The sequence below is a fragment of the Paenibacillus sp. DCT19 genome, assembly GCF_003268635.1.
In the GTDB taxonomy this organism is placed as follows: Bacteria; Bacillota; Bacilli; order Paenibacillales; family Paenibacillaceae; genus Paenibacillus.
Map to the genome: position 1 here is coordinate 147,501 of NZ_CP029639.1, position 115,343 is coordinate 262,843.

The following is a 115,343-nucleotide window of genomic DNA, read 5'->3' on the forward strand; positions in this document are numbered from 1 at the left end:
GGCTTAGAAGCAGCCACCATTTAAAGAGTGCGTAATAGCTCACTGGTCGAGTGACTCTGCGCCGAAAATGTAACGGGGCTAAACACACCACCGAAGCTATGGCTTGATCTTATGATCAGGGGTAGGGGAGCGTTGTATAAGGGTTGAAGGTGTACCGTAAGGAGCGCTGGACATTATACAAGTGAGAATGCCGGTATGAGTAACGAAAAGATCAGTGAGAATCTGATCCGCCGAAAGCCTAAGGGTTCCTGAGGAAGGCTCGTCCACTCAGGGTAAGTCGGGACCTAAGGCGAGGCCGAAAGGCGTAGTCGAAGGACAACAGGTCGAAATTCCTGTACCACCGTAAGCCGTTATGAGCAATGGGGGACGCAGTAGGGTAGTGACGCAGGCTGATGGATGCCTGTCCAAGCAGTGAGGCTGATGTGTAGGCAAATCCGCACATCGTTAAGGCTGGGCTGTGATGGGGAGTGAAAATTACAGTAGCGAAGGTCATGATCTCACACTGCCAAGAAAAGCCTCTAGCCAGGTGATGGTGCCCGTACCGCAAACCGACACAGGTAGGCGAGAAGAGAATTCTAAGGCGCGCGGAAGAACTCTCGTTAAGGAACTCGGCAAAATGACCCCGTAACTTCGGGAGAAGGGGTGCCCCGGTAGTGTGAATAGCACGAGGGGGCCGCAGTGAAAAGGCCCAAGCGACTGTTTAGCAAAAACACAGGTCTGTGCGAAGCCGTAAGGCGAAGTATACGGGCTGACGCCTGCCCGGTGCTGGAAGGTTAAGGGGAGCGGTTAGGAGCAATCCGAAGCTGTGAACCGAAGCCCCAGTAAACGGCGGCCGTAACTATAACGGTCCTAAGGTAGCGAAATTCCTTGTCAGGTAAATTCTGACCCGCACGAATGGCGTAACGACTTGGGCGCTGTCTCAACGAGAGATCCGGTGAAATTTTAATACCTGTGAAGATGCAGGTTACCCGCGACAAGACGGAAAGACCCCATGGAGCTTTACTGCAGCTTGATATTGAATTTGGGTACGATCTGTACAGGATAGGTGGGAGCCTTTGAAGCCGGAGCGCCAGCTTCGGTGGAGGCACCGTTGGGATACCACCCTGATCGTATCTAGGTTCTAACCTGGTACCGTAATCCGGTGCGGGGACAGTGTCAGGTGGGCAGTTTGACTGGGGCGGTCGCCTCCTAAAGAGTAACGGAGGCGCCCAAAGGTTCCCTCAGAATGGTTGGAAATCATTCGAAGAGTGCAAAGGCATAAGGGAGCTTGACTGCGAGACCTACAAGTCGAGCAGGGACGAAAGTCGGGCTTAGTGATCCGGTGGTACCGCATGGAAGGGCCATCGCTCAACGGATAAAAGCTACCCTGGGGATAACAGGCTTATCTCCCCCAAGAGTCCACATCGACGGGGAGGTTTGGCACCTCGATGTCGGCTCATCGCATCCTGGGGCTGAAGTAGGTCCCAAGGGTTGGGCTGTTCGCCCATTAAAGCGGTACGCGAGCTGGGTTCAGAACGTCGTGAGACAGTTCGGTCCCTATCTGTCGTGGGCGTAGGAAATTTGAGAGGAGCTGTCCTTAGTACGAGAGGACCGGGATGGACGTACCGCTGGTGTACCAGTTGTTCCGCCAGGAGCACCGCTGGGTAGCTATGTACGGACGGGATAAGCGCTGAAAGCATCTAAGCGTGAAGCCCCCTCAAGATGAGATTTCCCAGTATGTAAGACCCCTTGAAGACGACGAGGTAGATAGGCTGGGGTGGAAGTGCAGTAATGCATGGAGCTGACCAGTACTAATCGGTCGAGGGCTTATCCAATTAGCAGGTTTTAAATCGCAGACTTTCGTTTCGAATCTAGTTTTCAAGGAGCAATCCTTGTAATCATTGTTCATGATTGTTATTTGGAGAGATACCCAAGTGGCTATAAGGGGACCCTCTGCTAAGGGGTTAGGCTGTGTAAACGGTGCGAGGGTTCGAATCCCTCTCTCTCCGCCATCTTTATCCTAATGGAGATGGACAAGCAATCAAGACAATTCATTAATATGGCGGTGTAGCTCAGCTGGCTAGAGCGTACGGTTCATACCCGTAAGGTCGGGGGTTCGATCCCCTCCGCCGCTACCATATTACCCAGGAGGCTTAGCTCAGCTGGGAGAGCATCTGCCTTACAAGCAGAGGGTCGGGGGTTCGATCCCCTCAGCCTCCACCATATACGCCGGTGTAGCTCAACTGGTAGAGCAACTGACTTGTAATCAGTAGGTTGGGGGTTCAAGTCCTCTCGCCGGCACCATTAATGCCTGGAACCGTGGTGTAGTTGGCCTAACATGCCTGCCTGTCACGCAGGAGATCGCGGGTTCGAATCCCGTCGGTTCCGCCATTAATTCTTAAAATAGAATAAGGCTCGGTAGCTCAGTCGGTAGAGCAGAGGACTGAAAATCCTCGTGTCGGCGGTTCGATTCCGTCCCGAGCCACCATTTTTTTATTTTGGAGGATTAGCGAAGCGGCCAAACGCATCAGACTGTAAATCTGCTCCCTTACGGGTTCGGTGGTTCGAATCCATCATCCTCCACCAGTTTTATGAGTCATTAGCTCAGTTGGTAGAGCACCTGACTTTTAATCAGGGTGTCGAAGGTTCGAGCCCTTCATGACTCATCATATAGAAAGAGTGAATAATCAAGTTAATGATTACTCACTCTTTTTTTTGTTCCGAAATAACAACAAACTAAACAATAATCGAGAGGGTAGTAAATATTATTTTTTGGATATATGGATAATAGGATCGGCAGCCAATACATAATTATGTGTTAATTTTCGTAATAGTCTTTAATATCGAGTAGGTAAAAGGCGATCGACGTTAGGATATGATAAGATAGTAGAAAAACAGAGTGGTGACGTTCATACTATGATGATCATACCAGGTCTTAAACAACAAATTGAATCAGTTATCGGCACTACATTAGATGAATATGAAGTTACAATAGAAGAATGGAAAGAGTCAGCGGCAAATTTAATCGATTCTAACCACGATAACTCTACTTATAGTGGAAGGCACGACGATCAACTTAGCGCAGCCGAAGGGGACACTTATACTGAAGCTCGGAGTTTGAGCACAGGTGAACGGATTTATTTTAAAGTTGGAATGAATATTAAAGAAGGAAATATTGTATGTTGGGGATGCTCCTCTGAAGCGATAACTAGAGAAACCAAGGGTCTCATCGAGCTTCTAATCCTTAACAATACAGGAGTTTCACTCGAAGAAACACCTGTTGTTTATGAAAGCGATCGGGAGCAGCAACTTGCTGAACTGGGACAGTGGCTTGTACAGCAGATGAACGATCCATCCCAGTATGAATCTGTACCAGAGCATTTATCAATTGCGGTGGAGCTGAGCACAGAAAAAATTCCTTTTTTGCTGCAATGTGAAACACCAGATGCTCATCGAATTCGCTCCAAAGAGCTTAATAAATTATTGGAGAGTTACTTTGGTGAATTGATTATATTGATTCCTATGGGAGAACAAGAGTGGGTTTTTCTTGCTGATGAAGAGGTTGTTATGGGTGAGGCTGAAGAGGATACCGTTGAGGCGAGAAAAGATTTGCTTAACGCCTTCTGTCTTGGACTATATGAATTGGTAGCGAGTGAATGGGCTGGTGTATTCCATCTATCTGCATTGTTACCGTGTCAGCCAGCAACTCAACTGGTGCCTGCTACTGCACTTTTGCAGGAGAGTGTACAGTTAGGTAGAGCATTCCATGTGGCACAGCATATCCATCTTCCTTGGGATCTACAACTAGAACAAGTTGTTGCAAGTATTCCCCAGCAGCAGCGGCTCCGGTTTATCAAGGATACAGGTAAGGATACCGCAATATTTAATGATAGTGAGACCCTCACAACGTTAGAGACCTTTTTTAGTTTGGATTGCAATGTGAGCGAGACTGCCAAGCGGCTGTTTATTCACCGGAATACACTAGTTTATCGTCTGGATAAGATCAAACAAGAGATTGGATACGATGTTAGAAGCTTTGAAAGTGCTGTTCTAGTGCGGCTTTTGCTGCTTATGTACAAAGTGACGAAAAAGCTCTGATATTTTTGTGCAGTTTGCGAATAGTCAAACATCCCATGAATGGGTTATTATAAAACTACAAAATGTATTCGATTACAAAATGATCTCTGAGGAGGCAACAATCATGGCAGGTGTACGTTTAGAGCATATTTTCAAAAAATACCCGGGTTCCGATAAAGCAACAGTAGTTGACATTAACCTGGACATTAAAGATAAAGAATTCTTGGTACTGGTAGGTCCGTCCGGTTGTGGTAAATCAACAACACTGCGTATGATCGCAGGCCTTGAGGAAATTTCTGAAGGTAAACTCTATATCGGTGACCGTGTCGTGAATGATGTTGCTCCTAAAGACCGCGATATCGCGATGGTATTCCAATCCTATGCCTTGTATCCGCATATGAGCGTATATCAAAACATGGCGTTTGGTTTGAAATTGCGTAAAGTGAAAAAAGACGAGATCGACAAACGTGTACGTGAAGCAGCTAAAATCTTGGATATCGAGCATTTGCTTGAGCGTAAACCTAAGGCATTGTCCGGTGGTCAACGTCAGCGTGTCGCTCTAGGACGTGCGATTGTCCGTGATCCACAAGTCTTCTTGATGGATGAGCCACTCTCCAACTTGGATGCTAAACTTCGTGGTCAGATGCGTGCGGAAATCACAAAACTGGCTAAACGTTTGGAAACAACAGTTATCTACGTAACGCATGACCAGATTGAAGCAATGACGATGGGTGACCGGATCGTAGTTATGAAGGATGGTATCATCCAACAAGCTGCTTCTCCAGAAGAGCTCTACAACCATCCGTCTAACCTGTTTGTAGCTGGTTTCATCGGTTCCCCGACAATGAACTTTATCTCGGGTAAATTGGCTGAGCAAGGTGCAAACCTTCACTTCGTAGCTCCAGGCGTGGACGTTGAAATCCCGCAAGGTAAAGCACAAGTGCTGAAAACTAGAGGATACGTTGGTAAAGAAGTTATTCTGGGTGTTCGTCCAGAAGACATTCACGAAGAGCCAGTATTCCTGGAAGCATCCCCGAACTCTGTATTCTCTACACACGTAGATGTAACAGAGAACTTGGGTCACGAAATGCTCCTCTACTTGAGCGGTGTAGGTAACGATACTACAATCGCACGTGTAGACGGACGTTCTAACACTCGTGATGGTTCCACAGTTAAAATGGCAATTGACATGAACAAGGTTCATATCTTTGACAAAGAGACTGAAGTGAACGTACTTCTTCAAGACTAATATTACTGGGATTCTTCGGTGACGATGAAATCTGTCAGTTAACGCAATCATACATTGTATTCAGAAGCCCCTTCCGTTATTGCTGGAAGGGGCTTTTTTGACTAATAACAGGCATAGTCCAAGATTGCATTCAGCGGTGAATTCATTTAAGATTATTTGAAGGTTATCGATTGATGTAACAGAGTTTGAACATGCTATATTTGCATGAAAAACATCCGATAACTTTGGTCTGTCTTCGCTGAATAACGTTGATCGACGTTTTGTATAGGCTGCAAATGGAATCAAACTGAATGCGCTCTTAAAGTAGTGAAATGATGTGTCATCTTGATGTACATACAGAGGCAGCGAATGCTGAAAGGAAGAGACAAATGGCGAAAAAAGTAAAAGTATCCGAGTTAGTCCAACAATTTCAGCTTGAAGTTGTTTCGGGATCTCATGGATTAAAGAGATTCATTACAGTAGACGATTTGAACCGACCTGGCCTAGAAATGGCTGGTTATTTTGAATATCATCCTCAAGAACGGGTACAGCTTCTTGGAAGAACCGAGCTGGCCTTTTTTGCAATGTTGTCTGAACAAGAGCGCCGTGATCGGATGCAGCGTCTATGCACAGAAGAGACACCTTGTATTGTTATAACCCGCGGACTTGACGTTCCACAGGAACTGATTGAAATCAGTGAAGAACAGAACTTGGCTGTGCTTCGCAGTAATATGGCGACTACGATTCTTTCCAGCCGGATCACGGGTTTCCTTGAAGGTAAGCTTGCGCCAACTGCGACGATCCATGGTGTTTTGTGTGATGTGAATGGTGTAGGGATGTTAATTACGGGAAGCAGTGGTATCGGTAAAAGTGAGACTGCATTGGAGCTAGTTAAGCGTGGGCATCGACTTATTGCTGATGATGCGGTAGAGATTCGTCAAACCTCGGACTTCCAGCTTCACGGAACAGCACCAGAGTTGATTCGTCATTTGCTGGAGATTCGCGGAGTCGGCATTATCAACGTCATGACGCTGTTTGGTGCCGGTGCGGTGCGTAACAATAAACGGATTACCCTTGTTGTTCGACTTGAAGCATGGCAACAGGACAAACAGTATGACCGCCTTGGACTGGATGAGGAGACTACACGGATTATTGATACGGATGTACCTTTGGTTACGATCCCTGTTCGCCCTGGTCGAAATCTAGCTGTCATCATCGAAGTTGCAGCCATGAACTATCGTTTGAAGCAAATGGGATTGAATGCAGCGCTGCAATTTACGAATAAATTGACAGCAACCATCTCAGAAGATATGGAAGACATGGATTAATTAAATAGTTCGTGGGGATTGTGGTATGAGACAAAGCTGTGCTTTGCTATACCACTTTTTCTTGGATAGAGGATACGTAGGAACTTTGCACAGTTTCGAAAGTAAATCATGGACTATGATCAAGAAATTGTTCCTGTTCTCAGATCCGTATATAGCATGGGATGCTGTGCGCATTGAATAGAGCTAGCGAGAATGAGTGGCATGAGTGAATTTATAGGAGTGTGAATGAATGGATACATTATTACTGTTGAACCCGGTTGCCTTCTCTATTGGACCGCTGACGGTTCACTGGTACGGATTAATTCTGGGTGCAGCAGCGCTTGTAGGTCTATTGCTGGTCATCCAGGAAGGGAAACGATATGCCATTCCGCAGGAAGTGTTCATGGACATGGTTCTGCTGGGCGTACCGTCTGCTATTATTGGCGCTAGAATTTATTATGTGGCATTTAAATGGGAGGATTATAAGGACAATTTTTGGGACGTATTTAAAATCTGGAATGGCGGCATCGCCATTTACGGCGCACTGATTGGCGCCATTATATGTGCAGTTATTTTCTTCCGTCGTAAAGGGTATAACTTCTGGCGTATGGCCGATATTTGTGCACCTGGTCTCATCGTTGGTCAGATGATCGGCCGTTGGGGAACTTCGTGAATCAGGAAGCTTACGGCGGACCTGTAGAGGAATCATTTTTGCGGGACAAGCTACACCTTCCCGATTTTATCGTCAATCAGATGAACGTAGAAGGCGTATTCCACCATCCTGCGTTCTTGTATGAATCATTATGGAGCCTTGTCGGATTAGGTATTCTGCTTGTACTGCGTCGTCAGAAGTTTCTTCGTGCGGGTGAGCTGTTTATGTCCTATTTTATCTGGTACTCTATCGGTCGTTTCTTCATTGAAGCACTGCGTACAGACAGCCTTGGATTCCAGGCACCAGCATGGGTGGCTTCTCTTGTAAATGGGATGTGGTCTCCGATGACGGCAATGGGCTTCGAACAAGGATATCTTGATCCAGCGTATGGCAACGTTCGAATTTCGCAATTGCTGGCCATTGGTATTATCATCGTTGCGGTGGTATTCATCGTGGTAAGAAGAGTGACGGGCCGGGCAGATGTTCGGTATAGTGACCCAATCGTATCCACCAAAGTACCTTCGGAACCATCGGATGATATGCCAGAGACAGGTGCGCCAGGTAGAGATACTAGCAAAGAAGAAACATCAACACCAGCTAGAGAAGAGCAGAGGCAAGCTGAAGACAAAAAGGAGTAATGCAGGCATGATCAATACGGTTTTGTTTGATCTCGATGGAACGATTATAGATACGAATGAGCTGATCATCAGCTCGTTCCTACATGTAATGGGAGAATGGGAGCATTCAGCTCCGTGGACACGGGAAGAAATTATTCCACATATGGGTGGCACGCTGGAACAGCAGATGCGTACATTTTCTGGACAAGAGGATGTCTCGAAGTATGTTAAGGGCTATCGAGCATATAACGACATTCACCATGAGGCAATGGTACAGCCTTTCCCTCATGTTCTGGAAGTTGTTGAAGCTCTTCATCAAGCAGGTATCGTTATGGGTGTAGTGACAACGAAGATTCGCCCATCCACACTTAAGGTGTTAGAGCGCTTCGAATTACTCAAGTACATGCAAACGATTGTAACGGTCACGGATGTAACACATCCGAAACCGCATGCTGAACCAGTATTGAAGGCGATGAACGAGCTTGGTGCCGATCCTACCAAAACATTAATGATTGGTGACAGCCCGGTAGATATTCAATCTGCTCAAAATGCAGGTGCACTCTCCGTAGGTGTGGCTTGGTCTCTCAAGGGTGAAGAGAAACTGAAAGAATACAACCCGGATCATATTATACACGATATGAGGGATCTGCTTGCACTCACGGGCATTGAAGCGAGACGTTCATGAGAAAAGTAACCCGCTATCCGGTAGAAGGTCATAATGCATTATGGCATATCTATCAGACCGTAAGCCCCTGGAAAGGTGTTCGCAATTTCATCTGGATTCAGTTATCACGATACTGTCCGATTCTATCGGTAAAGAACTGGATCTATCGCCGAATGCTTGGCATGAAGGTAGGTAAACATACGGCATTTGGCTTGATGGTCATGGTAGATGTGTTTTTCCCGGAAAAAATTACAGTGGGCGAAAACTCAGTCATTGGATATAACACGACCATTCTGGCTCATGAATATCTTATCAAAGAGTACAGGCTTGGCGAGGTCATTATCGGTGAAAATGTACTCATAGGTGCGAATACAACCATCTTGCCGGGGTAACCATCGGGGATGGAGCTGTGGTTGCTGCAGGAGCCGTGGTTCACAAGGATGTTGCGCCAGGAGCTTTTGTGGGAGGCAATCCACTACGGGAGCTATCCCGGTCTGCATCTCCAGAGCATGATGTGCTCGTGAAGACAGATGGACCATTTTAGTAAACGAAGGTCATTGGAAAACGGCATTTAAGGCATTGCATGAATACCTATGACCTATGATTAGAACCATAGGAACTAACAAGATATATCCAGTGATTAAGGTGAAATTGAACCGCTAGGAGAGAAGCTGCTAAGGGCAGCTTTTTTCATATATAAATATCCTCGTCATGCTTGTAAAATGCGGGTAAACCGTAGAAGGAAGATGGTGGGCTAAGCGTGTGGTTTTGTTGACGATGTGGCGTCATTCATGTTATCATATCCCATATCCTTTAGTTTGTTAGCACTTTACCATATGAAAGTATAAAGGTGACAAAAGAACAATAAATATTCTCTTCTCGCTGAGGGTTCGAACCGATAGAAATGATGTGCTGCTTGGCAGCTAGAGCACGCGAGCGGTTTCCAGAGGAAAGCATATAGGATTTACGAAAGCATTTGGGGCTTTGGCTGATACAGATAGATGCTGGCTACATAAATCCTGTTGAGATACAGATTGAAATACAATTTACGAGTGAATTGATGCAAGAATCGATATACAGACTGCTGTACGATCCAAACTACTGACTCGGGGTGAATGATACCAATGTCTAAACCAAAAGGCTTCGAGAAACCGACGGGTTTCCGTGACTATACACCGCTTGTCGTGAACAAGCTGAGAACGATTGAGCGAAATGCACTGGAATGCATGGAACGCTGGGGTTATCGCCAGATTATAACGCCAACGATTGAGTATTACGATACGGTAGGTGTAGCCAGTTCTACATCAGACCGCAAATTGTTCAAGTTGCTGAATAGCCGAGGAACAACGCTCGTGTTGAGATCGGATCTGACAGCTCCTATTGCGCGGGTTGTATCTTCGCTACTGAAGGATGAGCAGCTTCCCCTCCGTTTGTCTTATCATGCGAATGTATTCCGTTCGATCGAAGAGGAAGCAGGGCGAGAAGCGGAGTTTTTCCAAACGGGTGTAGAACTCGTGGGTGATGATTCCCCTGAAGCGGATGCCGAAGTGGTTGCTTTGGCGATTGCCTCATTACAGGCAGCGGGTGTGTCTTCTTTTAAAATAGCGATGGGTCACATGGGTTTCCTGAATGGATTGTTGGAAGAGGTGATCCCGGGTCAGACTGCACAGCAGCAAGAATTGAAAAAAGGATTGCTCGGCCGGGACTACGTTGGTTATCGGGAATCTATTGAAGCGCTTGATCTTGAACCGAAGTTGAAGGAGCAACTTGAAGCGATTTTACGTTTGCGAGGTGGCAAAGAGATCTGTGCACATGCGGCTCAGTTAAGCTCCAGCCCGGAAGCAGCGGAGTCTATTGCTCATCTGTGCGCGGTATTTGAGGTATTAGAGGCTTATGGAGTCTCTGAGCATGTGTTGATTGATCTAACGATGATTGGTGACTTCTCGTATTATACAGGTATGACGTTTGAAGGTTATGCGGCAGAGCTTGGATCGCCAGTATGCAGTGGTGGACGATATGATAATCTGCTGCAGCAGTTTGGACGTGCGCTTCCGGCTACGGGTTTTGCACTCAAAACAAACCGGATCATCGACGGAGTACATGGAATTACAATAGAGGAAGAAAAACCTGTGCTGATTGAATATCAGTCTAAATACCGAGCTGAAGCACTTACGGAAGCGGCGCGGTTACGCAGTTTAGGAAAGAACGTTGTGACAGCCCTTCTCTCCGAAGAGAACAGTAACAATGAAACGGCGAGGGTAGCTGTAACCTCTGGTGAACAAGAAGTGCGGAGTGACAAGCGGTATGCCGAGGTCATTCGTTATGCATCTGAAGAAAGGGGAGCGCGCTGAGATGTCGGATATTTTGAAGGTAGCAATGCCTAAGGGTCGAATCTATAAAAAAGCTTCAAAGTTATTCCGTGAAGCAGGTCTCGACATTCCCGTTGATGTAGATGATACACGCAAGCTGGTCATTGAGGTGCCGGAAGCAGGTATGGAATTTATTATGGCGAAGCCTGTGGATGTCCCAACCTATGTAGAATATGGTGTGGCGGATATCGGGATCGTGGGCAAGGACGTACTGCTTGAGGAAAACCGGGATGTCTATGAGCTGCTCAACTTGGGAATTGCACAGTGCCGGATGTCCGTTATTGGGCTTCCTGATTGGAAGCCAGGTATTCAGCAACGTGTAGCAACCAAATATCCGATCATTGCTTCCCAATATTTCAGAGAACAAGGACAGCAGGTGGAAGTCATTAAGCTGAACGGCTCCATTGAGCTTGCTCCACTGATTGGCTTAGCGGATCGAATCGTCGATCTAGTCGAGACGGGACAGACGCTACGCGAGAATGGATTGGTGGAAATGAATTCGATTCTCGATATTACCAGTCGCCTTATTGCCAACCGGGTTAGTTATCGGATGAAAAATGATCGGATTCAGTCGTTATGCGACGCATTGCAGAAGGTTATTCCAGCATCAGCGGAGACGCCTAGCGGGATACTGCGAGGTTAACGAAAGCCTCATGGCTTAGTATCGAACACATATAGCTGATCTCGTTGATGTGTAGTGTAGCAGAGTATGGAGTGCTATGAACTAGTGCTACGAACTCCACTGGGAGCGAAAATGCGGCGGAATAGAAGTTATGGATATTGGCGAACGAATATATAGCATGGTAGCAATACAGGAGATAAGGAGGTTATGTGCATGAAGATTGTACCTGCACGGGAGTTTAATCTGAAGCGGGAAGTCGAATATGGTACACCTGAGCAAAATGAAACCGTACGGCGCATTGTCAGTGACATCCGCCGAGAAGGTGATACTGCGTTGCTGCGATACACAGAGCAACTGGATCGGACGAAGCTCGTGGCTTCAGAGCTTCGTGTGCCGCAGGAGGAGCTGCAAGCAGCGTATGCCGCGGTGGAGCCATCATTTGTAACGGCGATTCGGCAGGCCGCCGCAAACATCCGTGCGTTTCACGAGAAGCAGAAACGCAATTCTTGGATGGATTGGCAGCCAGACGGTAGTCTGCTGGGCCAGGTGATAAGGCCGCTGAAGCGGGTCGGTGTGTATGTACCTGGCGGCAAAGCAGCATATCCTTCGTCGGTGCTGATGAATGTCATTCCGGCACAGGTAGCGGGTGTGCCGGAGATTGTTCTGGTTACGCCGCCATCCACGAATGGCGGCGAAGGCATTAACCCGTACATTCTCGTGGCTGCCGCGGAAGCAGGCGTTAGCGAGATGTACCGGGTTGGCGGCGCACAAGCTATCGCCGCCCTCGCCTACGGCACGGAGAGTATTGCCCCGGTGGATAAGATCTGTGGACCGGGCAATATTTACGTGGCGCTCGCGAAGCGCAAGGTGTATGGCGCAGTCGATATCGACAGTATCGCGGGGCCAAGTGAGATTGTGGTGCTCGCCGATGATACGGCGAACCCGGTGTATGTTGCCGCAGACTTATTGTCGCAGGCGGAACATGACGAGATGGCATCGGCTATTCTCGTCACAACTTCGGCTACGCTGGCGGAAGCCGTGCAAGCCGAGGTGAAGCGGCAACTGGAAGTGTTGCCGCGCAGAGATATTGCGGCTGCTTCGGTGGAGCAGTACGGTGCAATCATCGTGGTCGATTCCTTGGATGAAGGAATTGATGTGGTGAATCGCCTTGCACCGGAACACTTAGAAATTATGGTGCAAGAGCCAATGGCTTACGCCGGACGGATTGAGAACGCTGGCGCTATCTTCCTTGGGCCGTATAGCTCGGAACCGGTAGGGGATTATTTTGCCGGCCCGAATCATATTATTCCGACGAATGGTACAGCGCGGTTCAGTTCACCGGTGGATGTGGATGATTTTATTAAGAAATCAAGCTTGATCTATTACAGCAAGGAAGCGTTGCTCCAGAACGGAGCGGCTATTATAGAATTGGCTCGGCATGAAGGGCTTGAAGGTCACGCCCGCGCGATCGCTGTGCGGTTAGAACAGGAAGGAAAGGCGGAATCAGATAATGGATAATCAAGAGAATGGCTTGGGAGTGGAGAACAAAGGTGCTGTCCGCGAGGCACAGGTAGACCGCAAAACGAATGAGACCAATATTCAACTCGCATTTTCCGTCGATGGAACGGGCCAATCGGTGATTGAGACAGATGTTCCTTTTCTGAATCACATGCTGGATCTGTTCACCAAGCACGGACAATTCGATCTGAACGTACAAGCGCGTGGGGACATTGATATTGATGATCACCATACTGTAGAGGACATTGGAATCTGTCTTGGACAGACTTTACGAGAAGCATTGGGTGATAAACGCGGCATTAAGCGTTATGCCAGCGTATTCGTACCTATGGATGAGGCTCTCGCTCAGGTCATTATTGACGTCAGCAACCGACCTCACTTTGAGTATCGTGCAGAATACCCATCTCAGCAGGTAGGCAGCTTCTCAACAGAGCTTGTGCATGAGTTTCTGTGGAAACTGGCATTGGAAGCGCGAATTACTTTACATGTGATTGTGCACTACGGACAGAACACACATCATATGATCGAAGCTATATTCAAGGCACTTGGTCGGGCATTGGATGAGGCGACGATGATTGATCCACGTGTAACGGGTGTGCCTTCCACGAAGGGAGTGCTGTAGACGATGGCGATTGCAATTGTCGATTACGGTATGGGGAACCTGCACAGCGTCGGCAAAGCGGTCGAACGTCTAGGCTATGAAGCGCTGGTAACGGGAGACCGTGAGGCGATTCTGGGTGCAGATGGTGTGATTTTGCCCGGTGTAGGTGCATTTGGCGATGCGATGGAGCATCTGCGAGAGAGTGGACTGGATGCTGTAGTTAAAGAAGCTGCTGCTGGGTCGAAGCCTCTGCTTGGTATTTGTCTTGGGATGCAGTTATTGTTCAGCTCCAGTGAGGAGCACGGAGAACATGAGGGACTGAACATTTTACCAGGTAAAGTGGTGCGCTTCGCCCCAGGCGAACTGAAAGTTCCACACATGGGCTGGAACCGTCTGGAGTTCCTACAACCGGAAAGCCCGTTGTTTGCTGGTCTGGATGCCGGGCACGTGTATTTCGTCCATTCTTATCATGCAGTTACTGAAGTGCAAAGCGATCTACTGGCAGTCACCGATTACGGACATCCCGTGACGGCAATTGTGGGCAGAGGCTCAAACTTCGGTATGCAGTTCCATCCGGAAAAAAGCGGCGAGCTAGGCATGAAGCTTCTGGGTAATTTCTTGGCTTTAACGTAAGCGTAAACGGGCTGTATATGTTTGAGCATTAATATGTTCAAATTAGAGATTCACTGGAACGATTTGACTAACTCGTGTAAGACAACGCAATTTGTTTAATCGGTACATTGAGGTCAGATGAGTTAAATCATTGTGCAAGAGAGTAGTGAGTTCTGAAATGAAATGCTACTCTAAACTAAATATCAGCTATAAAGCGATAATCAGGAGGGCTTGTATGTCATCTTTTATCATATATCCAGCAATTGATATCCGGGACGGCAAATGTGTAAGACTGGTGCAAGGCGATTACAATCAGGAGACGGTATACAACGATGACCCTGTACAAGTTGCCCTATCTTGGGAGAAGCAAGGCGGTACATATGTTCATCTCGTAGATCTGGACGGTGCTAAGGCTGGACATCCCGTTAATGATGAACTGATCGGTCGCATCGCTTCAGCAGTCAACGTGCCTGTTCAGGTTGGTGGCGGTCTTCGTACAGTTGCCGATGTGGAGCGTTTGCTTGGACTTGGCGTTAGCAGACTCATTATTGGAACAGCGGCGATTGAGGATCGTGCTTTTACGGAGGAAGTATTGGGACGCTACGGTGATAAGGTTGCTATCGGGATCGATGCACGTAACGGTTATGTGGCTACACGTGGTTGGCTCGAAACGTCAGAGGTTCAGGCGGAAGTGCTGGCGAAGGAGCTGGCTGCATTCGGCGCTGAGACATTTATTTTCACGGATATTTCTAGAGATGGCATGATGCAAGGGCCAAATGTGGAAGCGATTGTGTCTCTAGCGAAGGCGAGTGGAAGAACCGTCATTGCTTCTGGTGGAGTGAGTGTGATGGATGACCTGCTTCGTCTTAGCCGTCATGCAGATGATGGCGTTGGTGGAGCAATCGTGGGCAAAGCGCTGTATACAGGTAGCATTGATCTGACTGAAGCGGTACGTTCGGTGAATAAATAAGCGATTCGGGTAGAGAGGAAGAGGAGCATGCTGGCAAAAAGAATCATTCCTTGTCTGGACGTGAAGGACGGGCGGGTTGTCAAAGGCGTTAACTTCGTCAATCTCCGCGATGCGGGTGATCCGGTTGAGCTGGCGGCGCTATATGATCGCGAAGGTGCCGACGAACTGGTATTCCTCGATATTTCCGCTTCCGTAGAAGGACGGGAAACGATGGAAGAAGTTGTACGTCAAACGGCTGGCGAAATTGCGATTCCGTTTACGGTTGGTGGAGGTATCTCCAAGGTTGAAGACATGAAGCGTATTTTGCGAGCAGGTGCGGACAAGATTGCCGTTAATACAGCAGCCGTGCTTAATCCACAGTTAATTGCAGATGGGGCACGGCGCTTTGGTTCCCAGTGTATTGTGGTAGCTGTGGATGCGAAGTACAACGATGCTTGGGGCGAGTGGGAAGTCTATACCCATGGCGGACGTAAAGCTTCAGGGATCAAGGCGCTGGAATGGGTCAAGCAGGCGGAAGAATTAGGAGCCGGTGAAATTTTGCTGACAAGCATGGATGCGGACGGTACCAAAGACGGATTCGATCTGAAGCTGACGGCTGCTGTATCTGAATCGGTGCGTATACCGGTTATCGCCTCAGGCGGTGCCGGCAAGGAATCCCACTTCTACGATGTGTTCACGGCGGGTAAAGCGGATGCGGGGCTCGCAGCAACGATATTCCATTATAAAGAAATCGCCGTACCGGCGCTAAAACAACATTTGAGCGAACAAGGGGTGGAGATCCGTGAGTAATACAAGCAATGAAATTAAGGAACAATTGTCCCTTACACAGGTAGTGGAGCATATCCGCTGGAACGATGGATTGGTACCTGCAATTGTACAGGATGCTGAAACTCGCGAAGTTTTGATGATGGCTTACATGAACCGGGAGTCTTTGAAGCTGTCGCTGGAATCTGGTGAAACGTGGTTCTGGTCGCGCTCTCGTCAAGAGCTATGGCACAAAGGGGCAACATCAGGCAACGTGCAACAGATCACTTCGCTGAAATATGATTGCGATGGGGATACGTTACTTGTTGAGGTTAAGCCCAATGGACCAGCCTGCCACACGGGTGAGGTGACTTGTTTCCACAATGAAATCATTGGTTTGCCGGAAACGTCTGGGCAAGCAAGTGAAGCGAATAGCACGGCTTCTGGGCAGGATGATGCAGCGCGGAGCGAATCTGAGTCACGTTTTGCTGTACTTGGTGAACTTGAATCAGTCATTTCTGAACGTGAGCGGGAGCGCCCAGAAGGTGCTTATACAACGTATCTGTTCGACAAGGGCGTAGATAAAATTCTCAAAAAAATCGGTGAAGAAGCATCGGAGACGATCATCGCCGCGAAAAATAAAGATAATGACGAGCTGCGTCTGGAAGTCAGTGACCTCATGTATCACTTACTCGTTCTCCTTCAAGAGCGCAAGTTGCCACTGGACGATATTATGTCAGAGCTGAGCCGTCGTCACGAGCGGCCACGCCGAGATTAGGAGGCGACAGGCGTGCGAATAGACTATCATACACATCATGAGCGGTGTGGTCATGCCGTTGGTAAGTTGGAAGAGTATGTGAAGCGTGGCGTAGAAATCGGTCTATCCCAGATCGGGCTGTCTGATCATATGCCGTTACTCCATGTAGATCCAGCCAATTATTATCCCGAGATGGCTATGCCGATGGATGAGCTTCCACGCTATGTTGAGGAATGTTTCTCCCTGAAAGAGAAATATCGTGGTCAGATCGATGTACGTGTCGGTCTGGAGGGCGATTATATTGAAGGCTGGGAGAATGAGATTCGGGCGATCATTGAACGGTATCCGTGGGATTATGTTATTGGATCGGTGCATTTCCTCGGCGAATGGGATATTACTGACTTCCGTCAAACGCATCACTGGGAAGGACGCAACGTCCTGGAGGTATATCGTCAATACTATGATGCAGTGAGTAAGGCAGCCGCAACAGGAATGTATGACATTATGGGGCATAGTGATGTCATCAAGCGATTCGGATTCTCCCCTGCACCAGAAGAGACAGATGAGCGTATTACTCTAGAGAATGCTGCTCTGCAAGCCATAGCTAAGAGCGGCTGTGCAATGGAGCTTAATGCCTCTGGGTTATCGAAGCCCTGTGCTGAGATGTTCCCTGGACGGCGGATGCTGACGGAAGCGATTGAGCTAGGGATTCCATTGACGCTTGGCTCGGACGCGCATGATCCTCTGAAGCTGGGTGATTACCTACCCGAGGCAGAAGCACTCTTGCGTGAGTTGGGATGTACTGAGGTGGCTGTCTTTGAAAGTCGCCGTCGCTCTTTCGTTCCTTTAAATGGATCAGACAGTAGAGTATAATAAGGTTGAAAATAACCTTATTGGATAAGGGATTATATAGGGGCTTCAACCCTCGGGAGGGCATTATGCAGCAATCGTTACGTATTTTTTCCGGTTCATCGAACCCGAAGCTGGCAGAACAAGTATGCGACAAGCTGGGAGTGCAGCTAGGCAAGATCAAGCTGTCCCGGTTCAAGAGCGGAGAGATATACGTTCATTATGAAGAGACCATTCGTAACTGTGATGTGTTTCTAATTCAGTCGTTGTCTAACCCGATTAATGAGCTGTTCGTGGAATTGCTCGTTATGATCGATGCTGCGAAGCGAGCCTCTGCTCGAACCGTAAACATTATCGTTCCCTACTATGGATATGCTCGTCAGGAGCGTAAGTCAGCGCCGCGTGAACCGATCTCAGCGAAGATGGTTGCCGATGTATTGACTACGGCTGGAGCGAACCGGGTTGTGACGATTGATCTCCATGCAGCAGCTATCCAAGGATTCTTCAATATACCGGTCGATCATATGACATCACTGGATCTAATCAGTGAGTATCTGCTGAGCAAAGGTATTGAAAATCCGGTTGTTGTCTCTCCGGATGCTGGCAGAGCCTCTATGGCGGAGAAGCTAGCGAACCGATTAGATTCGCCCTTTGCCATTATGATCAAGAAGAGACCAAGCCATAACGAATCGATCATTACCCATGTCATTGGTGATGTTGAAGGGCGCACACCGATCATTATTGAGGATCTGATTGATACAGGCACGACCATTCTGAATGTTGTTGAGGGTCTCAAGGAGCGCGGCTCCAAAAATGTATACGTATGTGCAACACACGGGTTGTTCTCTGATGGAGCATTAGCTAAGCTCAATCATCCATCAATAGCTGAGGTGGTTGTTACCGATTCAATCGCACTGCCAGAGGATCATCCTGAATGCTTCAAAGTATTACCCGTTGCTCCGATGCTGGCAAGAGCCATTCGTATTATTGTTGATGGCGGCTCCATGGCAACACTGTTTAGAGATTCCGGCATTTAATTTAATGAAGGATCGGAGAATGAGTTTACTCCATAGAGCTGTTCCGTGTCTGAGTTATCTGCTCAGCACGGCTTTTTTATTTTATTTATATGACAGGCAGAATTCCAGGGAGTCAATTCCTTGCTTGCACTTCTGAAGCATGTGCTATAATAACATCAAATTAATTTATGAGAGCGCTTTAATATGGGGTGATCCAGCCCAGAGGTGCGACAGATGATAAACAATAGAGCTGCGGCCGATTCTATGGTCGGCATCGTGGAGTGAGGAGTGGGGTCGATTGTCCCGTACTTGGTATTATCGGTTACTATTTTCGTACTTTCCTATTTTCTTTCTGACTGTGACCATACTCATTTTTATCGCGTTTGTTTTCATTAATGACATCTCTAGGGCTGAAACGAAAAAGGCAGACCGCATCTCGTCCAGCTATCTAGCAGATACGCTAGATCACACCATCAGAGATATCGAACTATCATTAATGGAGACGGTACAGAATGACCAGGCCTATAGAGATTACTTTAATCATAGAGTTGGAGCAAATTCCGAAACAGTCTATGCTATTGCACAGAGTTTACGCGAGCTGACCAGTTCTTCTTCGTGGATTGAATCCATTTATTTATATGACAATATGAACAAGAGCGTTGTGACGGTGAGTGGGCCTAGAGATGTTGAGAGCTTCTCAGACAAAGCATGGATTGAGCAGACGGTGTCCGGGAAGTTATCTTCGGGATGGCAACCTGTTAGAGAGTATGACGGAGGTATTATTCAGCGTGCCCCTATTCGGGTGGTAACGGTTAATAAGGATATGCCTTTGCCTTTTGGATCCCAAGGTACACTTGTGATTAATATCAAGATGAGCAGTATTGAGCAAACGGTCGATAACATGGTTAATGGCCAACTGTCTTTCATGACGATTCTGAACCGAGACGGTCAGGTGGTATACAACGCACATTTGGATAATGAAGATGCTACAGAAGGAAGAGTATTGAACACGCTTACGCTGGATAGATTAGGTTGGACGTTATCCAGTGGGATCAAGGCGGGAAATTTGTTTGGATGGGTATCTGTTATTTCCTATGTCTGGGTGGGCATTGCAGTTGTGACGGTGGTTTGTGCAATCATCTACATCATTTATGTTACACGTCGAAATTATAAGCCCATTCAGATTATTATGAACCGGATTGAAGCACATCAGATTCGGACACTTGAAGATTCGGGATCTCGTAAAGATGAGATGAAGATGATTGACGGTGCGCTTGAGAATCTGATCAACCACATGATGGATTATGATGATAAAAAGCAGGAAAATGTACTGTTGCAGCGTAGTAAGCTGTTCAACAGTCTATTACATGGCGAGCATCTCGACCAAGCCGCAGCACGGCTTGAGGAGCTGTCTCCATTTGACGCTGTGGAAGAGTCTGTCCGCTTCGCAGTTGTCGTTGGTGAGATTAACCGTTATGAGAAGGGGTTCCAAGAGCTTTATACGAGAGGTGAACAAAATACCCTCAAATTTGCATTGATGAATGTTCTGCAGGAGCTCTCACGTAACAAAGGAATGCAATGCTGGGCCGAGTGGGTCAGTGCAGAGCGGGTGGCCATTCTTTTTCTCTCTACAGAGGAAAGCAGCGAGCTTGATATGAAGGGGCAGATTCGTGACGTAGCAGAGGATTGTCGGTTCTGGGTTGATCAGAATCTACGTATTTCGTTAAGCTTTGGCATCGGGCCAATTGCAGATGGCATTGGGGCGATTCGGGAGTCTTACACTGGAGCAGAAGCCGTTATGCAGCGGAAATGGCTGATGAACGGCGATGTCGGTTTAGCCGAGAGTGGGGAAAAATCCAAGCCACTAATTGAGACGTACACTTATCTACAGATGATTGCTGACTTTGTAAAGCGATTCCGAATGTCGAGCGGCCAGTGGCGGGAAGAGCTGGAGGAGATTTTCGCGGCGTTTGAACGTAATATGCTGCCTGATGAAGATATTCAGTCCCTCATTCAAGCGATGCTACAGATGCTTAGCCGTGAAGTGGCGCTGATGTCAGACGAACTTCAGGAGAAGTTGTCAGAAGACAATATGAACAAGTGGCTCAAGTCGATAGAGGAAGCAGCGACACTTGCTGATGTAAAAGCATTGCTGTTTGAGGACTTAACCGACCTGTTCAGAACGTATGTCTCGGTGACAGAAACCAAGAGTTACAAAGCCATGGTCAATGAGATGAAAAGTTATATCGAAGAACAATTTGCCAACCCTGACCTGTCTCTGAAACATTTGAGTGATCGGTTTCAGATCTCTGGCAAACATGCGAGTTATTTGTTCAAGACAGAATTCAATATGAAGTTTGTGGACTTCGTGACCGAGCTGCGAATGAAGGAGACGGAAAGGCTTCTTCGCAACACTGATTTGGCATTGCAGGATATTGCCCTGAAAGTGGGGTATGCTAATGGTATTACGTTGGGGAGAGTATTTAAACGAGTTACAGGCATTACTCCAGGCGATTATCGCCGGGCGAAGCGTGAACATCATGCAGATGAGTCATAGTCATAGGATGCAATGTAATGTGGATTGCTTATTTTCGGGTAAATGAGCTTAAAGTGAGGGGTGGATTTCTCGCAGGTGTTCTCCGTAGGAGGGGTACTTGCTGGAATCCACCCCTTTACTATGATCCGGCGGTTTGCCTGATCAATCCGATCAGTGATTTCAAGTCATGTGGTAATTCCGAGTGTATACGTGGATGGATATTCCAGTTTATATGTCGGATACGAAAATAGGCAGTATATGAAAATGGTTTATCGACTTAGCTAAGAACAAACCGTACTGAAATGGGGATGATGCCTGTCTGAGCCTGGGTTTAGAGCAGTGATTACGAAAGTAGACAGTGTGTGAAAATGGTTAGGGGAATAAACCACAATTGCTCTGTAAGCGCTTCCGAAACTGGTTTATTGCATGAGAGCAAGAAGGTATGGAATACTCGGATCAAGCTTTACAACATTCAACGCAAAGCCAAAGGGGATGACAAAATGACAAGAAGAGCAACCAAAGGGAGTACGAAGAAATGGATGGGTCTGGCGCTTACAATGGTAATGGGAGTTTCACTGTTAGCAGGATGTTCATCTGCATCTGATCAATCGGCTGAAGGCGGTGCATCAGGTAGTGGTGAGCGTGTCACCTTGAAAGTAGAGGTATTCGATCGTGGTAACAGTCCTTCTCCACATACGATCACGAATAACTACTTAACTAAATTTGTTCAAGAGAAATTCGGCGATCCGAATAACATTGATGTGCAATTCGTACCTGTTCAACGTTCAGAAGAAACAACCAAGCTCAACGTGTTAATGGCCAGCCCCAGCGACGTTCCCGATATTGTGTTTGTATATGATTCCAGTGTGTTCTACCGTTACGCTCAGCAAGGCGGTCTAACTGACGTAGGCGAGCTTCTTAATGAACATGCACCTAATTTAAAAGAATATCTCGGCGATGATCTGTTGAAATTCGGTCAGCTTGAAGGTCAGCAATTCGCTATTCCCGGTAAACGTGCCATTACGGCTCGTTATAACTCATATATCCGCCAAGATTGGCTCGATAAAGTCGGCATGGAGGCTCCAACAACAACGGATGAGCTGTACGAAACGTTGAAAGCTTTCAAAGAAAAAGATCCAGGCAATCTAGGCAGCAAAAACATCCCAATGGGTATGGCACTTGCTCCAGCTCAGTATGAAACACTGATTTACTCCTTTATTAAGCCTGTACAAGATGGACTTACGTACAGTCAGCGCTATGAGTTACCCTTACATGATGGTTTCAAAGATGCGATGCAATTCCTTAACAAGCTATACAATGAAGGTCTGATCAGCAAAGACTTCAGTCTTGATGAAGAAAAAGCACAATTGGTCAAAGACTTCCAGAACGGTAATATCGGCTACATGTCTGAGGACGTAGGTCAGATTCTGTATGCAGAAGGCATGCTTGATAATTTGTACACGAATGTACCCGATAGCAAGGTTGTAGCCGTTGACGCTTACACTAACCCGAATGTGGACAATAAACACATCAAATCTCGTTATGGTAGCAACGGTATGTACATCATGATTCCAAAAAGCAGTAAACGTTCGGTTGAAGCAGTGAAATACCTAGACTGGATGGCTTCTGGAACGAACTTGCTGGAGATCAACACGGGTGTTGAAGGTGAAAACTACGATATGGTTGACGGTGTTCCAGTTGTTAAAGATGATGCACCACAGGATGTCAAAGATCGTATCTACAACGGCGGTGACATGGCCATTATTGCCAACGGTAAAGTAGTTGGAGATCAGGCAGCCAATGAAGCGGCATGGATTGCAGGCTTCCCAGAACGTAACCAAGAGCTGATGAGACAGTCCATTGATATCGCGAATACGGATACGATTGGTCCGGTTATCTTCAGCAAACCAATTGAAGCAGAATCTAAATATGGTACAGCGCTGAACGATAAGTTGAAAGTGCTTATTGTGAAAACAGCGATGGCTAAGACAGCAGATTTCGATTCTGTATATGAAAAAGAAATGAATGATTTCATGTCACTGGGTGGCACAGAACTGAAGAAAGAGCTTGAAGCAGCACTACAGTAAGCGTTAACAAAAAAATAGATTCACATCTTGAGATTATAAAATCAATAGTTTATTAACGCATAACTTTAGAAGAAACGCGTGCCGCCAGTATGGGCGGCACAGCCGTTTCTCTGTTGATAGGAGGAAACCGACTTGACCATCACATACTTGAAAAGGTATTGGCAATTATATGCGCTCATCTCACTGCCTCTGATCTACTTCTTGATCTTTCGTTACGGCCCAATGTACGGGGTTCAGATCGCTTTTAAGGATTTCAACTTGTTTCAGGGCATCAACGGGAGTGAGTGGATCGGTTTCGATGCTTTCCGTGAAGTATTTGGAATGCGGGACTTCTACACTACATTACGAAATACGTTCATGCTTAACTTTCTAGATCTGCTCGTTTCATTCCCTGCTCCAATTATTTTGGCGATCATGCTCTATGAAGTTCGGTTTAAGTGGTTCAAAAAGATATCACAAACGATCCTGTACATTCCTCACTTTATTTCCTGGGTTATCATCGGTGGGATCGTGTATCAATTGTTCGGCAATCAATCCGGTATGGTGAACGGTTTGCTGGAGAGTATGGGTCTCAACTCCATACCATTTCTAACAGAGAAGAATCCATGGCTTGTTACGTACCTGTTCACAGGGGTTTGGCAGAGCGCTGGATGGGGAACCATTTTGTATCTGGCTGCATTAACCGGCGTTAACAAGGAATTGTTTGAAGCCGCCGAGATTGATGGAGCGACACGTCTGAAAAAAATCTGGCATATTACCTTGCCTAGTATTAAACCAACGATTGTAACTTTGCTCATTCTGAATCTCGGACAAATGGTCAGCATTGGTTTTGATCGTCCTTACATTATTGGTAACACTGCTGTACGTGAATACTCCGATGTACTGAGTACCTTCGTGTACAGGGTTGGTTTGGAATCTGGACAATATACACTGGCGACTGTCGTCGGACTCTTCCAGGCTGTGGTGGGACTAATCTTCGTACTAGGTTCAAACTATATTTCGAAAAAGGCGACCGGTGAAGGTATTTTGTAAGATCGAAATGGATACCAATCGGCTGTTCGTATAGACCATCAGTAAAGGAGCTGTGTGCATATGAGTGAACGCACCTCAAACCGGGTTTTTGACATCGTTAATATTACCTTTATCAGTTTGTTTGTTATCTTCTGTCTGGCTCCGTTCTTGCACACGATTGCGATTTCACTTAGTTCCAATCGAGCAATTACATCTGGTGAAGTGACTATTTTCCCTAAAGAATTTAATTGGGATGCCTACATTCAGGTATTCTCTGACCAATCAATGATCTATTCACTGGGCTTCACGAGTGTTCTAACAGTGGCAACCACGGTACTATGCATGCTCTTCACACTGGCGGCTGCATATCCGTTAACGAAGAAAAAATTGAAAGGGCGCAAGCTCTTCATGTATGTCATCATCATTACCATGTTCTTCAGTGGCGGGATGATTCCGGAATATTTGCTCATTCGTGATCTGAACTTACTGAATTCCGTATGGGCGCTGATTTTGCCCGGTCTCGTGAGTCCGTTTAACCTGATTATCTTGATTTCCTTCTTCCGAGGCATTCCAGAAAGCTTGGAGGAATCAGCAGAGATTGACGGTAGTTCACATGTGCACACGCTCTTTAAAATTATATTGCCACTATCTATGCCTGTATTGGCTACACTGGCTCTTTTCTATGCGGTTGGTCGCTGGAATGGCTTCCAGGATTCATTGCTGTATATTAATGATCCGAAGCTGTACCCGTTGCAGCTTAAACTCTTCCAAATGGTACAAAACAATATGGTCAGCGAGCTTACACTGATGGAAGGTGCGAACCGTGCGCCATTGACCCCAGAGAGCCTGAAGGCTGCTACCGTTGTATTTGCAACCGTACCGATTCTGCTAGTGTATCCTTGGCTGCAAAAGTATTTTGTCAGCGGTGCGATGCTTGGCGCGGTAAAAGGCTGATTTTAGAGTTGGCATAACGATAGGTTAGATAGTTAGGCTTACGCTAATGGGAAGGAGAAAGAATTCGAATGCAGGCACAGGACAAGGGAATATACTCATTTTCGACATGCTGGAACATCAGGAAGCATGCGGTTGGAGCAGATATGATTCGAGAAATTGCAGAGCTTGGTTTCAGCCGGGTGGAGCTTAACTATAATGTGACGAAGGAAATGCTCACCACCATAGAGCCAATGATTGAGCGAGGAGAGATCGAAATTTCCAGTGTTCATAATACCTTCCCACATGATCCAGATCCAGATTACGGCACAGACTCTGTCTTGCTCGGCTTTGAAGATGAAGTGAAGCGGCAGCGAGCGATTGAATTGCTGGTAGGATCAGCGGAATATGCCCACCGTTACGGAGGGGAAGCCGTTGTTGTACATCCAGGAGAAGTCCCCTTCCCAGAGGATATCAGCAAGGATCTTAGTAAGTTTTATAACGAAGAAGGGCCGGATTCACCGAAGTATCGCAGCAAGTGGGAAGAACTGATGGAGCGTCGGCAGGCTCTTAGTTCGGGCTATGTCGAGAAAATTATAGCGAGTCTGGATGAGGTCTGTAACCGTGCGGCTGCCAAAGGTCTGAATGTGCGCTTTGGGATCGAGACGAGATCCAGACCCCAACAGATTCCTACACTGGCGGAAGCAAAGACGATCATTCAAGCACTTAAAGGGGCTCCGGTTGGAATCTGGTATGATACGGGTCATGCGATCATGATGGATCGACTAGGGCTCTATGATAGTGTAGGAGAAATGCAGGGACTGATGGACGATATCGTAGGTGTCCATATTCATGAAACGCTTGGACTTTCGGATCACTGGTGCCCATATGTGCACAGCAAGGATATGCATTTCTATGATGCCTATTTGCCGATGATAGAGCGGGCACAGGTGAAGGTCTATGAGTTGAAATCGGCCTGCCAACCGAGTGAGATTCACGAGAGTCATGACTTGTTAATGAAGAAGCTTGAACTCGTAGATTGATAAACGGAAAGCGTAACAGAGTCTTTTAGAAGCTGTTTGGCACGGTTGAATAGAAGGCTGTTGTTAGTAAAGAAGTTGGTGTCTAATCTAGTCGGCGCTATGGCTGCTATGCTGCTTGAATTCTCTGGCGACTTTTGGCGGGATATGGTATATACTGACGAGAAATCAGCTCGTATACAGGTGATGTGAGAAGCTTCCACGCTATGGAGGGAATGCGGCACATCCTTTGCTCATCGGGCAAATGCATTGGTATGGAGGGGAACTACACATGTACAGACAACTGGTAGATCGTAATGACAGAGCAGTAGAACGAGGCATGGCCAGGCAGATGCTTGATCCAGAGAATCGATACTATGGTGGGACGATTGATCCGTATACAGGCGTGGCTTGGGTGAATCACACTACCGGAACGCCGACGGATATGTGCTACTGGGGAGCGGCGCTCTCTAATCCTGACTCGATCTATTATCGGGATGAGGCATTGTTAGACAGACTGCTATTGGCTACTGAGTTTGTACTTCGCCTACAGCATGAGGATGGATCGATATCACCCGGCTGGACGAACTATCATTCCCCACCGGATACCGCATTTGTCGTTGTAGGATATTCACAGTTATATCAGTTACTCGCTAAGCAGGAGTGGGCGCCTCTGCAACCTGTTCTTCATAATATGCGGTTGTTCCTAGAGCGGACGATCCCTGTGATGTTGACAGGAGGTTGCCATACGCCGAATCATCGCTGGGTGCTATGCGCGGCGCTTGGTTTCCTGCACGACATCTTTGGTCTGGAGGAAGCTGTGCAGCGCGCAGAGCAGTGGCTGGCAGAAGGCATGGACATTACGCCAGATGGCGAGTGGACCGAGCGAAGCAACGGAATTTATAATGCAGTGAGTGACATTATGCTGATTCATGCAGCACGACTGTTGAATCGTCCTGAGCTGCTGGAGCCAGTACGTCTCAATCTTCGGATGATGGTGTACCTGGTACATCCTACAGGCGAGATTGTTACGGATTACTCGGGTCGCCAGGATCTGGGCAGCATCCATGACTTATCATCGTATTACCTGCCCTATGCCATCTTAGCCCAATTGGACGGAGATCCGATTTTTGCTGGCATGGCTGCCCTGGCAGATGGTACTCTGACAGACCCGGGGTATGCTCAGTCAATGCGCTGGTAAGATTGCTGTTAGAGCCGGAGCTTCAACAGGCGAACGGCTCGCTGGATGTGTTACCGCAGCAGTATGAGGTTATGCTGAACGAGCATTTTGCAAGAGCCAGCTATTTGGATCAGATGGAGGCTGCTGGCCACCACGGACGTATATCCCACAGCCGAATGCATACGGATTTTGGCGCACCTGTAGCCCGAATCCGTGATGGCGAGACCAGTGTAACAGTGATGACGGAGGTACCTCCTTTCTTCGCTCTTCGTCATGGCAAGGTGCGTCTGCTTGCAGTACAACTGGCTTCCTACTTTAATCCGGGGTATATCCCGATGCAGGATATGACCCGATTGCCCCAAGGATATGGATTAACAGGGGAGCAGAAGAAGGGTTATTATGACCCAATTCCTGCTAATGAACTGCCAGAGACGGCGTCTTCGGATATAAGTCCGTGGTATTTGCTTCCTCATCAGAGCCGCAGGCTTACCCATGAGCAGACATTTCGTGTGGGAGCAGAGGTGCTGCATACGGAGGATGGCTGGACGATGCATCTGACTGGAGAAGAACCGGAGGACATCATGGTGCAGTTATCCTTTGTATTCGGAAGCGAAGGAGAGCTAACCTACGGGGATGGAACGGAGACTAGTGATGGTCATCACTTATGGAGCAGCGGTAATTTGCGTTATACCTGCGGTGAAGACTGGATCGAGATCAGTGGAGGCGAAGCGGGACATTTGGCTTCATCGGTTCGTGAAGCGAAGCTGCCAGACAAGTGCAAGGTTGTGCTTGTTAACTTCATGACACCGTTTGATAAAACGATTCATATCTCACTTTCACCAACTATGGCGAAGAAGTTACAGGATCAATAATTCCTCTTGCGAAATTGAAAATGGTAAACATGCACAAGGCGGTATTTCATTCCACATGGAGGATGAAATACCGCTTTATTTTGCACATTTTTTGCCTAAATCACATGAAACTACATGTTGAGAAGCCTACCGCAAGATGTGGTATACTGGAGAGTATGAATGAAAGCAAAGAGGAGGTGCCTTGGAAGATGAAGGGCAAGCTACTGCGGGCGGAGGGAGACCTCGCCAACATTATACCGATTCATTTGGATGCGTCTTTCTTTTTTGAAAGAGCTGTCCGCTCGCTGGACCGTAATCACGTCGACAAGGCATTAAAATATTTTCGTAAAGCTGTTGAATATGAACCGGAGAATCCGGTGAATCATTGTAATATGGCGGGTATATTATCTGAGAAGGGGATTACGAGGCATCTAATGCGATTCTCGCGAATGTATTGGATGTCGTAGATCCGTCGATGACCGAATGTTATTTCTATATGGCGAACAATTATGCCAATATGGATCGGTTTGAAGAAGCGGAGCAAGCGTTAGTAACATATTTGGAAGAGGACACCCAGGGTCAGTTTATGACGGAGGCAGAAGAGATGATGGAGCTTCTGTATTACGAGTTGGACCGCCCAGCTAAACTGAACCGGATCAAATCACGTAAGGGTGTTGTGGAGCATGATCATGCACGGGAATTGTTAGAGGAAGGCAAATTCGCACAAGCAGCTGAACTTCTGGAGGGCATGCCACCTGATTATCCAGATTATCTGGCTGTACGCAACAATCTGGCTCTTGCCTATTATTATATGGGGCAATTTGCTAAGGCACGTGAGACAATTGCCGAGGTGCTCGAGCAAGAGCCGGGCAATCTGCATGCTCTGTGTAATCTAGCGATCTTCCATCAAAATGAGAACCGGACAGATCAAGTGCTGCTATTGATTAAAAAGTTACGTGTCATCGTACCGTTCCAACAGGAACAGGTCTATAAACTCGCAACTACGATGGGTATTTTGGGGCAGCATGATACAGCCTATGTACATTTTCGTAGATTGCTTAAAGCCGAAGAGACGGCAACTGATCCTGCGCTCGCGCACTATGCTGCAGTGGCGGCCTTTAATACGGGACGTTATGACGCAGCAGAGCGGTTGTGGAATCATGTGAGCAAGCTCGATCCAGGGTCTGAAGTGTCTACGTTTTATTTGTCTCGACTTAAGGCTGTACAACAAGACGAGCTTCAGCCTGAAAAGTTAAGCTACCATTATCATCTTCCATTTGATGAGCAATTCAAACAATGGGAGAACTACGGAAATGGGATTCCGGCGGAAATGAAGAATGATCCACTGATTCGTTCATCATTTTTCTGGGCATTACGCCATGGTGACCGGGCAACCAAGCTTCAAGTTATTCATGCGCTTGGAATGATCGGAGACTATGAAGTACAGCAGGCGTTACAATCCTTCATACAGGAGTCCGATGAGCAGCAGGATCTCGTGGAAGCTGCTCAATCTGTACTGAACGAACTGCTTGCGACTGAACAGCACTCGGAGCGGAGCAACGCAGTACAACCGCTCTCGACGGTAGCCGCGCGATCTATTCAGAATGCAGGAGTCAGCGTAGAAGGCTCGCAGTCGGAATCCATCTCTCACTGGCAAGCTGTCGTTGACCGTGCGCTACAGATGACGGAAACGAAAGCAGAGTTACAGCAGGAGATGGAACGTATATGGACCGATTATGTATCCCGTGCTCATCCTGAAATGACAGCGATGAAGCATATTGAGGGATGGGCTGCAGGACTGGAATATTTGGCTGCCAAAATTCACAGACGACCTGTAACTTATCAAAGTGTAGCGGATCGATATGGCATTTCGGCATCAACCGTTAGTAAATATGCGAAGCAGATTAACAAGGTGTGTAGTACCGTTCCACCTACGGTATAATCGGATGATTTTAAGAGGTTATTCCTAAAATTATAAACGCATGACAGGGATTTAAGCGGCTTGAAGAACGATTGAGGAAGATTGGGATTTCATGAAGGATACATTTGCCTGCAAAACGGGTAAACTTAATGAATGGCTATTGTCACATTGATCTAGAAATGAACCAGTGCATATACTCTCAACCTAATCAAGGAGGCTGTATCTATATGTCTAAATACAGAACGATTGTGATTGGAACCGGACCTGCAGGGTTAACAGCAGCAATTTATCTGGCGCGTGCCAACCTTAATCCATTGGTTATCGAAGGCCTTCAACCCGGTGGACAATTGACCACCACGACAGAGGTTGAGAACTTCCCTGGATTCCCGCAAGGCATTATGGGACCAGAATTGATGGATAACATGCGGAAGCAAGCGGAGCGTTTTGGTGCAGAATTTACGAATGGCTGGGTGGAAGAGGTAGACTTCAGCAAGCCACCGTTCAAAGTGAAGGTTGGCGGCATCGGTGATCTCGAAGCCGATTCGATCATTATCTCAACCGGTGCATCTGCTCGTTACCTTGGTATCCCGGGAGAGCAGGAAAATGTAGGGCGCGGGGTAAGTACGTGTGCGACATGTGATGGATTCTTTTTCCGTGGCAAAAAGATTATCGTAGTTGGTGGGGGAGACTCCGCGATGGAAGAAGCGAGCTTCCTGACCAGATTTGCAACGGACGTTACCTTGGTGCATCGCCGGGACGAATTGCGTGCGTCGAAGATCATGCAGGATCGGGCGCGTAGCAACGAAAAGGTGAAATGGGCATTGAACCGTACACCACTTGAAGTGGTGCCTGAAGCGCTAGGCGTGAAAGGACTTAAGGTACGGAACAATGAGTCAGGCCAAGAAGAGTTGTTAGAGGCAGACGGCGTGTTCGTTGCCATCGGACATACACCGAATACCGGCTTCCTTGGCAATCAAGTTACGTTGGATGATCACGGGTATGTTGTAGTTAAACCAGGTACGACGGAGACCAACATCCCAGGTGTATTTGCTTGTGGTGATGTCCAGGATACGAAGTATCGTCAAGCGATTACTGCAGCAGGATCAGGTTGTATGGCAGCAATGGACTGTGAGAAATTTTTGGAAGGCAGCATTGTGCACGACTGGAGCGAAACATTGGATAAATAAGCATGTTTGGCTTGATTGTCCACATAAGATAAGGAATAGAGACAACGGGAAGTCTCATGATGTGAGAGAAGCCGGTAGGCTTCTCTTTTTTTTCTGAAACGAAAGTGGGCATGAGATCGTATACATAATGGGCATATTAGCTGTGAGGTGAAGACTTTGGGGGAAATGATAAAAGATTGGCTACAGAACACAACGGTCAGACGTTTTCTGATCCTGCTGTTGTTCTGTTTGGTGTTATTCAGCATGGGGAGTATGCTGCACATGATTTTGCTGTTGTTCCTCGTGACCTATGTCATGAATCGGCTACAGCACTTCATTACAGGACAGTTAAATCGGCTATTTCCGATTAACTATAAGGTCGTTGTCATTTTGCTGTATTTGATTGTGATTGCGGCGATTGTGCTAGGTATATCTAAGTATTCGCCAAGGATTGTGGATCAGGTCATACAACTGACAAATGAAATCATTAAGTTTCTGGACACGGCAGAAGGCGATAATTATGCATCGAAGATTGCAGGGTATTTGCAGTCATTTGATATCAAGAACTATACGAATAATGCACTGAAGTATATTTTTGCTCTGAGTAAAGGGCTGGAGTTTATTTTGCTGGTTATTATTCTTAGTCTGTTCTTCCTGCTGCAAAAGCAAGAAATCGTCAAATTCACGTCCAAGTTCAAAACAAGTAAGCTCGGCTGGTTCTATAAAGAAGTCGCTTACCTTGGAGATAAATTCGTATCTTCCTTCGGTAAAGTCATTGAAGCTCAGCTATTGATTGCGGTGTTCAACACTGTGCTTACAATGTTGGGATTATGGATTCTTGGATATCCGTATCTGTTCGCACTGACCATTCTGGTATTCCTATTGAGCTTGGTTCCCGTTGCGGGGTTGTCATCTCACTGGTACCATTGTGTCTGATTGGTTATCAGATCGGCGGATTGCAGCTTAGCATTATCGTTGTTATCATGATTATCATCATTCATGCGCTGGAGACATATTTCTTGAATCCAAAGTTAATGGCGCACAAAACCAAGCTTCCGATGTTCTACACATTTATCGTATTGATTCTGTCACAGCATTTCCTCGGAATCTGGGGACTGATCATCGGAATTCCGATCTTTGTATTCCTGTTGGACATCCTTGATGTAAATAAGATGGAGAAGTCAAACGAACCGGTGCGTGTCGATTCGAAGCTGTAGCTAAATGTAACGCTTGTGAGTGTACTGCATAGTAGTACCACATGTAGCGTGTGAAAATAGTGAAGAACGCCTCCCTGATTGATCGAGGGAAGGCGTTTTTTGTGTACATTTTTACCTAGTATAAGAAATGCATTGCTCATACTAGAATCATTATTTTTAACTATATGTATTACATTTATAGATGATCGCTCTACTGCTATAACCAGCCCTTCTCTTGGGCAATGCGTATGGCTTCTACACGATTTTTAGCCTCTAGCTTATTGAAGGCTTCCGATAGGTAATTGCGGACTGTGCCGTAGGACAGATGAAGTGATGCTGCGATCTGGTTAGCGTTCATGCCTGTGGCGGCGAGTTTCAACATTTCTCTCTCTCGTTCGGTTAGCGGATTAACACCTTTGGATGCGCCAAAAATAAGTTCGGGAGATACCTCTCGTCCGCCTCCCATAACACTTCGAATCGCCTGAGCCAAGCGGTCACTTGGTTCATCTTTCAGCAAATAACCTTGCACGCCTGCTTGAACCGCACGCTCTAGAAAACCTGGCCTTGCGAATGTGGTTAGGATGATGATGCGGCAGGGGTCATCTTGTTGTTGTAAATGCTCTGCTACGTCAAGCCCGCTCATGACTGGCATTTCAATATCCATCAAGGTGAGATCCGGCCTTAGAGAGGAAATTAACTTCAATGCTTCCTCGCCGTTACCGGCTTCACCAATCACTTCGAAGTCATCTTCCAGATCAAGCAGCGAGGCGAGAGCACCCCGAAGCATGCGTTGATCCTCTGCAATTAAAATTCGAATCATGATGATACTCCTCCTTGGGAATCACTTACGATTAATGGGAAGAAAAAGGATAGCTCGGTTCCTGCTGAATCGGAAGAAATCTGAAGAGAGCCATCGATCAGGTTTAGCCGCTCTGACATACCCCTTAGACCGTTACCCTGAGGTTTGCTGGAGTCTATCCCCTGGCCATTATCCCTAACTCGTAGCCTTATCCCTTCCTGCGTGCGTTCAATTGATAGTGTACATCGTGTGGCTTGACTGTGTTTGACAATGTTCGTAACCGCTTCAATAAGACATAGGCTTGCCATGTTCTGCGTTAAGTCTGGCACATCATCGTAGGAGTCCTGCTCCTGAGTCACTTGAAGCGAAATATCCGCACTCTTTAACATCTCTATCGCATCTGCGACTGCTTCAGGAATGCTGATGGCTCGCATATCCGAAACGAGCTGACGCACCTCACGCAGGGCAGCACGGGAAGTCCGTTCGATCTCGCGTGCCTCCTGAACGGCTCGTTCTGGATTTTTGGCGATTAGCTTGGTCACGAGTTCACTCTTAAGGGTGATTAGAGATAACGTATGTCCCATGGTGTCATGCAAATCTCGGGCGATGCGCATGCGTTCCTCACGCTTAATCAGTTCTTTAATATGCTGCTGAGCTTCATCGAGCTGAGCCTCCAGCTGCCGCTGTTGCATCATGGACCGAATGCCATAAGGAGACGCAAGCATGATGAGGTAGAAGGGAGTGAAGAACATGAGCTGAGAAGCTGTCAGTGACGAGAAATGAATAGCAATGGGAATGGTCTGAAGAATGGCGAACACCAATAGAAACAGGCGAAACATCCGTTTATCTGTATACCATCCAATAAAATTCGCTGTGAAAAACCCTAGAAAAAACATGTTTGGATCGATCACGGTACTCAAGATAAGTACAGTAAGCATCTGTAACGTAATCCAATAGGAAAATAAAACGGTTCCTGCTGTCATATACAGCTGACGATAGGTCAGGATAAACACAAGGAAAGCAGAGAGCCCAATATATAGTTCATGACCACGGGCTACCCATAAATAATAGATTGGCATGGCCAAGTAGATCATCCAAATGTATGGATAGAAGCCATATCGCTTCGGGAAAATCTCAAACTTCTGAAGCATAGATGAGGGTTAAGCCTCCTTTTGTTTGCTGCGAATATAAGTGGATATTAACATAAACACGATCAGGTACGCTGTCAAAATTAGTATATCACGGAAAGCTGGCACGTTACCGCTAACGATCGCCCAGGCGCCGTTGCCAAAGCTGTTCGACGGAAGCCAGCTTCCGATCTGACCCAGCCACGACGGCATAATATCGAGCGGCATCCACATGCCGCCAAGAAGAGCAAGCGAGAGATAAAGAGCATTGCTAAGACCACTGGCGGTGTCGACCTTGCGTAAGGTTCCGATGCAAGTGCCTAGAGCAAGAAAGGGTAGCGACCCAGCTAGAATCCATAGGGCACAGCCCACCCATTGTAGGGCAGATAAGGAAACACCATTAATCAAATATCCAGCCGTAAAAATAACGATGATGGAGAACAGGTGTACCGTCGTCTGACCAACCATTTTTCCACCAAAGTAAATAACATCTGATAGCGGGGTTACCCGCAGATACGAGACCCAACCATGTACACGTTCCTGAACCAAACGTATGCCGAGGGTCATGATGGATGAACCCATTACGCTGAAACAGGTCATGGACATTAAGTAGTGAGCATTCCATTGCTCAGCGTCAACAGCGTCCGTTGTGAAGATCCGAGTATATAGTACGTAGAATATGACAGGCATCATCAGAGACCAGAAGATAAAGTAAACGTTGCGAAACATGCGGAGCATCTCCATCCGCGATTGTACAAGCAATGTAGACATGTTTATTGTTCCTCCTTCATCGTAGCAAGCAGCTCAGCATAAGCGTCGTCGAGTTGTCCCGTTTCAATACGGATGTCCCGTATAGGTAGCTGGCGTTGGATTACATCACGAATCAGTGTATCTGTATCGGTGGTGTAGAGGCTCCAGCGTCCGTTACGATATTCTACTTGTTCAACGTTAGGTAGCATCGCAATCTGAGCTTCAATGTGTACGTTCGGTGAGTTAGCGTTCATGTTGTTGTGATCAAGCTGTGTGTCTAACGGGATAGCTGATTCCCCAGGTATCATTCCATGCTGAGCGGAAAAAGAAAGAATACGCTTGGTAAGCCCCGACTTAAGACTCTCCGGTGTTCCATCCGCAATGATTCTACCTTCGCTAAATAGAATAATCCGATCAGCCGCTTCGTCCGCCTCCTGAAGATAATGCGTGGTGAAAAGCACCGTTTTACCCGCCTGTGTCAATTGGCGAACCTGTTTCCAAAAATATTTACGTGTCTCCGAATCCATACCTACCGTGGGTTCATCCAAAAATAAAAGTTTTGGATCTCCTGCCATTGCGAGGGCAAAGTTCAGGCTGCGTTTCTGACCACCCGATAGTTTCTCGGCTCTTCTCTTCAGGTCGATCTGTGACAGTCCAGTCAATCGCTCGATTTCATCTATTGGAAGGGGACTGTGGTAATAACTGTGAACCATGTGGATGATCTCACGCACCGTCAATCCATCGATGACACTTACATCCTGTAGCATGACTCCAATCTGCTGGCGTACCTGCTGCTGTTTGGGAGACTGTCCTAATACGGTGATGTTCCCGGAGGTCGGTTTACACATTCCCAGAAGCATCTTCATCGTTGTAGTCTTGCCTGCTCCATTCGGGCCGAGGATTGCTACAATTGAGCCAGACTGGATTTCAAGAGAAAGGTTGCTAACCGCGAGCTTGCTTTTAAATTGTTTGTTTACATGTTCAAGCTGAATGATGGGGGAATTCATCTGTACTCACGTCCTTCGTTTTGATCTAACTTCATTTTAGAGGGCGAAGGAGTAGGGTTTTAGTAAGAGTTGTCATGACTTTTAGGTGACAACTGTCATCTTTTACGAATGGAACGAATCAAGATGCAATATGATTAGATGAGACTCCCTCTATTAGGGAGGGAGGTTCAAGCGGTGCGTTTTAATAGAGATCATAGAGGGTGAATGCGCATTCATGAAGAGCGTGTGACAGTGTTCACAATAGCGCCAGGACTGGGATAGCAAAGGTCTTATCGTCCTTGACCCAGGCGTATCCTTCAATTATAGTTGGTACGTAGGATTAAACTATTTTAGATAGATAAAGGTGGCTTGCAGCATGTCTGAGAAAATCTACGTTGGGGTCGATCTCGGCGGAACAGCAATTAAGGTCGGTATATGCGATGATCAAGGTCAACTTAAGCATACGTATGAAGGACCGACAGAAGTGGATAAGGGCGTAGATACGGTTATCGCCAACATCGAGAAGTATGTCCGTCATATCGTTGCCGAGTCGCCGTATAGCTGGGAACAGCTTGAAGGTGTCGGTGCTGGAGTTGCCGGGTTCACGAATGTACGTGAGGGAATTATTGTCCTTGCCCCTAACATTGGATTTCGGAATGTACCTATTCGTTCGATTCTGGAGGAGCGTCTGGGCAAGCCAGTCAAAATAGATAATGATGCCAATGTTGCGGCGCTTGGCGAAGCTTGGGCGGGTGCCGGCAAAGGTGTAGATAACTGCGTATGTTACACGCTGGGTACAGGCGTTGGCGGCGGCTTGATCTTGAACGGCACAATATATCAAGGGTTCTCCGGTATGGCGGGTGAACTGGGGCATATTAATGTGGTTCCTGATCTGGAAGCAATTAAGTGTGGTTGTGGCAAAATGGGATGTTTAGAGACAGTATCGTCTGCAACGGGGATTATCCGTATGGCAAAGGATGCTGTAGAACGTGGGGATCATACTTCGCTTGCTCTTGTTGATCGAATCGCTGCGAAGGAAGTATTTGATGCTGCTAAAGCGGGCGATGAAGTGGCACTGCGGATCGTTAATCGTGCTGCATTCTACCTGGGTAAATCGATGGCTACAGTAGCGGCTGTTATTAATCCGGAAGTGTTCATTATTGGTGGCGGTGTATCCAAAGCGGGTGACTTCCTGTTTGACGAGATCCGTACTGTATTTGCTCAATTAACCCCAGAACCACTGCAGGGCGGCGTTAAGATTCTGGAAGCTACACTTGGCAATGATGCAGGTATTGTGGGTGCGGCAGGTCTTCTCTTGCGTTCCTAATCAACTGTAACAGTATAAACCGACAGCAATATGATAAGGAGGGGACATATATGCTTGAAGGTGAAGTTTCACCGAACACAGGCGCCACGCTCATTATCATTACGGGTATGTCCGGGGCGGGAAAGACCATTGCAGTTCAGAGCTTGGAGGATCTTGGCTTCTTCTGTGTAGATAATTTACCACCCGTGCTGATTCCAAAATTCGCAGAGTTGATTGAGCAGTCCAATGGTAAGATTGGCAAGGTCGCTCTTGTTATTGACTTAAGAGGGCGTGAGTTTTTCACAGCGTTGTCCGAGTCGTTGAACTACATTAAAGATCATTTTACCATCCATTGCGAGATTTTATTCCTGGATGCTACAGATTCTGTCCTTGTTCAGCGGTATAAAGAGAGCAGACGTAGACATCCTTTAGCTCCGGAAGGCATGCCGCTAGACGGTATCCGGCTTGAGCGCAAAATGCTGGAGGAGCTTAAAAACTCTGCCACTCAGGTACTCAATACTAGCACGATGAAACCGGCTCAATTGAAGGAACGGATTATATCCCGTTTTTCTCATTTAGAGAGCCATATGTTATCTGTAAATATAACGTCATTTGGATTTAAATACGGAATACCGATTGATGCCGATCTGGTATTTGATGTTCGTTTTTTGCCTAACCCGCATTATATTGACCATCTGCGTCCAAATACAGGACAGAACAGCGATGTATACGAATACGTTATGAAATGGCCAGAAACCCAGTCCTTTCTGACCAAATTGCTGGATATGCTGCATTTCCTGATTCCGCAATACCGGAAGGAAGGCAAGAGCCAGGTTATTATTGGAATCGGTTGTACCGGAGGCAAGCATCGTTCGGTAGCAATATCCGAATATTTGGGCAAAATGTTGGGAAGCAGCGAGACTGAGGCTGTTACCGTGAGCCATCGCGACGCTGACCGGGATCGTCATTGAAGAGGGTGAAGGGATGAAAGAAGCCGGACCACGAAGAGAACGTCCGAGAATTGTAGTCATGGGCGGGGGAACCGGATTATCCGTGATGCTGCGCGGTTTAAAAGAAAAGCCGCTAGACATCACGGCCATCGTCACGGTTGCTGATGACGGTGGAAGTTCAGGCATTCTACGTAATGAGTTGCATATGCCGCCTCCGGGCGACATTCGTAACGTACTCACGGCGCTAGCTGACGTAGAGCCACTGCTATCGGATATGCTGAGTTATCGTTTCAACACAGGCGCAGGGCTTGCAGGCCACAGCTTGGGGAATTTAATTTTGGCGGCAATGACAGATATATCAGGCGACTTCGTAACCGCTGTGCGGGAACTTAGCCGCGTGTTTGCTGTTCGGGGTGAGGTGCTTCCCGCAGCTGGTCAGGCGGTTGTGCTACATGCTGAGATGGAGGATGGATCGATTGTTACAGGCGAGTCCAAAATACCTGAAGCAGGTGGGCGCATTAAACGCGTTTTTCTTGAACCGGATCACGTGGAGCCGTTGCCAGAGGCTGTAGAAGCTATTCGCCAAGCGGATGCGATACTAATTGGGCCAGGAAGTCTGTATACGAGTATTCTGCCTAATCTGCTAGTACCTAAGTTAGCTGAAGCTGTCGTTGAGGCTGACGCAGTTAAAATGTTTATATGCAATGTTATGACACAGCCAGGAGAAACCGATGACTATACCGTAAGTGATCATCTCAAAGCGGTTCATGAGCATATAGGTCATCAGCTCTTTGACTATGTCATCGTTAATAATGGTGAAATTCCACTGCAAGTTCAGAATAGATATGCAGAAAAAGGAGCAAAACCAGTAGTATTAGATATGAATGTGCTGAAGAGTTCTGGATATCAGGTTGTCGCAGATACGTTGGTTCTATTCCGTACCTATCTTCGTCACGATGCCGACAAGCTCAGCCATCACATCTATCAACTAGTACAAAATTGGATGTTACGGAAGAGGTGAAGTCCCATGTCGTTTGCAGCACAGACCAAAAAAGAATTAACGATGATTGAGAGTGAACCGTGCTGCGAAAAGGCGGAACTTTCAGCCCTCATCCGTATGCTTGGTGCGGTGCAGTTATCGAATAAAAAAGTGATCTTAGATATTTCGACGGAGAATGCCGCTATTGCTAGACGGGCATACTCTCTGCTTAAAAAGCATTTTCAAGTGCATACGGAATTGCTTGTCCGCAAAAAAATGCGGCTGAAAAAGAACAACGTGTATATTGTTCGTATTCCGACCATGGTACAAGAGATTTTAAAGGATTTGTACATCGTATCCGAAGGCTTTTTGTTCACACCAGGAATTAATCAGGAGCTGCTTCGGAAAAACTGTTGTAAACGAGCTTATCTCCGCGGTGCCTTCATGGCTGGTGGCTCGGTGAATAACCCTGAGGGCTCCTCCTACCATCTGGAGATTGCATCTATGTATGAGGAGCACTGCCAAGCCTTGGTTGATCTAGCTAATGAATTTCATCTTAATGCCCGGTGTATAGAACGCAAAAAAGGATTCATCCTATACATCAAGGAAGGCGAGAAAATTATTGAGCTGCTCAGCATCATTGGTGCACACCAAGCTTTGTTTAAGTTTGAAGATGTTCGCATTATGCGCGATATGCGGAATTCCGTGAATCGGATCGTCAACTGTGAGACGGCAAACCTGAACAAGACCATTGGAGCTGCTGTAAGACAGATCGATAACATCAAGCTTTTGCAAAAGGAAGTTGGCCTAGAGTCCTTACCTGAGAAGCTGCGTGAAGTGGCTGAAGTGCGACTTGCCCATCCTGATATTAACTTGAAGGAAGTTGGCGAGTTGTTGAAGGGGACAGTCAGTAAATCTGGGGTAAACCACCGTTTGCGTAAAATTGATGAGCTAGCCGAGAAAGTTCGTAATGAACGAATGGGTTAGGCCGTTAGAGGCCGGAGCTCTCACTAAGGTTAGAATTATTCGTATTTTCAACCGTTGTTGGGCAACATTAACTCATGTGCAGAGAAGCGAGGAACGTCTTCCTGAAGTATGATTCCGTGTCAATATCATGTCCTTGATTGGGAGTTCATTCCTGACTGGTTTTTTTCTTCTAGTGTCCTGCACAGGTTAATGGTATAATGTTATATAAATATAATTGTGTATTTAATGTCTAGATTTCATAATAGGGGGTAAGTTTCTATGACAAAGCACCCGGTAGTTGTCCGTTTGAAAACGGGTCTCCATGCCAGACCTGCGGCACTGTTCGTTCAAGAGGCGAATAAGTACTCATCTGAAGTGTTCGTCGAGAAGGACGACAAGAAAGTAAATGCAAAAAGTATCATGGGGATCATGAGTCTTGCAATCAGTACAGGTACGGAAATCCATATTAGTGCTGAAGGCGCGGACGCCGAACAGGCTGTAAACGCTTTAGTTAGTCTGGTTAGCAAAGAAGAGCTTGAAAACCAATAAGATATGACTGAACGATTGAAGAAGTCCCGAAAGGGGCTTTTTTGCGTTTCAGAGCCAAGGTATGCAACATTTTGGAATTTGCTCCGTCTGTTAAGGTATCAAATCACTTTGAATTTGAGATGTTAACTATAAGGAGGCTACGGTCATGGGTAAACAATGGATGAGACCGCTTGGTGCGGTATTGGTGGCAAGTTCACTATTGGTTGGAGGAACAGCTTGGGTTGCTCCAGGGAATTACGCATATGCTGCTGAGGTTCAAGGCGTACAGCAGAACGTAATCAATGTTGTTGGTAAAGGTGAAATTCAGGTGAAACCGGACATCGCTTATCTATCCATCGGGGTAAATAGTACAGCGGAAACAGCGGCATCAGCTCAAAAAGCAAACGCAGCTAAAATCCAGAAGGTAACTAACCTGCTGAAGAATACGTGGAAAATTAGCGATAACGACATTCAAACAAGTCAATTCTATGTACAACCCAACTACACATACAGTGAAAAAGAAGGACAGCAAGTGAAGGGATATACAGCTCATCACACACTGACAGTAACCTATCGTGAGATGGATAAAATCGGTGAGTTGTTGGATGCAGCTTCCCAAGCTGGCGCGAATAACATTGAAAATGTTCGTTTTACTGTAGAGAATCCAGAGAACTATGAATCTCAAGTCATTGAGAAGGCTGTAGCTAACGCGGATGTAAAAGCTGGAGCGATTGCGAAGGCGGTTAAACGTCAACTGGGTGCAGTATTATCTGTGAGCCAGCCTGATGCTAACGTACCTGTGTTCTACGCATCGGAGAGTTTGATGTCCAAAGCTGCGGATACCGCAGCTGGTACTGAAATTGAAACTGGTCAGGTTAAAGTAAGTACGACATTGAACATCACATATGAAATGAAATAAAGTTTGTATTTCGTATAAATAAGCGACCACCAGTATAATGCGGGTGGTCGCTTTTTGTTATTTGTATCGTAGATGAGGTCTACATTGTTTTGCCCATGAAAAAGCTTAACGGGTTAATGTATTGCAAGTGGGCGAAATTAAGATTTATTTGCGGTAATCGTAAAGTTTTAAGTGGATGCTAATAGCTTAAAATCGATTAGGGTCAAAGACCGGTAGTTGTAGCTTATATGCAAGATACACCTCTGAATTGTAAGGAATGGCGATGGTTGCTACTCCGTTTTCCAATACATCGGTTGGTATAGCAGTGGATGTTGCCTCGTATCTATTGACCATATCCACGGGAATGTCCATTAACACTTTGCTGTAATCGTTACTTAATATCTTCACATGGAGCGTTTGTCCATTACTCTTATAATTCTGCATCCGAATTCGTAACGTACGATTGTGATTCAACACAACTTCTATATTACGAAATGCAGCGCGATCTGCATCACTCATCTCATAAGGCTGGGTACCTACGAAAGAAGTATAATCCCCGGCCACCTGCTTCACTTCTTCTACAGTTGCCCGATAAGGGAGCGGTGCAGGTGTCATTGCAGCATCCGTTTTGCGTTCCTCATCACTGAATTGCAGCTCGGTATTCATGACATGTTTGCTTGCAATGGATACCTTAAGCCCGAGATCCTTGTTCCATTGCCCCAGTGGAAGATAAACCTTACCCCCGACAACCTGTTGCTTGCTTTGACTGACGGCGAGCTTACTGGTTCTACTATTCCGCTTGAATAGCAGGTCTCCCCCTTGGATTTCATATTGGATATGAAAGGCATTCGTGAACTCCTCTAAAGGAACATAATACAAGCCGTTCATGTAGAACGTAGGTTGTCCGTTATAACGAAGTACACCTTCACCAGAAGTAATCGCTACAGGTAGTGTTAAAAAAAACATGCCCTCATAAGAGAAGGAATCCCAATAATTGACCCAATCTCTATAATGACTGTACTCAATCTTAAAGTGTTTTCCTTCCGGAATATAGTAGAAGGAAGGTGGGTATGCCTGTGGGTTAGAGAAATAATAATCGATGACATACAAATCATCTGAGGCCCATTGTATCCCTTCCACGCTCGCCCGGTACAAGCTTTCGTAGGATCGAACCTGCTTCAATGTTTTGAGATCATATACAAGCACCTTGCTAGCCTTGGTTTTCTTAATTCCTACCGAGGGATCAGCAATCAGAACCAAATACTTAAGATTAGGCGAGACGAACGTTTTTACATCTCTGACTTCGCCTTTGAAAAGTGAGGTCGCTTTTCCGCCGCGAATCCCCTCTACAACCGCACGGTAGGTCTGTTCTTTATAAGTACTAGTCCACTTGATTTTTGTGTCGCCTGCCATAAACGTCTTACTGGAGACAGGTTGTTTGGTGTCGTACACAATGTCATTTTTGGTTACTTTCACTGGGCTACCCTTTAATCCGCCAAATAAGAGGATAAAGCAACCGGTGAATTTTACGTCAGGACAGTATGCACCGAGAGGTGTGGACGCAGCTGAACTGCTTGTACTGAATTTAGTATTTGTCACATCTTGGCTAGTAATGATGCTGCCATTGGATAAAACTCGTTTGTTATCTACAAGGGAATAGTACTGGGTATCACCGTTATCCGATCTTACGGAGTACAGCCCTTGTTTGGCCCAAAGTTTGAGCCAGTTGTTGGATTTGATCTCTGTGATTTTGCGAAGCTTAATGGAGGCATAGTCATATTCATAAATGACGGCACCTGTGTTCAGGTAGGCTAATGTATATGCCTTCAATCCTTGTGGAGTGTCTACGACAACACCGTCTTGTTGGTTGAATCCGTTAGTCGAAGTGAATCGATATGAAGAGGGCTGCAACGATGAGTCGCTGAAATCATACTCCTTAACCTTTTTCACACCTGTGTCATAACTAATTACCGTTGTTCGTACAGTGACCTGCTGTTGTCTTTCATCAAATATGTAGGTTGTGCGGTGTCTTACTTTTTCCTTGCTGCCTTCTGTAGTTGCTGCTGAATGTCCAGTCTCGGGATAAATTGTGAGCAATAGGGAACAGATCAACAACAGGGCAATACATTTCCTAATAATCATATAACGTTTCCTCTTTCCTCTTCTCATATTGTCTTTTTTTCAAAAGGTGTGCGGGTTAACCCTAATTCATAATATCGGTGAGTTTACTGATGTTGTTTAATGAATTATTGGATAGGCAGACCTCTATTTATCGTTCATTTAGTATCGTTTTTGTATATATGTTCGTGACAAAACGGTCATTTTCGGTGTAATTTATTTCAACTTTATCGTCAAGATTGTAACTGGAGCTGTAAACCTTTCCTCAAATGGGTTAATTATAATAAAGAGGTGAGCGTATGAGGCATTATCGTTCAAAATACATACGCAATGAACCCTTAGTGTGAATTATGGAGAGGAGTTTTTATATATGACATCATGGAAGAAATGGACGAGTGCGTTGCTGGCGGCTGGAATTATTGTAGGTAGTGGAGCAGGGTGGCAGGAAAGTTCGGTTCAAGCGGCTTCGGTCTCAACTAAAGTAACGACTCCAACGGAAGTAACACTGAAATCGGCAGGTAAAACGCTGACTCAAAAAGGCCTTCTGCAGGGTGGATCTACATGGGTATCTCTAACTGCGGTCAAAGATGTTGCAGGTGGAACGTTAACATATGACGCGAAGAACAAAGAGTATACGCTGACCGCAGCTAACAATAAGATGAAAATTAGTCTAGCTGATGGATCACCAATGCTTAGAGTGAATAACTACTATCCGGGCGTTGAGGCGAAGTTGATTCAGGGGCGGTTATACATTCCTTTCTCAGCGATGAGAGATTATCTGGGTGTTCAGGGAAGCTGGAATGGGCAAGCGAAGACGTTAACACTTAGCAAAGTGAAGCAGAATAATGTAACGGTAAAAGCAGCTACGGTGAAAGCGACTGTCAAAAATGCTGAAGTGGATATCCAATATCCGCAGGTGAGCGGACTGGCGAATGATAAAGCTCAAGCGGCAATCAACAAGGTGCTGAAGGATGAGGCTGATGCATTTGTAGCGGACTTCAAGAAGCAAGCGACTGAATTTGGAGCTGCCACTGCGAATCGCCCGTACGCTTTTGAGAGCACATATGTTGTGACATATAACGAAAATGGCGTGCTGGGACTCATTACACAGCGCTATGAGGATTATGCAGGAGCTCATGGCATGACGACCCGTTCAGGACATACGTTTGATCTAGAAACGGGCAAGGAATTGTCGCTGAATGACGTGCTTCAAAACAATACAGCGATGCGTGACACGCTTGGCAAAAAAGTAGGAACTCAGCTTAAAGCACGTGGCGGTTATCTGGATGGATACACTGGCTTGAACAAAGACCAGGACTTCTACGTTACGCCAACGGGCATTGTCGTGTTCTTCCAACTGTATGAGTACACTGCATATGCTGAAGGGTTCCCGGAGTTCCCATTCACGTACAAAGAAGTTCTTCCTAAAGGTGCAACGCCATTCAGTGGAGTAGCTGCTGAAAAGTAAGAGCAGAAACGTTATCATATGTTTAATAAATATCAGATTTATCACGTATAGAACGGCAGTTTAACGACGCGCAATTGCAGTTGCCATCATCATAAAATGACAAAAAAATCCCACCATTCGTAGAATGGTGGGATTTTACTAGTTCATAGTTAGAAGCCAAGAAGGCTTCAAATTATGACTTTATAGGTGAGTTCCGCGATTATACGCCTTCTGAACCTACTCTTTCGATAACTTTATCAATGATACCGTAATCGGCAGCTTCAGCAGCACTCATGAAGTAGTCACGATCTGTATCTTTCTCGATACGCTCCAGGGGTTGACCGGAACGCTCGGAGATGATGCGGTTCAATGTGTCGCGCATTTTCAGAATGCGACGAGCACGGATTTCGATATCTGTAGCTTGACCTTGTGCTCCACCAAGTGGTTGGTGAATCATGATCTCACTGTTAGGCAATGCAAAACGTTTACCTTTGGCACCCGCATTAAGCAAGAATGCACCCATGGAAGCTGCCATACCTACGCAAATTGTAGATACATCTGGTTTGATGAATTGCATTGTATCGTAAATGGCCATACCGGCTGTGATGGATCCGCCTGGGCTGTTGATGTATAAGTGAATGTCTTTCTCTGGATCTTCTGCAGCCAAGAATAACATCTGTGCCATAATGGCATTCGCCACAACGTCATTCACGTCACTGCCAAGGAAGATGATACGATCCTTCAGCAATCTGGAATAGATGTCATAGGCCCGCTCACCGCGGTTGCTCTGTTCAACGACCATTGGAATATAACTCACGTGAAAAACCTCCTCGGAAATGTAAATGTTAAATTGGTGTTTATATTTAAACTGTTACCGTATTACCCACATCATAAACAATTCCAAACAAAAAGTCAAAGAAAGTCAAACTAACTTTGAAAAAAAAGAAACCTTTCCGGTTTCATTGGTTAAAAGGGTTATGTACTACGAAATAAGAATGGCGCGCCCGCCAAGAATCGAACTTGGATCTCAGGCTTCGGAGGCCTACGTCATATCCATTGGACCACGGGCGCACATGAATTGTTGGCTACTCTTTCGTAGCGCGGATGCTTGCACACAAATGAGCTTCAAATATGTGACAGCATTAATGATTATATCTTAAGCGTGTTCGAAATGCAAGCAAATGATCAGCCTCGTAGTTTGGAATACAACGAAAATGATAATGATGAAGATAAGTGGATAAAGAATGTATTTAAGTACATGCTATAAGAGGTTTTGCACATGTTGAGCAAGGTAGAAATGAAGCCATATGTAGATAAGAATGTAGACTTTCTTCTATATATAGTGTGAAACAGATTCAACACCTACTAGAAGCTCAAGATTGTGAAAATAAGCGCGTACAAGCTTAGAGAAACGTTATGAAATGGGGCGTTTGAAACACTTGCATGTCGCGTCAGTTTTAGGTAGAATAGACGTGGGACTTAAAAAGTTAACCCGGGACATTTTGAGGCCATGAAAGAGAGCTTGGAACGAGAAGCTTGCGGGAGTGGAAAGCATGCGAAAGATTTTAGAAGTGCAAAAGCAGCTTCTGCCTGATCTCATGGATGTCTTGAAGAAGAGGTATACGATTCTACACCAGATCATGTTATCGGATGTGATTGGACGAAGAACGTTAGCTAATTCCATGCAGATGACCGAGCGGGTTCTGAGGGCTGAGACCGATCTATTAAAGGCTCAGGGACTTATTGAAATTGACAGTACAGGAATGAAGATCAGCGAGGCAGGTCATGATTTGCTGCAGCAGTTAGAACCTGTCGCCAAAGAGCTGTTCGGATTGTCCGAACTGGAAGAGCGCATCAAGCAAGCCTACGGTCTGCAAAAGGTAGTCGTTGTTCCTGGCGATTCGGACGTATCTCCATTTGCCAAACGGGAACTGGGCAAGGCCGGAGCGAAGGCTCTCGGCAATATTATGAATGATAACGACGTTGTTGCCGTAACAGGCGGTTCAACAACGGCTGAAGTTGCAGAGCAGCTTAATCCGCCAACACCACTCAAAGGTGTCTGGTTCGTCCCTGCACGCGGTGGACTAGGAGAAAGTCTCGAAATTCAGGCCAATACGATCGCATCCACGATGGCAAAACGGGTAGGAGCACAATACAAACTCCTGCATGTACCGGATTTGCTTAGTGACCATGCCTATGAATCCCTTGTTCAAGATCCGGGTGTCCAGGAGATTCTACAGCTGATTAGACAATCGCGCATCGTTATTCACGGAATCGGTGATGCCGTGGAGATGGCACGGCGACGCAAACTTGCTACAGAGATTGTGGAAGAGCTTCAGGAGCAAGGAGCCGTATCGGAATCATTCGGTTATTATTTTAATGATCAGGGTAACGTGGTTCACACCATGCTTACACTCGGTATGCGACTTCAAGATATTGAACGAACCGATGTAGTGATCGGAATTGCGGGTGGCAAAAGCAAAGCGGCTGCCATTCACTCCGTGCTTAGATTCGGACAGGAAGATATTTTGATTATTGATGAGGCTGCTGCCAAAGTCATCGTTGCCGAACTGGAATGAGAATTAATTTTCTAGAACACTTCAAATTTGTTGTCTTGACGGACTTCACAGTCTGTCTTGAATATATAGCTTCATAAAAAAAATCAATCAAAACTTGGGAGGAACTTACTCATGATTAAAGTAGGTATTAACGGTTTTGGACGTATTGGTCGCTTGGCATTCCGTCGTATTCAAAATGTAGAGGGCATTGAAGTTGTAGCAATCAACGACTTGACTGATGCTAAAATGCTGGCTCATTTGCTTAAATATGATACAACTCAAGGTCGCTTCGATGGGGATGTTGAAGTACATGATGGCTTCTTCAAAGTGAACGGCAAAGAAGTTAAAGTATTGGCTAACCGCAACCCAGAAGAACTGCCTTGGGGAGACCTCGGTGTAGATATCGTTCTGGAATGTACTGGTTTCTTCACAACTAAAGAAGCTGCTGAGAAACACTTGAAAGGTGGAGCTAAGAAAGTTGTTATCTCCGCACCAGCTACTGGCGACATGAAAACCATCGTTTACAACGTAAACCATGAAATCCTCGACGGTACTGAAACTGTAATCTCCGGCGCATCTTGCACAACGAACTGCCTGGCACCTATGGCAAAAACGTTGCAAGACAAATTCGGAATCGTTCAAGGTTTGATGACTACAATTCACGCTTACACTGGCGACCAAAACACTTTGGATGCTCCACACCCTAAAGGTGACTTCCGTCGTGCTCGTGCAGCGGCTGAAAACATCATCCCTAACACAACTGGTGCTGCTAAAGCAATCGGTTTGGTTATCCCTGAACTGCAAGGTAAATTGGACGGTGCAGCTCAACGTGTACCAGTAGCTACTGGTTCCCTGACTGAGCTTGTAACTGTATTGGGTAAAAAAGTTACTGCTGAAGAAGTTAACGCAGTAATGAAAGAAGCTTCCGATCCACAAACTTTCGGATACACTGAAGACGAAATCGTATCTTCCGATATCCAAGGTATCACTTTCGGATCCCTGTTTGATGCAACTCAAACTAAAGTTCTGACTGTTGGCGACCAACAATTGGTTAAAACTGTAGCTTGGTATGACAATGAAATGTCCTACACTGCACAATTGGTTCGCACTTTGGAGCACTTTGCAAAAATGATTAAGTAATATCTGCAATAACATAGAGCGGAAACAGAGTATTGTTTCCGCTCTTTATATATCAACCTTTTGCAAATTTCTCAAAAACACCAGGATTGACAAGGGTTTTTTGCTCTTCATTGGTCCACAAAATACATGGGTGCGGAGGAAATACAGATGAACAAAAAGAGTGTACGTGATATCGAATTAACAGGAAAACGGGCGTTTGTACGTGTAGATTTTAATGTGCCGCTCGAAGATGGTAAAATTACAGATGACAAGCGTATTCGTGCAACCCTGCCTACGATCAACTTCTTGATCGAAAAAGGTGCTAAAGTCATTTTGGCAAGCCACATGGGTCGCCCTAACGGCGAAGTGGTTGAATCCTTGCGTTTGACTCCAGCTGCTGAGCGTTTGTCTGAATTGCTTGGTAAAAAAGTTGTTAAAGCTGACGATTCCGTTGGCGAAACAGTTAAAGCTCAAATCGCTGAACTGAACAACGGTGACGTATTGTTGCTTGAGAACGTTCGTTTCCACGCTGGCGAAGAGAAAAACGATCCTGAACTGGCAAAACAATTTGCTGAACTGGCTGACGTTTTCGTTAACGACGCGTTTGGTGCGGCACACAGAGCACATGCTTCAACAGAAGGTATCGCTCACTTGCTACCAGCTGTATCTGGTTTGTTGATGGAAAAAGAGCTTGAAGTATTGGGTAAAGCAATCTCCAATCCTGAGCGTCCTTTCACAGCAATCATCGGTGGTTCCAAAGTTAAAGACAAAATCGATGTGATCGACAACCTGTTGAATATTGCAGACAACGTAATCATCGGTGGAGGTCTGTCTTACACGTTCATGAAGGCTCAAGGTCATGAAGTAGGTCAATCTCTGTTGGATGAATCCAAACTGGATGTTGCTCTGGGCTTCATCGAAAAAGCGAAGAAATTGGGCAAGAACTTCTACCTGCCAGTGGATATCGTAATTTCCGATGATTTCAGTGCGAATGCAAACACAAAAATCGTTGAAGTTGGCGACATTCCTGCAGATTGGGAAGGTATCGACATCGGTCCTAAAACACGTGAGATCTATGCTGACGTGGTTAAAAACTCCAAACTCGTTGTATGGAACGGACCAATGGGCGTATTCGAAATCGAGCCATTCTCCCACGGTACTCGTGCAGTGGCGGAAGCTTGCGCAACAACTGATGCTTACACAGTAATTGGTGGCGGTGACTCCGCAGCAGCAGCTGAGAAGTTCAAATTGGCTGACAAAATGGATCACATCTCCACAGGTGGCGGAGCATCACTCGAATTCATGGAAGGCAAAGTGCTTCCAGGCGTAGTTGCATTGAACGACAAATAAGTTTTAAGCTATAGCATGAAGGAGTTGAAAACCATGAGAACACCGATTATTGCAGGTAACTGGAAAATGTTCAAAACCGTTTCCGAATCCAATGACTTCATTCAGGAGGTTAAAGGAAAAGCGGAAGTAGAAGGCGTGGAAACTGTAATCTGCGCACCATTTACGAATCTGCCAACACTGGTAGAAGCGGTTAAAGGTACAAACATCAAAATTGGTGCCCAAAATCTTCACTTTGAAGATAATGGTGCATTCACAGGTGAGATCAGCGGCATCATGCTGAAAGACCTGGGTGTGGATTATGTCATTATTGGTCACTCGGAGCGCCGTCAATATTTTGCGGAAACCGATGAGACTGTCAATAAAAAGTTGCATGCAGCATTCCGTCACGGATTGACTCCAATCTTCTGTCTTGGTGAGACGCTCGAAGAGCGTGAAGCGAACCAAACAAAAGACGTATGCAAAGTGCAAACGGTAGCTGCTTTTGAAGGTCTGTCCGCAGAGCAAGCAGCACAAGTTGTTATTGCTTATGAGCCAATCTGGGCGATTGGAACAGGCAAATCTTCCACTTCCCAAGATGCGAATGAAGTTATTGCTTACATCCGTACATTGGTGAAAGATCTGTACAACGAGCAGGTTGCTGATGCAGTTCGTATTCAATACGGCGGCAGCGTTAAACCTGAGAACGTAACTGAATACCTCGGACAAAGCGACATCGACGGCGCACTTGTTGGCGGTGCTAGCTTGCAGCCAGCTTCGTTCATCGCGCTTGTTGAGGGGGCGAAGTAAGATGACAGCTCCAAAACCTGTAGCACTGATCATCATGGATGGCTTCGGTCTTCGTAATACGGTGGAAGGCAACGCGGTAGCGCAAGCCAAAAAACCGAATTATGACCGTTTTATGAGCCAATTCCCACACACAACACTCACTGCTTGCGGTGAGGCTGTAGGTTTGCCAGAAGGGCAAATGGGGAACTCTGAGGTTGGTCACCTTAACATTGGTGCTGGCCGGATCGTTTACCAGGATTTGACCCGTATCTCCAAATCAATTCGCGATGGTGAGTTTTTCGATAACGAAACGCTCGTTAAAGCTGTACGCGAAGCGAAACAAAACGGTAAAAAGCTTCATCTCTACGGCTTGTTGTCTGATGGTGGCGTACATAGTCACATCGACCACTTGTTCGCTATGCTGGATCTCGCCAAAAAAGAAGAAATGAATGATGTGTATATTCATGCCTTCATGGATGGCCGTGATGTTATGCCGGACAGTGGTAAAGACTTCATGCAAAAACTGATCGCGAAAATTGAAGAGGTTGGTGTAGGACAGATCGCTACGGTACAAGGTCGCTATTACGCGATGGACCGTGACAAACGTTGGGAGCGAGTTGAGAAATCATACCGCGCTATCGTTTATGGAGATGGCCCTAAATACACTGATCCACTCAAAGCGGTTGAAGAATCGTATGAGAAATCCGTATTTGATGAATTCGTTGAACCAACGGTTATCGTCAAAGCGGATGGTGAGCCGGTAGGTTTGGTAGAAAGCGGCGATTCCGTTATCTTCCTCAACTTCCGTCCTGACCGTGCAATCCAGTTGTCGCAAGTATTCACGAACCAAGACTTCCGCGGTTTCGATCGTGGACCGAAGTTCCCAGAAGGCTTGCACTTTGTGTGCCTAACTCTGTTCAGTGAGACGGTTGAAGGTTATGTGGCGTACTCGCCGAAGAACCTCGACAATACACTGGGTGAGGTTCTGGTACAGAACAACAAAAAACAACTGCGTATTGCAGAAACAGAGAAATACCCGCACGTAACGTTCTTCTTCAGCGGCGGACGTGATGTTGAGCTTCCAGGCGAAACTCGCGTACTGATTAACTCACCAAAAGTTGCAACATATGACTTGCAACCAGAGATGAGCGCTTATGAAGTGGCAGACGCATGTGTACGCGAGATTGAAGCAGACAAACACGATGCAATCATTCTGAACTTCGCTAACCCTGATATGGTTGGACACTCCGGTATGCTGGAGCCTACAATCAAAGCGGTTGAAGTAACAGACGAGTGCATGGGACGTGTTGTAGACGCGGTTCTCGCAAAAGGCGGCGTTGTGCTGATTACTGCGGATCATGGTAACGCGGATATGGTATTCGATGAGCAAGGACGTCCGTTCACTGCACATACAACGAACCCTGTTCCATTTATCGTTACTGATGCGAATGTAACCTTGCGTGAAGGCGGAATTTTGGCTGATATCGCGCCAACGATTCTTGACCTGATGCAATTGCCAAAACCGGAAGAAATGACAGGAACATCTGTCATCGCTACCCGTAAATAAGATACACAACCTCTTATATGAATTGGGCAGTTTGGCGTTTGCCCCGGAACGAAGGCAGCAGAAATAGTCTGAAGAAGCAACGCGTTCGCCTTTATCACATGATTTCAACTTATGACGATAAGTTCAAAGAAATCAGGGGATAACAGCGATCGGAAGACGATTCTGCTGACGTAGTGAATAAGGGCAAGCACAAGTTTTCCCGAATTTAAATAAATCCAAATTTAAAGGAGATTATCACTCATGACTATTATTTCTGACGTGTACGCTCGCGAAGTCCTCGACTCCCGCGGTAACCCTACAGTTGAAGTTGAAGTATACTTGGAGTCCGGCGCAATCGGACGCGCAATCGTTCCATCTGGTGCATCCACTGGTGCCCACGAAGCTGTTGAGCTTCGCGATGGTGACAAATCCCGTTACCTCGGTAAAGGCGTTCTGCAAGCTGTTAAAAACGTAAACGAAACAATCGCTCCAGAAGTTATCGGTATGGACGCATTGGATCAACTGGGTATCGACAAATTGATGATCACTTTGGATGGTACGCCAAACAAAGGTAAATTGGGCGCTAACGCAATCTTGGCAGTATCCATGGCTGTAGCTCGGGCTGCTGCTGACGCTTTGGACTTGCCACTTTACGTTTACCTCGGCGGATTCAACGCTAAAGCTCTTCCAGTACCAATGATGAACATCATCAACGGTGGTGAGCACGCTGACAACAACATCGACGTTCAAGAGTTCATGGTTCTTCCTGTTGGCGCACCAAGCTTCAAAGAAGCTCTTCGCGTAGGCGCAGAAATCTTCCACAACCTGAAATCTGTACTGAGCTCCAAAGGCTTGAACACAGCAGTAGGTGACGAAGGTGGTTTCGCACCAAACCTTGGTTCTAACGAAGAAGCAATCACTACAATCATCGAAGCGATCGAAAAAGCTGGTTACAAACCAGGCGTTGACGTATTCTTGGGTATGGACGTAGCTTCCACTGAGTTCTACAAAGATGGTAAATATACACTTGCTGGTGAAGGTAAATCTTACACTTCCGCTGAGTATGTTGACCTTCTGGCTTCATGGGTTGAGAAATACCCAATCATCACAATCGAAGACGGTATGTCCGAAGATGACTGGGATGGTTGGAAATTGCTCACTGAGAAATTGGGAGACAAAGTACAACTCGTTGGTGACGACTTGTTCGTAACAAACACAGAGCGTCTGGGTAGAGGTATCGAGCAAGGTATCGGTAACTCCATCCTGATCAAAGTAAACCAAATCGGTACATTGACTGAAACATTCGATGCAATCGAAATGGCTAAACGTGCAGGATACACTGCTGTTATCTCCCACCGTTCCGGTGAGTCCGAAGATAGCACAATCGCTGACATCGCGGTTGCAACTAACGCTGGACAAATCAAAACAGGTGCTCCTTCCCGTACAGACCGTATCGCGAAGTACAACCAATTGCTCCGCATTGAGGATCAACTGGGTGAACTGGCTCAATACAATGGTCTTAAAGGATTCTACAACCTCAAAAAATAAGCTGTGTACACAGCTTTTCGGGCAAGCCGGGTAACCGGCTTGTCTTTTTATTATGGAGAGGAATCTCCGTCAGACTTTGCTATAACAGTGGATAAAGTTGGATGAATGTATAGCAAGCACTACTTGTATCACAGCAGTAGCTATGGTACAATCAAACTAACTGTTTTTATGGTGAGATGTTATGCCCACATGGGTAGGAGGTGGAAAGAATGGATATTGCTTTGAAATTGCTGCTCGTTGTTTTCTCGATCGGTCTAATCACTGTAGTATTGCTGCAGCACGGGAAAAGCGCTGGTTTGGCGGGTGCCATCTCCGGTGGTGCGGAACATCTTTTCGGTAAAACGAAAGCGCGCGGACTGGATCTTTTCTTGCAACGTGCAACGGTTGTACTCGGTGCAGGTTTCATGATTTTGTCTATTATTGTTACGATCTTGTCCAAGTAAGAAGGATAAGTTCTCAGACAATTCAATAGCATGAGCGGAATTCGCTTGTAAGATTAACCTTCGTTTCGAGAAGAAACGGAGGTTTTTTAATAAATTTTAAAGTGTCCAGTATTTTCCTGCCACCTATATACATGAACTACTTTTTCTCTTCTGTTCGGTTCTCCTTCCCTCGAAAGGTATGCCCCTACGATGTAGGGAATGTACCTGTCTGTGCTTCCACGCATAATCTATTCCTATAATGAGGTTCATGATACATGAACAAGTGGATTGATCCCTTTTTCAGTAAGTATAGAAGAAGTAATTCTAACTTGATATGATCCGTAGTTACGTTTGAAAGCGTGCTTATCCTTGAGCAATCCTGCGTCTGTGGTTTTTTTGTTAGGGACGGATGTGCTGGATTGAATTCGTGTATACTAGGGTATGAGATAGTAAGGTACGCATGACATTGCATGAAATTGGTAAGGATTCCGATACATAAAGAGATGAGACAAGATCATACTTTTATGTTTCCCGAGGTGAATATATTAATGATAACAGAACAACAATTGCTCGACTTTATGCGGGAGACCGCTTATAAACCGATGACTTATCAAGAGCTGGAACAGCACTTCGAGATTGAAGATGCAGCTGATTTCAAATCTTTTTTGATTATGCTCAATACGCTGGAGGAATCCGGCAAAATTCTGCTTACCCGTAACAACCGTTACGGTATGCCTGAACGTATGGACTTGGTACGTGGACGTTTGCAGGCACACGCCAAAGGGTTTGCGTTTCTGATCCCAGAGGATCGAGAGCACCCCGATGTGTATATCCATGCGAATGATATGAAAAGTGCGATGAACGGTGACATCGTGTTCGTGAAGGTGACTTCCAAAGGGCCGTCAGGTGGACGTTTGGAGGGCGAGATCGTTCGCATTGTTACACGTGCGGTGACACAAGTCGTTGGGGTATTCCAAAGCCATGAGGTATACGGATTCGTCATTCCGGACGATAAACGCATTAATAGGGATATTTTCATCCCACGCACTAATTTTGCTGGAGCTGTCGATGGACAGAAGGTTGTAGCGAAGATCGTTAGTTACCCAGAAGGCCGTGCGGCGGCTGAGGGTGAGATTATTGAGATTCTCGGGCATAAGGATGAGCCGGGCATTGATATTCTGTCCGTTATTCGCAAGCATCAACTGCCAGAAGCTTTCCCGGATGAAGTCGTTGCGGAGTCAGAGCAGGCACCAGACTCCATCACAGATGAGGAGATTGTTCAACAGGGGCGTCGTGATCTGCGTGGGCTGAATATCGTTACGATTGATGGCGAAGATGCCAAAGATCTGGATGATGCGGTAAACGTTGAGAAGCTACCTAATGGCAATTATCGTCTGGGTGTTCATATTGCTGACGTTGGCTATTATGTGCGCGAGAACTCTAAGCTGGATCAAGAAGCGTATAATCGTGGATGTAGTGTGTATTTGGTGGATCGTGTTATTCCGATGTTGCCACAACGCCTATCTAACGGCATATGCAGCTTGAATCCGCAGGTTGATCGTCTGACATTGTCCTGTGAGATGGAGTTTAACGACCAGATGAAGGTTGTGAAGCACGATATTTTCACAAGTGTCATTAAAACAAAAGAGCGGATGACGTATTCCAACGTTCGTAAAATCCTTGAAGGCGAAGAGCCGGAATTGCTCGAACGATATAAAGATCTGGTGGATGACTTCCATCTGATGAAGGAAGTTGCCTTGAAGCTGCGTGCGATGCGTATGCGCCGGGGGGCGGTTGACTTTGATTTTGAAGAGTCCAAGATCATTGTAGATAAAGAATGCAAACCGATTGATATTGTGAAACGGGAGCGTTCGATTGCGGAGCAGATCATTGAGGAGTTCATGTTAGCGGCTAATGAAACAGTAGCAGAGCATTTCCACTGGCTTAAAGTACCGTTCATCTATCGTGTGCATGAAGACCCGGATCAAGAAAAATTGCAAAATTTCCTCGCCTTTGCGGCGAATTTTGGACACCACGTTAAAGGTCGCGGTAACGCCATCCATCCACGTGCGCTCCAATCGTTGCTTGAGGATATCAACGGAACAAAAGAGCAGACGGTCATTAGTACGATGATGCTACGTTCTATGAAACAGGCGAAGTATGATTCTGAAATGTCGGGTCACTTCGGTCTGGCGGCAGAATTCTATAGTCACTTCACTTCTCCAATCCGTCGTTATCCTGACCTTGTTATTCACCGTGTGATTCGTGAGGTTATCGAGAACAACGGAGCTCTGCCAGAAAACCGTCAAGAGTACTTGGCTGGACGTATGGCGGATATTGCACAGCAATCATCCGAACGTGAGCGTGTTGCGGTGGAAGCAGAACGTGATACGGAGAAAATGAAAAAAGCTGAGTATATGCTGGATAAAGTAGGCGAAGAGTTCGAGGGCATGATCAGCAGCGTAACAAGCTTCGGTATGTTTATTGAGCTGGAGAATACAGTAGAGGGTCTTATTCGCCTGAGTGCGCTCACGGACGACTACTACCATTTTGACGATCAACATATGGCTCTTATTGGGGAGCGTACTTCCAAAGTGTTCCGCATCGGTGATGAAGTGAAGATCCGTGTGGCACGTGTAAGCATGGAAGAGTATACGATTGACTTTGAAATGGTGGATATGAAGCCTCGCGGTGAGCGTCCTGGTGGTTTCGGTGGTGGCCGCGGCGGTAAAGGCGGTCGCCCTGGAGGTAACGGTGGACGTGGTGCAGCGAAAGGTGGATTCAGTGGTTCACGTGGTGGCAAAGGTGGCTCTGGCTCTACAGGTGGTGCTGGAAGAGGTCGTGGCGGCAAATCACCGGAAGAAAGCAGCAAAGGTGGACGCGGCGGACGTAGTGGTTCAGCGAATGCCGGAGCAGGCTCAACTGGCGGCTTTGCTGGTAAAGGTAGCGGCAAACCGAAGGGTGAGCGCCGGAGTGGAGAAGCTGGTGCATCAACTAATCGTGGCAAAGGAGCAGTAAGCTTCGGCTTTGGTTCAGGCAAAGGTGGCTACAGCTCTGCACCAAGTGGTAGTCAGGAGCAAAGTGCTGGCGGAGGCCAGGGAAGTAGCTCTAGCGGTCGCAGCGATCGCGGTGAAGGCAGCTTCAAATCCGGTAAAGGTGGCAAAGGCGGCAATGGCCGCAAAAAAACGTCACCTAGCGGTATCTTTATTGGCGATGCAGCAACACCTGGAGGCACTCAGGAAGGTGGAGCACCTCGTCGTAAGCGCAAGAAGAACAAAGGCGGAGCGGGTAATAGTACGGCGGCTTTTGTACGGAAGAAGAAAAAGTAAGGTAAGGCTGTTGAATAGATGAGTTGAGCTGACAAGGTGCATGATCTGGAGAGCAGAACAATCCTTGATGAAGCGTTATAGATAAAAGAGACAGTCTTGAGGAATGTGTGAAGCTGTTTCCTATGGTCTGGAAAAGGTGTAATGAGGAGGGGCGGCTGAGGTCGCCTCTTTCTTGATTTTAACAGCCGTAATTGCTACAATTGAGGTCTGGCACGGGTAATTTGGTGCAACATGAATGCATGTGGACACAAGCATGGAACGGATTTATTTTATGAAGAAGGAGTGAGGACATGGGCAAGAATGATGGACAGAGTAAAGTGCTCGCACAGAACAAAAAGGCTTCCCATGACTACTTCATTGAAGATACGTATGAAGCGGGCATGGTGCTTACCGGAACGGAGATTAAGTCTATTCGTAACGGACGTGCGAATATTGGAGATGCGTTTGCCACGATTCGGAACGGTGAGATTCATATTCACAATATGCATATTAGTCCTTTTGAACAAGGGAACCGACATAATCCACTCGATCCTACACGCACACGGAAGCTATTACTGCACAAATCGCAGATTCACAAGCTGCTTGGACTGTCGAAGCAAGACGGTTACAGCATTGTGCCGCTGAAGATTTATGTGCGTAATGGCTATGCCAAGCTGCTGCTTGGACTGGGTAAAGGTAAGAAACAATATGATAAACGTGAGACTGCTGCCAAGCGGGATGCACAACGTGATATTCAAAGAGCAATGCGCGAGAAGCAGAAGATTGCTCGTTAATTGGATGGTAAAGCGTGAGAGGCTGTGTCTAGATTTCGTTAGCCATCGGTTGCTGGTGAATTAGTGACAGTCATATTACGATAGAGAATCTCAAACTTTTCCGGTAATGGGCGGGATTGAGATTTTTTATTGCTTATGAGCAGTGAGGGTACGTTGGATGCGAGAAGATAAGTTCGTGGTTGCTTAATTTTCTCGGATCGTGGGTAAAATAGTTAAGTGAAGCTGATGATGAATCGTTGCTACGTGGCAGTGAACTTTACTTCGTCTGAGGGACGCGGTATAATATGTAGACGATTCGCTGGTAACTGCTGTATTGGTTAAACTTGCACGGTTACTTAGCCTGCTGGAATGTCTTCCAGCAATCTGTACTATATCGGTGAGCTGTCCTGTGATAAGATTACTTATGTAGCAGACAGGAATGCCGAGTTAGAAAGAGCATCTTTTTACCTTGGAGGAAAAAGATGTGCAGCACCTTTGCTCCGTATTCACGGATTAATCCTGGAGCCCTTCTTATATGAGGGGGCGTTTATGGATTCGACGGGGATAGTTCGAGCATGGGTAGCGGGTAGTGGGGACGCGTCCGCTTCATCAACGCTAAAGCCTATTAAACGGCAAACAACAAACAAACTACGCTTTCGCAGCCTAAGAAACTGTGTGCGTGCTTCTAACCTGCATCGCCCATGTGACAGGATTAGGGGCTAACTAGTAGTGGGATACGCTGTCACATCTCCGCCTGGGGTGTGCTGAAGAAGACAATCAGGCTGACCCAACGTATAGCCGGTTACGGGGCGATACTCGGGTGACATCAAAACTGTGACTACACCCGTAGAAGCTTATGTGTCGTTATCTTCGGACAGGGGTTCGACTCCCCTCGCCTCCATTAGTAGTATTAGAAAAAGCACCCAAGAGGGTGCTTTTTTGCTTTTGCTGAGCTGAAAAGGGATCGCTATTTTCTTCTCAAAAACATGTAAATGACACAATGCTTCTTAGATCAACTCCAGTAAACACCCATCTTCGACCGGTCCATCTAAAACCTGCAACGGATGTACGCCCTACAAAGGTTGGGAAGAACCAGAACGAGTTCCCATTTCTCAGCCACACATAGGTGTTGCGGAATAAACAACCGACAATAGCTCCGGGGTCGATGGCGAACGCTGTAGCAGCGGGTTGCGGTGGTGTGAATTGTGGAGGAGGAGAGGATGGTGGCTGCTGTGTTCCTTGTGGTCCTTGAGGCGGCATGAATGCCATAAAATTTCACTCCTTAATGATAGGATTAGGCTTGGGTCAGGCCTATAATAATGAAATGGCGAGTAAATTAAACAGCACTAGGGGTAATACGACATCATTTTGGAAACCAGGAACAAAGCCTCGATTAGTCATAGAGCTTGGTAGTTTTAAGTATAAAATTCCCCTTTCGCCGTGGATGAGTAACCCTTCAAAAACATCGCCATCTACTGTCTCCACTCGAACAAGTGTATTAACATGGTGTTTACATGTATTTGTTACATGGTCTTGAATGGATTTTAAGTTATTCATAGTGGTTGGATCCATTCGAAACAATGTTTGTTCTTGCTGCCCCTGCAGTTGCAAGTTCATGGTCATGACCTCCAATTTAGATTCGTTCATATTCTCCATGCTATGCAGAAGCCTATAGGGGAGTTACAGTTTGCATGCGATTGATAACAGGTCTCCATTCTTTTAAACGGGCTGACCCGAAGGAGATTGAGTGAACAAAAAAAGCCCTCGGCATCGAGAGCCTTCTCAACAGCACACTTGAATCGTTAATTCATAACATCAGAAATGGATGAACCGGTTACCCCGGAGAAGTCGCCATTTACTTGACTACCCCCGCCACTCCATTGAAGCGTATAGTCTCCACCACGCACGCCTTGTTCAAAACCTTGTTCGAAGTTTTTCCACGTAAAATTTTCTTTTCCGGCAATCTCCTGAGAGAAATATACTTTTTCCGTATTATTGTGTGTTAAGGAAACAAAAACCGAATGACTACTATGGTTGTTCATCGAAAGTTTAATATGGCCATGCCCCGCATTTACAGTGAAGAATTTTTGTACAACTGCATTGCCACTTACAGTATCACCAATGGGATTGTCCGTACCAATAACCATTGAGTCGATAGGCTTTTCTTCGGTAAAAGGATCACTATTGGAACCTTCAAGTGTATCTGATCTTGCAAGTACACCTGCCTGATTTGTGCTTGTTGAAGCATAAGCAATTATCGCTGTTATCGTCATAGCTAGAGCTAGGGTCACCCATAAGCCACGTTTTTTCTTCATAAAATTAGTTTCTCCCTTATAGATTCTGCTCTCTTTGACGTATTTAATATATAAAGCTATCTACATATTATTAAGTATATTTGTAATATTATTACATTTAATGCTGCTAGTAAAGTTAGGTCTGCTATTGCCAGTTGAGAATTGAGAAACCGATGATGGCTAATTTCTATTTCAGACCTCATATTTTCCCTATATTCCCATGCTGTTTGATATAATTGTTACCATAATACGATTGTACATATATCTTAACTCCATGTGTAAAACACACACTTTAAGGTTTTATATTCAAGTTATCATAGAGAGGAGCTATTATTTCATGAATAAAATGTTGTTAGTTGAACAGGTATCCGTTCGAGAAAAGGCTGTAGCTTTCACATTTGATGATGGCCCACATCCGGTGTACACACAGCAAATCCTTGAGATTTTCCATCGTGTTGGAGGACAAGCGACCTTCTTCATGATTGGTAAGGAGATGGAATCGTACCCTGAAATTGCAGCTGAGGTTCACCGTGAAGGGCATGAGATAGCAAATCATACGTTTACACATCCCAATTTGACCGAATTAACGTTGGAGCAAGCAGGGGAGGAACTACAACGAGCGGAGAAGGTCATACAGGAAGTAACAGGAAATCCAGCGAAGCTCTTCAGACCACCATACTTTGGGATAAATGACGACATCTTATCTCTGGCGGTGGAACAGGGTTACCATACGGTTGCTGCGGTTAACGGCGGTGCGAAGGATTGGGACAACCCTGGTGTAGAGTATATTTTGGAGCATACAAGGCCTACGGTAAAGCCTGGTAGTGTAATCATTTTTCATGATGGGTATGGGGATCGTTCACAGACGGTGGAGGCTGTTCGAATACTGGTAGAAGAGCTTATTGCGGAAGGGTACCGTTTGGTCACAGTAAGCGAATTACTAGCCATCTCGAATGAAGCGTGAGGAAATGAATTAAGGTGAACCTAGCATGAAGTTGTTATTCGCACCGCGTGCAATATCCAGCACGCGGTGCCCTGCATCTTACCAATGGTGTTAAACCAGCCATTCTAGAGACATTAAGAATGGAACATTATTTTAACAAGAACTACAAGAACTACAAGTGCAGCTACCCAGTTACATAGATCATATTCATATCAAACGAAAATTTCCGCATACTAGCAATCACCAAACCTACTTACCCGTGAGCTCGTACTTCGCTAATGTTTTCTCCATGGTTAGATAAAATGTATTAGCATTGACGAAGCGGATGTTCTCTGCCGAGAACGGCGCTTGGTCTAACTTTAATGCGTTTATCGATCTTAGCGTACGATCCAGCACATGATATACCGCTTTCGATGGCAGTGTAACATAATCATTGTTGGTAAACCCTTGCTCAATCAACTTCACAGGAACCAGCCCTTTATCCTCGACTGAACCGAATACAAAGGTATCCTTATTCAGAAACTGTAACTTACCAAGCTCAGGAAGATCGTCGAAGATCCTTGTGGAGATCTGTTTGTTGTTTGTGTCATAGACGCTAAGTGTATTTTTCTCTTGAATGAGATAATGGTTTCCGATCGATTGAAACAGTGTACTGTTAGGTACTGGTGTGGGCAAGGAGCGAGTCCATTTCTTTTTCCCTGTAGGCGAAATACCTTGTAACGTTTCCATTCCTGTCTTTTCGTCGATGAGAGGAACAAGAATCGTACCACCACTCAGGACATCAAAGTCGTTATGGTACGGACTGAAATATTCTTTTGGCCAAGCGTAAGAGGTGACTTTTTTATTTCTTGAGATAGAGTAAATCGTTATGACCGTAGCATTTTCCTCATAGTTGGCTGTACCAACGTAATCTCCTTGGATGTGTCGAATTGTACCATTGTACAATCTGCTAACAAGTTCTTTACCTTCTGGTGAGTAGAGCTTAAGTAGGTTTTGCTCGCCAACAAAATCAATGACTGCATAACGACCATCGCTCAGCACCTCGAAGTTTCCGCCATCAGGAAAGACCTTTTCCCATCGTGGCTTCATATTGGCATCCAATGCAATCAGCTTGCTCCCATGTTTGTTTCCGACTTTAACCTTTTCTACATAGTAAGGGTTCCCATTTGCATCAATATCGTAGGGATTATATTTATAAGGTGAGCTGTGAACCCACTTTGGTTTTCCGGTTATGTCGTTGACTGCCATCATTTGATAGGTAGATTTGTTCCCTACTTTATGACGTAGCAACATGTAGGCCGTATGGTTCTTCGTAGACACGATAGGTAAATACTGATGTTCTATAGGTTTGTAGGCAAAGTCATTTGTGCTTGTATTGGCTGGTACCGTGGTACTCCACGTAGGCTTGGGGAATTCTGTGAAGTCTGCGGCTGAAATTGTACTTGCTAGTGTCAAACTAAATGCGGTGATTAGCATCAGTACCTTAGTACCGAGGGAAAGTCTGTTCATTCCGTCATATCCTCCTATGATTCATCATCTTTACACGTATAATTAAAAACTAATATGTAATTATCGCCATTATACCAGATGTTGTAGTATATTTCGTATAATAACGAATAGTAGAACGTTCTCCATCTGTATCCTTTTTATGAGAAGATGGTATTGAGCATTATCGAGCTAACCGTAAGGGTTGGGGTCACAGTAGAGCTTCATTTAGAGAGTTTAACCGTTTGGAAATGTACATACACATACCTGATTTATGGAATAAACATGTGGTAGGAGGATAACGATGAGAGTTTGGTTGAAAAGAATGGGATATAGCGTCATCGCTTTGCTGGGTCTTCTGCTTATATTTATCGCTATTAGCTTCACGAATCATCGAATTCAATTAAAACAAGAATCAGCTTTACTTGTACCGTCAGGAACGATGGTCAATGTGAACAATCATCAGATGCACGTCTACACCGAGGGAACCGGATCACGAACGCTTGTCTTTATGTCGGGCGGGGCACATCTGCTCCTGTACTGGATTTCAAAGCTTTATACACTAGATTATCGGATCAATATAAGATCGCAGTTGTGGAAAAAGCAGGTTATGGCTTCAGTGAAACGGCCAAGGTCTCCCGTGATATCGATACGATGCTCGAAGAGACACGATCCGCACTGACTTTGGCAGGACAGCAACCACCATATGTCTTGTTTCCACATTCGATGTCAGGCATTGAAGCCTTATACTGGGCACAGATGTATCCAGCTGAGGTCGAGGCCATTATCGGACTTGATCCAGCGGTTCCAGAGGTGTATGAAGAATACCCGCTCCCTTCGCCTGGAACAATGGCACTTACAGGTATGGAGCACGCATTGGAATCACCCGCTTTTTCCCTGGCATTGTAGATTCATCAGCGGCTATTCAGCAGAAGCAACTCTCTTCGCAAGAAGAGGAGCTCTACCGAGCCCTATTTTACAAGAGTACGCAGACGTCGAATATGAACGACGAAGTGAAGATGATTAGAGATAACGCGGCCAAGGTTCTGGAACACGGTGTTCCAGATGTACCGATGTATTTCTTTGGTTCGAGCAGAGAGGAAGTGCCGGTGCAGAACTGGCAGGCTGTTTTGAAGAACTACATAGCGTCTGTGAAAAGAGGCGAAATTCTATTCCTACCTGGTGGACATTATATTCATAACGAGGCACCAGACCGCATTGCGGAGGAGAGCGAACGATTCATAGAGCAGTTATAGCAGGGCGCGGCGGAGCGGTCTTATGAGGTTAGACGAAGAAACCACCTTCTTAGGTGGTTATTTTTGTAGGCATTTTGCGTCGTGCTTCAAACTACTCTATAATAGTAGGCTAAACTAAACTGTGTGAGGAGGAAACCATGGACTTTATTAGAAATCAACTAGAAGAATTGGGCATGAGTGAACCATCCATCGGGTATCTTTCAAACATCATCATGATTATTTTTATTGCGATGATCTCAGTCGTGGCGAATTATATTACCAAAAAAATCGTACTGAAGACGATCAATCATATCGTCAATAACAACCGCTACAGATGGGGCAACATCATTGTCGAGAAAAAATTATTTCACAAGCTGTCGCATCTCGTGCCAGCCATCATTATCTATTACTCAGCTTATATCTTTCCAGCCTACCAAGCCTTAGTAGAGAAGGCTGCAATGACATATATGATTGTTGTCATGATCACCGTGTTCAACACATTACTCAATGTATTCGATGAGATATATCGTTCCTATGAAGTCTCGAAGATTAGACCGATTAAGGGATATATTCAGGTGGCGAAGATTGTCCTATTTATTATAGGAGGCATTATCGTCATCTCGAACCTGATTGGTCAGAATCCATTGATCATTCTTAGTGGACTTGGTGCATTATCGGCGGTACTGATGCTGGTGTTCAAAGACTCGATTCTTGGGCTAGTCGCGGGTGTGCAATTATCATCCAATGATATGGTACGCGTAGGCGACTGGATTGAAATGCCGAAATATAATGCAGACGGTGACGTCATCGACATTACACTGAATACCGTGAAGGTCAGAAATTTTGATAAAACGATTACGATGATTCCCAGCTATGCTCTAATCTCTGACTCGTTCCGCAACTGGAGAGGTATGCAGGTCTCGGGCGGAAGAAGAATTAAGCGAAGCATCTATATTGATATCAGTAGTATCCGATTTTGTACGGAGGAGATGGTAGCTGAATTTGAGAAAATTCACTACTTAACCGATTATGTAACCACCAAGCTAGAGGAGATCGAAGCCTACAACGTTGAGCATCAAGTAAATCGGGAGAGCAATGTGAACGGTAGACAGCTCACCAATGTGGGTGTCTTTAGAGAGTATATCCATCAATACCTACGGAATCATCCCAAAATTAATCAGGATATGACGATGATTGTAAGACAATTAGCACCGGAAGATCGCGGACTGCCTCTTGAAATTTACGCATTCAGCAATGATATTAATTGGGGCGTTTATGAATCCGTGCAGGCCGATATCTTTGACCATATCTTTGCGGTTGCGCAAACCTTTGGACTTCGTGCCTTCCAGAATCCAACAGGTCATGATATCGTGCAACTGAAAGAAGATAAACAATATGTAAGAGAGTACTCATAAAAATGATTCTAATGGCCGTTAACCCTTAGGGGTTAATGGCTTTTTGTCTGTGATATAATAGGCATATTTTAAATCGAAAGAAATCCAGGTGTAACAGCAACGATAAAGGCCGTTCTGCCATCAAAGTGGGGAGGAGCATGTATGGATTGGGAAGCTCATATTGAGCGGTGGAGCCGAACTGCCTTTAGATTGCTGGAGATTCGGCATTATCGCGTAGCGTATGGTATAGTCCCTGATCTTGATCTGGGACAGGGCAGTTTTTTCATAGTTATAACGCATGGAAAGGCTAGAGTGAATTTATCAGGAAAGGTGTATCAGGCGCAGGCTCCCTATATTCTGCACGGGGGAGAGGGAGATGAACTGAGTTTGCATCCGCTAGATCAGGACTTTGCCTGTTACTTCATTCAATATACGCCGTTCTGTGCGTCACTAGAGGATGCGCAAAGTTTTCGTATACCGTATGTTTTTACACCCTATGCATTACTGGCGATTCAGGAAAAATGTGATACGATGTTCCGTTCATGGCAACAATCTAGTCCGATGGATAAGTTACAGGCACAGTCTACGTTCCTCCCGTTTGTAAACGAGGTCTTGAGGCAAATTCAGACATCGACGAACCAAGAAAACAGCAGAACAACTATCGTAACAGAGACGATCAACTACATTCACACGAATTACAACGAATCGATTACAGCGGAAGAACTCGCGAGAAGGTACCATTGCAGTACAAGTTACCTGTCTCGTTTGTTCAAGAATCAGATTGGACTTGGCCCGATTGAATATCTCATTCATGTGCGCATACACAAATCGAAGCAGCTTCTATTAAGGACAGAGGCACGTATTCAGGAGATTGCAAGCAACGTGGGGTATGCGGATGTGTACTATTTCAGTCGTTTGTTCAAAAAGCATACTGGCTTATCTCCGCTACAGTTTCGCGCAGAACATCAACAGACGGTACAGGTTCAGTATAATCCATTACGATGGTTGGAATCGTCTATTGTAAGCCCCAACGCCTATTCCCATAATGAGAATGAGACTTATTATCAATTGAACGGGGAAGGGGACACATCGATGTTTAGATTTTCAAGACCAACCTTTGGAGCGATGATGCTACTATGCACATCCTTGCTTCTCAGTGCGTGCCAGACAGGCAGCACTACAGATACAGCGGCTTCCCAGCCGACTCCATCATCAGAACCATCGACGACTACAGCTACATCCACAGACAGCAATACTATAGAAACGCGGATGTATACTCATCTGAAGGGCGAAACGGAAATTCCCGTGCATCCTCAGCGTGTTGTCAGTTTCTATCATATGGGTGAACTGATGACACTTGGGGTGAAGCCGGTGGGTACAACAACATACATTCTGGATAATCCGCTGATAGAAGATATTTCTGGTATTGAAGATGTGGGTGTTCCACCCGATGCCGAGAAGATTTTATCACTGAATCCAGATCTGATTGTGACAACGGCAGCCTTTGCGGAGGCAGTGGAAGGTGGGTATGATGCACTCAGTCAGATCGCCCCAACCATTGTTGTTGAGCAGTATAATGACCCGATTAAGGATGTCGAAATGTTTGGTGATATCCTTGGGAAGCAGGAGGAAGCCAAGCAGTGGAATGAGAAGTTCGCAGCCAAAATAGCTGAATATAAGGAGAAAGTTAGCCCTTATGTGAGTGATGATGAGACCTTTTCTATTTTGAACGTGCGACCTGATGCGCTCTTTGTCTACGGGGATACCAATATGGGAGGCAATATCATTTACAAATATCTCGGTCTGAAGCCAGCGGCGAAGGTAGAGACAGACGTGATCCAAGGCGAAACTTGGGAGATCTCAGCCGAGGTGGTTCCGGAGTATATCGGTGATCGGTTATTCCTCGCGGTGACTGAAGGTTCAGAGGAGCATCTCAAGGACGTACAGAAGTTGATTCAACAATCGCCAGCAGGGAAGGCAGGCAAGGTATACTCTATTGATTTTGATAAGTTTCTTATGAGCGATCCAATAAGTGTAGAAAAGCAGCTCGACATCGTTGTTGATATACTTACAGAGAATAAATAACCAATGCACCGATTAGATAAGATCGATAGAATGCTAATCACTCAAAAGAGTTCTCAAAAAGCCCTCATTATTCATGATGAGGGCTTTATTCTGTTTTACCTCTACTTATTTTCTATCTAAAACTATCCACTGCTAAACACTTCATAAAGTAATCATACATGTTCTGTAAAATGTATTTTTTGTCCAATTTCTCAATTAATCTGCATTTTACTTAGACGTAATCACATGTAAACACTGGAGTAGTAGAGTTGATGTATAGACATCTAGACAACCCCACGCATATGCATATCAGCCTGTAACAGGCATTTGATCATTGAGCTGGCGCCGCTTTCTGATCAGACGCACACCAAAACAAGCAAAGGTGGTATTTACATTGTTCAAAAGACTAAGCCTGGCTCTTGCATTCGTCACTCTCTTTTCATGGACGTTGACCAGTGTGTCCTCCGCGTACAGCAGCTCCAATTGGATGGGATCGCTTCCTTCCAGCACCTCACTGGCTTCTCTTTCCATTCCGGGAACACATGACAGCGGTGCTCTATACGAGCCCATCAGTGGAACGGCCAAGACACAGGATCTGACGATTGCGCAGCAATTAAATATTGGGGTTCGCTACCTCGACGTGCGTACGAGACATTACGGGAATGCGTTCACCATCCACCATGGGTCAGTCTATCAAAACCAGAACTTTGATGATGTATTAAATGCGGTCATTGGCTTCCTGAACAGTAATCCATCGGAGACCATTATTATGAGTGTAAAAGAAGAACATACCCCAGCGAATAATACACGCAGTTACGAAGAAACTTTTAAATCCTATGTCGCCAAAAACCCGGACAAATGGCTACTAACCGACCACATCCCCACCCTTGGCGAAGCAAAAGGAAAGATTGTATTACTTCGTCGATTCGATATGAGTCAAACTCCATACGGCATTAATGCTACCGCATGGCAGGAGAACACAACCTTCAACATCCAGAATGCAGCCAAAATGAAGATCCAAGATTACTTTAAAGTATCGGATAAGAGCAAGAAGTGGACGGATGTTCAGAACATGTACAATGAAGCCAAAACTCAAAATCCTTCCTGGCTGTACCTGAATTTCACAAGTGGGTATGACCCAGGCTGGTTCGGTATCCCAAACATTCGCTCCATTAAAGACGATCTGAATCCTAAAGTAAACTCATTCTTTACGACGAATACCAAGGGACGCTTTGGTGTATCGGTGATGGATTTCATCGACGAGGGCACAGCTGCTAAGATCATCTCAACTAATTTCTAATGTAAGAGATACAGTACAAGTTATAGTACAAATTATGAGCTCTCGTATAAAACCTACAAAAAAGACGCTGGTTCACTGTGACTGGCGTCTTCTTTGGCACTTGTTGAGAAATGCATGATGAATTATTACAATACAGACCTCAGTGGTATGTAAGCTACACAAGAGTGAGCGGAGAGCGAACGTGTCTTCTATGTCGGAGCAGGGCTATGGATTAACGGCCAATTGATTCAAGCATGTATGAGGGGTTAAGATAAACCGAGAGGGGATATCCCTTTTTTCTCCAAAACACATAAGAATATCGAACAAAGGAGCGTTCTCATATGAAACATTCAATCCCGCAATATACATTAAATGATGGCTTGCAAGTGCCTGCGATCGGGTTCGGTACGTATAGTCTAAAAGGAGAAGAAGGCGTGAAATCGATCGTGTCTGCCATGGATGCAGGTTATCGATTGATTGATACAGCTTACAATTATGAGAACGAGGCAACGGTTGGAAAAGCAATCAAGCAGAGCCCTGTTCCTAGAGAAGAACTGTTGATTTCCTCGAAGCTACCGGGACGCTATCACGCGTATGATAAAGCATTAGTAGCTATCCAAGAATCGCTCTATAGAGCAGACCTGGATTATTATGATCTCTACTTAATTCACTGGCCTAATCCGAAGAAGGATGTGTATGTGGAGGCTTGGCAAGCTCTAATTGAAGCGAAGAAACGTGGATATATCCGCTCCATTGGCGTAAGTAACTTCCTGCCTGAACATAATGAACGACTGATTAAGGAAACGGGCGTAGCACCAAGCCTGAACCAGATTGAGCTTCATCCATTCTTCGACCAAACGAATCAACGGGAACAGGATGCGAAGCATGGCATTGTGAATGAATCCTGGAGCCCGATTGGACGTGGCAATGATGCCGTACAGGATATCGTGAAGGACGACCAAATCCTCCGCATTGCTGAAGCGCATGGCAAAACGCCAACCCAGATTATTCTGCGCTGGCATATCCAGCTCGGCTCTATTCCAATTCCTAAGGCAAGCTCGCTCCAGCATCAGCAGGAGAATATCGATATTTTCGACTTCGAGCTGAACGCAGAGGAGATGCAAGTCATCTCTTCCTTTAGCCGACCAGATGGACGTTTGTGGGATCAAGATCCGAGTGAGTATGAGGAGTTTTAAAGAGTGAAAAATAAATAGTTGCATATGTATCCTATAGTGAATTGTGTAATTGTCAGTATCAACAAAAAAAGTGCTCCTGTCTTTAACGAGACTAGGAGCACTTTTTGCGATAAAAGAGTACATGTAACATCAAAACGATATTATGCCTTCGGAATACGGAAAGTCAGTATTTCATACGGTTTGATATCGAAAGAGATACGACCATTGTCTACGGCACTTTCTGCTTCCACATTTTCCAATAGATCACATGCATATGCCGTTGAACTAGAACCTTCAGGCAACTGAAGAGCAGCCCGAGTGCGGCGACCATGTGCTTCATAGACACGGATGATGATATCATCGTTGTCCTCGGCTTTTTTGATAACCTCTAACACGACATTGTCCTGATCCACGGATGCGAGCGACCAGACCCCTGGTAACCTGCCAGCTTGCGATCCAATTTCACGAGCGACTAGAGGACGATTGATATCATATGCTGCTTGGATGACACGTCCTTCACGGAAATCTCCTTTGTGTGGATAGAGGGAGTATGTGAACTCGTGCAGCTCTTTGTCAGCATTCTCATTCGGGTACGTCGCGCTCTTAATGAGTGACAGTCGCATCACCGAATTATGAATGTCATGTCCGTACTTACAATCGTTCAGCAATGCAACACCATACCCGTTCTCCGCAAGATCCGCCCATTTCTGTCCGCAGACTTCGAATCTAGCCTGATCCCAGCTTGTATTCCGGTGGGTTGCACGCTCTACGTTACCGTATTGAATCTCGTAGACAGCCTTCTCACTCCAGATATCCAGAGGGAAAGCAGCTTTCAATAATAAATGCTCCTGCTTCCAATCTACCAGCGTAAGGAAATCAATTCGGCGTGTATGCGCATAGAAAATGATTCTCTGCTCAACGACGGAATCGAGGAATTGCCGTTTGACTTGAAGCACAGAACGCACCGGTCCGCTTTCCACCCATTCAAGCGCCTGCAGATCACTAACTTCCCACATATGCTCTTCATAATATTCGTCAATGTTCCACGCCTCGTATTCGGCAGGACGATCTTCAAATACTTGCAGCACATTGCCACGTTTGCCAGATTGGAGCAGTTCACGACCCTCTAATTTGTCCCAAACGGATACGAACTCGGCACTTTCATTCAATTGAACATCGTACCACGGTGTCTGAATACGTTGCTGATCAGCTTCCCAATGTGCAACCGATACGCCGACAATCTGTTCAGTGGATACATCAGGCAGGATGCGGAAGCTTTTGTACCCGGAAGGTGGTACGTTCTCCGCAAGGAATACCAGTCCACCCTCCGTTGTACGCTGACTTGGTACGGGACGCTCCCCGTCGTAGACCGTCACTTGTTTCGTAAAAGCAGGCAGCTCCACCATATCCGTCCGTTCGAAGCCGGTAGTGTTAAATACAACGATGGTTTCTCCATCCGACTGAATGCTGCTCACAATTCCGTTCAATGCACTGTTTTTCAGTTCATCCGTAACCTGGAAGACCTCTTCATATTGTTCCTTCGAATCAATATACACTTGCTCAATGGCACTTCCCGGCAGGGTGTCGTGGAATTGATTCAACATGGTAAGCTTCCATGCGTGCTCTAGAGCATCCGTTGGGTAGGTCGCTTGTGCATCCACCTGCTGACGAATAACAGAGAATAGCTCCGCATCAGCCAGTGCAAATTCACTGTGGCGGTTGTACCGTTTGTTGCGAGCCATGGAGGTATACGTTCCCCGGTGGTATTCCAGATACAGCTCACCTGACCAGCGAGGAACGGAACGAACCTCGGCCAGATTCTGCTCCAGCTTCTCAAAGAATTCACGGACAAAGGTACGTTTAACCGTAGGCATGCCAGGCAATCTTTTCTCAAGACGTCTACCCTGCTCCAGCATTTCCTCTGTCGGGCCACCGCCTCCATCGCCAAATCCGTAGCACTGCAATACATCGGTATTGATGTTTTTGTTCTGGTATCGCTGCCATGTTCCCTTGATCTGAGATGCATTGAACCGTCCATTATAGGTTGTCTCGAACCTGCGCTGTCTGAATTCGGGATGCTTGTCGTAGTCTGTTGCCGTGATGAAATGCGTTAACACCTCAGAGCCGTCAATACCTCGCCAGTACATCGTGTCGTTCGGAATTTGGTTTGTGTCATTCCAAGCGATTTTGGTCGTCATAAAATAATCGATGCCACTCTTGCGCATAATCTGCGGCATGGCTGCACTGTAACCAAACACATCGGGTAACCACAACACCCGGTTTTCCACGCCGAATTCTTCCTTGAAGAAACGTTTGCCATAGATAATCTGACGAATCATTGATTCACCAGAGATCAGGTTACAGTCCGCTTCCAGCCACATCGAGCCTTCCGCTTCCCAGCGGCCTTCGGCTACTTTTTCTTTGATTTTGGCATAGAGAGCCGGATAATCGGACTTCAGGTATGAGTACAACTGAGGCTGCGAAGACATGAACGTATATTCTGGGAACTTGTCCATCAGATAGAGCACACTCGCGAAGCTTCGGATGACCTTCTCCCTGGTCTGGTCTAATGTCCATAGCCATGCCACATCAATATGAGTGTGACCGATACAGTGAACTGTAGGGATATGATCTCCCGCAGGTCGGGCATCACTGTAGACATGATTTTGCAAATATTGACGTGCTTCCAGCACCGATGCATGAAAATCAGCACTGTTCTCCTGGCGAAGATCCAGCAGATTTACCGCCTGATTCAGATGTTCAATCAGCTTAAGTCGCTCCAGATCATCGTCACGTAATAGGTCGGCGGCTTCAAGCGCCGCTCTGAGATCATAGTATAAGTCAGATACAGGCTGATGTTGTTCAGCTATATATACATTTAAGAATACATCCGCTGCCGAAGTGCTACAGTACGCATATAATGCCAGTTCGAACTCTTCGCCCTTAACTGCAGCCGGGGTGAGATCAATTTCGGTGTGGTTGACGTCGAGTCCACAGATCAATTCCCCATTCAGGAATGCAAAGAATTGAGGGTTATCATAGTTCCATACATCGTCAGCACCCGTTACGATGACGCAAACTACTCTTTTTCCTTCCATATGGTCAGGTATGCGAATACGGGTCTTGAAGCAACTGTGTACATCCTTGCCGCCCCAGCCGTCTCCCTTGCGAAAAACATTCCAGGAGGTTGGGTCTTCATGCACCAGTTCCCATGAATGATAACCACTTTCTTTATGGTAAAGCTCGGGAATATCTGTTTTTGAAGTCAGTCGTGCACGTTCCAAGTGTTTAACAATGGTATGGATCCGAGTATACAAGGAATTCATTTTCATGTTTGTTTCCCACCTTGGTATGAAGTAAGTACAAGCTGTAGTCGTTAATGGAGCAAGATTATTGCAAGCGCTAACATATCAACTTTATCATACCAGAAGAGAAATGGGCGAAACTATGTATTGTATGCTGAAAACAACGTTTTTTATTGCATTTCATGCTAAAATAAATTCAACAAACTCGGGATAGGGGGCATGTCCATGAGACCATCCGCTTTGGCATACGAGCAGGGATATGCAATCCATGTTAACCAGCCTGGAGATGCACTGTTCTATCACTTGGATTACGACGAACGATCCCATGATCTGAATATGGAATTTCAGCACTTTCATGATTTTTATGAAATCTGTATCCTCATGGATCGCACGGCTGCACATATTATTGAAGGCAACATATATGAGATTCAGCCTTGGGATATTGTCCTGCTGAGGCCTTCTTTACTGCACAAAACCAAATACCCCAAAGGTACGCCGCCCAAAAGGTTAATGATTAACTTTGCGATACCACGCAATGTACCTGGTCTTGAGAGCGATTACAAAGAGCTGTTCTCCATCTTTGAGGAGCAGATACCGATATTCAGATTTTCCGAAGAAAGGCGTGCCGAGGTACTTGCGCCTATCAATGAAATTTTTGCCCTATCACAACGCCCATCTGCGCTTCATTCCGTCGCCATTCATAGCAAATTCGTTGAATTTCTATGCGCGATCCATCATCACTCCGCGGAGAATGACTACGTTCGAGAAGAGACAGGGTCTGCGATGTCGAGACGAATGTATGCCATTGCATCGTATATCCATAGCCATTACCAGCATGAGCTGTCCCTTGAGGAGATATCTAAGAAATTTTTCGTGAGCGCCCATCACTTGTCTCGTCAATTCAACAAAGTAACAGGATTTACGTTCACCGAATATATTCAGATGACTCGAATTCGTAACGCCCAGCAAATGCTCCTGAACACCAATCACAAAATTACAGATATTGCGGCACAGTGCGGCTTCGCCAGCTTCTCTCAATTCAATCGTATCTTCAACAAATTCAACAGCATGTCTCCGAGTGCGTATCGTCGAAGTAGACAGTCGCAGCGTGAGCGTGAAGTGATGCTGGTAGGAAGCGACCCGAGTATATGAGGCTCTGAGCCATTTAAGAAGTAAGCAATAAACTGGAACAATCAACAGAATGACCGTGCAAATGATAACCCAGACCATATGACATAAATTCTGGAGTCAGGAAATATGTGAAAGAAATATAAACAAGGCAAACCCTCGGAGTTAAGGAGGGTTTGCCTTGTTTCTTCTATATAAAGATACATCTACATAGAGATAGTTTCCTGACCAGACTCACTGATGTGCCCGTGTGAAGGATGCTTTTAAACTTGATCTTTTGGCGCCAGCTCAATAGCAGAGCGGATGGCAGCCAGCATGCTTTTATCATCGGCGATATTTTTACCAGCGATATCGAAGGCTGTACCATGATCGACAGACGTACGAATGATGCCGCCTTTCAGACCAACGGTGATGTTCACACCTTCCTCGATGCCCATTACCTTGATCGGTGCATGGCCTTGATCGTGATAGCAGGCTACGACGATATCGAAGTCACCGCGACCAGCGCGGAAGAAGAGGGTGTCTGCCGGGAGGGGACCAACGACGTTAATGCCTTCCTGTTGCGCACGCTCAATACCCGGCTGCAGCTTCTCTTCTTCTTCTCCGTTACCGAACAAGCCGTTCTCTCCGGCATGAGGATTGATTCCACATACAGCAACGCGTGGATTCTCAAAGCCTGCTTTTTTCAGTGTATCATGAGCAAGCTTCACGACAGTGTAGGTTCTTTCCGGATTAATGCTCGCGATAGCATCGATCAGACCCATGTGTGTTGTCAGATGAATGACTCTTAAATTAGGCGTGGTCAGCATCATGGAAAAGTCCTGTGTATCCGTCAGGTCAGCCAGAATCTCGGTGTGGCCCGGATACAGGTGCCCCCCTTGATGCAAAGCTTCTTTATTCAAAGGAGCCGTGCAGATGGATTGAATCTGGTGCTTTTTGGCAAGGTCAATGGCTTTGGCGAGAAACTGAAATGCTGCATCTCCTGCCACGGCAGACACTTTGCCGTATTCCAGATCGGCAGGAACGAGATTCAGGTCAATCACATCCACAGTACCGAACTCATATTTGGCTTCGGAAGGCTCTTGAATCGCGTTGACGTTCAGACTTGAGCCGATAACCGGCAACACGCGCTCTAGAATCTTCGCATCACCGATAACGAGTGGATTGCACTGAGCGTACATCTCTTGGTGACCCAGTGCTTTCATAATAATCTCCGGCCCAATACCTGCTGCGTCGCCCATCGTAATTCCAATTGTAGGTTTCATACGAGAATACCCCCTTTTAATTTTTGAATCGCATGGATAAAGACATCGGGTTTGCCGAAGCCGCCAGCTTTGGTAATCACATGCAAATCATCAATCCCGATAAACTTAGAGATCGGCACACCGATTTCAAGCTCATCCAGTAGCTCGAAGCCACTAATATTCCATTTCAGGCAGATTTGCTTAGCTGTATCGCCACCCGTCATGGATACCCCTTTGAAAAGTCCCTCTTCCAGTAGTCTGGCACAGATCTCACCCATCGCGAGTACAATTTCATTGCTGACTTCCGTGTGATTGAGACCACGCATTTCGCCCGTTGCCCGTGCCAGTTCAATATCGACTTGTTCTGCGGTGGAGTATAGGACGACATCTTGTCCTTCCAGCGCTTTGGATCTCACCTCTGCATAGACACGTTCTATTTCCTCTGCCCGGTCTGCTGATGAAGATACAGCTTTGAAAGAGTGGAATAGAACGGACGAGATGCGTGTCTGTTTCAGCAGTAGATTTAACTGCTCGCGGGAATTTTTGTTCACGCTGCCCACAACCGTGAGGATGGGGCCGGGATTCATCGGTATTGTCAGTTCGGCGGACTTGGATTCAAGCTCGTAATGAGCAGGAAGGTAGTTAGCAATACCAGCAGATCCTGCCCAGGCAAAGGTATACTCCAGCTTGCGAGTCATCTGCAAGATCATTTCCAGATGCCGTTCTTCTGTGGAATCTACGAGTACATACGGAATGTTATTTTGTTTAAACTGTTCCAGTTTCACTTGAATGTGACCTTGGCCAATCTCCAGATCAGCAAGCGTAATTTCGCCCACTTCATAATTCGTCTGTTGTTTCAGCAGGTCGGGAAGGTAGGAAAGAGTTACGGGTGTCTTCGGATCATTCGCAATCTCGGTATCCGCGAGCGGAACGCCGTTCAGGTAATGGATACCCTCAAGGATAGTACGGTTATTTTTCGGATAGCCTGGAGCGATCATCATAAAATCAGGTTTGACGACATCATACAGGGCATCAATCTCGATGCCGATATTTCCACGCATGGTCGAGTCCATCTTTTTGAAAATCGTATCAAATCCATTGTTCTTCAGCAATTGAGCTGCCTGATATACACGTTCATACGCTTCCTGCGAGGATATGGAACGACTATCTGTATCAAAGACGACGGCATCGTAACGTGTAAGAGGCTCCTCATCCATATTAAAAAGAACACTGGTCTTCAAGCCATGACGGGCAAGCTGCACCCCGCTGTCATTGGCACCGGTCAAATCATCTGCAATAATGGCTAATTTCATGCAGTCATCCCTCCTTGTAAGCACAATTTTATAAGTCCGCTCAGATCATTATTTAAGCGGACTTTTTGAACTACCTCTTTAAGCACAGATTAAGCATATTAGATCAGATGAAAATCATCTATGTGGTTGGTCGTTGATTGTATTTCTCAACTCCGCCTGATTTCTCCAGTCGTTTGGAGAGGAACCCGATGAAGATCGGCAATAGGATGGCTGTCGTAACAACACTCGCGGCAATCTGTACCGTCGCAATCTCGGCTATAGGGGCAAATGAAGCATTAGCAGCGACGATGGCAGCAGGTGTACCTACCGCATTTCCGGCTGTTGAACCTTCGGAAGCACCAACGATGGGATTCCAGCCAATCGCTTTGAACAACAGATATCCAATTCCACCTGTGAGGAGAACGGTCAGAACGCCAAGCAAGATTCCACCAAGTCCACCTTGGATAATGGAGGAGAAGTTGATTCCCATACCCAGTGAGAAGGCGAAGAACGGAACAAGTTTGTCACTGCCTTTGTGTAACCACTCCGCCAGACTGCGATCCAGATTACCAATAATGACACCAACGATGAGCGGAAGCAATACCGCAACGAATGCCATAGGAGAGAACATGCCATTGGCAAAGCCCATCGCACCGAAGATGGAGAGCGCTACCATGGTTAGAAATGGGCCATCGCTGAGCGCGAGGAATGGATAGGCGGCTTTGTCATCTTCTTTCCCGTATTGACCAGCGAGTGCAATGTACAAACCGCCGTTCGAGTTGGTCATTGCAGCAATAATGGCAAGTGGGGCAAGACCTAAGAATAACCCGCTTGAGTCGGCAAATAAAATGGCAACGAGGCCAAGTGCTGCACCGATCGCCCACTTGACGACCAACAAGGTAACGCCCTTACCGACGGATGAACCTGCTGTTTTGAACGTAATCTGTGTACCCGCAATCAACAGGAACAGCGCGATCAACGTACTGGAACTGTTAACGAAGAGTGCTTCCGTGAATCCACCAATGCGCAGAGCATTCGGGAAGAATGTATTAATGGTTGCACCAAGTAAAAGGGGAACAACCATCATACCGCCAGGGATGCGATCTAAAGTTGCTTTAATGTTCATAGTAGTAGCTCCTTATGAAGTAATCGTTTTTATAAAGCGTTTGCAGGGATTATGTTATCCCAAAACGTTTAATATAGCAACAATGAATTATTGTAAATTTAAAATACGTGCCAAAGTGTTTAAAAATGCAACACTTAAAGACGATAAAAAAGACGCAAACTTAAAGTTAATCTTTAAGTTTACGCCATAATGTGGCTCGGTTAATCCCAAGGCGCTCTGCGGCCTTCGATTGGTTATTATTTTCCTCCTGAAGCACGGACTGAATAACTTCTTTCTCGATCTCCTTCAGCGTACCGTTCAACTTCATGTGACTTGCAGAAGGTTGCTGACCCAGTAAGCGGGACAAGGTAGCCGTGGTGATTACATAATCCGGTTCATTGAGTGCAGCCTGCTTGATCAGATGCTTCAACTGGTTGACGTTCATATTCGTGATCTGATCCCGGATCAACTGTAGTGCATCTTCTTTGATCCTCACCGCAGTAGTTCCGTATTTCTGGTAGTAACCTGTAAGGAAATGCTGCATGAGTGGAGCCAGATCCTCGGGTCGATCCGCAAGATTTGGCATGATGATCGTATTAAGCTCCAGATCGAGTGACCACTGTGGGGTCAATGCTTGCTCCCGAGTATAAATACTCCAATCTGGCTTTGAAGGCAGTTTTGGATAAAGGAGAGCAGCTCCGGATCTGCTATACGTGCTTCCATATGATTAATCTCTACATTTCGAACCTTGGCTAGTGGTATTTTGTGCAAATGACCAGATGGAACTTGCGAGAGATCGATCTGTAATAGCAGTCCGCCACCGGAGTACATCTGATGAATGTGTTTGACTAGAAAAGATTTACCGGAATCCGCTTCACCCAGCAGATAGATCGGTTCATGATTCTCGTAGAGTGCCCGAATGTTCTTCAATACGGCCTGCATGGCAGGGGACTCGGCAACGATGGGTTCCATCGATGCGTCCGTGAAAGTTGTTATGCCGAATTGTGCAAAGGTATAGGGTTGTCCTTTTTCCAGCATATATACCTTGTAGCTATTGTTGTTCAGCGTCGTTTCGTAGGCATTGACCGTGAGTTGATAATCGTCCACCATGAACACATTTTGGATCTGGGATTGATGAAATTCCAGGCTGGTGTTGGTCAGATACATGTGATTATCGGTCAGTGGATTTTTCTCAAAGTCGGTCAGATTCTCGAACACAACTTCATTCCGTTCGTTTAAAATAAGCAAATTCGGATGTTCCTGTGTGACCAGGTCATTCAGGATGATCGATATCGCATGATTTTTGCTCAAATAACGGTAGACCAGCTGTGCATCCTCCATCGCTCTAAGGATGGATTCCTGGCCGGATTGGATCAACAATCCTTCCAGACCATAGGTCTTCGCAGTATTGACAGTGATTACATCTCCCACAATCTGACGGTACCCAGAAGCTTTCAACTCCAAGAGCAATCGTGCCACATCTTCCGAGCTATGTATGGTATAGACCTTGAGGGGAAGATCCATCAGATCAATAATGGATTGTGCACCCGAGGTGATGTTGGAGAAGCCAACGATGGCCGTTTGGCCGTTAAACTGGCTTGCCAGTGTAAGAGAACGAATCATATCATAGCCCGATAACTGAACATCAATAACGGGAATAGTCACTGCTTTTTTAATCAATTGAGCCGTTCCGCCACGACTGATGATAATCTCTGCCCCGTTTTTCTCAGCTTGAGTGGCTAGTTCCATACCTTTCGCCAAATCGCCCACGTCCGTCTGAATGGCTAACTGGGGAAAGCGGGGAATGCACTCTTGTATAATAGGAATCATGGATTCGTAGGGAGCGATAAAGTGAACTCGTGTACGCATATTTTTCCTGCCTTTTATAGAAATCATTGATCCCCTTATTATAGCCAACTTGCGGAGGAATGGCACCTTTGAACGAACCAACACGTTCATGTCTGCAAAATGTTCATGTGATATGTCACCACAGCTCGTTGAGCCTAATGTGATGAAGTGCACTGAATCGAACTGCCATGTATCTCAAAATGGATGGAAAATTGCACACGATCAGTGTGGAAGTAAGGAGAGTTCATATGGGAGATATTCATAAAGTGGCTGAATCGGATCACATCATTAAAGATATTGTTGGAAAGTTTCCGTGCAGGGTTCTGTGGAGTGAGGGCCGTCCATGTCTGGAGTATCAGAAGGAAGAAGATGTGGCATTAATAACCGAATACGTCCGCACAGTATACAATGTTGAGCTATTAGATGTATTTTTCACAGCGGTGGAAAGCCTTCCCGTTGAACCGTAATCGGTAAGGATGTGGATCGGAGTAACTCCACTTGCAATCTTGAAATGTGAAACCTCAAACGTCAAATTCATGTATTATAGTTACATATGAACTTATCGGAGGAGGAACAAATTATGGGAATCTTGTCGAGGTTTAGGGACGTGATGAAGGCAAATATGAATAGCTTGTTAAGCCGATCTGACGATCCGGAGAGAACGGTGAATGAGGTTATGCGTAGCTTAAGCAGTGATCTAGGGCAGGTAAAAGCAGAGACGACTGCCGTACTCTCGAACGAGAGCAGAGCGAAGCGAGCATTGGATGAATCGAGTAGCGAGCTGCGCAAGCTTCAGCGGTATGCAGAGAAATCAGCGGAAGCCGGGGACGAAGATAAGGCATTCCAATTTCTGCAGAAAAAAGCGAAGCAGGCCGAGAAGCATAACGAATTACAAGCTGCCTATGATCGAGCTGCGGCCAAAGCCAAAGTGATGAAGCATATGCAGGATAAACTGATGGCGGATATGGCGACGATGGAAGCTAGATATACTGAATTGAAAAGTAAAATGGCAGACGCGAAGGCCAAGCAACAGGCTAATGAGCAGAACGCGTCGACGAGTAGAGCAAATGATGCACTCCGTGCAATGGAAGACAAGGCTAATCAAGCATTGAACGAAGCAGAGGCTCTGGCAGAGCTTCGAGCAGGCGCGCAGGAAGATGACTTGGACGAATTGATTGCACAATTGGAGAGGGACATGAACGCTGAAGCGGGTAATCAAGAGAAGAAGGTACCAACGGCAGAGGAAGAACTTGCAGCCATCCAACAGCAACTGAAAGATAAGTGAGCCTATTTATAGTTTCGACTAATTTTTTTACACGAAAACGGAGGGGACAGAAATAGCATGAAGAAGCGGAGCGCTCGCCTTTATCACCGGAATTTTTCCCTTTAGAGAAGGGAATCAAAAAAATCTGGGGATAACAGCGATCGGAGGGCTATTCTGTCATCGTAGTGGCAAGTGTAAACATTTTATAGTTGAACCTATATAGATGTAACGAATACATTTTTAAGACATTGAGGTGAGCAGATGCCGGTTATTGAATACAGATGTCCGAACTGTGGTAGTGGGATGAACTTTGATGGGAATACGGGAATGTTATCCTGCCCTAGTTGTGGGCGACAGGATAATATTGAGCAGATTCCAGACCCACTCAAGAAGCAGGTATTTACGGAGAACGAGATCAAGTCATACCACTGCACCAGTTGTGGGGCTGACCTTGTGACAGATGCAGATACGAGTGCAACGACCTGTAGCTTCTGCGGAGCTGCGGTTGTCTTGAGTGACCGATTGAGCGGAGAACTAGCTCCAGCGATGGTGATCCCTTTTGCTATTACGAAGGAGACTGCGAAGGAAGCATTCAAAAAGTGGTGCAAAAACGGCCTGCTTACGCCAAGTGGCTTCATGACGGCTGATCGGATCAAAGAAATAACCGGGATCTACGTGCCCTTCTGGTTATATGAGTTACATAACAGAATTGAAGTTCATGGTCGTGCCACCAAGGTGAGAAGCTACACGCAGGGCGATTATCACTATACCGAAACGCAGCACTATGAGATATACCGCAAAATCCGGCTGAACTATGTGAACCTGCCCATCGATGCATCCAAGAAAATGGATGATAAGCTGATGGATAAGCTGGAGCCTTTTCCTTACAACCAATTGAAGGATTTCAAAACGCCGTATCTTGCGGGTTATATTGCGGAAAAATATAGCTATACGGATGATGAGCTCTACCCCCGAGCCAAGGAAAAAACACGGCCTTATATTGAATCTTATATTGCTTCTACTGTGTCGGGGTACACCAGTGTAAGTTATACGGATAAACAGATTGATACTACACTAAAAAATGCAGATTATGTCTTGCTCCCTGTATGGATGGTGTACTATGACTTTAATCGCACGGAATACACGTTTGCCATGAATGGTCAGACAGGTAAAGTTGTGGGCAGACCTCCCATCAGTAAAGCAAAAGTTGCGGGATGGTTCGCAGGCGTGTCTGCCGTATCATTTCTCTCCATTAAGGTTGTGGCATGGATGATGGGAGGTGGCTTCCTGTGAAAAAGGGAACGTACATTGCGTTAATGACGGCCTTCATCTTCATTGTAATGTGTGTGGCAGCCCCGTGGATTCCAGCGCAAAGCGCGGCAGCGGCAACGAAAGAACTGATTCTTGATGAAGCGGGCTTGCTAAGCTCGCAAGAAGTTGAAGAGTTAAATGCCCTGGCGAATAAATACAGTGCGGAGCGCGAGACTGACCTTATCGTTCTTACGACGAATAATGAGGAGCAGATCACGGATGAATTGTTCACAGAGAACTACTATGATGAGCAGGCACCAGGTTATGATAAGCCCCATGGTAATGCAGTTATTTTGACTTTGGATATGTACAATCGTACTGTGTATGTGGGTGGTTTCTACAAAGGGGAAGACTACGTTACCAATAGCAGAGCTGATGAGATTACGGCTCAGATTGCTCCTTACCTGTCCGACGGTAACTACAGCCAAGCCTTTGAGAAGTATCTTACGATGGCATATGAGTACTTAGGTGACAAACCACTGGACGAAGATTCGGGTAAAGGATCTACTTATCCTGGCTCAAGTTCAGGTACGGGTTCAGGTAATTATCCTAGTGGAGGTTCGAATGCGAACCCCGATAATATTTTGTTCAATACATGGTTTCAACTTGGTGTATCTGTAATTATTGGTGGGATTGTGGTAGGCATTATGGCATATAATTCGGGCGGACGTGTAACCGTCAATCGTGCAACGTATGAGGATTCAGGTGCTTCAAGTGTGGTGGATCGCGGAGATCGGTATATTCGGACAACTGTAACCAAAACCAAGATCGAGAGAAATAACAATAATGGTGGCGGAGGAGGCGGCGGTGGTGGTACCACTCGCGGAGGACATTCCCATAGTGGTAGCAGCCGATCATTCTAATCTAGCCAACCATGATAATTCAATCACAATAATACAGCGTAGGACGTGGTGCTCGTGTGACGATGCAGCATGTTTACTATAGAAGGGACGGGATTGAGTATGAGTTTTTTCAGAAATCAATTTTCGAATGTGGTGGAATGGGAAGAGTTTAGAGATGATATGATTTTCTGGAAGTGGAGCAATCGGGAGATCAAGAAGGGCAGTAAGCTGATTATTCGTGCCGGTCAGGATGCGATTTTCCTGAATAACGGCAAGGTGGAAGGGATTTTTGAGGATGAAGGCTCATTCAATATTGATTCCGAGATTATTCCATTTTTGTCGACGCTAAAAGGCTTCAAGTTTGGTTTTAATAGCGGTATGCGCGTTGAAGTGTTGTTTGTGAACACGAAGGAATTTACGGTGAGATGGGGAACCCAGAGCCCGGTATTGATTCCGACGCCGCAGCTTCCGGGCGGCATGCCAATTCGTGCGAACGGTACGTTTAACTTCAAAGTAAGTGACTACGTCACGCTAATTGATAAGATTGCAGGCATTAAGCAAAGCTATTTGGTCGATGATGTCAAAATTCGAATTACCTCTGTGCTCGATCAGTTGCTGATGAAGTGGATCAGCCGTGAAGGAAAAGATATGTTTAACCTGCAGGCGAATGCAACAGATATAGCCAAAGGGATTCAGGAAGATCTGGATATGCAGATGATGGATATTGGGATTGGCATTACCGGCTTCCAAGTGATGAGCTTCAACTATCCTCAAGAAATTCAGGATATGATTACGAAGACGGCTTCACATGAGATGATCGGCAATCTGCAAAAGTACCAACAGGTGAGCATGACCGACGGCATCTCCTCAGGTAAGGTGCAAGGCGGCGGCGCGGCTTCGGATATGGCAGGGATGATGATGGGCATGAACATGGCGAATGAAATGATGAAGAACATGAACCAGAATCAAAATCAGAATCAAAATCAGAACCAAAATCAGAACCAAAATCAGAACAACCAGGGTCAGAGCCAAAATCAAAATCAAGGCGATAACTCAGGCTCCGCTTCATCCTTGGAAGGCAAGAAGCCTAACTTCTGTCCAAACTGTGGTGCCAAAAATGAAGGAGCTAACTTCTGTCCGAACTGCGGGCATAAACTTGGTTAGAGGAATAAGGAAGACCGGGCTAACTCACAAGTACATGGTACTGTGCAGTTAGCTCTTTTTTGTTATAACGCAAGGCGATGTTTTAACTTTTAAATAAAGTGTTGACAACGAAAACAAAATCATATATCTTTAACTTAAGATATTTAATTTAAAAATAAATATTATGCATAATCAATAAATTCAACTAATCTTTTTATACGAAAACGAAGAGGACAGAAATAACATGGAGAAGCGAAGCGCTCGCCTTTATCCCCGGATTTACCTTTACAAAAAGGGGATCAAAAAAATCTGGGGATAACAGCGATCGGAGGGTTATTCTGGCATCGGAGAGGCAAGTATAAGCATTCTTTAGTTGAATACAAAACATATAAGGAGAGATCAAGATGATTATTCCTACATTAGATCGCATCAACGAACTTTCAAGAAAAGCAAAAGGAGAAGGATTAAACGAGATGGAGCAAGCGGAGCGGGCTCGTCTGCGCCAGGAATATTTGCAAACGTTTCGGGGCTCGATTAACGACATTCTGCTGAACACAACCATCTATGATCCGAATGGCGACGATGTTACTCCAGACAAATTGAAACAGGAACAAGCAGACCAAAAGCAAGAGTGATTTATTTTTAAACTAATATCTTAATATTAAGACAAAATACAAAAACAACATCACAATTAACCATTCCCTAAGGAGGAATTTATCATGACACTTCAAACTGCAGGTATCCACCACATTACAGCTTTTGCAGGAGATCCACAGGCCAATGTTGACTTCTATGCAGGTATTCTCGGACTTCGTTTGGTGAAAAAAACAGTGAACTTCGATGCTCCTGACGTATACCATCTGTACTTCGGTGACGAAGGTGGAAGCCCAGGAACGATCATCACGTTCTTCCCAGCAGCTGGATCTCCAAAAGGTAAAATTGGCGGCGGTCAGGTAGGGATTACCTCGTATGTCATTCCTCCTGGGTCTATGGACTTCTGGCAGGATCGTTTAGAAAGTTATAATATTCAGGTAACGAGAACAAGCCGTTTCAACGAACAATTCCTTCAATTCGAAGATAGTGAAGGCCTTCGTCTGGAGCTGGTTGAGCGTCAAGAGGGTGCTAACAGCACTTGGGCACATGAAGGAATCGCAACCGACCAAGCCATTAAAGGATTTGGAGGTGCTGTATTATTCAGCGTCAATCCGGCAAGAACAATGGATGCACTGGATAAAATCCTTGGATTCACCAAAGTCGCTGAGGATCAGGAGTATGTACGTTATCAGTCTTTTGGTGACATTGGCAATGTAATTGATGTGCCTGTGGCTCGTATGCCGCTTGGCGTAGGCGGGGCCGGTACGGTTCACCATATCGCATGGCGTGCCAAAGATGATCAGGAGCATCAACAATGGGGTGAGGCTGTGTATCAATATGGTTATCAACCAACACCAGTACGGGATCGTCAGTACTTTAACGCCATTTATTTCAGAGAAGCTGGAGGCATCCTGTTCGAGATTGCTACAGATCCACCTGGATTTGCGAAAGATGAGCCTGTAGAAACGTTGGGTCACAAACTGATGCTGCCGGAATGGTTTGAGAAATACCGCACACAGATTGAAGACAATCTGCAACCGATCCAAGTTCGTACATTGGAACCAGCAAGTACAAGATGAAATTGAATGAAGGAGTATGAAGGATGATCATGGAGAAGAAGGTTACCTGGCTAGAGCTGTTCTACGATCTGCTATTTGTAGCTGCGGTGGCCAAAGCGAGTCATGTATTGTTACATGCCGAACATGGAGTGATTACATTTGAATATCTGATGAAGTTTGTATTGATTTTCATTCCAGTCTGGTGGGCATGGGTGGGTCAGACCTTATTTATCAATCGGTATGGCCAGGATATCTTCATCCATCGTCTATTTCTCATCCTACAGCTCCTATCTGTTATGGTGATGACAGCGAGTCTCTCGGTTGATTTTGACCAGCATTATCTATCCTTCTTCGTGGGTTATATCGGTTCTAGGGTATTCACGATGATTCAATACTTCACTATCCATAAGTCTAAGAGTGAGCAGCAGCAACAAGCCGCTCGTTTCCTAGGTCAATGTTTTCTCATCGGGATATTAATCTCGACCAGCTCCTTGTTCTTTGATTCATGGCTCAGATATGTGATTCTGTATGCTGGGATTGCAGTAGATATTATTCTTCCTTTGATCGGTCGCAAAAAACTGGTGAAGGTGCCGATCCACACGCATCATTTATTGGAACGGTTCGCGTTGTTTACACTCATCCTGCTGGGTGAATCGGTGGTTAGTATCATTGCCGTCCTCCAATTGGATCACTGGGATCTGAAGTCCGTGCTGTTCATCGCATTTACATCTGTATTTGTTATTGCCCTGTGGTGGCAGTACTTTGATAACGTTGAGAAGAAAGTCAGCAAAGAAATACAGACAGCTGGTCAAGCCATTATATATGGACACTTGTTCATCTATATCTCTATGAGCATGATTGCGGCATCGATTCAACTGCTGTATTTGAATAAACTCAATTATTTATTCATGCTAGGCTTTGTGTTCGGATCCGTGCTGTTGTACTTTATGTCCACCTCGCTGGTGTTCCATCGCTACAGATATTCACATATGCGGCTGAAACCGTACCATTTGGCGATTATGCTTGGCGTCATTGGAACCTTTATCATCGTAGATCTCATCTATCGTGTGCCCAATTATGCAATTGTAGGAGAGAACATGGCGTTCTTCCTCGTCTATGCCAAAATGACCACATGAATATATAGTGAACATTTAACCCCGCAACTTCTGAAGTTGTGGGGTTTTTCGTCTTTCTATGAATATCTTCATTTATTTTCTTATAGGGAATCTGTTAATATGAGACTAGATCCAAGTGAAACTACTCAGACACACAGGAGGGAAACCATTTGAGCACTAATATAATCGGCGTTCCATTGGAAGGGTTTGCAGACTTTAGTCGCACAGTTGCGGCAGAAGGTGCTGTATTGTTAAGAAACAAAGGGAATATTCTTCCGATTCAGCATAACGAAAACGTTTCAGTTTTTGGTCGAATTCAGGTTAATTACTATCGCAGCGGTACAGGATCAGGTGGAAGCGTACATGTAGCATATACAACGAATCTGTTAGATGGGTTACGCAGCAAAACCAATTTAACCATCAACGAGGAACTCGCTTCGGTATATGAGAAGTGGATTGAAGCCAATCCATTCGATGATGGCGGCAAAGTATGGGCGGCAGAGCCATGGAATCAGAAGGAAATGCCTTTGACGGATGAATTGGTCGCACAGGCGAGAAGTAAATCTACCAAAGCCATTGTCGTCATCGGACGTACAGCAGGTGAAGATCAGGATAACGCAGACGCACCTGGAAGCTATCAGTTGACAGAAGATGAGCGAGCAATGCTGAAGCAGGTGACGAATCATTTTGATCAGACGATCGTAGTGCTAAACGTTTCTAACATCATTGATATGAGCTGGCTAGATGACGAGAGCTATGTGCATCCCATTCAATCGGTCATTTACTCATGGCACGGGGGCATGGAAGGTGGTAATGCCATTGCTGACGTATTGGCAGGAGACGTTACGCCAAGTGGTAAATTAACCGATACGATTGCGTATTCCATTAATGATTATCCTTCAACGAGTAACTACGGGAATGAGTTCAAGAACCTGTATCAAGAGGATATCTACGTAGGCTATCGTTATTTCGAAACGTTTCGACCTGAAAAAGTTCAATTTGAATTCGGTTATGGATTATCGTACACCACGTTTGCAACCGAATTTGAAGAGGCTAAAAGTATCTCCAAAGAAGGAGAATCCTTCATTGAGGTGAATGTAAACGTAACCAATACAGGAAATACGTATGCCGGTAAAGAAGTTATTCAGGTGTACTACGAAGCGCCGCAAGGCAAGCTAGGCCAACCTCTAAAATCATTAGCTGCATTTGGGAAAACCAAACTGCTTCAGCCTGGAGCATCGGAGCGTCTGAAGATCAGTTTCCCGCTTCATACCATGGCATCTTACGATGATGAGGGTGTAACAGGTCACGCATCTGCGTATGTATTAGAAGAAGGTACGTATCGCCTGCATGTAGGGACAAGTGTCAAACAAGTCGAACACATTCTTGTCGATGGTCAAGATGGCTATGTGGTGGAGGCGCTTCAGGTTGTGGAGCAGCTTCAAGAAGTTATGGCGCCGACAGAAGACTTTACACGTATGAAGCCAGGTGCACGCAAGGGAGACGGCTCATATGAACTGGTGTACACTGCGGTACCGAATCGCCAAGTTTCTATAGCTGAGCGGATCAAGCAAAATCTGCCGCAAGCTTTGGAGCAAACAGGCAATCAAGGTTACAAGCTGAGAGATGTCAAGGATGGCAAAGTGAGTCTGGAAGCCTTTATTGCACAGTTAAGTGATCAAGATCTGGCTGCCATTATTAGAGGTGAAGGAATGAGTAGTCCACTCGTGACCTCCGGTACGGCATCTGCATTTGGTGGAGTTAGCGACAGTTTGTTCAATTATGGCATTCCAGTGGCGTGTACGGCAGACGGCCCATCCGGTATTCGTATGGATAGTGGAGAGAAGGCAACGCAGGTTTCCATCGGAACGCTGTTAGCAGCGACATGGAATACAGAGCTAGTCGAAGAACTGTATGTGTTGGAAGGGCAGGAACTCTTGAGAAACCAAGTGGACACCTTGCTGGGACCTGGACTAAATATCCGCCGCAGTCCGCTAAATGGACGTAACTTTGAATATTTCTCAGAAGATCCGCTGATCTCGGGTGTATTTGCTGCGGCATGTACGAAAGGCATCATGAAAGGCGGCTCTAACGCCACGTTGAAGCACTTTGCATGTAATAACCAAGAGAAACACCGGAGTAAAGTTGACGCAGTTGTATCTGAACGTGCGCTCCGTGAGATTTATCTGAAAGGCTTCGAGATCGCTGTGAAGCAAGGCGGCGCGAGTTCAATCATGACTTCCTACAACCCGATTAACGGTCACTGGGCCGCTTCCAATTATGATCTGAATACAACCGTTCTTCGCGGAGAATGGGGCTTCCAGGGAATTGTAATGACCGACTGGTGGGCGATTATGAATGATGTCGTTGAAGGTGGAGAAGCTGACCGGAAATACACGAACTGGATGATCCGCGCTCAGAATGACCTATACATGGTTGTTCCTAACTATGGGGCAGAGATTAACGGCTGGGATGACAACACCATTGAATCTTTGGAAAATGGAACCTTAACTCGTGGTGAGCTGCAGCGTTCTGCTAAGAACATCTGTACGTTCATTATGAATGCGCCAGTCTTCTCCCGCAAACATGAGATTTTGGAGACCATTGCTTCATTCCAAGCGAATGAATCTCTTTCAACCCAACAGGCTCAAGCGCTCGCTGAGAATACACAAGTGAAACCTGCTGTGAACGAACCTGTATATATGAAGGTAGACCAAGCAGGACAATATCGAATCATCGTACAGATCATGTCTCCAGAGCCTGAGCTTGCTCAAAGTGCTTGTAATGTGCTGTTGAACGACCAATTGATGACAACGATCCAAACGAATGGTACGGAAGGAAAATGGATCAGACAGAAGCTTGTCAAAGTAGAGCTTGCAGCCGGCGTGTACGAATTGAAGTTAGATTTCACTAAACCAGGCTTGCAGATCGACTGGATCGAGTTTAAACCACTGTAAGGTCAGGAGTGTTGCAAGGAATGAGAAGGTACAATTTTTGGAGTCCACTACTGCTGATTGCGGTGGCGCTGATTACGAGAAGCCTGGTCACAAACCTAGGCTTAGTGTTCGGTATGTCGCATGAAGCAGCGAGTAACATTGCCATTATTGCCATGATCATTGCCGCACTGATCATGTTTAATCGCTTGACCAAGGCTCGTCGTAATCGTAAATAAGCTTGTAGCTTTAACGAACAGGAGTATTAGAAGAAGGCACCCGCGAGGGTGTCTTTTCTTTATCGTTGTTTAAGGAGGTTTGGATGGTTATACAGGTTATGGCGATGATGAAGTGACGGATATCACAAATGTGCTATAATTGAACTATTCAGCCTGGAAAAGTACTGGCTATGGATGGGAGAGGTAACTGATCTATGCAGGTATTTGAAGACTGGAACCAGAAAGTGAAAAAAACGTTTAATGCAACGAATCCAACGGCTGTACTTACAGTTGCCGAAGCGGGCAGCGCATTAGGTTTATCGAAAGACCAGATGAAGCTGTACGTGGATAAAAATAAGTTGACCAAGGTTCCGATTATGAGGAGTATACACAGATACCTCTTACTGAAGAGCGAGATCGATGACATCGTTAATAAACGTTAATTGCATAAGAGTATGACATCAGCCATTTAACCGATTTGTATTTCGGAAAGTGGTTATTTTTTTTATGATTAGCTTATTGTGCCTAGACCTTGTACAGAGAGGGGATTAGCATGAATACCTTATCAGGCTGGTTATATAATCGGGTGAATTGGAAGTGGATTGTGTCTGCAATTGTGCTGTTTGCCTGCTTTATCGTATTTATTTTGCCTTGGCAGGCTGCGGAGTCCAAAGAGGCCACCGGAGGAGGAGAATCTCCGGATTCGTCCTTCTGGTATACTGCGGATGATCTTTATCAAATGGCAGAAAGCTATGGGGAGACTGGACGCAGTGCCTATATCTATGCCAGGTTTACATTTGATCTTATCTGGCCGTTAGCCTATCTCTTTTTATTGGTAGTGCTGATATCGGCACTCTACCGGGTGCTCCCTGCTAGGAGTCACTGGCGTAAACTAAATCTGCTTCCACTGGGTGGTTGGGCTTGTGATATGTTAGAAAATATAGGAGCTTCGATCACAATGTATCGTTATCCCCTCCCCACACCTGTCATTGCCGAGCTAACCCCGGTATTTACGCTCGTTAAGTGGTGCCTGATCTATGCTTGTTTTGCCGCACTCGTACCAGGGGTCGTTCTTACGATTATCCATTACGTCCGCCTCCGGCTGAATAAGAGATAAAGTCGTGATTAAAGGATAACATCGATAAAGGATAAAATCAGTATGATAGGACAATCCTACCTCAGGTAGCTATTGTTCAATACGGAGGATGGCGAAAGAACTGATGGAGCTAGATCTCTGCTTGCCAAAGGGACAAACTGTCATTTATACTCTTGGCGCAAGGTCTTAGCATGACACGAATATATGAGTCCAAGGAGATGAATAATGCATGGCAATCAGCTTGAATGTGTATCTAGTAACGGATGGTAATGGTCGTGAGGCAGTGGAGTTCTACAAAGAGGTGTTTAATGCAGAGGTACTAGCAATCCAGACGTTTGGTGAAGGGCCGTCTAGCCCAGATCATCCGATTCCACCTGAAGCCAAAGACCGTATTATGCATGCCTCCTTGCAGATTGGTGGCTCTGTATTGATGCTATCTGATACGTTCCCGGGCATGGAGCACACCATTGGCAACCATATTACCGTTACAGTGAACACAGACACGGCCGATGAGGCAACAAGCATTTTCAACAAGTTGGAAGTTGGCGGAGAAGTGAAAATGCCGATTCAAGAGACCTTTTGGAGCCCAGCCTACGGCTCGGTGACCGATAAGTATGGTGTTCAGTTCCAAATTAGCTGTACGCCGAGCAACGCGTAATCTCATAGCCTTATAAATTTAGAAAACCTCATGGACATCAGCAAGATCGTCCTGAGGTTTTTTGGTTTTATTTCAACAGAATATCGCATTGTACAAGCAGCAAAGCGGCCTGTAGTGGGTTAGCCTTCTTTTTGAATCTTGGATGGGTTGTTGATTTTGTAAGGAACCGGATTGCGAGTGAGCTTCTTCTTAATGATTTTGGCTTCAAAAGAAAGAATGTCCCCCACTTCAAGCTCCTGCTTCTTCATTGTGGCACTGTGGCTAGACCAGGCTTCGCCAATTTCAATCAGTTCGGGCTCAGTAATCGCCACCGCTTCATAAATAATAACTTCATCGTCATTATCCGAGAAGTGATTCGGAACAGTCGTGAATTCTTTAACCACAGCAGACATCTTCACTTTGCCGTCTGGCAGATCAATCTTAATCGCCTTTGATTTACTTGCGGTTTTTGCTTTGGGTTTGGCTTCCCCAGTAGTACTGTTTTGGGGGCCAACATACTCCTCGACCAATCCATCCGGATCACCGACAAGACCCGAAACGCGGTGATTATCATCATCGATGTAGTCCATATGATCCGGGTATTCGGAAGGAATCGTTACCGTTGATGGTGCAGATGCTTCCACATTCGGTTCATCTTGAGCGCTAGGCTCGTCCTCTGATGTCGCCGTAGATGTCGTTGTTGTGGTCGATTCGCTCACCTTGCCCGTCCCTGCTCCTGCCAAACCTCTAGCACTGTAGCTGGACGCCTGCATTTCCTTCAAATACGAAGGGTGGATGCAGTGCTTCTGATCGTTATCCAGTTGAATAACCGCAGCCATATGATCGACATAACCCAGGATGGTACAGGGCAGATTGAGCCCGTTTCCTTTATAATAAAACGTTTTGAGCTTGGTAGCTTTCCCCGATAGCAATCCCCACTCCTGACATTTTTCAATGAGTTCCTCTTCGTTTTCGAGCGCTGTATACTGTTGTGGTTCAATTATAAAAGCATATGTCATAACGCATTTCCGCCTTTCTCTGGTTCTCTATGTTCATCGTTTCCAAATTACAATCAGTGTATCACAAAAGTACACCGCGACATAAACTTATCCGAGCGTTTGCAACGAGTGTCTATGGTATAATTTCTCTGAGATAGACAACGTTAAACGTGTGTATACAATTAGCAAGCCGTGTACCCAGGTATACCTTGTGTGCCGTACATATACCCAACTTCTGCGGGAGGTAACTTCGATGAATCTAAAAGTAAATCATCAACTTCTATGGCCTTTAGTAGGCATCGCCATTGGGACGAGTATCGGTATTGCTACGAACCAGACAGCTTTAGGTGTTGCATTCGGGATCACCCTTGGCATATTAATCGGATCTGTTGTTAGCAAAAGAATCCGTTCTGATTCGGATGAAATGCTCCGTGAACATGTGAGTGAATTGATTAAACCGAGGGACTGGCATGAAGCACTCCAGCACTCGGAAGATCATCCTGTACTTATTTTTAAACATAGCACGACCTGCCCGACTAGCGCCCGCGCCTACCGAGAATTTATGGCCTTTGTAGGCTCCAACGCATCCGAGTCTGGACAGCGCATGGACTACCATATTGTCAAAGTGATCGAAAGTCGTGCGCTTTCTCGCCACATTGCAGAAGAGACAGCGGTTATCCATCAATCACCACAGGTGCTGTTACTTGAACAGGGGCGTGTCATCCAACATACGTCACACGGTAAAATCACGAAAAAGAGATTAACTCAGTGGGCCCAAGATCCGTTTAGTTAATAAAGAATGATTAGCCCAGCAAGGTAGCGAACCATCAGCTGTGATTTGGAGGTGTGACTTCCAAACAAGCTATCCCAATCTAAAATGAAACGCCGTTCCCTCTTCACGAGGAGAACGGCGTTTTTTTTATGAATTATGATGTGAATTTTGGCAACCAGTCACCGTGAGCTTCGATCAATTCATCACACATGGCAACAATGTCGTCGATGGACAATTCAGCAGCCGTATGTGGATCAAGCATTGCGGCATGATAGATGTGATCCTTTTTCCCTGTGATTGCAGCTTCAATCGTTAGCAGTTGAGTGTTGATGTTGGTACGATTCAGTGCTGCCAGCTGTGGTGGCAGATCGCCGATGTACGTTGGGCTGATGCCAGATCCGTCGACGAGACAAGGCACCTCTACACATGCTTCACGAGGCAGGTTCGTGATCAGCCCGTTATTCATGACATTACCGCCGATTTTGTACGGACGGTTCGTCTCCATAGCCTCCATAATATGCGAAGCGTACTCCCGGCTACGGGTGTGCTCGATGTTTTCACTGGCAAACAGCTTCTCGCGCATTTCCTTCCAGCCTTCAATCTGATTCACGCAGCGACGTGGATATTCATCCAGTGGAATGTTGAACCGTTCAATCAGTTCAGGATAGTTACGTTTGATAAAGTAAGGGTGGTACTCAGCGTTATGCTCGGAGGATTCCGTTACATAGTAGCCAAAACGTTGCATCAGCTCAAAACGAACCATGTCATCATGCTGTTCCTTCTGTTTTTCCTTCGCCAGACGTTTGATCTCTGGATAGAGATCCTGTCCATCACGTGTTACCTCAAGCAACCATGCCATATGGTTTATACCCGCAATCTTAGCAACCACACCAGTCTGATCAATCCCAAGCGCATCAAACAGATGAGGCACACATACCTGCACACTATGACACAGTCCTACCGTTTTGATGCCGCCATGCACGTTCATGACATTGGTGAGCACGGCCATCGGATTCGTGTAGTTCAAGAACCAAGCATCTGGGCACACTTCCTGCATATCCCGTGCAAAATCGAGCATTACTGGAATGGTACGCAGGTTACGGAAAATCCCCCAATGCCAAGCGTGTCAGCAATTGTCTGGCGCAGCCCATATTTCTTCGGAATTTCAAAATCGGTAATGGTACATGGATCATATCCGCCCACTTGAATTGCATTAATGACATATTTCGCTCCGCGAAGAGCTTCTTTGCGATCCGTATATACTTTCACGCTACAGCGACTTCCCAGAGAACGTGCCATGCTGGTTAACAAACGCTCCGAATCGCTCAGGCGCTCGGCATCAATATCATACAAAGCCAGCTCAAAATCTTGTAGTGCTTCGGTCATCATAACGTCACCTAGTACATTTTTGACAAAGACGGTGCTTCCCGCACCGAGGAATGTAATTTTGCTCATCTAAAGTTCAGCCTCCCTGAATTTGTTGTACCTTCACTATAGGCTCATTGGAGGCGGATAACTATGGTGCAACCTATCTTAAATATGGCATAATCCCATTTTTGGTGTCGCTTACATAGATAATATGACCCATTTACCTGTTATAATATTAACAACAATCATTGATGCGTATTGAGGGAAGGAAGTGCGTGAGATGAGTCGAATTGAAATGAATGTGGTTTCTTTAGACTGGACACAGATGGAGCTGGTGCTGCTATTTTTCGGATGGGAGGACTGTGAGCCATCTCATTATTGGGGTCCAGGTGTCCGCGACTCCTACATTATTCATTACATTCATGAAGGGCGAGGCATGGTGCAGATGGAGAACCGGGAATACCATCTCTCGCCAGGACAGGGATTTGTCATTGTCCCGGATACGATTATCCACTATGAGGCAGATGCAAGTGATCCGTGGACGTATTCTTGGTTTGGATTCAGAGGTGTGCATGCCAAAACATTTATGCAGCGAGCCTATCTAAGTCCGGAACACCCTGTGTTTGAAGCTCAAGACCCCATATGGTTTGATCAGTTGTATACTGACATAGTTCAGGCCTCGTCACGGCATGGCGGCGATATATTTAGCCAAAGCCTGTTATATCGGTTAATTGCGGAGCTGATTGCTTCTTCTCCCAAGACGGAAGAAAAGACGGATCGTCCTGTGTCCACCAAGGAAGAATATATTCGTCAGGCTCTACAATATATGGAGAACCGGTACAGTCAGAAAACCTCGATCCTAGATATCGCGCAATCTGTTGGGCTGGATCGTACTTATCTCTCCGGGCTTTTCAAGGAGCGGTATGGCAAGTCACTTCAGGCTTTCTTCCTTGAATATCGGATCAACCGCGCGGCTGAGCTACTGCAAAATCCTGTATTATCTATTAGTGAGGTAGCCCATTCAGTGGGATATACCGATCCGCTGTTATTTTCTAAGATGTTCAAACGGGTAACAGGAGTATCTCCCAAAGCATCTAGATTACAGCCTAATCCAACCATATAGATGGATTATTTTAATTTCATGTAATAAAAGTTTTGAACATTATCAGTCTGCCAGCTATACTTGTACAGAAACCAATTGAATATGTGGAATTAGGTGCTTTATCGATTCGGATAAAAGCTTAATAGGGAAGTCCGGTGTAATACCGGCGCGGTCCCGCCACTGTAACAGAGGAGTCATACAGCGTATTGCCACTGGTGTAAGCCGGGAAGGTGCTGTCTGACGATGATTCTGGAGCCAGGAGACCTGCCTAATTTAACGACACGTTAGTAACCTACGGGAGATAGGAAGGTGTTTAGAGAAGCATGATTTTTTCTGAAAATCTGTCTATTTAAGGCGTCCTTAACCGGTAACACGGAGAAGGGCGTTTTTTTGGTAGCGGGAGATAGATTGTACCATTCCATTGCAGAGCGATGGAGCTTGGGGGAGAGGACGTCTGAACGCGTGAGCAGATACATCATTAAAAGATTAGTTCAATTGGTAGCCGTATTGTTCGGCATTACCTTTCTGACTTTCCTGTTAACCTACTTGTCTCCAGGAGACCCAGCAAGGCTGATGCTGATGTCCACAGGGGTCACGCCAACCGACGAGTTGGTCAGACAGGTGCGCAGCCAGCTTGGGCTCGACCAGCCCTTTTGGATGCGTTATGGTACGTGGCTGGGTCATGTGCTCCAAGGCGACTTCGGTACTTCCTATAAGTATGATCGCCCTGTAGTGGACATCTTGTTGTCTCGTCTACCAGCAACACTACGGCTAACAGGTAGCGCTATGCTTATCGTCATCGTGATCTCATTTCCACTGGGAATTCTCTCGGCAATCTATCGGAATAAATGGCTGGATTATGCGATTCGTTTATTCTCTTTTGCTGGGTTGTCGATGCCAAGCTTCTGGCTGGGAATGTTACTCATGCTCATATTTGGCGTTCAACTGAAGCTGCTGCCAGTGATGGGGAGTACGGGATGGAACAGCCTGATCCTGCCTACCTGTACGCTGGCGGTTCCGCTGATTGCACAGTATAGCAGGCAGATTCGAGCAGTTATGCTGGATGAAATGTCTCAGGACTATGTGAGCGGAGCGAGATCCAGAGGTGTGAAGGAGAGACAGGTCATTATGCATCATATTTTGCCAAACGCACTCCTGCCGATTGTTACCTTGATGGGGATGTCTACCGGGACATTATTAGGCGGTGCAGCGATTGTAGAGAGTCTGTTTGTGTGGCCAGGTGTAGGTCAGATGGCGGTGGATGCCATTTTCACACGGGATTACCCGTTGATTCAGGGTTACGTCATGTGGATGGCGACAATATATGTCACGCTCAATCTGCTTGTTGATCTATGGACGCATCTGCGGGATCCTCGGATTCGACTGGAAGTGGATGTGTAGATGAGTGAAATGATGCAGGTATTCAAACAAAATCGTTGGTTTACATTGATCCTAGCCTTAACCGGATGCTGGGTAATTCTAGCGATAATCGCACCGATCCTGGCACCCCATGATCCACTGACAACCAACTTTGCCCATGTGCTTCAACCACCTAGCGCGGAGTATCCCTTGGGTACAGACCAGCTTGGGCGTTGTATTCTGTCACGTCTTCTGTATGGGGCGCGCACATCGTTACTTCTCACCTTTATGATGACGGGTATTGTCTTTGCACTGGGTGTAACGATTGGTATTATATCGGGATTCGCTCGGGGTGTGACAGATACCGTATTAATGCGTTTAACAGATACGCTCATGGCTTTTCCAGGGTTAATCTTCGCTATTGCTGTAGTCGGCATGTTAGGGCCAGGATTATTCAACACGGTGGTAGCTCTGTCTGTGGTGTGGTGGGCGAAGTATGCACGTCTTGCCAGAGGTCTCGTCATTTCATTACAGCAAAAAGAGTATGTAGCCGCCGCCGCCTTCGGCGGTGCACGGTGGAGTCAGATCATCATCAGAACAATTCTACCCAACATGATCTCACCGCTGATCGTCATGGCGATGATGGATGTGGGCGGCATGATGTTATCGATCTCGGGTCTATCCTTCCTCGGACTTGGTGCACAGCCACCTGAACCGGAATGGGGAGCCATGCTGAATGAAGGCAGAAGGTATCTACAGACTGCACCATGGTTGTTAGTTTATCCGGGACTAGCGATATTTGGCACGGTTATGATCTTTAATTTATTGGGAGATAGCCTTCGAGATGTGCTTGATCCTAAGAAAGAAATCAAATAACGGGGGAACGAAAATGAACTTTATTCGCAGGAAGTCATTTATGCTTATGGCGTTATCGATTGTGATGTTATTTGTGCTTGCAGCATGTGGAAGTGCATCCCAAACAACCGACGGAACGGACAAGTCCGGACAATCAGCGCAATCTGAACAATCGGATCAGAGCCAACCGGGGAAGCCAACCCACTTGAACGTTGCGTTATTTTGGCTTGGTAGCAATCTTGATCCTGCAGAGGAATGGAATGGTTGGACACTTACGCGTGCAGCAATTGGGGAGACGCTGGTTCAGTTTGATGAAAATATGAAGCTGGTTCCCAAAATTGCAGATACGTGGGATCGGATTGATGAGAAGACATGGCATTTCCATATTCGTGACGGCGTAACGTTCCACAATGGCAATAAGGTGACAGCAGAGGCTGTGAAGACATCAATTGAACGCTCGCTGGAATTAAATGAACGGGGACAGTCCACGTTACCGATTGCTTCCATGACAGCGGAAGGACAAGACCTTACAATCAAGACGACGGAGCCTTACGCATCGCTGCTTGGAAATATTGCCGAACCACTGTTTGTTATCGTGGATACTACTGCGGATACATCCAAGTTTAGCAGTGAGCCTATCGCTACAGGGCCATTTATGGTGACATCCTATACCCCGGACCAAGAGATTCAGGTGAAAAAGTATGATGGATACTGGGGTGGTGCGGCTGATCTAGATACGATGACGTTAAAGTATATCAAGGACGATAGCACGCGTGCACTTGCCTTACAATCCAGTGAGATTGATGTGGCTAGTAACGTCGGTCGCAGTAATCTCGCGTTATTTCAAGATAAGAACCAATACACGATTGATGAGATCCCGAGTTTACGGACACAGTTTGTCTGGTTCAATCTGAAGAATCCTACACTGAGTGATCCTGAAGTGCGCCGCGCCATTTCCTATGGTATTGATCGGGACATGTATGCGAACACACTTGTGGGAGGTCAGGGAGCCAAAGGGCCGTTTACGTCAGCTCTCCCATTTGGCTATGACCAAATCAGCGGATATAGCTACGAACCGGAGAAGGCTAAACAATTGCTCGATGAAGCGGGCTACAAAGATACAGACGGTGATGGTATTCGGGAAAAGGATGGAGAGAGAATATCACTCCAGTTGATCCTCAACACGGCTTACGAATCGGATTCCATTGTAGCTGCTGCGATGCAGTCCCAATTGAAAGAGATTGGGATTCAGTTGGAGATGACCTCTTATGAAGACCTGACGGATCATCAGAAGAGTGGCAATTTCGATCTCGCCTTAACCAGTATTAATACGGGGATTACAGGAGATCCGCAATATATTCTCGATTTCTACTTCAAGACCGGAGCTGAGTGGAACGTAGGTGGGTATAGCAACAAGAAGCTGGATGGTGTGATTAATCAATTGCATTCGGAATTCGATGTGGAGAAAAGGTATGCTTTAGCGGCAGAGGCGCAACAGATGATTCTGGATGATGCGGCATATCTGTTCGTGACCTATACTCCTATCAATATTGTTAGCAAAAGCACGGTTCAGGGGGCAACGATGTATCCAATCGACTTCTACTTACTTGATCGTAATATCAAGGTTAACCAATAATGAAGCCGCTATTAGATATACGGAATCTTTCGGTGACGTATCAGAGCGGATCAGCCGCGCTGCGAGATCTTTCGTTTACGATGAAGCCCGGTGAGATCGTGGGCATTGTAGGGGAGAGCGGCAGTGGGAAGTCTACATTACTTCGTGCGATACTTGGTATGTTACCCGATGGAGGGCAATGTACGAGTGGAGAGGTTTTTTTTCAGGGAAGGTCGATATTAAGTTATTCTCCGGCAGAGTGGAGCCAGATTCGGGGCAAACGGATAGCGATTGTATTTCAGGCGAGCGGTTCGTATCTCAATCCGATTCGCAAAGTGGGAAGCCAATATATTGAGGCTATTCGTACCCATTTCAACATATCCAAGAAGACAGCCTACGACATGGCGCTGGACATGTTATCTGGGATGGGACTGCACGATCCACAGCAGATCATGAATGCATATCCCAACCAGCTCAGTGGTGGAATGAAGCAACGAACAGCTATTGCGATGGCGGTAACAATGGAGCCAGAACTACTTCTGACCGATGAACCCACCAGCGCATTGGATGTAACGACCCAGCTGGAAGTGCTGAAGCGACTGCATGAGCTGAGAGATCGAAAAGGAACAGGCATTATTATGGTAACGCATAATATAGCGGTTGCCGCCCATATGGCAGATCAGATCGGTGTAATGCAGCAGGGTGCACTGGTTGAGTATGGAATGGCGGCTAATCTGATTACGAATCCACGGGAAGAGTATACTCGGCAGCTTCTACAAGCCGTACCCGAGCTTGATCTGGGAGGGCAGTGAATATGAGATGTGGCGTAACCCCGATACTGGAGCTGAAGGATCTGTGTAAGACGTATGAGTCGAAGGGGCAAAAGGTAGTGCATGCTCTACACTCGATCAACTTAGATCTCTATCCAGGCGAGTGTCTAGGGATTGTTGGTGAGAGCGGTAGTGGCAAAAGCACCCTTGCCAAATGTGTCACACATCTGGAACGAGTAAGTTCAGGACAGATCAGGTATCATCAGCAGGATATTACCCGATTGAAGGGCGAAGCTCTGAGGCTACAGCGCAAGCAGATCCAGATGGTTTTTCAAGAGCCTTCAGCGATTTTTAACCCACGATTGAAGATTGGAGCCTTTATTAGCGAGCCACTGGTGAACTATGGCCTGTCTAAACGCCGACAGGCTGGCGAAGAAGCGATTCAACTGTTAGAACGCGTAGGGTTGCCAGCATCCGTTGCCAATAAATATCCCCATGAGCTGAGTGGTGGTGAGCAGCAGAGAGTTGTCATCGCCCGTGCCATGGGAGTTCAACCGGATATCATGATCTTTGACGAAGCAACTTCGGCGCTGGATGCTTCCATTCAGCAGCAAATTCTGCAGCTGCTCAGACAGCTTCGTTTGCAGACGAGTATTTCTACGATCTTTATCTCTCATGATCTAGCCGTGGTACAGCAGGTAAGTGACCGGATTGCGGTGATGCATCAAGGTGATGTGGTTGAAGTCGTGGAAAGTTCACAGTTGAATAATTCGGCTAATCATCCCTATACCCGTAGTCTAATGGCCTCAGTGCTGTCGGTAAGAGAGATCAAGGAGCAAATGCAGGTGGACACTCTTCAAGGCATTACGGGATAGAGGGGGATTGCGCTGTTGAGAGTTACGTAAAGTGAGCAAGGGTTGAGCCGATTAGATGAACTTGCGTTTGAACTGATATTGGCGAACTTACATCAGGTTAAAAGAGATAGAAGGCACATGAACAAAAAGAATACAAGAATACATTAACAGAAACACAACAAAAGGGTTACCTTAAAGTCATGTGATGACGTCAGGGTAACCCTTTTGTTATTAACGTAGTTTTTTTTGAATAATACCTGTCGGTTTTTAAACTCAGCTCCTCTTGCTGGTGGTTACCGCATTTAGTGAGGCACTTGGGCTTGGAAGTCATTCCGGCTGGATTGATCAGCGTGGTAAAAGACCACATCTCCATCCTTCACAGGTAACGATCTCCCGCGATCATCCAGTTGGTTCGTATTGAAACCTTCAAGTCGCAACTGATTCATGAGTGGTGCATGGATGTATTGCAGATGCGGTGCATCTGTATTGCCATCGCGTAACGTTTCCAGATTGAAATTAACGACGATATATCCATTTTTCAAAAATACGTCCGCCTTCTCATCAAGTACATTTTGCCTGGCTAGTGGCGTGAGATCCGTTCCCTTTGGCACAGCATACACATCGGCTGGCAAGCTATACTCACCGTACCACCGCTGAATGGCGGCATTGGCTCGGTCTACATTCACACTCGTGGGAATGTTGGTCTTAGGCCCGATAAGTGTACGGATGGAAGCGGGTAGAATCATCCAATCGTAGCGACCTACCCATGTTTTCTGGTGTGAGATCTGGTCGACCAGTTGAACCATGTACTCTGCCAGCGTCGTTTGGTTGCGTTCCTGTGCCGTTAGTTCATAGGTGTAGCGGTAACGTGCTGTATCTCCAAGTTCTGTACCGGGTACATTGCGAAGTCGTGAGTTCAGCACGACGAAGCGTTTCTCCAAATCCTGCGGCGATCCGATCCGGATAAGACGTTCCTGTCCACGGTGGTAGTAGAGATCCACGGCCTGCCGTGTAGTGCCATCCTTACTCACAAAATCAAAAGTAGGGGTGATACGAACGCCATCGGTTGTGCCGAACATATTACCTTTGGTTTTCAGGTCGAATTTGACATGATAACCTGTTTTCACCGCGATATTCCGAAATCCCTGTACAGGATGACTCCCCGGACGAATAGGCAGGACAAATGGTGCTAAATTACCTCGCGGATCACCATCGATCCCGTTGGTACCTGTCCAGTAGCTGACGCCACTAGCTGCTGAACTTCCCATTTGTTTGCGAAATACATTTTCCCAGTTATAGTCCGAGATATCCGTCACATGAAAATCATACAACCGCCCAATGACTTCCACAGGTACCGTATCTGTAGCCACATGGTGAGCCAGATTGGTGTTTGCATCCGGTTGGGTTGTAAACGTCGAGGGTGCATTTTCCGCGATATTGCGGAATTTCACTTGGTAATGTCCCTCATCGACCCATACGGGGAGGTAGAACTGGGTATCTAATTGGTTTACCGGGATATCTACCCACGTTTCTGCAGGGATGAACTGGCTTCGATCAGCATTGTAGACATCAAAGGGAAACTGAACCTGTTTGATCCGAAAATACTTAGCATAATCCCGGTTGCCATATCCCGGATAACTGGCTACGTCCAAGTGCTGTCCAGACGTTGGAATACGCACGATAAAGGGACGCTCTAAGATTAGCGCCGAACTGTTCGGGTCAGGTACCGTTTTCTGGTTGTGCGGCTGATCATCCGACACCCACGCGTAGTTGACGACAGGGGTATGTACCGTGACGGTGTTGATCCCCGGGATAGGTAATGTTTTGTTCGCCCCGCCGTTCACATTACCGGGAAGCAGATCGTAAAAGATCTCACCCGAACTCGTCGTATTTGCTTTGTTCAGCAGTGAACTGCTAATCATGTTATTTGGCTTATAGAGCACATCTCGACCAATCGGTGTTGGATCAGGAATGTTCGTTGGCGTAGGGCCGTCTTTGGTTGCTTCCACGTCGTCCATGACCTTAGTGTTGTTAAATTTGACGAGGTCATTATTGACCTTACTTTGAGGCGTGTTCGACTCGGCCATGCCTTTTAACAGTGCGGTATCATCCGGTACATCCGGTGGTGAGTTTAACCCGCCTGTTCGCTTCGGTGGTGTATACGAGATTGCCGCCGTTGGTGCGGGTTTGACATGACTTTCCACCGCTTCATCATTTCTGGACTCGAGTGTTGGCGGTGTGTAGCCCGAGGGCAGCATGGTGACCATTGTACCCGGAAGGGCATAATTCTCCATCGTTGCTTTTGCGATTTTATAGACTTCCAGCTTGTTGATTTTCCAGTACGAATAATCTCGTGTGATTTGGAAGTTGTAAGGTTTGGTTACGGTATCCCCTGTTTTTACGGGCGGTCCAGGTGAACAAGCGCCTTCTGGCGGGCAAACTTCTGGTCCAGGAATCGTCCATTCTCGCTCATAGGTGAGAGTGACACTACAATCGTACGTTGTCTTACCCGTCATCCGAGCCCAAGATTGGTCAAACAGGTAGTTGTCCGCAATCGCATTGGTATACAATGATTCAGAAGTCGGGATGCCTTTGAGCACGTCGAATCGCTCAGCGTCCCTGTTATCTGCCTTGATTGCTCCGCGAGCATTCGGATCGAGGTCACTCTTATTCATTGTGGTTCCCTGTGAAGGTGGACCGATATTAGGTGTACATGCACCACCACCGCCACCTTGCCCAGGATCTTCCGGCTCACCGGGTGCACTTTCTACACCAATATTTGTCGAGGTAGTTAGCTTAAAGTCATCCTTCTCCCACAACACGGTGATCTTTGTTGTTCCTTTAGATTCTGCCGTAACGAGTCCTGATGAGCTAACTGTTGCTACAGCCGGATTAGAAGACGTCCATGTGATCTTCCCATTTCCAGAATTCACATTCGTTTCAGCGCCAAAGCCACCATCGCCTGTTTTGGTTTTGACTGTTGCATTTAATTGTTTTTGTTCTTTGATACCGAGTTGCCCACCGTTGGTCAGGTTAATTTCTTTAGTGATCTCGGCTAAGGCCTTCCAGTACAGATCTGTGTTGAAAATGTAATCTGCCGACCACTTGGGAGAATTATATTCCCTAGCAGCTGTAGGAAGGATTACTCCGCCTATTTTCATCGTGAATCTAGTATTTAAACCATCAAACGAATCAACAGAAACAAGCTTTGGCATATTTTTATCCATCTCATAGTATTGGAAATCATCCATGTAATGAGGCTTTCGTGATGGGTTTGTCACCTCAGACAAACTATAATCCATCCCATTTTTATCGAAGTAGACAGTTGGTTTATATACCTCTTTGTCCAGACTCAGATTAATACATACAGTAGAGGAGGCTGGGAGATTTTTAGACGGATCGTTAGTTAATAAAGTATTATTACACTCTCCGTCAACACTCCATTTTAAATTGTCGATCTGGTAAATATAAATACCGATATTTGTCTTATTTAAACCCTCCACAGGAATAACCTTTTTCTGTGATTTTGCTGGGGTAACAGGCACCATATATTGAGATTCTATTGCAGGTTTTGTGGTACCTGGTCCGCCACCAGCTTTTACATAAGAAAGTGGTATCACTAGGGTATTGATAATCAGAATAGATAACAAAAATTTCTTGGCGAGAGACTTAGATCTCAACCTCACTCCCCTCGTGTTATGGCGTATAACTGACACTAAATATCGGCCCCTCTTTAGTTTGTAAGGTTACAGCTCTAGGGGGAGATTGCTTGGAATGTAACAAGCCATCTGCCCAATAAACAGGAGTTTCAATTATAAACACCCTTTTTTCAATGAAATCACTTATTTTCGGAACATCATATGATAAAAATGCTTTGGATTGGGGTGAAAGCAATGGATTAAATGTTGCTGAATTGAGCAATCCTCCTGCTTGAAGTTGACTCATTGAACTGGATTTGATATTTAGTCCAAATTCAACGAAAGAAAAATATCTTCCGCTCTGAAGTCTTACCCCTTCATCAACAAATACTGGGTAATAAATGCTTCGTTCATTATTGCTAACACTGCTATCTACAATGATCCAATTCAAAACTTTCAGGTCAGCATGATTTGTGTCCGTGATAATATCTTTGTTTCTAATTTTGGAGAAATCGTCAGTCACATCTTCGTATGTTCGATTTCCCAGAGGTACTTTAAATTCAGCTGTTTTTTTGAACACACTTGTTATCACATTCAAGTTCGTTCCCGTCAAACCGACTTGACGCAGTTCATTTAGTCCTTTGAAGTCAACAGGTTTAGCCTTGGCTACATTGGCATAACGAGCAATCAATACAGCAACCTCAGCACGAGTGGTTGTGCGATCGGTACCAAACTGTTTGTCACTTCCGACACTCATTAATCCAGTACCCATCGCTACAGCTACAGCGTTTTTGTCTGAAGCAGCCAGATTACCTGTGAAATACTCCTTCGCGGGAACAACGGTATTTTTCACATCATCCAAAGCCTGCTTGTAGTCAGAATCAACCGTAGCTAAACCTTGGGTTAACCAAACGGCCATCTCTCCACGTTTAAGAGACGCTTTAGCATCGAGTGTGCCCTTGTAATTTGCAGGGTTGATGAATCCTTTTTGGATCGCAGTAGAGACGCCGCTTTTCGCCCATTCAGGGATATCTGTAAAGTTATTTGTTGCTGGGTTTGGAGTGTTTGGTTGATCTGACAATCTACTCAGGATACTTGCCATTTCGGCTTTGGTTACAGGCGAGCTAGGTTTAAATGTCCCATCCGTGTATCCCTTCAAATAGCCTTGCTCTACTGCTGAATTAATTGCTGTAGCTGCCCAGTGCGTAGAAGGCACATCTTTAAACTTTAGTGTGGTTTGCGCGGCTTGAACTGAGTTTCCAGCTCCAATTCCGCCAACGATCCCCGTTAACAAAGCTAATGTCGTAATCCCTGAAACAATTATTTTTTTCATAGATGATACTCCTCTCGAATCTACGTTTTTCAATCTGTGGTATGTACTTCCTTCTACCAGATACTAAATTTGACATAATAATCAATATTCTACCATGTGCATTTAGTTCGTTGGTAATGTTTTTCAGAAATATTCATCCAACAGAGTCTTATAATCTCCTTCCTGGGACCTATCCAACCCTAAAAAACAAAAAAAGGCCACGAATCCGTAGATTCATAGCCTTATACTTTAAGGTGTTGGTCGTTATGTTATTTAAATGAAAATAAATATGCTTCAAGAATACCCTATTTCTAATCTTTTGAGAAGTAGATATTTCAACATTTTGGAAAATGAAGTGATGTTTCCAAGATGGACTAGGGATTGCCCTAGCAGCACGCTCAAAAAAGTGCAAGGGCAGATCACCTAATTCAAAAGCTTCACTGATATATTAAGTTTGGTTCCAGTTCTCTCCGGTGAGGTATTTCTCGGTGAGGATGGATAACATCTGAATGCCGACTTCATTATGTCCACCTTCGGGAATAATGATATCTGCATATTTTTTGGATGGCTCGATAAAAGCGTCGTGCATAGGTTTCACAGTTTCGAGATATTGCTTGTACACCGATTGAATCGTCCGTCCGCGTTCCTCGATATCCCGCAGCACTCTGCGTAGAATCCGTACATCGGAATCCGTGTCTACGAACACTTTAATGTCCATTAAGGCACGTAGCGTTTCATCGATTAGCACATGCAATCCTTCTACAATGACGATATGGTTCGGTGCCAGTTCAACCGTCTCATCGGCAGCACGGTTATCTATGGTGAAGTCATATACGGGAGCATACGCCGCTTGGCCTTTTTTCAACAGGGTGAGATGCTCAATTAACAGATCATTATCAAAAGCAAAGGGATGATCGTAATTGGTGAGTCGACGTTGCTCAGGTGTGAGCTGCGACTGGTCTTTGTAATAATTGTCTTGGGATATAAACGTTACTTTACCTGTTCCCAGACGGTCTATAACGGAGCGAGCTACCGTCGTTTTACCGGATCCGGTTCCTCCGGCGATACCAATGATGAGCATGGTTATTCCATAAACCTCCCTAGAATGGCAGCATGATCATGGATGAAGAGTGCGATATCTGATCTATTCATCACTCTTATCCACATGTCTGTCTGTGAATGCACAATTCCTTTATTGTACCATAGGGCACTTCTTTTTTCACCTGAAGCAAGTGACCATGTTTTGCCTACTTGGGAGATTGTGCGCATACTGTCACGAATGGAATAGCCCTTGTACTATTTTACTCTAATGTTCTGGATGCTGTTATTTAAGACGTACGCATACGGCACGTGCACTTCAACAGAGAAAGGATCCAATTTTCCCTAATTTTGAATGATTGACTTTTTGGAGGACAGGCCTATAATAATACATATATACTTAACACGGACTGTTACTGGGAGAGCCAGGCATGACCGAATTCGATTATTTAACTGTAATCGCTTTCGGTCTTTTTTTATTTCAGGCGGGGGGTGAGGGCATTGAAGGTTATTAAAAAAGTAAATAACAACGTGGCAATTGCCATTAATGATAAGAATGAAGAGGTATTCGTCGTAGGTAAGGGTGTAGGGTTTCTGAAAACCCCTTATGAGCTGACGGAGACGGATCTGGTTGAGAAAATTTTCGTGGCACCGAAGAACATCCGTATGTATGATCTGCTGAACAGCATTCCCATTGAGGATATATATCTGGCAGAGGAAATCATCAAGCTGGGCAGTCAGATTTTGAATAAACAATTTAACACGAACTTGCTTCTCACCCTGTCCGACCATATTAGTTTTGCACTGACCCGGCATCGTGAAGGTGTGCATATCAAGAACCCGTTGGAGTGGGAAGTTCGCACCTTATATCCAGATGAGACCCGTGTGGGTGAGACAGCGTTGAAGCTGATTCAGGAGAAAACGAATGTGGACTTGCCAGCGGCCGAGACGACACTGATTGCCCTGCATTTTGTAAATGCACAGGTGGGCTCGGGTGAGATGAGTGATACGACCAAAGTAACGACGGTAACGGGTGAGATTTTGTCCGTGATCAAATATGCGCTCAAAATTGATTTTCAGGAAGACTCGATTCATTTTATGCGATTTGCAACACATATAAGGTACTTCATCATGCGACAGATGAGCGGCAAATCGCTGAAGGATGAGAATGAATCACTTTTCCTGATGGTCAAAGAGAAGTTTCCTAAGGAATTGGCCTGTGTTGAGAAAATCGCTGATTTTCTGAGTAACAACTATGGCTGGACCTGTTCTGATGATGAAAAGTTATATCTCATTCTGCATATTCAACGATTGATCTCGAATTAACCAACCGAATAACAACTTATGGACTGTTACTGATTCGATCAGGCATGACCAAGCGTAGGGAATGACGATTCCTCGGCTTGGTCATTTTTTATATACATTTCAATTTATCGTTCATTTTCATGTAGAGGAGAAGGGTCATGAACAACCAAGACTTGGCTAAAAACGTGCTTGATCTTGTTGGTGGGGAACAAAATATCTCGGGTCTGACGCACTGTGCAACCCGGTTGCGATTTGTATTAAAAGATGATAACAAGGCAGATCTTAAAGCGCTGGATCAGCTTGAGGGTGTGCTTCGCGCGCAGAACTCCGGCGGTCAGGTGCAGATCGTTATTGGTGCAAAGGTAGACGCTGTTTACAGTGAAGTGAGAAAACTGACTTCAGATCGAATCGGCGGGGGAGAAGAATCAGTCGATAATGGACCGAAGAAGAGACGTAACCCTGTCAATGTGGTACTTGAGACCATTGCGGGAATATTTACACCTGTACTGCCGGCTCTGGTCGGCTGCGGGATGATCAAATGTTTATCCACCGTCATGGCTGCGATGGATGGCTTGAAGGTTCAGGCTTCCTCACGATCATTAACATGATTGGTGACCTCATCTTTTATTTCCTGCCATTCTTCCTGGCAGTTAGTGCAGCACATCGTTTCAAAACCAATCCATACCTAGCAGTTGCGCTTGCTGCGGGACTGATGCATCCAACGATTTTGAATGCTGCTGCTCAGATCGCTGATACAGGTGTAAGTACAATCGATTTCCTGGGTATGCCAATCCTGCTCATGAAGTATTCATCTTCCGTCATTCCGATCATTCTGGCGGTATGGATTATGAGCTACGTATATCCACTCGTAAATCGTGTCATTCCTAAATTTTTGCAAGTTTTGCTTACGCCAATGATTGTCCTATTTATTATGATTCCACTGGAGTTAATCGTATTTGGACCGGTTGGTTCACATATTGGTGACTGGCTGACGAATGGAATTAACTCGTTATTCTCAACCGCAGGTGTTCTGGCGGGGGCTATCCTTGGATTCTTCAAACCAATCATGGTTATGTTCGGTATGCACTATGCCATTATGCCGATTCAGGTTCAACAAGTGGCTACATTGGGAGCGACTGTATTGTTGCCTACAGCACTCGCGGCCAACTTGGCTCAAGCAGGCGCAGCTTTCGGTGTCTTTTTCCTAACAAAGAGCAAAACCATGAAATCCGCAGCCGGATCAAGTGGTTTCACAGCATTGTTCGGTATTACTGAACCGGCGATCTATGGGGTCACACTGAAATACAAACGCCCATTCTTCGCAGGATGTCTCGCTGGAGGTCTGGTTGGTGGATTCTACAGCCTGGTGCATACAACAGCCAACGCGATTGCCCTTCCGGGTGTATTGGCACTGGGCACGTACACATCTGACCGTTATATGTATGTCGTTATTGGCTGTATTGCTGCAGTGGTACTGGGATTTGTGTTCACGTTGATTGCGGGCATTAAAGAAGACACCGCAGGAGCTACAACGAAGCAACCGGCGAATGGTGCAGTAGATGGCGTACAGTCCGTAATTGCGACAGAGCAGGCTTCCGCACTGACTTCTTCTCAGGATTCGACATCGACAGACATGTTGATCGTAAGTCCAATGACAGGGGAGATTAAACCGATCTCCGAGGTAGAGGATCAAGCTTTTGCACAAGAGCTAATGGGTAAAGGCATCGCTGTGGTTCCAACAGAGGGTAAAGTGTACGCTCCATTTGACGGTGTGGTTGAAGCACTTTATCGTACCAAACACGCCATTGGTTTGAAGGCCGCGAATGGGGTTGAGATTCTCATTCATATTGGAGTGGATACCGTCAGTCTGAAAGGGAAATATTTTAACGCTCATATCACACAGGGACAAGCCATCAAAGCAGGTGATTTGTTGGTGGAATTTGATCCGGAGGGCATTACAGCCGCAGGTTATAACACCATTACGTCTATTGTGGTAACTAATATGCAGCAGTATGGAGATGTCCTAACTACAGCAACCAGTGGCTCGATCCGTGAAAGTGAAGCGCTGATTAAGCTGATTCCATAACACTTTAAAACTACTAACAAAACGTAACAGGAGGAAACTGAAATGACGAATACCAATTTTCCAAAAGACTTCTTGTGGGGCGGGGCTCTATCCGCCTGTCAGGCTGAAGGTGCCTATGATGTAGATGGCAAAACGCTGACCATTCCAGAAGTGATGAAATTTAATGAGAAGAATGATCGTAAGGTGACCAAGCAGATTCGGGTTAATCGTGAGATGATCGAAGAGGCTAAGAATGACCCGGATATCGTGAAATATCCGAAGCGCCGGGGGATTGATTTTTACCATAACTTCCGTGAAGATATTGCCTTGTTTGCCGAGATGGGCTTCAAAGTGTTCCGTTATTCCATTGCATGGGCGAGAGTATTCCCAGGTGGCGACGATGCTGCTCCAAATGAAAAAGCACTACAGTTCTACGATCAAGTCATTGATGAGTGTCTAAAACATGGGATGGAGCCCCTGATCACGATCAGCCACTTCGATACACCAATTGTACTGATGGACAAGTTTGGTGGATGGTATAACCGTAAGTTGGTTGATCTCTATGTGAACTACTGCGACGTGTTGTTCAATCGCTACAAGGGAAAAGTGAAATATTGGGTGACGTTCAACGAGATCAATATGAGTGTAAAAGCTTCTGCCAAGACGCTTGGCATTATTGATTATGATGCTCCTAATTATGAAGAAATGCTGTTCCAGGGCTTGCATCACCAATTTGTAGCTGCGTCCCGAGTGACCAAGATGGCTCATGAGATTGATCCAAATAATCAGATCGGCAGCATGGTGGCTTATTTTACAACGTATCCTTATACCTGTAAGCCAGAGGATGCACTTCAGATGCAGCAGGATGATCAGATGAAGAACCAGTTCTATCTCGATGTATTGAATAAAGGCGAATATCCTTATTACAGCAAGACGTATTTCAAGAACAAAGGAATTCAGCTCAATATTGAAGACGGCGATCTAGAGGGTATTCGAGCGCATACAGCTGATTTCGTAGGGATGTCGTATTACAATTCGATGATATCCAGTAGCGACACGGAACAACTTGAATTAACAGCAGGTAACGTGCACAGTGTGTACAAAAATCCACATCTGCCTGCGAACGAATGGGGCTGGCAGATTGATCCGATTGGTCTTCGCTATACGCTCAATCTGGTCTATGACCGGTATCAGAAGCCTGTCTTCATCCTGGAGAACAGCTCAGGCTTCTACGACAAGCTGAATGAAGACGGAACGATCAACGATCCATATCGCATTGATTTCCTAAGCAAGCATATCGAGCAGATGGGACTTGCTATTGCGGATGGGGTTGAGGTACTGGGTTACACGATGTGGGGACCAATCGACATGATCAGTTCAGGTACGTCTGAGATGAGCAAACGGTATGGATTTATCTATGTGGATCAAGACGACTATGGCAACGGCACGCTAAAAAGATCTCGGAAGGATTCCTTCTTCTGGTATCAGAATGTGATCCGTACCAACGGAGCAGAGCTGTAATTCTCCATGAATATTTTGGGTCGTATTAAAAAAATTCCCGGCGGCTTGCTTATCGTGCCTATGATGCTCGCCGCTGTAATCAACACGGTGTTCCCGTCATTCTTTCAGATTGGTGATCCCACCACAGCACTGTTCACGTCCAAAGGCACCATGGTGCTCATTGGCATGATTTTGCTGGTATCAGGCACACAGCTGAACCTATCACAGCTTCTGGTAACCTTAAAGAGAGCGGGTGTGCTCTGTGCCTCACGGATTCTCATCAGTGTGCTGTTTGGCTGGGCATTCGTACATTTCTTCGGAATCAGTGGCATTGGCGGTGTATCTGCAGTAGCTTTTATCGCTGTCCTGACAAGCTGTAACCCGGGATTATATCTGGCCTTGATGAACACATACGGAGATGATGTGGATCGTGCCGCGTTTGGTATTCTGAATCTAATCGCTGTTCCGGTTATTCCCATCATGATATTGAATACGGCGAGTGGGGTCGGTATAGATCTGCTCAGTGTGCTGGCTACACTGGTGCCTTTTCTCATTGGAATCCTGCTTGGTAATCTGGACGGTAATATTCAGAAGATGTTCGCGCCTGGGACACTGATTCTGTTACCATTTCTGGGTACAAGCTTCGGATCCAACATTGATCTGCGTATTGCATTTCAGTCCAGTCTGTCCGGCTTGCTGGTCACGGTGTTGTTTATGCTGATCTGTATGCTTCCGCTCATTGGAGTTGATCGGGCAATCTTGAAACGACCGGGTTATGCCGCTGCTGCAACATGCTCGGTTGCTGGACTATCCATGGTTGTACCGTCGATGGCAGCAGAATTCAATCCGGCATATGCACCGTATGTTGACACAGCCATCGCTCAGATCGCGTTTGCCGTGATCCTGACCTCGTTGACTGTTCCTTATATTGTGAAGCGATTGGCAGGAGCAGGAGTGAAAACTTCGATAGTGGCCAATAAATCAAGCCATTGATTCAAGCCAATCAGGAACAGTTAACAATTTAAGCTTATAAATGAAACAGCACGTTATCCGTCTTAATAAGCCGGGCAACGTGCTGTTTCGTTTTGTTTCATCTATATCAATTCATGGGGGAGATGAGGGTTAGTGCTGTCTTCAGTCTTGTAGTCTTACAGACCAAGCAGTTCTTTGACGCTTTCGCCTACTGCTTTGCTGGACTGTGGGTTCTGACCCGTAACTAGGCGACCGTCAGTTGTCACATAAGAGCTGAATGCAGCCGCTTTGTCGTAACGACCTGCACGTTCTCTAAGTGCGTCTTCCAGCAGGAACGGAACGTAGTCCGTTTGTTGTGCCAGTGATTCCTCTTCATTAGTGAAGCCGGAAACGGTTTTATCCTTGATCAGCAGCAAGCCATTGGACAGCTTCACGTTAAGCAAGGCTGTAACACCGTGGCATACACCGGATACAACGCCGCCTTTTTCATAGATTTCACGAGAAAGCTCTTGCAGCTCAGCATTATCCGGGAAATCCCACATTGTACCATGACCACCTGTGAAGTAGATCGCGTCATAGTCGCTGGCTTTCACGTCGCTTGGTTTCAACGTATTTTTCAATTTGTTCATGAACGCTTCGTTCTCATAATAGGCTTTGGTACTTTCATCTAGGGAATCACCCAGACTTTTCGGATCGAGAGGTACATTACCGCCGAGTGGGCTGACCAAGTCGATCTGTACATTGTCATTATGATCGAATTCCTCGATAAAGTGAGTTGCTTCGCTCAACCACAAGCCGGTAGGCTCGTCCTTTGTTGCGTATTTATCCACATTGGTCAGGACAACTAATATTTTTTTCATAAAGAAAACCTCCTGTGTGATGTATCGTTATTTAAATTGTGTAAAATATAATTTTGTAAAACTTAATGATCTAAATATATCATAACCAAATTTCAAAGTAAACTAAAATTCCGAAAGTAGTTTAATTGGTATAACATATCTATTTCGTCTTTCCGTGCTATACTTTATATATCGCCTATTTGGTGCACCGTGAAACAATTGCATGATTTGCATCGAAGCTATAACAACAAAGATAG

Annotated in this window: 92 protein-coding genes, 9 tRNA genes, 1 rRNA gene, 1 other RNA gene, 5 pseudogenes and 1 riboswitch (1 of these 109 only partly in view); of the genes and pseudogenes, 85 read left to right on the forward strand and 23 right to left on the reverse strand. The window is 45.9% G+C overall.

What is annotated here, in order from left to right; translation table 11 throughout:
* The 35 genes and pseudogenes from DMB88_RS00685 to DMB88_RS00850 all read left to right on the forward strand — a co-directional run.
* Positions 1–1,814: ribosomal RNA gene (locus tag DMB88_RS00685) — 23S ribosomal RNA — on the forward strand (it extends 1,108 nt beyond the left edge of the window).
* Positions 1,815–1,899: 85 nt separating this feature from the next.
* Positions 1,900–1,991, forward strand: a tRNA-Ser gene (locus tag DMB88_RS00690).
* A gap of 49 nt (positions 1,992–2,040) precedes the next feature.
* A tRNA-Met gene (locus DMB88_RS00695) sits at positions 2,041–2,117 on the forward strand.
* A 9-nt stretch (positions 2,118–2,126) separates the two neighbouring features.
* Positions 2,127–2,202: transfer RNA gene (locus tag DMB88_RS00700), tRNA-Val, on the forward strand.
* 5 nt (positions 2,203–2,207) lie between these two features.
* Positions 2,208–2,283: transfer RNA gene (locus tag DMB88_RS00705), tRNA-Thr, on the forward strand.
* 9 nt (positions 2,284–2,292) lie between these two features.
* Positions 2,293–2,370, forward strand: a tRNA-Asp gene (locus DMB88_RS00710).
* A 21-nt stretch (positions 2,371–2,391) separates the two neighbouring features.
* A tRNA-Phe gene (locus DMB88_RS00715) sits at positions 2,392–2,467 on the forward strand.
* Positions 2,468–2,479: 12 nt separating this feature from the next.
* A tRNA-Tyr gene (locus tag DMB88_RS00720) sits at positions 2,480–2,565 on the forward strand.
* 7 nt (positions 2,566–2,572) lie between these two features.
* Positions 2,573–2,645 (forward strand) — tRNA-Lys (locus DMB88_RS00725).
* Between the two features lie 250 nt (positions 2,646–2,895).
* A complete protein-coding gene (locus DMB88_RS00730; RefSeq protein ID WP_128099825.1) occupies positions 2,896–4,077 on the forward strand; it encodes a PucR family transcriptional regulator in 1,182 nt (393 codons plus the stop codon).
* Positions 4,078–4,180: 103 nt separating this feature from the next.
* Positions 4,181–5,305, forward strand: a complete 1,125-nt coding sequence (locus DMB88_RS00735; protein WP_128099826.1) for an ABC transporter ATP-binding protein — start codon at positions 4,181–4,183, stop codon at positions 5,303–5,305.
* 368 nt (positions 5,306–5,673) lie between these two features.
* Positions 5,674–6,612: an HPr(Ser) kinase/phosphatase gene (gene hprK / locus DMB88_RS00740; RefSeq protein ID WP_128099827.1), complete on the forward strand. Its 939-nt coding sequence runs from the start codon at positions 5,674–5,676 to the stop codon at positions 6,610–6,612.
* 229 nt (positions 6,613–6,841) lie between these two features.
* Positions 6,842–7,881, forward strand: a pseudogene (lgt, locus tag DMB88_RS00745) (prolipoprotein diacylglyceryl transferase).
* A 7-nt stretch (positions 7,882–7,888) separates the two neighbouring features.
* On the forward strand, positions 7,889–8,545 hold the full coding sequence (gene ppaX, locus DMB88_RS00750; protein ID WP_128099828.1) for a pyrophosphatase PpaX: 657 nt from the start codon (positions 7,889–7,891) through the stop codon (positions 8,543–8,545).
* Positions 8,542–9,068: pseudogene (locus tag DMB88_RS00755) on the forward strand (DapH/DapD/GlmU-related protein). The gene ppaX and the pseudogene DMB88_RS00755 overlap by 4 nt, the downstream one beginning before the upstream one ends.
* A gap of 580 nt (positions 9,069–9,648) precedes the next feature.
* The gene (locus DMB88_RS00760) at positions 9,649–10,875 is read left to right on the forward strand and encodes an ATP phosphoribosyltransferase regulatory subunit (RefSeq protein WP_128099829.1); all 1,227 of its coding nucleotides are present in this window, start codon (positions 9,649–9,651) and stop codon (positions 10,873–10,875) included.
* Between the two features lies 1 nt (position 10,876).
* Positions 10,877–11,536 carry an ATP phosphoribosyltransferase gene (gene hisG, locus DMB88_RS00765; protein WP_128099830.1) on the forward strand — a complete coding sequence of 220 codons (660 nt, stop codon included), beginning with the start codon at positions 10,877–10,879 and terminating at the stop codon, positions 11,534–11,536.
* Between the two features lie 192 nt (positions 11,537–11,728).
* Positions 11,729–13,033 carry a histidinol dehydrogenase gene (hisD, locus tag DMB88_RS00770; RefSeq protein WP_128099831.1) on the forward strand — a complete coding sequence of 435 codons (1,305 nt, stop codon included), beginning with the start codon at positions 11,729–11,731 and terminating at the stop codon, positions 13,031–13,033.
* Positions 13,026–13,655 (forward strand): imidazoleglycerol-phosphate dehydratase HisB, encoded by a 630-nt coding sequence (gene hisB, locus DMB88_RS00775; protein WP_164848573.1) that lies wholly within the window; start codon positions 13,026–13,028, stop codon positions 13,653–13,655. The genes hisD and hisB overlap by 8 nt, the downstream gene beginning before the upstream one ends.
* 3 nt (positions 13,656–13,658) lie before the next feature.
* On the forward strand, positions 13,659–14,267 hold the full coding sequence (gene hisH, locus DMB88_RS00780) for an imidazole glycerol phosphate synthase subunit HisH (RefSeq protein ID WP_128099832.1): 609 nt from the start codon (positions 13,659–13,661) through the stop codon (positions 14,265–14,267).
* A gap of 214 nt (positions 14,268–14,481) precedes the next feature.
* The gene (gene hisA, locus DMB88_RS00785) at positions 14,482–15,216 is read left to right on the forward strand and encodes a 1-(5-phosphoribosyl)-5-[(5-phosphoribosylamino)methylideneamino]imidazole-4-carboxamide isomerase (protein ID WP_056695220.1); all 735 of its coding nucleotides are present in this window, start codon (positions 14,482–14,484) and stop codon (positions 15,214–15,216) included.
* A gap of 27 nt (positions 15,217–15,243) precedes the next feature.
* The gene (gene hisF, locus DMB88_RS00790) at positions 15,244–16,005 is read left to right on the forward strand and encodes an imidazole glycerol phosphate synthase subunit HisF (RefSeq protein ID WP_128099833.1); all 762 of its coding nucleotides are present in this window, start codon (positions 15,244–15,246) and stop codon (positions 16,003–16,005) included.
* A complete protein-coding gene (gene hisIE, locus DMB88_RS00795) occupies positions 15,998–16,738 on the forward strand; it encodes a bifunctional phosphoribosyl-AMP cyclohydrolase/phosphoribosyl-ATP diphosphatase HisIE (protein ID WP_128099834.1) in 741 nt (246 codons plus the stop codon). Before hisF ends, hisIE begins: the two co-directional genes overlap by 8 nt.
* 12 nt (positions 16,739–16,750) lie before the next feature.
* A complete protein-coding gene (hisJ, locus tag DMB88_RS00800; RefSeq protein WP_128099835.1) occupies positions 16,751–17,590 on the forward strand; it encodes a histidinol-phosphatase HisJ in 840 nt (279 codons plus the stop codon).
* A gap of 65 nt (positions 17,591–17,655) precedes the next feature.
* Positions 17,656–18,603 carry a ribose-phosphate diphosphokinase gene (locus DMB88_RS00805; RefSeq protein ID WP_128099836.1) on the forward strand — a complete coding sequence of 316 codons (948 nt, stop codon included), beginning with the start codon at positions 17,656–17,658 and terminating at the stop codon, positions 18,601–18,603.
* Between the two features lie 277 nt (positions 18,604–18,880).
* Positions 18,881–21,139 (forward strand): helix-turn-helix domain-containing protein, encoded by a 2,259-nt coding sequence (locus DMB88_RS00810; RefSeq protein WP_128099837.1) that lies wholly within the window; start codon positions 18,881–18,883, stop codon positions 21,137–21,139.
* Positions 21,140–21,618: 479 nt separating this feature from the next.
* Entirely contained in the window at positions 21,619–23,205 is a 1,587-nt protein-coding gene (locus DMB88_RS00815) for an extracellular solute-binding protein (protein ID WP_128099838.1), read from the forward strand.
* Positions 23,206–23,337: 132 nt separating this feature from the next.
* Positions 23,338–24,237 (forward strand): ABC transporter permease, encoded by a 900-nt coding sequence (locus tag DMB88_RS00820; protein WP_128099839.1) that lies wholly within the window; start codon positions 23,338–23,340, stop codon positions 24,235–24,237.
* Positions 24,238–24,297: 60 nt separating this feature from the next.
* A complete protein-coding gene (locus DMB88_RS00825) occupies positions 24,298–25,170 on the forward strand; it encodes a carbohydrate ABC transporter permease (protein ID WP_128099840.1) in 873 nt (290 codons plus the stop codon).
* A gap of 68 nt (positions 25,171–25,238) precedes the next feature.
* The gene (locus tag DMB88_RS00830; protein ID WP_128099841.1) at positions 25,239–26,189 is read left to right on the forward strand and encodes a sugar phosphate isomerase/epimerase family protein; all 951 of its coding nucleotides are present in this window, start codon (positions 25,239–25,241) and stop codon (positions 26,187–26,189) included.
* Between the two features lie 268 nt (positions 26,190–26,457).
* Positions 26,458–27,366, forward strand: a complete 909-nt coding sequence (locus tag DMB88_RS31840) for a hypothetical protein (RefSeq protein ID WP_368028282.1) — start codon at positions 26,458–26,460, stop codon at positions 27,364–27,366.
* Between the two features lie 2 nt (positions 27,367–27,368).
* Positions 27,369–28,217: a hypothetical protein gene (locus DMB88_RS31845; protein ID WP_368028283.1), complete on the forward strand. Its 849-nt coding sequence runs from the start codon at positions 27,369–27,371 to the stop codon at positions 28,215–28,217.
* Positions 28,218–28,405: 188 nt separating this feature from the next.
* Positions 28,406–30,138, forward strand: a pseudogene (locus DMB88_RS00840) (tetratricopeptide repeat protein).
* Between the two features lie 206 nt (positions 30,139–30,344).
* Positions 30,345–31,304: a thioredoxin-disulfide reductase gene (gene trxB / locus DMB88_RS00845; RefSeq protein WP_128099842.1), complete on the forward strand. Its 960-nt coding sequence runs from the start codon at positions 30,345–30,347 to the stop codon at positions 31,302–31,304.
* A 261-nt stretch (positions 31,305–31,565) separates the two neighbouring features.
* Positions 31,566–32,500 (forward strand): annotated as a pseudogene (locus DMB88_RS00850) (AI-2E family transporter).
* 196 nt (positions 32,501–32,696) lie between these two features.
* Here the strand turns inward: DMB88_RS00850 and DMB88_RS00855 are convergent.
* Genes DMB88_RS00855 through DMB88_RS00870 form a run of 4 tightly spaced genes read right to left on the reverse strand, consistent with a single transcriptional unit; the run spans position 32,697 to position 36,162 of the window.
* Complete coding sequence (locus DMB88_RS00855) at positions 32,697–33,299, reverse strand: response regulator transcription factor (protein ID WP_128099843.1); 603 nt, start codon at positions 33,297–33,299, stop codon at positions 32,697–32,699.
* Complete coding sequence (locus DMB88_RS00860; protein ID WP_128099844.1) at positions 33,296–34,429, reverse strand: sensor histidine kinase; 1,134 nt, start codon at positions 34,427–34,429, stop codon at positions 33,296–33,298. Before DMB88_RS00860 ends, DMB88_RS00855 begins: the two co-directional genes overlap by 4 nt.
* Before the next feature lie 9 nt (positions 34,430–34,438).
* Positions 34,439–35,176 (reverse strand): ABC transporter permease, encoded by a 738-nt coding sequence (locus DMB88_RS00865; RefSeq protein WP_128099845.1) that lies wholly within the window; start codon positions 35,174–35,176, stop codon positions 34,439–34,441.
* 2 nt (positions 35,177–35,178) lie between these two features.
* On the reverse strand, positions 35,179–36,162 hold the full coding sequence (locus DMB88_RS00870) for an ABC transporter ATP-binding protein (protein ID WP_128099846.1): 984 nt from the start codon (positions 36,160–36,162) through the stop codon (positions 35,179–35,181).
* A gap of 355 nt (positions 36,163–36,517) precedes the next feature.
* Here DMB88_RS00870 and DMB88_RS00875 point away from each other — a divergent pair, with 355 nt between their 5' ends.
* From DMB88_RS00875 to DMB88_RS00900, 6 genes are all read left to right on the forward strand, one after another.
* A complete protein-coding gene (locus tag DMB88_RS00875; RefSeq protein ID WP_128099847.1) occupies positions 36,518–37,468 on the forward strand; it encodes an ROK family glucokinase in 951 nt (316 codons plus the stop codon).
* Between the two features lie 50 nt (positions 37,469–37,518).
* Positions 37,519–38,418 (forward strand): RNase adapter RapZ, encoded by a 900-nt coding sequence (gene rapZ, locus DMB88_RS00880; RefSeq protein ID WP_056695257.1) that lies wholly within the window; start codon positions 37,519–37,521, stop codon positions 38,416–38,418.
* Positions 38,419–38,431: 13 nt separating this feature from the next.
* A complete protein-coding gene (gene yvcK, locus DMB88_RS00885; RefSeq protein ID WP_128099848.1) occupies positions 38,432–39,418 on the forward strand; it encodes a gluconeogenesis factor YvcK family protein in 987 nt (328 codons plus the stop codon).
* Positions 39,419–39,424: 6 nt separating this feature from the next.
* Positions 39,425–40,363 (forward strand): DNA-binding protein WhiA, encoded by a 939-nt coding sequence (gene whiA / locus DMB88_RS00890; RefSeq protein WP_128099849.1) that lies wholly within the window; start codon positions 39,425–39,427, stop codon positions 40,361–40,363.
* A 258-nt stretch (positions 40,364–40,621) separates the two neighbouring features.
* Positions 40,622–40,891, forward strand: a complete 270-nt coding sequence (locus tag DMB88_RS00895; protein WP_056695263.1) for an HPr family phosphocarrier protein — start codon at positions 40,622–40,624, stop codon at positions 40,889–40,891.
* Positions 40,892–41,036: 145 nt separating this feature from the next.
* Entirely contained in the window at positions 41,037–41,789 is a 753-nt protein-coding gene (locus tag DMB88_RS00900; RefSeq protein WP_128099850.1) for an SIMPL domain-containing protein, read from the forward strand.
* A gap of 186 nt (positions 41,790–41,975) precedes the next feature.
* Here the strand turns inward: DMB88_RS00900 and DMB88_RS00905 are convergent, their stop codons facing one another.
* Positions 41,976–43,910, reverse strand: a complete 1,935-nt coding sequence (locus DMB88_RS00905; protein WP_128099851.1) for a hypothetical protein — start codon at positions 43,908–43,910, stop codon at positions 41,976–41,978.
* A 346-nt stretch (positions 43,911–44,256) separates the two neighbouring features.
* On the opposite strand from DMB88_RS00905, the gene DMB88_RS00910 reads away from it, so the two are divergent.
* Entirely contained in the window at positions 44,257–45,354 is a 1,098-nt protein-coding gene (locus DMB88_RS00910) for a stalk domain-containing protein (RefSeq protein WP_128099852.1), read from the forward strand.
* Between the two features lie 199 nt (positions 45,355–45,553).
* Here the strand turns inward: DMB88_RS00910 and clpP are convergent, their stop codons facing one another.
* The gene (gene clpP / locus DMB88_RS00915) at positions 45,554–46,150 is read right to left on the reverse strand and encodes an ATP-dependent Clp endopeptidase proteolytic subunit ClpP (RefSeq protein ID WP_056695272.1); all 597 of its coding nucleotides are present in this window, start codon (positions 46,148–46,150) and stop codon (positions 45,554–45,556) included.
* A 179-nt stretch (positions 46,151–46,329) separates the two neighbouring features.
* Positions 46,330–46,404: transfer RNA gene (locus DMB88_RS00920), tRNA-Arg, on the reverse strand.
* A 482-nt stretch (positions 46,405–46,886) separates the two neighbouring features.
* Between DMB88_RS00920 and DMB88_RS00925 the strand changes: the two genes are divergently transcribed.
* The 10 genes from DMB88_RS00925 (at position 46,887) to ssrA (ending at position 59,626) form a co-directional block, all read left to right on the forward strand.
* Positions 46,887–47,912 carry a sugar-binding transcriptional regulator gene (locus DMB88_RS00925; protein WP_128099853.1) on the forward strand — a complete coding sequence of 342 codons (1,026 nt, stop codon included), beginning with the start codon at positions 46,887–46,889 and terminating at the stop codon, positions 47,910–47,912.
* A 111-nt stretch (positions 47,913–48,023) separates the two neighbouring features.
* On the forward strand, positions 48,024–49,031 hold the full coding sequence (gap, locus tag DMB88_RS00930; protein ID WP_056695277.1) for a type I glyceraldehyde-3-phosphate dehydrogenase: 1,008 nt from the start codon (positions 48,024–48,026) through the stop codon (positions 49,029–49,031).
* A 147-nt stretch (positions 49,032–49,178) separates the two neighbouring features.
* On the forward strand, positions 49,179–50,360 hold the full coding sequence (pgk, locus tag DMB88_RS00935) for a phosphoglycerate kinase (protein WP_128099854.1): 1,182 nt from the start codon (positions 49,179–49,181) through the stop codon (positions 50,358–50,360).
* A 33-nt stretch (positions 50,361–50,393) separates the two neighbouring features.
* Positions 50,394–51,146 carry a triose-phosphate isomerase gene (gene tpiA, locus DMB88_RS00940; protein ID WP_128099855.1) on the forward strand — a complete coding sequence of 251 codons (753 nt, stop codon included), beginning with the start codon at positions 50,394–50,396 and terminating at the stop codon, positions 51,144–51,146.
* A gap of 1 nt (position 51,147) precedes the next feature.
* Entirely contained in the window at positions 51,148–52,692 is a 1,545-nt protein-coding gene (gene gpmI / locus DMB88_RS00945; protein ID WP_128099856.1) for a 2,3-bisphosphoglycerate-independent phosphoglycerate mutase, read from the forward strand.
* Between the two features lie 240 nt (positions 52,693–52,932).
* Entirely contained in the window at positions 52,933–54,219 is a 1,287-nt protein-coding gene (gene eno / locus DMB88_RS00950; protein WP_128099857.1) for a phosphopyruvate hydratase, read from the forward strand.
* Positions 54,220–54,428: 209 nt separating this feature from the next.
* The gene (gene secG / locus DMB88_RS00955; RefSeq protein ID WP_128099858.1) at positions 54,429–54,662 is read left to right on the forward strand and encodes a preprotein translocase subunit SecG; all 234 of its coding nucleotides are present in this window, start codon (positions 54,429–54,431) and stop codon (positions 54,660–54,662) included.
* A 527-nt stretch (positions 54,663–55,189) separates the two neighbouring features.
* Complete coding sequence (gene rnr / locus DMB88_RS00960) at positions 55,190–57,970, forward strand: ribonuclease R (protein ID WP_128099859.1); 2,781 nt, start codon at positions 55,190–55,192, stop codon at positions 57,968–57,970.
* A 290-nt stretch (positions 57,971–58,260) separates the two neighbouring features.
* Positions 58,261–58,743, forward strand: a complete 483-nt coding sequence (smpB, locus tag DMB88_RS00965; RefSeq protein WP_128099860.1) for an SsrA-binding protein SmpB — start codon at positions 58,261–58,263, stop codon at positions 58,741–58,743.
* A gap of 518 nt (positions 58,744–59,261) precedes the next feature.
* Positions 59,262–59,626: a transfer-messenger RNA gene (gene ssrA, locus DMB88_RS00970) on the forward strand.
* A 74-nt stretch (positions 59,627–59,700) separates the two neighbouring features.
* Here ssrA and DMB88_RS00975 read toward each other — a convergent pair.
* The 3 genes from DMB88_RS00975 to DMB88_RS00985 form a co-directional block, all read right to left on the reverse strand.
* A complete protein-coding gene (locus tag DMB88_RS00975) occupies positions 59,701–59,991 on the reverse strand; it encodes a transporter (protein WP_128099861.1) in 291 nt (96 codons plus the stop codon).
* 42 nt (positions 59,992–60,033) lie between these two features.
* Positions 60,034–60,339, reverse strand: a complete 306-nt coding sequence (locus DMB88_RS00980) for a hypothetical protein (RefSeq protein ID WP_128099862.1) — start codon at positions 60,337–60,339, stop codon at positions 60,034–60,036.
* 185 nt (positions 60,340–60,524) lie between these two features.
* The gene (locus tag DMB88_RS00985; protein ID WP_128099863.1) at positions 60,525–61,037 is read right to left on the reverse strand and encodes a hypothetical protein; all 513 of its coding nucleotides are present in this window, start codon (positions 61,035–61,037) and stop codon (positions 60,525–60,527) included.
* A gap of 316 nt (positions 61,038–61,353) precedes the next feature.
* Between DMB88_RS00985 and DMB88_RS00990 the strand changes: the two genes are divergently transcribed.
* A complete protein-coding gene (locus DMB88_RS00990) occupies positions 61,354–61,980 on the forward strand; it encodes a polysaccharide deacetylase family protein (RefSeq protein ID WP_128099864.1) in 627 nt (208 codons plus the stop codon).
* A gap of 228 nt (positions 61,981–62,208) precedes the next feature.
* On the opposite strand, the gene DMB88_RS00995 is transcribed toward DMB88_RS00990, so the two are convergent.
* Entirely contained in the window at positions 62,209–63,468 is a 1,260-nt protein-coding gene (locus DMB88_RS00995; protein WP_128099865.1) for a hypothetical protein, read from the reverse strand.
* 570 nt (positions 63,469–64,038) lie between these two features.
* Between DMB88_RS00995 and DMB88_RS30625 the strand changes: the two genes are divergently transcribed.
* From DMB88_RS30625 to DMB88_RS01020, 6 genes are all read left to right on the forward strand, one after another.
* Positions 64,039–64,353 carry an alpha/beta fold hydrolase gene (locus DMB88_RS30625; protein ID WP_254438405.1) on the forward strand — a complete coding sequence of 105 codons (315 nt, stop codon included), beginning with the start codon at positions 64,039–64,041 and terminating at the stop codon, positions 64,351–64,353.
* 92 nt (positions 64,354–64,445) lie between these two features.
* Positions 64,446–64,700: a hypothetical protein gene (locus tag DMB88_RS30630; RefSeq protein WP_254438406.1), complete on the forward strand. Its 255-nt coding sequence runs from the start codon at positions 64,446–64,448 to the stop codon at positions 64,698–64,700.
* A gap of 137 nt (positions 64,701–64,837) precedes the next feature.
* Positions 64,838–66,094, forward strand: a complete 1,257-nt coding sequence (locus DMB88_RS01005) for a mechanosensitive ion channel family protein (protein ID WP_128099866.1) — start codon at positions 64,838–64,840, stop codon at positions 66,092–66,094.
* 141 nt (positions 66,095–66,235) lie between these two features.
* Positions 66,236–68,158 carry an AraC family transcriptional regulator gene (locus DMB88_RS01010; RefSeq protein ID WP_128099867.1) on the forward strand — a complete coding sequence of 641 codons (1,923 nt, stop codon included), beginning with the start codon at positions 66,236–66,238 and terminating at the stop codon, positions 68,156–68,158.
* Between the two features lie 373 nt (positions 68,159–68,531).
* A complete protein-coding gene (locus tag DMB88_RS01015) occupies positions 68,532–69,437 on the forward strand; it encodes a phosphatidylinositol-specific phospholipase C (protein ID WP_128099868.1) in 906 nt (301 codons plus the stop codon).
* A gap of 320 nt (positions 69,438–69,757) precedes the next feature.
* Positions 69,758–70,612, forward strand: coding sequence for an aldo/keto reductase (locus DMB88_RS01020; protein ID WP_128099869.1), 855 nt, complete (start codon positions 69,758–69,760; stop codon positions 70,610–70,612).
* A 140-nt stretch (positions 70,613–70,752) separates the two neighbouring features.
* Here DMB88_RS01020 and DMB88_RS01025 read toward each other — a convergent pair whose 3' ends face one another.
* The gene (locus tag DMB88_RS01025) at positions 70,753–73,923 is read right to left on the reverse strand and encodes an alpha-mannosidase (RefSeq protein WP_128099870.1); all 3,171 of its coding nucleotides are present in this window, start codon (positions 73,921–73,923) and stop codon (positions 70,753–70,755) included.
* Positions 73,924–74,121: 198 nt separating this feature from the next.
* On the opposite strand from DMB88_RS01025, the gene DMB88_RS01030 reads away from it, so the two are divergent.
* A complete protein-coding gene (locus DMB88_RS01030; protein ID WP_128099871.1) occupies positions 74,122–75,048 on the forward strand; it encodes a helix-turn-helix transcriptional regulator in 927 nt (308 codons plus the stop codon).
* Between the two features lie 239 nt (positions 75,049–75,287).
* Here DMB88_RS01030 and pdxA read toward each other — a convergent pair whose 3' ends face one another.
* From pdxA to DMB88_RS01050, 5 genes are all read right to left on the reverse strand, one after another.
* Positions 75,288–76,289: a 4-hydroxythreonine-4-phosphate dehydrogenase PdxA gene (gene pdxA / locus DMB88_RS01035; RefSeq protein WP_128099872.1), complete on the reverse strand. Its 1,002-nt coding sequence runs from the start codon at positions 76,287–76,289 to the stop codon at positions 75,288–75,290.
* The gene (locus DMB88_RS01040; protein WP_128099873.1) at positions 76,286–77,581 is read right to left on the reverse strand and encodes a four-carbon acid sugar kinase family protein; all 1,296 of its coding nucleotides are present in this window, start codon (positions 77,579–77,581) and stop codon (positions 76,286–76,288) included. The genes pdxA and DMB88_RS01040 overlap by 4 nt, the downstream gene beginning before the upstream one ends.
* Positions 77,582–77,699: 118 nt before the next feature.
* Positions 77,700–78,686, reverse strand: a complete 987-nt coding sequence (locus DMB88_RS01045; protein ID WP_128099874.1) for a 2-keto-3-deoxygluconate permease — start codon at positions 78,684–78,686, stop codon at positions 77,700–77,702.
* 166 nt (positions 78,687–78,852) lie between these two features.
* A complete protein-coding gene (locus DMB88_RS30635; protein WP_254438407.1) occupies positions 78,853–79,296 on the reverse strand; it encodes a helix-turn-helix domain-containing protein in 444 nt (147 codons plus the stop codon).
* Positions 79,293–80,534: a sigma-54-dependent Fis family transcriptional regulator gene (locus DMB88_RS01050; RefSeq protein ID WP_254438408.1), complete on the reverse strand. Its 1,242-nt coding sequence runs from the start codon at positions 80,532–80,534 to the stop codon at positions 79,293–79,295. Before DMB88_RS01050 ends, DMB88_RS30635 begins: the two co-directional genes overlap by 4 nt.
* A gap of 227 nt (positions 80,535–80,761) precedes the next feature.
* On the opposite strand from DMB88_RS01050, the gene DMB88_RS01055 reads away from it, so the two are divergent.
* From DMB88_RS01055 to DMB88_RS01115, 13 genes are all read left to right on the forward strand, one after another.
* On the forward strand, positions 80,762–80,980 hold the full coding sequence (locus DMB88_RS01055) for a hypothetical protein (RefSeq protein WP_128099875.1): 219 nt from the start codon (positions 80,762–80,764) through the stop codon (positions 80,978–80,980).
* A 113-nt stretch (positions 80,981–81,093) separates the two neighbouring features.
* Positions 81,094–81,798: a PspA/IM30 family protein gene (locus tag DMB88_RS01060; RefSeq protein ID WP_174715262.1), complete on the forward strand. Its 705-nt coding sequence runs from the start codon at positions 81,094–81,096 to the stop codon at positions 81,796–81,798.
* 240 nt (positions 81,799–82,038) lie between these two features.
* Entirely contained in the window at positions 82,039–83,070 is a 1,032-nt protein-coding gene (locus DMB88_RS01065; protein ID WP_128099876.1) for a TFIIB-type zinc ribbon-containing protein, read from the forward strand.
* Positions 83,067–83,951, forward strand: coding sequence for a TPM domain-containing protein (locus DMB88_RS01070; protein ID WP_254438409.1), 885 nt, complete (start codon positions 83,067–83,069; stop codon positions 83,949–83,951). Before DMB88_RS01065 ends, DMB88_RS01070 begins: the two co-directional genes overlap by 4 nt.
* Positions 83,952–84,050: 99 nt before the next feature.
* Positions 84,051–85,094: an SPFH domain-containing protein gene (locus DMB88_RS01075; protein WP_128104252.1), complete on the forward strand. Its 1,044-nt coding sequence runs from the start codon at positions 84,051–84,053 to the stop codon at positions 85,092–85,094.
* A gap of 383 nt (positions 85,095–85,477) precedes the next feature.
* Positions 85,478–85,708: a DUF896 domain-containing protein gene (locus DMB88_RS01080; RefSeq protein WP_217363764.1), complete on the forward strand. Its 231-nt coding sequence runs from the start codon at positions 85,478–85,480 to the stop codon at positions 85,706–85,708.
* Between the two features lie 84 nt (positions 85,709–85,792).
* Complete coding sequence (locus DMB88_RS01085) at positions 85,793–86,746, forward strand: ring-cleaving dioxygenase (protein WP_128099877.1); 954 nt, start codon at positions 85,793–85,795, stop codon at positions 86,744–86,746.
* A 26-nt stretch (positions 86,747–86,772) separates the two neighbouring features.
* Complete coding sequence (locus DMB88_RS01090; protein WP_128104254.1) at positions 86,773–87,861, forward strand: low temperature requirement protein A; 1,089 nt, start codon at positions 86,773–86,775, stop codon at positions 87,859–87,861.
* 149 nt (positions 87,862–88,010) lie between these two features.
* Entirely contained in the window at positions 88,011–90,797 is a 2,787-nt protein-coding gene (locus tag DMB88_RS01095; protein ID WP_128099878.1) for a glycoside hydrolase family 3 C-terminal domain-containing protein, read from the forward strand.
* A gap of 20 nt (positions 90,798–90,817) precedes the next feature.
* Positions 90,818–91,012 (forward strand): hypothetical protein, encoded by a 195-nt coding sequence (locus tag DMB88_RS01100; RefSeq protein WP_128099879.1) that lies wholly within the window; start codon positions 90,818–90,820, stop codon positions 91,010–91,012.
* 194 nt (positions 91,013–91,206) lie between these two features.
* Positions 91,207–91,434, forward strand: a complete 228-nt coding sequence (locus DMB88_RS01105) for a DNA-binding protein (protein ID WP_128099880.1) — start codon at positions 91,207–91,209, stop codon at positions 91,432–91,434.
* Between the two features lie 110 nt (positions 91,435–91,544).
* Positions 91,545–92,108, forward strand: a complete 564-nt coding sequence (locus tag DMB88_RS01110) for a hypothetical protein (protein ID WP_128099881.1) — start codon at positions 91,545–91,547, stop codon at positions 92,106–92,108.
* Between the two features lie 208 nt (positions 92,109–92,316).
* Positions 92,317–92,745: a VOC family protein gene (locus tag DMB88_RS01115; protein ID WP_128099882.1), complete on the forward strand. Its 429-nt coding sequence runs from the start codon at positions 92,317–92,319 to the stop codon at positions 92,743–92,745.
* A 119-nt stretch (positions 92,746–92,864) separates the two neighbouring features.
* On the opposite strand, the gene DMB88_RS01120 is transcribed toward DMB88_RS01115, so the two are convergent.
* Positions 92,865–93,743: a hypothetical protein gene (locus tag DMB88_RS01120; RefSeq protein WP_128099883.1), complete on the reverse strand. Its 879-nt coding sequence runs from the start codon at positions 93,741–93,743 to the stop codon at positions 92,865–92,867.
* Positions 93,744–93,975: 232 nt separating this feature from the next.
* On the opposite strand from DMB88_RS01120, the gene ytxJ reads away from it, so the two are divergent.
* A complete protein-coding gene (ytxJ, locus tag DMB88_RS01125; protein WP_254438410.1) occupies positions 93,976–94,515 on the forward strand; it encodes a bacillithiol system redox-active protein YtxJ in 540 nt (179 codons plus the stop codon).
* Between the two features lie 133 nt (positions 94,516–94,648).
* Here the strand turns inward: ytxJ and DMB88_RS01130 are convergent.
* Positions 94,649–95,949, reverse strand: a pseudogene (locus DMB88_RS01130) (alpha-glucosidase/alpha-galactosidase).
* 193 nt (positions 95,950–96,142) lie between these two features.
* Here DMB88_RS01130 and DMB88_RS01135 point away from each other — a divergent pair.
* The 6 genes from DMB88_RS01135 (at position 96,143) to DMB88_RS01160 (ending at position 102,438) form a co-directional block, all read left to right on the forward strand.
* A complete protein-coding gene (locus DMB88_RS01135; protein ID WP_128099884.1) occupies positions 96,143–96,985 on the forward strand; it encodes an AraC family transcriptional regulator in 843 nt (280 codons plus the stop codon).
* 74 nt (positions 96,986–97,059) lie between these two features.
* Positions 97,060–97,251, forward strand: a riboswitch (cobalamin riboswitch).
* 175 nt (positions 97,252–97,426) lie between these two features.
* Positions 97,427–98,365, forward strand: a complete 939-nt coding sequence (gene nikB, locus DMB88_RS01140) for a nickel ABC transporter permease (protein ID WP_128099885.1) — start codon at positions 97,427–97,429, stop codon at positions 98,363–98,365.
* On the forward strand, positions 98,366–99,199 hold the full coding sequence (gene nikC / locus DMB88_RS01145; protein WP_128099886.1) for a nickel transporter permease: 834 nt from the start codon (positions 98,366–98,368) through the stop codon (positions 99,197–99,199).
* A 13-nt stretch (positions 99,200–99,212) separates the two neighbouring features.
* The gene (locus DMB88_RS01150) at positions 99,213–100,814 is read left to right on the forward strand and encodes an ABC transporter substrate-binding protein (protein WP_128099887.1); all 1,602 of its coding nucleotides are present in this window, start codon (positions 99,213–99,215) and stop codon (positions 100,812–100,814) included.
* Positions 100,814–101,605 carry an ABC transporter ATP-binding protein gene (locus DMB88_RS01155; protein ID WP_128099888.1) on the forward strand — a complete coding sequence of 264 codons (792 nt, stop codon included), beginning with the start codon at positions 100,814–100,816 and terminating at the stop codon, positions 101,603–101,605. Before DMB88_RS01150 ends, DMB88_RS01155 begins: the two co-directional genes overlap by 1 nt.
* A 2-nt stretch (positions 101,606–101,607) precedes the next feature.
* Positions 101,608–102,438 (forward strand): ABC transporter ATP-binding protein, encoded by an 831-nt coding sequence (locus tag DMB88_RS01160; RefSeq protein ID WP_128099889.1) that lies wholly within the window; start codon positions 101,608–101,610, stop codon positions 102,436–102,438.
* A 281-nt stretch (positions 102,439–102,719) separates the two neighbouring features.
* Here the strand turns inward: DMB88_RS01160 and DMB88_RS01165 are convergent, their stop codons facing one another.
* The 3 genes from DMB88_RS01165 to udk form a co-directional block, all read right to left on the reverse strand.
* Positions 102,720–106,097: a DUF5704 domain-containing protein gene (locus tag DMB88_RS01165; RefSeq protein ID WP_302476280.1), complete on the reverse strand. Its 3,378-nt coding sequence runs from the start codon at positions 106,095–106,097 to the stop codon at positions 102,720–102,722.
* A gap of 16 nt (positions 106,098–106,113) precedes the next feature.
* Positions 106,114–107,388, reverse strand: a complete 1,275-nt coding sequence (locus DMB88_RS01170; RefSeq protein ID WP_128099890.1) for an S-layer homology domain-containing protein — start codon at positions 107,386–107,388, stop codon at positions 106,114–106,116.
* 427 nt (positions 107,389–107,815) lie between these two features.
* Entirely contained in the window at positions 107,816–108,448 is a 633-nt protein-coding gene (gene udk, locus DMB88_RS01175) for a uridine kinase (protein ID WP_128099891.1), read from the reverse strand.
* Between the two features lie 449 nt (positions 108,449–108,897).
* Between udk and DMB88_RS01180 the strand changes: the two genes are divergently transcribed.
* From DMB88_RS01180 to DMB88_RS01195, 5 genes are all read left to right on the forward strand, one after another.
* Complete coding sequence (locus DMB88_RS01180; protein WP_251384471.1) at positions 108,898–109,731, forward strand: PRD domain-containing protein; 834 nt, start codon at positions 108,898–108,900, stop codon at positions 109,729–109,731.
* A gap of 137 nt (positions 109,732–109,868) precedes the next feature.
* Positions 109,869–110,318, forward strand: a complete 450-nt coding sequence (locus tag DMB88_RS30645; protein ID WP_254438411.1) for a PTS transporter subunit EIIB — start codon at positions 109,869–109,871, stop codon at positions 110,316–110,318.
* On the forward strand, positions 110,249–111,796 hold the full coding sequence (locus tag DMB88_RS01185; RefSeq protein ID WP_254438412.1) for a glucose PTS transporter subunit IIA: 1,548 nt from the start codon (positions 110,249–110,251) through the stop codon (positions 111,794–111,796). The genes DMB88_RS30645 and DMB88_RS01185 overlap by 70 nt, the downstream gene beginning before the upstream one ends.
* 42 nt (positions 111,797–111,838) lie before the next feature.
* Complete coding sequence (locus tag DMB88_RS01190) at positions 111,839–113,296, forward strand: glycoside hydrolase family 1 protein (protein WP_128099893.1); 1,458 nt, start codon at positions 111,839–111,841, stop codon at positions 113,294–113,296.
* Between the two features lie 6 nt (positions 113,297–113,302).
* The gene (locus DMB88_RS01195) at positions 113,303–114,268 is read left to right on the forward strand and encodes a 2-keto-3-deoxygluconate permease (protein ID WP_128099894.1); all 966 of its coding nucleotides are present in this window, start codon (positions 113,303–113,305) and stop codon (positions 114,266–114,268) included.
* Between the two features lie 155 nt (positions 114,269–114,423).
* Here DMB88_RS01195 and DMB88_RS01200 read toward each other — a convergent pair whose 3' ends face one another.
* Positions 114,424–115,107 carry a type 1 glutamine amidotransferase domain-containing protein gene (locus DMB88_RS01200; protein ID WP_128099895.1) on the reverse strand — a complete coding sequence of 228 codons (684 nt, stop codon included), beginning with the start codon at positions 115,105–115,107 and terminating at the stop codon, positions 114,424–114,426.
* Positions 115,108–115,343: the final 236 nt, after the last annotated feature.

What these genes read in the sequence shown, in the direction of transcription:
- DMB88_RS00925 (WP_128099853.1), top strand. Translation starts at nt 46,887, where the DNA reads ATGCGAAAGATTTTAGAAGTGCAAAAGCAGCTTCTGCCTGATCTCATG.
- DMB88_RS01110 (WP_128099881.1), top strand. Translation starts at nt 91,545, where the DNA reads ATGAATACCTTATCAGGCTGGTTATATAATCGGGTGAATTGGAAGTGG.
- hprK (WP_128099827.1), top strand. Translation starts at nt 5,674, where the DNA reads ATGGCGAAAAAAGTAAAAGTATCCGAGTTAGTCCAACAATTTCAGCTT.
- DMB88_RS00905 (WP_128099851.1), bottom strand. Translation starts at nt 43,910, where the DNA reads ATGATTATTAGGAAATGTATTGCCCTGTTGTTGATCTGTTCCCTATTG.
- tpiA (WP_128099855.1), top strand. Translation starts at nt 50,394, where the DNA reads ATGAGAACACCGATTATTGCAGGTAACTGGAAAATGTTCAAAACCGTT.
- DMB88_RS01195 (WP_128099894.1), top strand. Translation starts at nt 113,303, where the DNA reads ATGAATATTTTGGGTCGTATTAAAAAAATTCCCGGCGGCTTGCTTATC.
- DMB88_RS00855 (WP_128099843.1), bottom strand. Translation starts at nt 33,299, where the DNA reads ATGATTCGAATTTTAATTGCAGAGGATCAACGCATGCTTCGGGGTGCT.
- DMB88_RS31840 (WP_368028282.1), top strand. Translation starts at nt 26,458, where the DNA reads ATGTACAGACAACTGGTAGATCGTAATGACAGAGCAGTAGAACGAGGC.
- DMB88_RS00760 (WP_128099829.1), top strand. Translation starts at nt 9,649, where the DNA reads ATGTCTAAACCAAAAGGCTTCGAGAAACCGACGGGTTTCCGTGACTAT.
- yvcK (WP_128099848.1), top strand. Translation starts at nt 38,432, where the DNA reads ATGAAAGAAGCCGGACCACGAAGAGAACGTCCGAGAATTGTAGTCATG.
- gap (WP_056695277.1), top strand. Translation starts at nt 48,024, where the DNA reads ATGATTAAAGTAGGTATTAACGGTTTTGGACGTATTGGTCGCTTGGCA.
- DMB88_RS01075 (WP_128104252.1), top strand. Translation starts at nt 84,051, where the DNA reads ATGAGTTTTTTCAGAAATCAATTTTCGAATGTGGTGGAATGGGAAGAG.
- DMB88_RS00895 (WP_056695263.1), top strand. Translation starts at nt 40,622, where the DNA reads ATGACAAAGCACCCGGTAGTTGTCCGTTTGAAAACGGGTCTCCATGCC.
- nikC (WP_128099886.1), top strand. Translation starts at nt 98,366, where the DNA reads ATGAGTGAAATGATGCAGGTATTCAAACAAAATCGTTGGTTTACATTG.
- DMB88_RS01065 (WP_128099876.1), top strand. Translation starts at nt 82,039, where the DNA reads ATGCCGGTTATTGAATACAGATGTCCGAACTGTGGTAGTGGGATGAAC.
- trxB (WP_128099842.1), top strand. Translation starts at nt 30,345, where the DNA reads ATGTCTAAATACAGAACGATTGTGATTGGAACCGGACCTGCAGGGTTA.
- DMB88_RS01045 (WP_128099874.1), bottom strand. Translation starts at nt 78,686, where the DNA reads ATGAACATTAAAGCAACTTTAGATCGCATCCCTGGCGGTATGATGGTT.
- DMB88_RS01080 (WP_217363764.1), top strand. Translation starts at nt 85,478, where the DNA reads ATGATTATTCCTACATTAGATCGCATCAACGAACTTTCAAGAAAAGCA.
- udk (WP_128099891.1), bottom strand. Translation starts at nt 108,448, where the DNA reads ATGCTCATCATTGGTATCGCCGGAGGAACCGGATCCGGTAAAACGACG.
- DMB88_RS00985 (WP_128099863.1), bottom strand. Translation starts at nt 61,037, where the DNA reads ATGAAGAAAAAACGTGGCTTATGGGTGACCCTAGCTCTAGCTATGACG.
- hisH (WP_128099832.1), top strand. Translation starts at nt 13,659, where the DNA reads ATGGCGATTGCAATTGTCGATTACGGTATGGGGAACCTGCACAGCGTC.
- DMB88_RS00995 (WP_128099865.1), bottom strand. Translation starts at nt 63,468, where the DNA reads ATGAACAGACTTTCCCTCGGTACTAAGGTACTGATGCTAATCACCGCA.
- DMB88_RS01150 (WP_128099887.1), top strand. Translation starts at nt 99,213, where the DNA reads ATGAACTTTATTCGCAGGAAGTCATTTATGCTTATGGCGTTATCGATT.
- DMB88_RS01170 (WP_128099890.1), bottom strand. Translation starts at nt 107,388, where the DNA reads ATGAAAAAAATAATTGTTTCAGGGATTACGACATTAGCTTTGTTAACG.
- DMB88_RS01030 (WP_128099871.1), top strand. Translation starts at nt 74,122, where the DNA reads ATGAGACCATCCGCTTTGGCATACGAGCAGGGATATGCAATCCATGTT.
- DMB88_RS01060 (WP_174715262.1), top strand. Translation starts at nt 81,094, where the DNA reads ATGGGAATCTTGTCGAGGTTTAGGGACGTGATGAAGGCAAATATGAAT.
- DMB88_RS00730 (WP_128099825.1), top strand. Translation starts at nt 2,896, where the DNA reads ATGATGATCATACCAGGTCTTAAACAACAAATTGAATCAGTTATCGGC.
- DMB88_RS01020 (WP_128099869.1), top strand. Translation starts at nt 69,758, where the DNA reads ATGAAACATTCAATCCCGCAATATACATTAAATGATGGCTTGCAAGTG.
- DMB88_RS00735 (WP_128099826.1), top strand. Translation starts at nt 4,181, where the DNA reads ATGGCAGGTGTACGTTTAGAGCATATTTTCAAAAAATACCCGGGTTCC.
- DMB88_RS01160 (WP_128099889.1), top strand. Translation starts at nt 101,608, where the DNA reads ATGAGATGTGGCGTAACCCCGATACTGGAGCTGAAGGATCTGTGTAAG.
- DMB88_RS00875 (WP_128099847.1), top strand. Translation starts at nt 36,518, where the DNA reads ATGTCTGAGAAAATCTACGTTGGGGTCGATCTCGGCGGAACAGCAATT.
- DMB88_RS30630 (WP_254438406.1), top strand. Translation starts at nt 64,446, where the DNA reads ATGAACGACGAAGTGAAGATGATTAGAGATAACGCGGCCAAGGTTCTG.
- DMB88_RS00860 (WP_128099844.1), bottom strand. Translation starts at nt 34,429, where the DNA reads ATGCTTCAGAAGTTTGAGATTTTCCCGAAGCGATATGGCTTCTATCCA.
- DMB88_RS01055 (WP_128099875.1), top strand. Translation starts at nt 80,762, where the DNA reads ATGGGAGATATTCATAAAGTGGCTGAATCGGATCACATCATTAAAGAT.
- hisD (WP_128099831.1), top strand. Translation starts at nt 11,729, where the DNA reads ATGAAGATTGTACCTGCACGGGAGTTTAATCTGAAGCGGGAAGTCGAA.
- gpmI (WP_128099856.1), top strand. Translation starts at nt 51,148, where the DNA reads ATGACAGCTCCAAAACCTGTAGCACTGATCATCATGGATGGCTTCGGT.
- pdxA (WP_128099872.1), bottom strand. Translation starts at nt 76,289, where the DNA reads ATGAAACCTACAATTGGAATTACGATGGGCGACGCAGCAGGTATTGGG.
- DMB88_RS00910 (WP_128099852.1), top strand. Translation starts at nt 44,257, where the DNA reads ATGACATCATGGAAGAAATGGACGAGTGCGTTGCTGGCGGCTGGAATT.
- DMB88_RS00825 (WP_128099840.1), top strand. Translation starts at nt 24,298, where the DNA reads ATGAGTGAACGCACCTCAAACCGGGTTTTTGACATCGTTAATATTACC.
- DMB88_RS00990 (WP_128099864.1), top strand. Translation starts at nt 61,354, where the DNA reads ATGAATAAAATGTTGTTAGTTGAACAGGTATCCGTTCGAGAAAAGGCT.
- hisG (WP_128099830.1), top strand. Translation starts at nt 10,877, where the DNA reads ATGTCGGATATTTTGAAGGTAGCAATGCCTAAGGGTCGAATCTATAAA.
- smpB (WP_128099860.1), top strand. Translation starts at nt 58,261, where the DNA reads ATGGGCAAGAATGATGGACAGAGTAAAGTGCTCGCACAGAACAAAAAG.
- DMB88_RS01085 (WP_128099877.1), top strand. Translation starts at nt 85,793, where the DNA reads ATGACACTTCAAACTGCAGGTATCCACCACATTACAGCTTTTGCAGGA.
- DMB88_RS01105 (WP_128099880.1), top strand. Translation starts at nt 91,207, where the DNA reads ATGCAGGTATTTGAAGACTGGAACCAGAAAGTGAAAAAAACGTTTAAT.
- ytxJ (WP_254438410.1), top strand. Translation starts at nt 93,976, where the DNA reads ATGAATCTAAAAGTAAATCATCAACTTCTATGGCCTTTAGTAGGCATC.
- hisB (WP_164848573.1), top strand. Translation starts at nt 13,026, where the DNA reads ATGGATAATCAAGAGAATGGCTTGGGAGTGGAGAACAAAGGTGCTGTC.
- DMB88_RS01155 (WP_128099888.1), top strand. Translation starts at nt 100,814, where the DNA reads ATGAAGCCGCTATTAGATATACGGAATCTTTCGGTGACGTATCAGAGC.
- hisF (WP_128099833.1), top strand. Translation starts at nt 15,244, where the DNA reads ATGCTGGCAAAAAGAATCATTCCTTGTCTGGACGTGAAGGACGGGCGG.
- whiA (WP_128099849.1), top strand. Translation starts at nt 39,425, where the DNA reads ATGTCGTTTGCAGCACAGACCAAAAAAGAATTAACGATGATTGAGAGT.
- DMB88_RS01050 (WP_254438408.1), bottom strand. Translation starts at nt 80,534, where the DNA reads ATGCGTACACGAGTTCACTTTATCGCTCCCTACGAATCCATGATTCCT.
- DMB88_RS01005 (WP_128099866.1), top strand. Translation starts at nt 64,838, where the DNA reads ATGGACTTTATTAGAAATCAACTAGAAGAATTGGGCATGAGTGAACCA.
- DMB88_RS01025 (WP_128099870.1), bottom strand. Translation starts at nt 73,923, where the DNA reads ATGAAAATGAATTCCTTGTATACTCGGATCCATACCATTGTTAAACAC.
- pgk (WP_128099854.1), top strand. Translation starts at nt 49,179, where the DNA reads ATGAACAAAAAGAGTGTACGTGATATCGAATTAACAGGAAAACGGGCG.
- DMB88_RS01135 (WP_128099884.1), top strand. Translation starts at nt 96,143, where the DNA reads ATGAGTCGAATTGAAATGAATGTGGTTTCTTTAGACTGGACACAGATG.
- DMB88_RS00865 (WP_128099845.1), bottom strand. Translation starts at nt 35,176, where the DNA reads ATGTCTACATTGCTTGTACAATCGCGGATGGAGATGCTCCGCATGTTT.
- ppaX (WP_128099828.1), top strand. Translation starts at nt 7,889, where the DNA reads ATGATCAATACGGTTTTGTTTGATCTCGATGGAACGATTATAGATACG.
- DMB88_RS00980 (WP_128099862.1), bottom strand. Translation starts at nt 60,339, where the DNA reads ATGAACTTGCAACTGCAGGGGCAGCAAGAACAAACATTGTTTCGAATG.
- DMB88_RS01040 (WP_128099873.1), bottom strand. Translation starts at nt 77,581, where the DNA reads ATGAAATTAGCCATTATTGCAGATGATTTGACCGGTGCCAATGACAGC.
- DMB88_RS00830 (WP_128099841.1), top strand. Translation starts at nt 25,239, where the DNA reads ATGCAGGCACAGGACAAGGGAATATACTCATTTTCGACATGCTGGAAC.
- eno (WP_128099857.1), top strand. Translation starts at nt 52,933, where the DNA reads ATGACTATTATTTCTGACGTGTACGCTCGCGAAGTCCTCGACTCCCGC.
- DMB88_RS00870 (WP_128099846.1), bottom strand. Translation starts at nt 36,162, where the DNA reads ATGAATTCCCCCATCATTCAGCTTGAACATGTAAACAAACAATTTAAA.
- DMB88_RS01190 (WP_128099893.1), top strand. Translation starts at nt 111,839, where the DNA reads ATGACGAATACCAATTTTCCAAAAGACTTCTTGTGGGGCGGGGCTCTA.
- DMB88_RS00975 (WP_128099861.1), bottom strand. Translation starts at nt 59,991, where the DNA reads ATGGCATTCATGCCGCCTCAAGGACCACAAGGAACACAGCAGCCACCA.
- DMB88_RS01200 (WP_128099895.1), bottom strand. Translation starts at nt 115,107, where the DNA reads ATGAAAAAAATATTAGTTGTCCTGACCAATGTGGATAAATACGCAACA.
- secG (WP_128099858.1), top strand. Translation starts at nt 54,429, where the DNA reads ATGGATATTGCTTTGAAATTGCTGCTCGTTGTTTTCTCGATCGGTCTA.
- DMB88_RS01010 (WP_128099867.1), top strand. Translation starts at nt 66,236, where the DNA reads ATGGATTGGGAAGCTCATATTGAGCGGTGGAGCCGAACTGCCTTTAGA.
- DMB88_RS01100 (WP_128099879.1), top strand. Translation starts at nt 90,818, where the DNA reads ATGAGAAGGTACAATTTTTGGAGTCCACTACTGCTGATTGCGGTGGCG.
- hisA (WP_056695220.1), top strand. Translation starts at nt 14,482, where the DNA reads ATGTCATCTTTTATCATATATCCAGCAATTGATATCCGGGACGGCAAA.
- DMB88_RS01120 (WP_128099883.1), bottom strand. Translation starts at nt 93,743, where the DNA reads ATGACATATGCTTTTATAATTGAACCACAACAGTATACAGCGCTCGAA.
- DMB88_RS01185 (WP_254438412.1), top strand. Translation starts at nt 110,249, where the DNA reads ATGTTTATCCACCGTCATGGCTGCGATGGATGGCTTGAAGGTTCAGGC.
- DMB88_RS01115 (WP_128099882.1), top strand. Translation starts at nt 92,317, where the DNA reads ATGGCAATCAGCTTGAATGTGTATCTAGTAACGGATGGTAATGGTCGT.
- DMB88_RS00900 (WP_128099850.1), top strand. Translation starts at nt 41,037, where the DNA reads ATGGGTAAACAATGGATGAGACCGCTTGGTGCGGTATTGGTGGCAAGT.
- rnr (WP_128099859.1), top strand. Translation starts at nt 55,190, where the DNA reads ATGATAACAGAACAACAATTGCTCGACTTTATGCGGGAGACCGCTTAT.
- rapZ (WP_056695257.1), top strand. Translation starts at nt 37,519, where the DNA reads ATGCTTGAAGGTGAAGTTTCACCGAACACAGGCGCCACGCTCATTATC.
- DMB88_RS30645 (WP_254438411.1), top strand. Translation starts at nt 109,869, where the DNA reads ATGAACAACCAAGACTTGGCTAAAAACGTGCTTGATCTTGTTGGTGGG.
- DMB88_RS00805 (WP_128099836.1), top strand. Translation starts at nt 17,656, where the DNA reads ATGCAGCAATCGTTACGTATTTTTTCCGGTTCATCGAACCCGAAGCTG.
- DMB88_RS00815 (WP_128099838.1), top strand. Translation starts at nt 21,619, where the DNA reads ATGACAAGAAGAGCAACCAAAGGGAGTACGAAGAAATGGATGGGTCTG.